This is a genomic window from Pseudomonas sp. 1928-m, assembly GCF_029269135.1.
Lineage (GTDB): Bacteria > Pseudomonadota > Gammaproteobacteria > Pseudomonadales > Pseudomonadaceae > Aquipseudomonas.
In genome coordinates, this window is the sequence record NZ_JARIXO010000007.1 from 169,718 (window position 1) to 269,801 (window position 100,084).

The 100,084-nt window shown below is 61.2% G+C and carries 89 protein-coding genes, 3 tRNA genes and 1 rRNA gene (1 of these 93 only partly in view); 35 read left to right on the top strand and 58 right to left on the bottom strand.

Annotated elements, in window-relative coordinates:
• Nucleotides 1-2,733: the 3' portion of a hypothetical protein gene (locus tag P3C18_RS19060; protein WP_275963374.1), read on the top strand. Its footprint begins 735 nt before the window's first position; only the last 2,733 of its 3,468 coding nucleotides appear in the window; its start codon lies off the left edge, out of view; it ends in the stop codon at nucleotides 2,731-2,733.
• Nucleotides 2,734-3,184: 451 nt separating this feature from the next.
• Nucleotides 3,185-3,511, top strand: a complete 327-nt coding sequence (locus tag P3C18_RS19065; protein ID WP_275963454.1) for a hypothetical protein — start codon at nucleotides 3,185-3,187, stop codon at nucleotides 3,509-3,511.
• Between the two features lie 106 nt (nucleotides 3,512-3,617).
• On the opposite strand, the gene P3C18_RS19070 is transcribed toward P3C18_RS19065, so the two are convergent.
• On the bottom strand, nucleotides 3,618-5,117 hold the full coding sequence (locus P3C18_RS19070) for a PLP-dependent aminotransferase family protein (RefSeq protein ID WP_275963375.1): 1,500 nt from the start codon (nucleotides 5,115-5,117) through the stop codon (nucleotides 3,618-3,620).
• A 123-nt stretch (nucleotides 5,118-5,240) separates the two neighbouring features.
• Between P3C18_RS19070 and P3C18_RS19075 the strand changes: the two genes are divergently transcribed.
• The gene (locus tag P3C18_RS19075; protein ID WP_275963376.1) at nucleotides 5,241-6,446 is read left to right on the top strand and encodes an FAD-dependent oxidoreductase; all 1,206 of its coding nucleotides are present in this window, start codon (nucleotides 5,241-5,243) and stop codon (nucleotides 6,444-6,446) included.
• 18 nt (nucleotides 6,447-6,464) lie between these two features.
• Here the strand turns inward: P3C18_RS19075 and P3C18_RS19080 are convergent, their stop codons facing one another.
• From P3C18_RS19080 to P3C18_RS19125, 10 genes are all read right to left on the bottom strand, one after another.
• On the bottom strand, nucleotides 6,465-7,589 hold the full coding sequence (locus P3C18_RS19080; protein ID WP_275963377.1) for an ABC transporter permease: 1,125 nt from the start codon (nucleotides 7,587-7,589) through the stop codon (nucleotides 6,465-6,467).
• Nucleotide 7,590: 1 nt separating this feature from the next.
• Complete coding sequence (rbbA, locus tag P3C18_RS19085) at nucleotides 7,591-10,320, bottom strand: ribosome-associated ATPase/putative transporter RbbA (protein ID WP_275963378.1); 2,730 nt, start codon at nucleotides 10,318-10,320, stop codon at nucleotides 7,591-7,593.
• Complete coding sequence (locus P3C18_RS19090; protein WP_275963379.1) at nucleotides 10,317-11,387, bottom strand: HlyD family efflux transporter periplasmic adaptor subunit; 1,071 nt, start codon at nucleotides 11,385-11,387, stop codon at nucleotides 10,317-10,319. Before P3C18_RS19090 ends, rbbA begins: the two co-directional genes overlap by 4 nt.
• A 64-nt stretch (nucleotides 11,388-11,451) precedes the next feature.
• Nucleotides 11,452-11,754 (bottom strand): chaperone modulator CbpM, encoded by a 303-nt coding sequence (locus P3C18_RS19095; protein WP_275963380.1) that lies wholly within the window; start codon nucleotides 11,752-11,754, stop codon nucleotides 11,452-11,454.
• Nucleotides 11,754-12,701, bottom strand: coding sequence for a DnaJ C-terminal domain-containing protein (locus P3C18_RS19100; protein ID WP_275963381.1), 948 nt, complete (start codon nucleotides 12,699-12,701; stop codon nucleotides 11,754-11,756). Before P3C18_RS19100 ends, P3C18_RS19095 begins: the two co-directional genes overlap by 1 nt.
• A 52-nt stretch (nucleotides 12,702-12,753) precedes the next feature.
• Entirely contained in the window at nucleotides 12,754-13,731 is a 978-nt protein-coding gene (arcC, locus tag P3C18_RS19105; RefSeq protein ID WP_275963382.1) for a carbamate kinase, read from the bottom strand.
• Between the two features lie 19 nt (nucleotides 13,732-13,750).
• Entirely contained in the window at nucleotides 13,751-14,749 is a 999-nt protein-coding gene (argF, locus tag P3C18_RS19110) for an ornithine carbamoyltransferase (RefSeq protein WP_275963383.1), read from the bottom strand.
• A 25-nt stretch (nucleotides 14,750-14,774) separates the two neighbouring features.
• Nucleotides 14,775-15,995, bottom strand: coding sequence for an arginine deiminase (locus tag P3C18_RS19115; RefSeq protein WP_275963384.1), 1,221 nt, complete (start codon nucleotides 15,993-15,995; stop codon nucleotides 14,775-14,777).
• A 48-nt stretch (nucleotides 15,996-16,043) separates the two neighbouring features.
• Nucleotides 16,044-17,543, bottom strand: coding sequence for an arginine-ornithine antiporter (gene arcD, locus P3C18_RS19120; protein WP_275963385.1), 1,500 nt, complete (start codon nucleotides 17,541-17,543; stop codon nucleotides 16,044-16,046).
• Nucleotides 17,540-17,680 carry a hypothetical protein gene (locus tag P3C18_RS19125; RefSeq protein ID WP_275963386.1) on the bottom strand — a complete coding sequence of 47 codons (141 nt, stop codon included), beginning with the start codon at nucleotides 17,678-17,680 and terminating at the stop codon, nucleotides 17,540-17,542. The genes arcD and P3C18_RS19125 overlap by 4 nt, the downstream gene beginning before the upstream one ends.
• A 353-nt stretch (nucleotides 17,681-18,033) precedes the next feature.
• Here P3C18_RS19125 and P3C18_RS19130 point away from each other — a divergent pair, with 353 nt between their 5' ends.
• Together P3C18_RS19130 and P3C18_RS19135 are read left to right on the top strand one after the other, a co-directional pair.
• Nucleotides 18,034-18,381, top strand: coding sequence for a metalloregulator ArsR/SmtB family transcription factor (locus P3C18_RS19130; RefSeq protein WP_275963387.1), 348 nt, complete (start codon nucleotides 18,034-18,036; stop codon nucleotides 18,379-18,381).
• A gap of 36 nt (nucleotides 18,382-18,417) precedes the next feature.
• Nucleotides 18,418-19,503: an NAD(P)-binding domain-containing protein gene (locus P3C18_RS19135; protein WP_275963388.1), complete on the top strand. Its 1,086-nt coding sequence runs from the start codon at nucleotides 18,418-18,420 to the stop codon at nucleotides 19,501-19,503.
• 13 nt (nucleotides 19,504-19,516) lie between these two features.
• Here the strand turns inward: P3C18_RS19135 and P3C18_RS19140 are convergent, their stop codons facing one another.
• The 3 genes from P3C18_RS19140 to P3C18_RS19150 form a co-directional block, all read right to left on the bottom strand.
• Nucleotides 19,517-19,912 carry a DUF1398 family protein gene (locus tag P3C18_RS19140; protein ID WP_275963389.1) on the bottom strand — a complete coding sequence of 132 codons (396 nt, stop codon included), beginning with the start codon at nucleotides 19,910-19,912 and terminating at the stop codon, nucleotides 19,517-19,519.
• Between the two features lie 24 nt (nucleotides 19,913-19,936).
• Nucleotides 19,937-20,404 carry a MarR family transcriptional regulator gene (locus P3C18_RS19145; RefSeq protein ID WP_275963390.1) on the bottom strand — a complete coding sequence of 156 codons (468 nt, stop codon included), beginning with the start codon at nucleotides 20,402-20,404 and terminating at the stop codon, nucleotides 19,937-19,939.
• 102 nt (nucleotides 20,405-20,506) lie between these two features.
• Nucleotides 20,507-21,313, bottom strand: coding sequence for a transporter substrate-binding domain-containing protein (locus P3C18_RS19150; RefSeq protein ID WP_275963391.1), 807 nt, complete (start codon nucleotides 21,311-21,313; stop codon nucleotides 20,507-20,509).
• Between the two features lie 224 nt (nucleotides 21,314-21,537).
• Between P3C18_RS19150 and P3C18_RS19155 the strand changes: the two genes are divergently transcribed.
• Entirely contained in the window at nucleotides 21,538-21,882 is a 345-nt protein-coding gene (locus tag P3C18_RS19155; protein ID WP_275963392.1) for a hypothetical protein, read from the top strand.
• Between the two features lie 56 nt (nucleotides 21,883-21,938).
• On the opposite strand, the gene hrpA is transcribed toward P3C18_RS19155, so the two are convergent.
• The 17 genes from hrpA to P3C18_RS19240 all read right to left on the bottom strand — a co-directional run bounded on the left by hrpA (nucleotide 21,939) and on the right by P3C18_RS19240 (nucleotide 43,026).
• Entirely contained in the window at nucleotides 21,939-26,000 is a 4,062-nt protein-coding gene (gene hrpA, locus P3C18_RS19160) for an ATP-dependent RNA helicase HrpA (RefSeq protein WP_275963455.1), read from the bottom strand.
• Between the two features lie 135 nt (nucleotides 26,001-26,135).
• Nucleotides 26,136-26,345 carry a cold-shock protein gene (locus P3C18_RS19165; RefSeq protein ID WP_275963393.1) on the bottom strand — a complete coding sequence of 70 codons (210 nt, stop codon included), beginning with the start codon at nucleotides 26,343-26,345 and terminating at the stop codon, nucleotides 26,136-26,138.
• A gap of 235 nt (nucleotides 26,346-26,580) precedes the next feature.
• Nucleotides 26,581-26,769, bottom strand: a complete 189-nt coding sequence (locus P3C18_RS19170; protein ID WP_090251538.1) for a 4-oxalocrotonate tautomerase — start codon at nucleotides 26,767-26,769, stop codon at nucleotides 26,581-26,583.
• Nucleotides 26,770-27,019: 250 nt separating this feature from the next.
• Complete coding sequence (locus P3C18_RS19175) at nucleotides 27,020-28,855, bottom strand: Gldg family protein (RefSeq protein WP_275963394.1); 1,836 nt, start codon at nucleotides 28,853-28,855, stop codon at nucleotides 27,020-27,022.
• Nucleotides 28,856-28,863: 8 nt separating this feature from the next.
• Nucleotides 28,864-29,598: an ABC transporter permease subunit gene (locus tag P3C18_RS19180; RefSeq protein ID WP_275963395.1), complete on the bottom strand. Its 735-nt coding sequence runs from the start codon at nucleotides 29,596-29,598 to the stop codon at nucleotides 28,864-28,866.
• Nucleotides 29,595-30,518: an ATP-binding cassette domain-containing protein gene (locus P3C18_RS19185; protein ID WP_275963396.1), complete on the bottom strand. Its 924-nt coding sequence runs from the start codon at nucleotides 30,516-30,518 to the stop codon at nucleotides 29,595-29,597. The genes P3C18_RS19180 and P3C18_RS19185 overlap by 4 nt, the downstream gene beginning before the upstream one ends.
• Nucleotides 30,519-30,979: 461 nt before the next feature.
• Nucleotides 30,980-32,149 (bottom strand): iron-containing alcohol dehydrogenase, encoded by a 1,170-nt coding sequence (locus P3C18_RS19190; protein WP_275963397.1) that lies wholly within the window; start codon nucleotides 32,147-32,149, stop codon nucleotides 30,980-30,982.
• Between the two features lie 8 nt (nucleotides 32,150-32,157).
• The gene (locus P3C18_RS19195) at nucleotides 32,158-33,546 is read right to left on the bottom strand and encodes an aldehyde dehydrogenase family protein (RefSeq protein WP_275963398.1); all 1,389 of its coding nucleotides are present in this window, start codon (nucleotides 33,544-33,546) and stop codon (nucleotides 32,158-32,160) included.
• A gap of 184 nt (nucleotides 33,547-33,730) precedes the next feature.
• Nucleotides 33,731-35,104: a glutamine synthetase gene (locus tag P3C18_RS19200; protein WP_275963399.1), complete on the bottom strand. Its 1,374-nt coding sequence runs from the start codon at nucleotides 35,102-35,104 to the stop codon at nucleotides 33,731-33,733.
• Nucleotides 35,105-35,417: 313 nt separating this feature from the next.
• Complete coding sequence (locus tag P3C18_RS19205) at nucleotides 35,418-35,951, bottom strand: cytochrome b/b6 domain-containing protein (protein ID WP_275963400.1); 534 nt, start codon at nucleotides 35,949-35,951, stop codon at nucleotides 35,418-35,420.
• 182 nt (nucleotides 35,952-36,133) lie between these two features.
• A complete protein-coding gene (locus P3C18_RS19210; RefSeq protein ID WP_275963401.1) occupies nucleotides 36,134-37,183 on the bottom strand; it encodes a TRAP transporter substrate-binding protein in 1,050 nt (349 codons plus the stop codon).
• Nucleotides 37,184-37,392: 209 nt separating this feature from the next.
• Nucleotides 37,393-38,718, bottom strand: coding sequence for a TRAP transporter large permease subunit (locus P3C18_RS19215; protein ID WP_275963402.1), 1,326 nt, complete (start codon nucleotides 38,716-38,718; stop codon nucleotides 37,393-37,395).
• Nucleotides 38,718-39,224: a TRAP transporter small permease subunit gene (locus P3C18_RS19220; RefSeq protein ID WP_275963403.1), complete on the bottom strand. Its 507-nt coding sequence runs from the start codon at nucleotides 39,222-39,224 to the stop codon at nucleotides 38,718-38,720. The genes P3C18_RS19215 and P3C18_RS19220 overlap by 1 nt, the downstream gene beginning before the upstream one ends.
• 310 nt (nucleotides 39,225-39,534) lie before the next feature.
• Nucleotides 39,535-40,482, bottom strand: coding sequence for an alpha/beta hydrolase (locus P3C18_RS19225; protein WP_275963404.1), 948 nt, complete (start codon nucleotides 40,480-40,482; stop codon nucleotides 39,535-39,537).
• A gap of 241 nt (nucleotides 40,483-40,723) precedes the next feature.
• Nucleotides 40,724-41,833, bottom strand: coding sequence for an NADH:flavin oxidoreductase (locus tag P3C18_RS19230; RefSeq protein WP_275963405.1), 1,110 nt, complete (start codon nucleotides 41,831-41,833; stop codon nucleotides 40,724-40,726).
• 52 nt (nucleotides 41,834-41,885) lie between these two features.
• Nucleotides 41,886-42,479, bottom strand: coding sequence for a TetR/AcrR family transcriptional regulator (locus P3C18_RS19235; RefSeq protein WP_275963456.1), 594 nt, complete (start codon nucleotides 42,477-42,479; stop codon nucleotides 41,886-41,888).
• Between the two features lie 259 nt (nucleotides 42,480-42,738).
• A complete protein-coding gene (locus P3C18_RS19240; protein WP_160088297.1) occupies nucleotides 42,739-43,026 on the bottom strand; it encodes a PA4642 family protein in 288 nt (95 codons plus the stop codon).
• 449 nt (nucleotides 43,027-43,475) lie between these two features.
• Here P3C18_RS19240 and dauA point away from each other — a divergent pair, with 449 nt between their 5' ends.
• Nucleotides 43,476-45,218, top strand: a complete 1,743-nt coding sequence (gene dauA, locus P3C18_RS19245; RefSeq protein ID WP_275963406.1) for a C4-dicarboxylic acid transporter DauA — start codon at nucleotides 43,476-43,478, stop codon at nucleotides 45,216-45,218.
• 59 nt (nucleotides 45,219-45,277) lie between these two features.
• On the opposite strand, the gene P3C18_RS19250 is transcribed toward dauA, so the two are convergent.
• Nucleotides 45,278-45,751 (bottom strand): WbuC family cupin fold metalloprotein, encoded by a 474-nt coding sequence (locus P3C18_RS19250; RefSeq protein ID WP_275963407.1) that lies wholly within the window; start codon nucleotides 45,749-45,751, stop codon nucleotides 45,278-45,280.
• Nucleotides 45,752-45,756: 5 nt separating this feature from the next.
• Nucleotides 45,757-46,314, bottom strand: coding sequence for a hypoxanthine-guanine phosphoribosyltransferase (locus tag P3C18_RS19255; RefSeq protein ID WP_275963408.1), 558 nt, complete (start codon nucleotides 46,312-46,314; stop codon nucleotides 45,757-45,759).
• Between the two features lie 245 nt (nucleotides 46,315-46,559).
• On the opposite strand from P3C18_RS19255, the gene upp reads away from it, so the two are divergent.
• Entirely contained in the window at nucleotides 46,560-47,198 is a 639-nt protein-coding gene (gene upp, locus P3C18_RS19260) for a uracil phosphoribosyltransferase (protein WP_275963409.1), read from the top strand.
• Nucleotides 47,199-47,200: 2 nt separating this feature from the next.
• The gene (locus P3C18_RS19265; RefSeq protein WP_275963410.1) at nucleotides 47,201-48,481 is read left to right on the top strand and encodes a uracil-xanthine permease family protein; all 1,281 of its coding nucleotides are present in this window, start codon (nucleotides 47,201-47,203) and stop codon (nucleotides 48,479-48,481) included.
• A gap of 211 nt (nucleotides 48,482-48,692) precedes the next feature.
• Here the strand turns inward: P3C18_RS19265 and P3C18_RS19270 are convergent, their stop codons facing one another.
• The 3 genes from P3C18_RS19270 to P3C18_RS19280 form a co-directional block, all read right to left on the bottom strand.
• Nucleotides 48,693-50,024 (bottom strand): MFS transporter, encoded by a 1,332-nt coding sequence (locus P3C18_RS19270; RefSeq protein WP_275963411.1) that lies wholly within the window; start codon nucleotides 50,022-50,024, stop codon nucleotides 48,693-48,695.
• Between the two features lie 156 nt (nucleotides 50,025-50,180).
• Entirely contained in the window at nucleotides 50,181-51,203 is a 1,023-nt protein-coding gene (gene hemH, locus P3C18_RS19275) for a ferrochelatase (protein WP_275963412.1), read from the bottom strand.
• A gap of 8 nt (nucleotides 51,204-51,211) precedes the next feature.
• Nucleotides 51,212-52,117, bottom strand: a complete 906-nt coding sequence (locus P3C18_RS19280) for a TIGR01777 family oxidoreductase (RefSeq protein WP_275963413.1) — start codon at nucleotides 52,115-52,117, stop codon at nucleotides 51,212-51,214.
• Between the two features lie 194 nt (nucleotides 52,118-52,311).
• On the opposite strand from P3C18_RS19280, the gene P3C18_RS19285 reads away from it, so the two are divergent.
• The 12 genes from P3C18_RS19285 (at nucleotide 52,312) to P3C18_RS19340 (ending at nucleotide 62,624) form a co-directional block, all read left to right on the top strand.
• Nucleotides 52,312-53,304: an NAD(P)/FAD-dependent oxidoreductase gene (locus P3C18_RS19285; RefSeq protein ID WP_275963414.1), complete on the top strand. Its 993-nt coding sequence runs from the start codon at nucleotides 52,312-52,314 to the stop codon at nucleotides 53,302-53,304.
• Nucleotides 53,301-53,549, top strand: coding sequence for a TIGR02450 family Trp-rich protein (locus P3C18_RS19290; RefSeq protein WP_275963415.1), 249 nt, complete (start codon nucleotides 53,301-53,303; stop codon nucleotides 53,547-53,549). The genes P3C18_RS19285 and P3C18_RS19290 overlap by 4 nt, the downstream gene beginning before the upstream one ends.
• 125 nt (nucleotides 53,550-53,674) lie before the next feature.
• A complete protein-coding gene (locus tag P3C18_RS19295; protein ID WP_275963416.1) occupies nucleotides 53,675-54,640 on the top strand; it encodes a DUF523 and DUF1722 domain-containing protein in 966 nt (321 codons plus the stop codon).
• Nucleotides 54,637-55,575 (top strand): MerR family transcriptional regulator, encoded by a 939-nt coding sequence (locus P3C18_RS19300; RefSeq protein WP_275963417.1) that lies wholly within the window; start codon nucleotides 54,637-54,639, stop codon nucleotides 55,573-55,575. Before P3C18_RS19295 ends, P3C18_RS19300 begins: the two co-directional genes overlap by 4 nt.
• A gap of 14 nt (nucleotides 55,576-55,589) precedes the next feature.
• Nucleotides 55,590-57,029, top strand: a complete 1,440-nt coding sequence (gene phrB / locus P3C18_RS19305; RefSeq protein WP_275963457.1) for a deoxyribodipyrimidine photo-lyase — start codon at nucleotides 55,590-55,592, stop codon at nucleotides 57,027-57,029.
• Nucleotides 57,026-57,448, top strand: coding sequence for a nuclear transport factor 2 family protein (locus P3C18_RS19310; RefSeq protein ID WP_275963418.1), 423 nt, complete (start codon nucleotides 57,026-57,028; stop codon nucleotides 57,446-57,448). Before phrB ends, P3C18_RS19310 begins: the two co-directional genes overlap by 4 nt.
• Nucleotides 57,445-58,224: an SDR family NAD(P)-dependent oxidoreductase gene (locus P3C18_RS19315; RefSeq protein ID WP_275963419.1), complete on the top strand. Its 780-nt coding sequence runs from the start codon at nucleotides 57,445-57,447 to the stop codon at nucleotides 58,222-58,224. Before P3C18_RS19310 ends, P3C18_RS19315 begins: the two co-directional genes overlap by 4 nt.
• Nucleotides 58,221-59,468, top strand: a complete 1,248-nt coding sequence (locus P3C18_RS19320; RefSeq protein WP_275963420.1) for an FAD-dependent oxidoreductase — start codon at nucleotides 58,221-58,223, stop codon at nucleotides 59,466-59,468. Before P3C18_RS19315 ends, P3C18_RS19320 begins: the two co-directional genes overlap by 4 nt.
• A 17-nt stretch (nucleotides 59,469-59,485) precedes the next feature.
• Nucleotides 59,486-60,286: a DUF1365 domain-containing protein gene (locus P3C18_RS19325; protein WP_275963458.1), complete on the top strand. Its 801-nt coding sequence runs from the start codon at nucleotides 59,486-59,488 to the stop codon at nucleotides 60,284-60,286.
• Nucleotides 60,273-61,547, top strand: coding sequence for a cyclopropane-fatty-acyl-phospholipid synthase family protein (locus tag P3C18_RS19330; RefSeq protein WP_275963421.1), 1,275 nt, complete (start codon nucleotides 60,273-60,275; stop codon nucleotides 61,545-61,547). The genes P3C18_RS19325 and P3C18_RS19330 overlap by 14 nt, the downstream gene beginning before the upstream one ends.
• Nucleotides 61,540-62,067, top strand: a complete 528-nt coding sequence (locus P3C18_RS19335) for a DUF2878 domain-containing protein (RefSeq protein WP_275963422.1) — start codon at nucleotides 61,540-61,542, stop codon at nucleotides 62,065-62,067. Before P3C18_RS19330 ends, P3C18_RS19335 begins: the two co-directional genes overlap by 8 nt.
• Nucleotides 62,068-62,312: 245 nt before the next feature.
• Complete coding sequence (locus tag P3C18_RS19340) at nucleotides 62,313-62,624, top strand: YkgJ family cysteine cluster protein (RefSeq protein WP_275963423.1); 312 nt, start codon at nucleotides 62,313-62,315, stop codon at nucleotides 62,622-62,624.
• 3 nt (nucleotides 62,625-62,627) lie between these two features.
• On the opposite strand, the gene P3C18_RS19345 is transcribed toward P3C18_RS19340, so the two are convergent.
• The 6 genes from P3C18_RS19345 to hemA form a co-directional block, all read right to left on the bottom strand.
• Nucleotides 62,628-63,143, bottom strand: coding sequence for an acyloxyacyl hydrolase (locus tag P3C18_RS19345; RefSeq protein ID WP_275963424.1), 516 nt, complete (start codon nucleotides 63,141-63,143; stop codon nucleotides 62,628-62,630).
• An 89-nt stretch (nucleotides 63,144-63,232) separates the two neighbouring features.
• Nucleotides 63,233-64,030, bottom strand: a complete 798-nt coding sequence (gene murI / locus P3C18_RS19350; protein ID WP_275963425.1) for a glutamate racemase — start codon at nucleotides 64,028-64,030, stop codon at nucleotides 63,233-63,235.
• Nucleotides 64,023-64,781, bottom strand: a complete 759-nt coding sequence (locus tag P3C18_RS19355; protein WP_275963459.1) for a molybdopterin-synthase adenylyltransferase MoeB — start codon at nucleotides 64,779-64,781, stop codon at nucleotides 64,023-64,025. Before P3C18_RS19355 ends, murI begins: the two co-directional genes overlap by 8 nt.
• A 19-nt stretch (nucleotides 64,782-64,800) precedes the next feature.
• Nucleotides 64,801-65,634 carry a peptide chain release factor N(5)-glutamine methyltransferase gene (gene prmC, locus P3C18_RS19360; RefSeq protein ID WP_275963426.1) on the bottom strand — a complete coding sequence of 278 codons (834 nt, stop codon included), beginning with the start codon at nucleotides 65,632-65,634 and terminating at the stop codon, nucleotides 64,801-64,803.
• An 85-nt stretch (nucleotides 65,635-65,719) separates the two neighbouring features.
• The gene (gene prfA / locus P3C18_RS19365) at nucleotides 65,720-66,802 is read right to left on the bottom strand and encodes a peptide chain release factor 1 (protein WP_275963427.1); all 1,083 of its coding nucleotides are present in this window, start codon (nucleotides 66,800-66,802) and stop codon (nucleotides 65,720-65,722) included.
• A gap of 9 nt (nucleotides 66,803-66,811) precedes the next feature.
• Nucleotides 66,812-68,107: a glutamyl-tRNA reductase gene (gene hemA, locus P3C18_RS19370; protein ID WP_275963428.1), complete on the bottom strand. Its 1,296-nt coding sequence runs from the start codon at nucleotides 68,105-68,107 to the stop codon at nucleotides 66,812-66,814.
• A 183-nt stretch (nucleotides 68,108-68,290) separates the two neighbouring features.
• Here hemA and P3C18_RS19375 point away from each other — a divergent pair, with 183 nt between their 5' ends.
• The 11 genes from P3C18_RS19375 to P3C18_RS19425 all read left to right on the top strand — a co-directional run bounded on the left by P3C18_RS19375 (nucleotide 68,291) and on the right by P3C18_RS19425 (nucleotide 76,176).
• Nucleotides 68,291-70,021, top strand: coding sequence for a tetratricopeptide repeat protein (locus P3C18_RS19375; RefSeq protein WP_275963429.1), 1,731 nt, complete (start codon nucleotides 68,291-68,293; stop codon nucleotides 70,019-70,021).
• The gene (gene lolB / locus P3C18_RS19380) at nucleotides 70,021-70,638 is read left to right on the top strand and encodes a lipoprotein insertase outer membrane protein LolB (RefSeq protein WP_275963430.1); all 618 of its coding nucleotides are present in this window, start codon (nucleotides 70,021-70,023) and stop codon (nucleotides 70,636-70,638) included. Before P3C18_RS19375 ends, lolB begins: the two co-directional genes overlap by 1 nt.
• Nucleotides 70,635-71,510: a 4-(cytidine 5'-diphospho)-2-C-methyl-D-erythritol kinase gene (ispE, locus tag P3C18_RS19385; protein WP_275963431.1), complete on the top strand. Its 876-nt coding sequence runs from the start codon at nucleotides 70,635-70,637 to the stop codon at nucleotides 71,508-71,510. The genes lolB and ispE overlap by 4 nt, the downstream gene beginning before the upstream one ends.
• Nucleotides 71,511-71,553: 43 nt before the next feature.
• A tRNA-Gln gene (locus P3C18_RS19390) sits at nucleotides 71,554-71,628 on the top strand.
• A 52-nt stretch (nucleotides 71,629-71,680) separates the two neighbouring features.
• Nucleotides 71,681-71,755: transfer RNA gene (locus P3C18_RS19395), tRNA-Gln, on the top strand.
• Between the two features lie 45 nt (nucleotides 71,756-71,800).
• Complete coding sequence (locus P3C18_RS19400) at nucleotides 71,801-72,742, top strand: ribose-phosphate pyrophosphokinase (RefSeq protein ID WP_090251437.1); 942 nt, start codon at nucleotides 71,801-71,803, stop codon at nucleotides 72,740-72,742.
• Nucleotides 72,743-72,856: 114 nt separating this feature from the next.
• Entirely contained in the window at nucleotides 72,857-73,465 is a 609-nt protein-coding gene (locus P3C18_RS19405) for a 50S ribosomal protein L25/general stress protein Ctc (protein WP_275963432.1), read from the top strand.
• Between the two features lie 69 nt (nucleotides 73,466-73,534).
• Nucleotides 73,535-74,125 carry an aminoacyl-tRNA hydrolase gene (pth, locus tag P3C18_RS19410; RefSeq protein WP_275963433.1) on the top strand — a complete coding sequence of 197 codons (591 nt, stop codon included), beginning with the start codon at nucleotides 73,535-73,537 and terminating at the stop codon, nucleotides 74,123-74,125.
• 32 nt (nucleotides 74,126-74,157) lie between these two features.
• Complete coding sequence (gene ychF, locus P3C18_RS19415; protein ID WP_275963434.1) at nucleotides 74,158-75,258, top strand: redox-regulated ATPase YchF; 1,101 nt, start codon at nucleotides 74,158-74,160, stop codon at nucleotides 75,256-75,258.
• A gap of 77 nt (nucleotides 75,259-75,335) precedes the next feature.
• Nucleotides 75,336-75,412 (top strand) — tRNA-Met (locus tag P3C18_RS19420).
• Nucleotides 75,413-75,507: 95 nt separating this feature from the next.
• A complete protein-coding gene (locus tag P3C18_RS19425) occupies nucleotides 75,508-76,176 on the top strand; it encodes a hypothetical protein (RefSeq protein ID WP_275963435.1) in 669 nt (222 codons plus the stop codon).
• Nucleotides 76,177-76,353: 177 nt separating this feature from the next.
• Here P3C18_RS19425 and P3C18_RS19430 read toward each other — a convergent pair whose 3' ends face one another.
• The 12 genes from P3C18_RS19430 to P3C18_RS19485 all read right to left on the bottom strand — a co-directional run bounded on the left by P3C18_RS19430 (nucleotide 76,354) and on the right by P3C18_RS19485 (nucleotide 91,035).
• Nucleotides 76,354-77,262, bottom strand: coding sequence for a DMT family transporter (locus P3C18_RS19430; RefSeq protein WP_275963436.1), 909 nt, complete (start codon nucleotides 77,260-77,262; stop codon nucleotides 76,354-76,356).
• Nucleotides 77,263-77,265: 3 nt separating this feature from the next.
• On the bottom strand, nucleotides 77,266-77,910 hold the full coding sequence (gene can / locus P3C18_RS19435) for a carbonate dehydratase (RefSeq protein ID WP_275963437.1): 645 nt from the start codon (nucleotides 77,908-77,910) through the stop codon (nucleotides 77,266-77,268).
• Between the two features lie 87 nt (nucleotides 77,911-77,997).
• Nucleotides 77,998-79,908: a 5'-nucleotidase C-terminal domain-containing protein gene (locus P3C18_RS19440; protein ID WP_275963438.1), complete on the bottom strand. Its 1,911-nt coding sequence runs from the start codon at nucleotides 79,906-79,908 to the stop codon at nucleotides 77,998-78,000.
• A gap of 141 nt (nucleotides 79,909-80,049) precedes the next feature.
• Complete coding sequence (rimI, locus tag P3C18_RS19445; RefSeq protein ID WP_275963439.1) at nucleotides 80,050-80,502, bottom strand: ribosomal protein S18-alanine N-acetyltransferase; 453 nt, start codon at nucleotides 80,500-80,502, stop codon at nucleotides 80,050-80,052.
• 57 nt (nucleotides 80,503-80,559) lie between these two features.
• Nucleotides 80,560-81,375, bottom strand: a complete 816-nt coding sequence (locus P3C18_RS19450) for an energy transducer TonB (RefSeq protein WP_275963440.1) — start codon at nucleotides 81,373-81,375, stop codon at nucleotides 80,560-80,562.
• Nucleotides 81,372-82,919: a 2-isopropylmalate synthase gene (locus P3C18_RS19455; protein ID WP_275963441.1), complete on the bottom strand. Its 1,548-nt coding sequence runs from the start codon at nucleotides 82,917-82,919 to the stop codon at nucleotides 81,372-81,374. The genes P3C18_RS19450 and P3C18_RS19455 overlap by 4 nt, the downstream gene beginning before the upstream one ends.
• Before the next feature lie 351 nt (nucleotides 82,920-83,270).
• On the bottom strand, nucleotides 83,271-84,515 hold the full coding sequence (locus P3C18_RS19460) for a saccharopine dehydrogenase family protein (RefSeq protein WP_275963442.1): 1,245 nt from the start codon (nucleotides 84,513-84,515) through the stop codon (nucleotides 83,271-83,273).
• A 136-nt stretch (nucleotides 84,516-84,651) separates the two neighbouring features.
• The gene (locus P3C18_RS19465) at nucleotides 84,652-85,749 is read right to left on the bottom strand and encodes a carboxynorspermidine decarboxylase (RefSeq protein ID WP_275963443.1); all 1,098 of its coding nucleotides are present in this window, start codon (nucleotides 85,747-85,749) and stop codon (nucleotides 84,652-84,654) included.
• Nucleotides 85,750-86,002: 253 nt separating this feature from the next.
• Nucleotides 86,003-88,324 (bottom strand): DUF6160 family protein, encoded by a 2,322-nt coding sequence (locus P3C18_RS19470; RefSeq protein ID WP_275963444.1) that lies wholly within the window; start codon nucleotides 88,322-88,324, stop codon nucleotides 86,003-86,005.
• 11 nt (nucleotides 88,325-88,335) lie between these two features.
• The gene (locus P3C18_RS19475; protein WP_346015641.1) at nucleotides 88,336-88,941 is read right to left on the bottom strand and encodes a DUF6160 family protein; all 606 of its coding nucleotides are present in this window, start codon (nucleotides 88,939-88,941) and stop codon (nucleotides 88,336-88,338) included.
• Complete coding sequence (locus P3C18_RS19480) at nucleotides 88,931-89,977, bottom strand: hypothetical protein (protein ID WP_275963445.1); 1,047 nt, start codon at nucleotides 89,975-89,977, stop codon at nucleotides 88,931-88,933. Before P3C18_RS19480 ends, P3C18_RS19475 begins: the two co-directional genes overlap by 11 nt.
• Before the next feature lie 2 nt (nucleotides 89,978-89,979).
• A complete protein-coding gene (locus P3C18_RS19485; protein ID WP_275963461.1) occupies nucleotides 89,980-91,035 on the bottom strand; it encodes a DUF6160 family protein in 1,056 nt (351 codons plus the stop codon).
• Between the two features lie 288 nt (nucleotides 91,036-91,323).
• On the opposite strand from P3C18_RS19485, the gene mksB reads away from it, so the two are divergent.
• Genes mksB through mksF form a run of 3 tightly spaced genes read left to right on the top strand, consistent with a single transcriptional unit; the run spans nucleotide 91,324 to nucleotide 96,097 of the window.
• The gene (gene mksB / locus P3C18_RS19490; protein ID WP_275963446.1) at nucleotides 91,324-92,574 is read left to right on the top strand and encodes an Mks condensin complex protein MksB; all 1,251 of its coding nucleotides are present in this window, start codon (nucleotides 91,324-91,326) and stop codon (nucleotides 92,572-92,574) included.
• Complete coding sequence (gene mksE / locus P3C18_RS19495; RefSeq protein ID WP_275963447.1) at nucleotides 92,571-93,266, top strand: Mks condensin complex protein MksE; 696 nt, start codon at nucleotides 92,571-92,573, stop codon at nucleotides 93,264-93,266. Before mksB ends, mksE begins: the two co-directional genes overlap by 4 nt.
• Nucleotides 93,263-96,097: an Mks condensin complex protein MksF gene (gene mksF / locus P3C18_RS19500; RefSeq protein ID WP_275963448.1), complete on the top strand. Its 2,835-nt coding sequence runs from the start codon at nucleotides 93,263-93,265 to the stop codon at nucleotides 96,095-96,097. Before mksE ends, mksF begins: the two co-directional genes overlap by 4 nt.
• A gap of 52 nt (nucleotides 96,098-96,149) precedes the next feature.
• Here mksF and P3C18_RS19505 read toward each other — a convergent pair whose 3' ends face one another.
• From P3C18_RS19505 to rrf, 4 genes are all read right to left on the bottom strand, one after another.
• Nucleotides 96,150-98,453 (bottom strand): MlaD family protein, encoded by a 2,304-nt coding sequence (locus P3C18_RS19505; protein WP_275963449.1) that lies wholly within the window; start codon nucleotides 98,451-98,453, stop codon nucleotides 96,150-96,152.
• Entirely contained in the window at nucleotides 98,446-99,069 is a 624-nt protein-coding gene (locus P3C18_RS19510) for a paraquat-inducible protein A (protein WP_275963450.1), read from the bottom strand. The genes P3C18_RS19505 and P3C18_RS19510 overlap by 8 nt, the downstream gene beginning before the upstream one ends.
• Complete coding sequence (locus tag P3C18_RS19515) at nucleotides 99,056-99,715, bottom strand: paraquat-inducible protein A (RefSeq protein WP_275963451.1); 660 nt, start codon at nucleotides 99,713-99,715, stop codon at nucleotides 99,056-99,058. The genes P3C18_RS19510 and P3C18_RS19515 overlap by 14 nt, the downstream gene beginning before the upstream one ends.
• 146 nt (nucleotides 99,716-99,861) lie before the next feature.
• Nucleotides 99,862-99,977: ribosomal RNA gene (rrf, locus tag P3C18_RS19520) — 5S ribosomal RNA — on the bottom strand.
• Nucleotides 99,978-100,084 lie beyond the last annotated feature (107 nt).

Below are 100,084 nucleotides of genomic sequence, written 5' to 3' on the forward strand. Positions count from 1 at the left end.
TTTGCGCTGGCAGCGACGGTGACGACGACTGGTGAACTGGCGCGGCTGCGGGACTCCGAGTTGTTTAAGCGCTTGTTTCATCAGAAGAGTGTCGAGAGTGAAGATCTCCTCAGATGTGCGGAAGCGGCCAGTATCCTGTACTCGTTCGATGGCGAGGACGATGGTCCTGAGGCAGAGCTCAGCAAAATTGCCGCTGCTGCTGACGTTCCATTGAGCACTCTGCAGCGGAAAGTGGTCGATCTACAGCGAAGAGGCCTCGTACAGAAACGTGGTAAATGGCGTGCTGTTCTGCCACACGCTATTGCCAATCGACTCGCAGCCCAGGCACTAGAAGCAATACCCAAATCGAAAATTGTGAATGTCTTTGTCGAAACTGCTACCGACCGTGTTGTCCGTTCGTTCTCGCGGCGACTTGGTTACTTACATGAAAGTGCAAAAGCCGCCGAGCTCATACGGGACTGGCTCTCGCCATCTGGGCGTTTTGGCGACCTATCGACTCTCAATGACATTGGCCATGAGATCTTTCACAACATTGCGCCTGTATCCCCAAAGATAGCCCTAGCGGCGATTGGACGGGCCGCCAATACCCCTAGCTTCCTTTCGGACGAAAACAGCAAGCGTGCTCAATATGCGCAGACGTTGAAAGCCATCGCGTTCGAATACGAAGACTTCGATATCGCCGCCGATATTCTCGTCCGGTTTGCCTTGCTGGATCCCAAGGGAAATGGGGGGCACGAATCTACTGTAGAAATTTTGAAGTCTCTGTTTTTCTGCGTGCTATCCGGTACGAATGCCCCCCCTAATCAAAGGGCAGAGTTCGTAATAAAACTGCTTGAGTCTGGCGATGCCGAGCGAGAGCAGTTGGGGCTGTTGCTGCTCGATGCGGCGCTTGAGGCAGGGCATTTTACCTCCGTGAGCAGATTCGATTTCGGAGCTCGAAAGCGGAGCGAGGGGTGGGCTCCGGAATCCCGATCAGACGTTGAGGCGTGGTTTATGCCATTCCTCCGCATGGCACTCGACATTGGTAAGCAGAAATCCGACCTTGCTGAAAGTTGCAGATCTATTTTGGGTCGCCGCTTAAGAGGACTTTGGCTTGGCACGAGTCTGAGGCCAGAAGTGTGTGCAGCCGTAATAGAACTGGCTTCAGTCGTGAGCTGGCCTCAAGGTTGGTTTGGAGTCAAAAGCATCCTTCGCTATGACTCGGGCAAATGCGATGAGTCAGTTCAGAACGAGCTGCGCGAGTTGGAGGGGCTTCTCAAACCGAAGGCTATACCCGACATGATTCGAGCTCGACTTCTAGACTCGAACCATTTCGACTTGGATCTTGATGGCGATGCTACAGATCAGCTCGCTAAAACGCCTGGTGAGCGAATCCGCAGATCAAACCAGGCCGTGGAGGAGCTTGGGGAGGCTGCTGCCACCATTGACGGCCTTCTCTTGGAGTTACTCCCGCAATTGATCTCAACCGAGTCAGGAGCCAATGCATTTCCTTTCGGGGTTGGCGTTGGAAAGCAGGTTGCGGACCCGAGATGGATTTTGGATGCGGCAAAGGAACATATCGCCACTGCCACGGCAGGAGCAGTCGGTCTCTTGTTCCTACGCGGCTTGCTCAACGGCTGGCACTATGCATCTCCCACTTCTGCCGAGGAGTTCCTCGACAGTGCGGTAAGTGATGCAGTTTGGGTCAAGTGGATCATGGACCTGCATTGCTGCATACCGATGAACCAAGCGGCTTACGCTCGTATCCACCAATCAATCAAGGCTGGGACTACTCCTGCCTGGCAATACTCCTATCTCGGAATGGGCAGACAAACCGACGCATTCTCTGTTGCAGAGATTGGTGAGTTGCTTGCTGCGATAGCACTGCTGCCTGATGGAGGTGTTGTGTTTCTCGACGTCCTTTCTATGGTCGTCCACTGCGCGTCAGATCACGATGATGCGTACAAGGAGTCTCTGGCGATAACCTGCCTGAATCTTTTGCGCTCAGCCCACTGGGCTCAGGTTCTTGGGGGGCGCGCCAATAGCGCTTACCACATTGAGAGCGTATTGGAGTTTTCACTGAAGCGACTAGCTTCTTCCGAAGCAGCGCTGGAGGTTTTGAGCGGTCTAGTTGCCTTTGCGCGCACGAGGGAATGTAGTTATTCCGATAGGGATGCCATCAAAGTCGCCATCTCGTCATTCCTCAGGCACATGCCGCGACGAGCGCTCGACGCGATCTATGTTCCCGGCGAAGAAGCTTACTACCGCCAGATGTCGCCGGTGATTGGACGTCCGTACAGTGACCGGAAGGAAACAGCACTGAGCGTAGTCCCAGTGGACGTATTGATCGATTGGTGTAATGCATCGCCGCCTGATCGTTACGTGTTCGCGGCACGGAGCTGCAAGCTGTTCGACACCCGAAGTCGAGCAAGTGAAGAGCATACCGATATCGACTCTGTGGACGATTCTGAGTTGGTTATTTCGGATGCCGCGCTCGCTTTGCTCGCTAATGCTCCTGATAAGAAGGCTGTAATCGAAGCCTATTTGAAGCGATTTGCTCCTTCAGGCTGGTCCGGGTCTTTGGCCGAAATCCTGAAGAAACGGATTCCGCTTCTCGATGCTCTGAGTCTCGGTAACGAGGAACAGCTGAAGCCAGTATTGGCGACAGCTAGAGCTAGCCTCGAACGAAGAATCGCAGCGGAAGAGCTTCGAGAGGACGAAGAGGAGCGCGAGCGTACTGGGAGCTTCGAATAGCCTAGCCCGACGCCTCCATTGGCCGGTAGCTGCCCGCCCTAACCGGCAGCTATTGGCCGATTCTGTTGAAAAAGTCGTCTTCTGAGAGAGCTACTTTTCGGCAGCTCAAAAATTGCTCGATTTCGGCGTTGCTACGTAAAAACCAAGGCAGCTCCACCTTCTGAGCGGATCGAATTTCAACGTCGCTAACGCACTTTCACTGGCAAAAATCGCAACGGGACTTTTTCAACAGAATCGGCCGACTGCGGCCTATCGTGCATTCAGCTACCAACCCGCCCTGCAATTGTCGCGGTAAAAGGACAAAAGGGTTGTCATGCACAACTGCACAGGCTCCGACATCGCGCGGCTATTCGGCCTTCCCCACAATTCTGCCGCGACGCAACGATAAGCAGTTGGCGTGCTAAGCGAAGCGTGTAGAATCCCGCGCCCCGAAAATGCAGGAGACAACACGTTGGCTATTCACTACACCGCGTCCGCGGAAAATGTCGCATGTGGACGCACCGGCTCGAACCTGAGCAGCACCCAGGATGTCACTCAGGTTTCATGCAAGCTGTGCCTGCGCAGCGTTGAAAAAGGCACTGTTGAGCCTGTCCGTAAAACCCCAAGCCTCGCTGAGCTTAGAGCCGCCGCAAAAGCGGCGAAGGCCGCTGCCGCAGCGGCTGAGCTGGTAAAGCCAACCGCCACCCTGAAACCCCGCGCCGAATGGCAGCAACGCCTGGAGCAACTGCCGGGTAGAAACCGCATCCCGCGTGGGATGGCTCGGCAGGTATTTGTTTAAGCGCGGCAAACCTCGGCCTATCGCCAGCGGCCGCGTTAACTCGCCACCAAGCAGTAGCGCCCGCCTGGTTGGTTAAAGCCCTGCTCTGCGTCAGAGTCGCGCGGCCTTATTGCTTCAAGGCAACAGCAACCGCCTTGGCGGCATCCTCAATCGCGCACTCATTGTAGGGCGCAAAACCCAGCACCAGCCCCGGTTCTCGGGGCTGCACGCTGTAGCGCGCCAGCGGCAGGGTGTCGATGCCGGCGGCCTGCAGGCGGGCGAAGGCGACCTGTTCATTGTCCATCTGCAGGTTGCAGGTGATATCCAGCCCTGCACGGATCTCCGGTACGTCGATCAACCCCTGCCAATGCCGCTGCGCCGACTCGGCAAAGGCCTCGGCGCGTGAAGCGTAAATTTTGCGCATGCGCCGTACATGGCGGTCGAAATGCCCTTCATGGATAAAGTCGGCCAGCACCGCTTGCGACAGGCTGTTGGCGTGGCGGGACATCAGCGCGGCGGCGCGGGTGAAACTCTCCAGCAGGTGCGCCGGCAATACCAGATAAGCCAGGCGGATGGAGGGAAACAGCAGCTTGCTGAAGGTGCCAGCGAGGATCACCGACTGCTCCGCCGCCGGCATCGAGCGCAGCGCCGGAATCGGCTTGGCGATAAAGCGGTATTCGCTGTCGTAGTCGTCCTCGAAGATATAGCTGCCGTGCTGCGCCGCCCACTGCAACAGCGCCAGACGCCGCGCGGGGGACAACTCACCGCCCAGCGGCGCCTGCCGTGAAGGGGTGACGTAGGCCAGCCGAGCATCGGGGGCCAGACGCACGCCCTCCTCCACTTGAATGCCGAAAGCGTCCACCGGCACATCCACGCGCTGCACACCCGATACATCGATCAGCTGACGCGCGCCGGGGTAGCCGGGGTCTTCCATCCATACCTTGGAGTTGCCCGGTGCCAACAGGCGCAGGCACAGGTCGAGCCCCTGCTGCACGCTGTTGAGCACCAGGATGCGCTCGGCGGGCACTTGCACACCACGGGCGATGGCCAGGTAGCCGGCGATGGCTTCACGCAGCGCCGGCAAGCCGCCGGGGTCCGAGTCGAGCAGGATGGACAGCCTCGAGGCGCGCAGCTGCTGGATATGTAGCTTGCGCCACAGGTCGACCGGGAAAGCCTGAACATCGCCCCGATGCGGGAAGAACGGCCGCAACCCCGGCGTCACCGAGCGCCGCGCAAAGATTGGGGTGATCGCCTCAAGGCGTTCGACCCACGGCGTGGCAGGGGGCGTGCGCGGCGCCTCTTGCGTGGCCACGACCTTGCGCCGCACATAGCCGGCGTTAAGCGTGGCGTCCGGCAGCACCTGGCAAACCCGCGTGCCGCTGCCGGTCTGCGCCTCCAGATAGCCCTCGGACAACAACTGCTGATAGGCCACCTGGGCCGTGCCCCGCGCCAGCTTGTAGTGCTCGGCCAGCGCGCGCGTACTGGGCAGCTTGCTGCCAGCCGGCAGACGGCCGCCGAGAATGGCGCCGCGCAGCGCCTCATATAACCAGCGCTGCAGGCTGACGCCCGGCTCGGGTGTACCCAATGGCAGGAAGACCACCTGCGGGGGCGATTTTTCGGCGGGCATGGCCGCTCCAAAGTGGATCAATGAGTTCAGGCAAGAATGGATCAATACCTTGATCCAAGCCAGAGGCAGAATCACTCCCGTCGTCAGCCAACAGCCTTTCTCTTCACCATGGGAACTCACAACATGAAACAGCAAATCCTGATCATTGGTGCCGGCTTTGCCGGCATGTGGAGTGCACTCAGCGCCGTGCGCCTGCTCGATCAACAGCAGCGCCTGGACATCAATGTCACCCTGCTTGCGCCCCAGGCGGAACTGCGCGTGCGTCCACGCTTTTATGAGCCCGACCTGGCCAGCACAGTCGCTCCGCTCGGCCCACTGTTCGAGGCCGTGGGTGTCCGCTTCGTCCAGGGCAGTGCCACGCAGATTGATACCGCCAGCAAGCGCGTCAGCTACCGCGACGCGTCGGGTGCCGAGGCTGCACTGAACTATGACCGTCTGATCCTCGCGTCCGGCAGCCAGGTGGCGCGCCCACCACTGGACGGTATCGAACGCTTTACCTTCGATGTCGACAGCCTGGAGTCGGCGCAGAAACTCGAAGCCCACCTGCAAAGCCTGGCGCAGCAGCCAGAGAGCGCAGCACGCAACACCGTGGTGGTGGTCGGCGGCGGCTTTACCGGTATCGAAACCGCCACCGAAATGCCGGCACGCCTGCGCGCCACCCTCGGTGGGCAGACCGACATCCGCGTCATCGTGGTGGATATGGCCAAGCAGGTTGGCGCGGCCATGGGCGAGGCAATCGCCGAGATAGTCGCCGCAGCCAGCGACAGCCTAGGCGTCACCTGGCGGCTCGGCAGTCCAGTGTCCAAGGTCGATGAGCACGGTGTGCAGCTGGGTAACGGCGAACGCATTGCGGCCAGTACGGTGATCTTTGCCGTGGGTGTGAAAGCCTCGCCACTGACCCAGCAAATCAACGGCGAACGCGATGCACATGGCCGCCTGCACGTGGACCGCAACCTCAAGGTGCTCGGCCAGAATGCCATCTACGCCACCGGCGACACCGCTTACGCGGCCGTGGATGAGCAGGGCAATCACGCCCTGATGACCTGCCAGCACGCCATTGCACTGGGTCGCTCGGCCGGCAACAACGCCGCCGCGGATCTGCTCGGTGTCGCGCCGATTGCCTATAGCCAGCACAAGTACGTCACCTGCCTGGATCTGGGTGCCTGGGGCGCGGTGTTTACCGAAGGCTGGGAGCGCAAGGTGCTGCTGACCGGCCAGGAAGGCAAGGCGCTGAAAACCCAGATCAACACCCAGTGGATCTACCCACCGGCAGCGGACAGGGCAATCGCCCTGGCCGCTGCCGACCCGTTGATCCCCGTGGTGGCGTAAGCACTCGCTGCGCCACCCTCAGGACATCTGTGCCAGCGTCTTGCGAAAGCGCAGCAGCGCGCCGGCAAAGAACAGCGCGCCGATGCCGATGATCGCCAGGAACTGCGGCCAGACGGTCGCGAACCCGGCACCGCGATAGAGAATCGCCTGGGCCAGATCGACGAAGTGAGTGGTCGGCGCCACCAGCATAATCTGCTGCACCAGCTCGGGCATGCTCTCGCGCGGTGTGGTGCCGCCGGAAAGGATCTGCAGCGGGATCAGCACCAGAATGATCAACAGGCCCAATTGCGGCATCGAGCGCGCGATAGTGCCGAAGAAAATGCCCATTGAGGTGGTCGCGAACAGGTGCAGCAGCGCGCCGCACAAGAACAGCGGCAGCGAGCCGGCAATCGGCACGTGCAGCCAGCCTTGCACCACCAGCAGCAGCGACAGCGCAGTGGCCAGCAGCACCACCAAGCCCATCGACCAGACCTTGGCCAGCATGATTTCGGGTGGCGTCACCGGCATCACCAGCAGGTGCTCGATGGTGCCGTGTTCGCGTTCGCGGATCAGTGCCGCGCCCGTGAGAATGATCGACAACATAGTGATCTGGTTGATCACCTCCATCACCGAGCCGAACCAGCTGCGCGTCAGGTTTGGGTTAAACGCGACGCGCACGGCCAATGCGGCCTGCTGCGGCAGGTCGGCACGATAGTGACGCAAGAACGCGCTGACTTCCTCGGCACCGATCATTTGGATATAGCCCGCACCGGTAAACGCCATGCTCACCTGTGTGGCATCGACGTTGAGCTGGATAGCGGGGCTATGCCCGGCAAGTACATCGCGCTGAAAATCCGGTGGGATATTCAGGGTGAAGGTGTACTGCCCGGAGTCCATGCCGTGATCCATTTCGCTCAGTTCGATACGTTGCGGCGGGCGAAAAAACGGTGGTTGGAAGGCATCAATCAAGCGGGCCGAGAGCGGTGAGCGGTCTTCGTCGACCACTGCAATCGAGGCGTTGTGCAGGCTCTCCGGCATGCTGGTGGCGGCCGTGATGATGCCCAGGGTAAAGGCCCAGATAATCAGCAAGAGCAGCGCAGGGTCACGCTGCAGGCTGCGCAGTTCCTTGAGCCCCAGGTGGAAGATATTCGCCAGCTGTTCCATCTCAGGCCTCCTGCTTTTTCAGTAGGCTGGTGCACAGTGCTAGCAGGACGGGGATGGTAATCAGCAACGCCATGAAATAGCTGTACAGCTCAGTGAAACCCAGCGCTTTAGAGAACACTCCACGGCTGATGATGAGAAAGTGCGAGGTGGGATAAATCTGGCCAACCAGCGCGCCAAAGCCTTCGAGTGATGCCACCGGGTAGATCAGCCCGGAGAACTGGATGGCCGGAATCAGGGTGACGATGGCCGTGCCGAATACCGCAGCAATCTGGCTGCGGGTAAAGGTCGACATCAGCAAGCCCATGGCCGTGGCGCAGCTGATGTACAGCAGGCCACCGGTCAGCAAGGCCAGTAGGCTGCCCTTGAGCGGCACATCGAACACCCACACCGCAGCGACCACCAGCAGCACAAAATTGAGCATGCCCAGGGCGATATAAGGCAGTTGCTTGCCAAGCAGAAACTCCAGGCGGGTGACCGGCGTGACATACAGGTTGATGATCGAGCCCAACTCCTTTTCGCGTACCACGCCAAGGGCGGTAAGCATTGCCGGAATCAGCATCAGCAGCAGCGGAATCACCGCCGGCACCATGGCATTCAGGCTTTCCACGTCCGGGTTGTAGCGGTAGCGCACCTCCAGGGTCGGCAGGCTACTTCGCGTAGACGCACTGTCCTGGCGGGCCAGCTCCTGCAAGTAGCCGGCATGCAGGCCCATCACATAGCCTTTGATGGTTTCGGCGCGCATCGGCATGGCGCCGTCGAGCCACATGCCGATTTGCGGTACGCCACCGCGCTTGAGGTCACGGCCGAAGTTGGGCGGGATTTCCACCGCCAGGCTGATCTCGCCACTGCGCATGCGCCGGTCCAGCTCGTCGTAATCGCGCAGCGGCGCTTGCTCGATAAAGTAGCGCGAGCCGGCCAGGTTGAGGGCGTACGCCTGGCTGGTGGTGGTCTGGTCGCGGTCGAGCACCGCGTAGGTCAGGTTCTCGACATCCAGGCTGATGCCGTAGCCAATGATAAACAGCAGCAACAGACTGCCGAGCAACGCCATGCTGCCGCGAATCGGGTCGCGGCGCAGTTCCAGGGCTTCCCGGCGGGTATAGCTGAACAGGCGCAGCAGGCTGAAGCGCTTGCGTTTCAGCTCATTGCTCTGCGCTGCTGGAGCCTCCGCTTCTGGTGCGGGCTGTTGTGCTTTTTCGCCGACGGCATCCTGCAGGTAGGCGATAAAAGTCGCCTCCAGGGTTGGCAGGCCGCGCTTGGCCATCAGGGCCTTGGGCGTGTCGCTGTCGAGCACTTTGCCGGCGTGCATCAAGGAGATGCGGTCGCAACGCAGGGCTTCGTTCATAAAGTGGGTGGAGATAAATATCGTCACGCCGTCATTGCGCGAAAGGTCGAGCATCATCTGCCAGAACGCATCACGGGCAATGGGGTCGACGCCTGACGTCGGCTCATCAAGAATCAGAATTTCTGGCTTATGGATGACCGCTACAGCCAGTGAAAGACGCTGACGAATACCCAGCGGCAAACGCTCGGGCAACTGCTCCATAACGCTGCCAAGGCTGAAACGCTCAGCCATGGCAGTCACCCGCGCCGCGATTTCCGTGGCCGGCACGTGAAACAGCTGGGCGTGCAGCACCAGGTTCTGCCGCACACTCAGCTCGGCATACAACGAGAATGACTGCGACATATAGCCGACCCGCTTGCGCGTGGCCATGTCGCGGGCATTGACCACCTGACCGAACAGCAGGGCTTGCCCTTCGCTGGCGGGCAGCAAGCCGGTAAGCATCTTCATGGTGGTGGTTTTGCCGCAGCCATTGGAGCCGAGAAAGCCGAAGATTTCCCCGCGTTCGATGCGAAAGTCGACGTGGTCGACCGCAACAAAATCGCCGAAACGCATGCTCAGGTCGCGCGCTTCAATGGCAATTTCCTGTTCGCCTGCCGGGCGTGGCGGGATCACCAGTTGCTTATGGCCCTGGCGTTTGGCTTCCGGCATCAGGGCGATAAACGCCTCTTCCAGACTTGAGCATTGAGTGCGTTGCAGCAGCTCGGCCGGGCTGCCGGTGGCCAATACGGCGCCGTCATCGATGGCCAGCAAATGGTCGAAGCGCTCGGCCTCCTCCATGTAAGCAGTGGCCACCAACACACTCATCTGCGGGCGCTGCCGGCGAATGCGCTCGATCAATTCCCAGAACTGGTTACGCGACAGCGGATCAACGCCGGTGGTGGGCTCGTCGAGGATCAGCAAGTCAGGGTCGTGGATCAGCGCGCAACACAGCCCGAGTTTTTGCTTCATACCGCCGGACAGTTTGCCCGCCGGCCGCTCACCAAATTCACTGAGGCCCGTGCTGCGCAGCAGTTCGGCAATACGGGTTTTGCGTTCGGCCTCGGCCTGGCCAAACAGGCGGGCAAAGAAGTCCAGGTTCTCGATCACCGAGAGCGTCGGATAGAGGTTCTTACCCAGCCCCTGAGGCATATAGGCGATGTGTGGGCACACTTGCCGGCGGTGAGCGCGGCTGGCCATATCGCCACCGAGCACCTCGATCTGCCCGCTCTGGATTTTGCGTGCGCCGGCAATCAGCGCCAGCAGGCTGGATTTGCCCACACCGTCGGGGCCGATCAAACCCACCATGCACTGCGCGGGAATTTCCAGGCTGACGGCATTGAGGGCGCAGGTTTTGCCGTACTGCAGGCTGACATCCTGCAGCTGCGCGACTGGCGCTGCAGGCGCGCTCACTGCGGAACCTTGATCGCCAGTTCTGCCGGCCACTCGGCCTGTGGGTCAAGCCGCAGATAAGCCACGCCGGGGACGCCGGTTTTTACTTGAGTGAGGTGGCGCTGCAAGAGTTCTGGATCAATCCGTGCCTTGACCCGGAACATCAGCTTTTCGCGCTCGCTGGCGGTTGCCACGGTTTTCGGAGTGAACTGGGCAACGCTGGCCACGTAGCTGACCTTGGCCGGAATTACATACTGCGGTACGGCATCGATCACCAGGCGAACTTCGGCACCGAGTGCTACCCGACCTGCCTGCTGCTCAGGCAGGAAAAAGGTCATGTAGACATCGCTCAGGTCGACCAGATTAAGTACCTTGCCGCCCGCGCCGATTACCTCACCCGGCTCGGCGATGCGGTACTGCACACGCCCTGCGCGCGGCGCCTTGAGCTGACTATCCTCGATATCGATCTGTAAGCGCTCGACGCTGGCTTGGGTGGCCTCCACAGCCGACTGCGCCTCAATCACCTGGGACTGTGCGGCGGCAATGCCCGCTTCAGCCGAAATAACCTGGGACTCTGCGGCCGCCAGAGCGGCTTGGGTGCTTTGCAGCCGGGCAAGGTCGTCATCCAGTTGCTGCTGCGCCATGGCATTGCGTTTGACCAGGATCGCGCTGCGGGCGTGGCGCTTTTGCGCGGCCGACACTTCCGCCTGGCGCTGGCGCACGATGGCCTGCGCGGTGACTTTCTCACTCTCGCGCAGGCGAACCTGGGCGCTGGCAGTCAGTTGGCTGTTCTGCGCCTGGCGCATTTGCGCCTGAGCCTGCAGCACTTGCGCCTGGAGTACCTGGGTGTCCATGCGCGCAATCACTTGCCCGGCCTCGACGAACTCGCCCTCCTCAACCTCAATGCTGGCGATGCGCCCCGGTAACTTGCTGGCCGCGTCAACGTCGGTGGCTTCAATCCGCCCGTTACCGCTGGCGAAGCCATCCCCCAGGCCCTCGGGGCGCAGGGTGTACCAGAGCAGGCCGGCGATAATGGCCACGACGGCAACACTGGCGGCAGGAAAGATCCATTTTCGGCTGACTGACATAATGACCTTGAGTCTCTAAACAAAGGAATTGGCTACAGCGGCACTCGGCGTCACACCGTGCGAGCTAGGGCTGTTCGAAGCGGCTCAAGCGGCGCCGCAGGTGGCTGTTTTCGGCACGCAGCTGCTCCAGCTCATCAAGCAACTGCAGCGCCAGGGCCACACCGGCCCACTCAAGTTGCAGCTCAACCTGTAAGCGCAACGCCCGCTTGGCGACGGACAGTGCATGGCTACTAAACCGCCATTGCTCCGGCGTTGCACCGCAGGGTTCGACGATGCCGTGTTCGATAATTTCCAGCAGAACCGCCTGCGGCAGCTCAGCGCACAGGCAGAACTCGTGAATGTCTAATTGCAGGGTCTGGCTACTCATCACTGGCTCCACTGCGCGCGCGGATTGAAGGCGGCCTGCTCGGCCAGTTGTGCCCATAACGCGCGCACAGGCTCGTCGGCTTGAGCCGGGATGACGATCTTGAACAACGCATACAGGTCACCCGGCTCGCCGGCTTTGTTGCGCAGCCCCTTGCCTTTGATCCGCAGCCGTTGCCCTGCTTGGGTATTGGCGGGTATGCGCAGGCTGATTTTGCCGCTCAGCGTCGGCAGCGTAACTTGGCTGCCCAGCGCGGCCTCCCAAGGCGCCAATGGCACGGTGAGGACCAGGTTGTGCCCCTCAACATCGAACAATGGGTGGGGCACGAAGTGAATGACCAAATCCAAGTCGCCATGTCCGCCGCCACCTACCCCCAGCGCGCCCTGCCCTTTCAGGCGGATGCGTTCGCCATTGCTGACCCCAGGCGGGATTTTTACATTCAAGGTCTTGCTGATCGCAGGCAGAGGCTGACCGTCAGCGCTGTATTGCGGGAGTTGGAAGGCAATGGTCTTGGTTTCAGCGGCCAGGGTTTCTTCCAGCAGCAGCGGCAGCGCCATTTCAACGTCCTGGCCCCTGCGCGCGCGGCTGCGGCCGGCGTCCTGGAAACGCCCCGCGCCACCAAACAGCGACTCGAAAAACTCGGAATACTCACTGCCCGCGCGGCCACCCTCGGAAAAACCCGCATGGCCTTGCGGTTGCCAGCCCGGTGGCGGCTCAAAGGGGCGACCCTGCTCGGCGTATTTGCGCAGTTCATCGTACTCGGCGCGCTTTTCCGCGCTTTTCAGCACCTCATAGGCTTCGGCGACTTCCTTGAATTTATTTTCCGCATCCGCTTCTTTGCTGACGTCTGGATGGTATTTGCGCGCCAGTTTGCGGTAAGCCGTCTTCACGGCTTTGTCATCTGCCCCCGGTTCAAGCCCGAGCACCTTGTAGTAATCCTTGAAGTCCATCGAGCCACCTTGGGTCGTCTACCGACACGTTGCTTGCAGCAGTAAACGCTGCTCAGGTGCGAGAGGTTTTGTCAGAGATCAAGAGAGTTGGCATTGCCGACTCTGGGGCCGTGTCCACCACTGCCGGACAGACCTGAGTGCCGGCGGTGCCGGCGAGCATCTCTTCGATCTGCTCCAGCGAACCGATTACCGCACGCTGACCGCTCGCCAGGACGAAAGCCTGCGCAGCTGCGACCTTGGGCCCCATGGAGCCTGCGGCGAACGCGTGCTCACTCAGTTCTTGTGGCGTGACCTTGCCGAGGGCGCGTTGCGTGGGCAGGCCCCAGTCGAGGTAAATCGCTGCAACATCGGTGGCAATCACCAGCACCTCGGCATGCAGCTCACGCGCCAGCAAGCTGCTGCACAGGTCTTTATCGATCACCGCTTCCACGCCATGCAGAGCGTTGCCCTCACCCTTGCGCGCCACCGGGATACCGCCGCCACCGGCCGCAATCACCAGCGCGCCATGCTCCAATAACCAGCGGATCGCCTGTATGCCGAGTACCCGCAGCGGCTGAGGCGAGGCCACCACGCGGCGGAACGCAGCACCGTCCGCCGCCATGCTCCAGCCCCTGGCAGCAGCCACGTGTACGGATTCGGCCTGGGTGTAGATCGGCCCGATGGGTTTGCTTGGGTGGCCAAAGGCCGGGTCCTGCAGATCCACTTCCACCCGGGTGATCAGCGTGGTGATCGCCCGCGTTGCGGGCAACAGGTTGGCCAGCTCCTGCTCAAGCAGATAGCCGATCATGCCGTCGGTCTGCGCGCCGAGTACGTCCAGTGGGTAGGCGTCCACGTCAATGTAGGCCGCCGCTTGCAGGGCCAGTAGCCCCACCTGCGGGCCGTTGCCATGGGTCAGCACCAGGTCGTGGTTGGCGGCTACGCGCGCCAATTGGGCAGCGGCGCGGCGAATGTTGGCCAACTGGTTTTCCGCTGTGGGCAGCTGGTCACGTCGCAGCAAGGCATTACCGCCCAGGGCGACGACGACTTTCATGAGTGGGCTCCTGGCGGTGTCATCCGAGGGTCGCTACCAGCACGGCCTTGATGGTGTGCATACGGTTCTCGGCCTGGGTGAAGACGATGGAGGCGTCAGACTCGAACACTTCGTCGGTGACTTCAATCTCGCTCAGGCCATATTTTTCGTGCACCTCGCGGCCCACCTCGGTCTCCAGATTGTGGAACGCGGGCAGGCAGTGCATGAACTTGCTGCGTGGCTTGCCAGTGGCCTGCATCAGCGTCGTGGTCACCTGATAGGGCAGCAGTTTGTCGATGCGCTGTTGCCACACAGCATCGTCCTGGCCCATTGAAACCCAGACATCGGTGTAGAGAAAATCTGCGCCGGCCACGGCCTTCAGCGGATCGCTTTCCAGGGTGATGCGTGCCCCGGTGCGGCTGGCCAGCTCGCGCATTTGCGCCACCAGTTCGGCAGGTGGCTGTAGATCGGTTGGCGAGCAGATGCGCACATCCATACCCATTTGCGTGCCGCCCACCAGCAGCGAACTGCCCATGTTGAAGCTGGCGTCGCCCAGGTAGCAGAAGCTCAATTCGTGCAGTGGCTTTTCGCCGAACTCCTGCATGGTCAGCAAGTCGGCGAGGATCTGTGTGGGGTGCATCTCATCGGTCAGGCCATTCCACACCGGCACCTTGGCGTAAAGCGCCAGCTCCTCAACCACGCTCTGATGAAAGCCGCGGTACTCGATGCCGTCGTAGTAGCGCCCCAAAACGCGGGCGGTGTCCTTCAGCGATTCCTTGTGGCCGAGCTGCGAGCTACCGGCATCGAGATAGGTCACGTGCCCGCCCTGGTCGTGCACCGCGACCTCGAAGGCGCAGCGGGTACGCGTCGAGGGTTTCTCGAAAATCAGCACGATATTTTTACCCGTAAGGCGCGGCTGCTCGTTGCCCACCGCTTTCGAGCGTTTGAGTTCGGCGGCCAGGTCGAGCAGGTAGCGCACCTCATCGGGGGCGAAATCCTTCAATGCCAGCAGGCTACGGTTGTGCAGGTTAAAGCTCATGGGCTGCTCTCATAGGGGATAGAGGTCAAAGCGCGTCACGCTCAATCGGGCAACTCATGCAATGGCTACCACCACGACCGCGGCCCAATTCCGAGCCGGGAATGGTGATCACCTCAACACCGGCTTTGCGCAACAGCGTGTTGGTGTGGGTATTGCGGGCATAGCCCATGACCACGCCCGGAGCCAGCGCCAGCAGGTTGTTGCCGTCGTCCCATTGTTCGCGCTCGGATTGCCAGGCATCGCCGCCGGTGGCCACCGAACGCAGCTTGGCCAGGCCCTGTGCTGCGGCCACGACCTCCAGGAAGGGCTGGCTCTCGCTGCGCACATCCAGGCTGCCTTCACGTTCGCCCGGACGCAGGCTGTGCACGCGGATCGCGTCAACCATTTCGGGGAAGCAGGTCACCAGGTCCACGTCGCAGAAGGTGAATACCGTGTCCAGGTGCATCGCACCGCGCGACTTGGGAATCTGCGCGGCCAACACGTGGGTGGCTGCGCCCTGGGCAAACAATGCGCGGGCCAGCTGACTGACAGCCTGCGGCGAGGTGCGCTCGCCCATGCCGATCAATACCACGCCATGCCCCAGCGGCATCAGATCGCCGCCTTCCAAGGTCGCACCGCCATGATCGACATCGGGGTCGCCCCACCAGATTTTCGTCTTGCCAGCGAACAGCGGATGGAAGCGATAGACCGCTGCGGTCAACAGGGTTTCCTGCCGCCGAGCCGGCCAGTACATGGGGCACAGCACCACGCCGTCACCGATCCAGCAGCTGCTGTCGCGGCTGAACAGCGTGTTGGGCAGCGGCGGCAGAAGGAAGTCATGTGCTGTGGCATAACGGGCCAGCAGCCCTTCTGGCTCAAACGGCAGCTCGGCACGCGCCAGCCCGCCGATCAGGTGTTCTGCCAGGCGCATAGGCGGCAGTGCTTCTAGCCAGGGCCTTAGTTGCTGCGCCAACTCGCTATCGACAGTGCCTTGGGCGAGTTTGCGGTCCAGCAGCCAGGTGCGGGCCTCTGGGTTGGCCATGCTGGTAGCCAGCAGGTCATGCAGCTCCAGCACCTCAACATCGCGGCTGAGCATGGCATTGGTGAAGGCGGCGTGATCGTTGCGCGCCTGCTCGACCCAGAGCACGTCGTCGAACAGTAAATCGCGGCAATTGGCCGGCGTCAGGCGCTGCTGTGCGAGACCTGGGCGGCACACCAGTACACTGCGCAAGCGGCCAATTTCAGAGTGCAAACCTTGGGTCGTCATGACATTGAATTCCTGTTCACAAATGCGCAGATGCAAAATGCAGAGCGCTTACAGCCCGAGCCGCCCCATCAGCAGCAGCGTGGCGGCTACGCCGGCCAGCACCACCAGAGCGGCCAGAATCGCCCACTCCCAAGGGGTAAACATGCGTTCCTGTCGCTGGCGCTTGGCCCAGGCATAGAGCAGCACGCCCGGCACATAAAGCAGGGCGCTGAGCAGCAGATACTTGAAGCCGGCGGCGTACAGCAGCCATAAGCAGTAGACCGTGGCCAACGCAGCGATGGGCACGTCAGCACGCTGGATGGCCGCTTTGACGCCCTCACCGCGCCAGGCCAGCAACAGGCCGTAGGCCGCGCTGAACAGGTAGGGCAGCAGAATCATCGCCGTGGACAGCGAGATCAGCGCCAGATAAGACGCCTCGGAGAACAGCGTCAGAATCAGAAACAGCTGCACCATGCCGTTGGTGAGCCACAGCGCATTGGCCGGCACATGCTTGTCGTTGGTCTGCCCCAGCCACTTCGGCATCACACCACCGCCTGCCGGGCTGAACAGGGATTCCGCCGCCAGTAGCATCCAGGCCAGGAAGCCGCCTCCCACCGATACAATCAGGCCGACGTAGATCAGCACCGCGCCCCAGGTGCCAACAGCGTTTTCCAGCACGCCGGCCATTGATGGGTTTTTCAGGCCGGCCAGGGTCGGCTGGCTAAATACCCCAAGCGACAGCAACGACACCGACATCAGTAGCAGCAGGCAGATCAGAAAGCCGATGACCGTGGCGCGGCCCACGTCTTCACGCTTGCGCGCCCTGGCCGAATACACGCTGGCCCCCTCAATGCCGATAAACACCCAGACCGTCACCAGCATGGTGCTCTTGACCTGATCAAGCACCGAGCCGAGGCTGGCATCGCCCCAGAAGTTCAGGCTGAAGGTTTCCACCTTGAAGGCCATGGCCACCAGCGCGATAAACAGCAGCAGCGGCACGATCTTGGCCAGCGTGACCACCGCATTCAGCACCGCAGCGCCTTGAATACCGCGCAGTACCAACAGGTGGATGACCCACAGCACGGTGGAAGCGCCCGCGATGGCGGCCGGCGAGTTGCCGCTGCCGAACACGGGAAAGAAGAAGCCCAACGCACCGAACGCAGCCACCAGATAACCGACATTGCCGATCCAGGCGCTGACCCAGTAACCCCAGGCGGAGTTGAAGCCAACGTACTCACCCGACAACGCGCGGGCATAGGCGTAAACGCCGTTGTCGAGTTCGGGTTTGCGCAGCGAGAGCATCTGGTAGACCCGCACCAGCAGCAACATGCCGATGCCGGTGATGGTCCAGCCAATCAGGATGGCCCCAGCACCGGCGCCGGCTGCCATGTTCTGCGGCAGACCGAAGATACCGCTGCCGATGATTGAACCGACCACCAGCGCCACCAGCAGGCCAAGACCGAGCTTCGCGGGTGCCTGTGTGGCGGTGATCTTGGTTGGTGTTGCGCTGCCGGATAGACCCGCAACATCTGCGGTTGCTGCTGAAGGTAATGCGTCTGCGGCCTTCATGCCGCCCAACCCGCAGAAGCCGGCACACCGCACAGCGCCTTGAACTTCATCGCAAACGACGCGGCGCTTGGCGCGTGCACAGTGGACGCGAGCCCCAAAACGATGTAGCGGTAAACGATGGAATGCAGCGGATTCATCGCAAATACCTGTGCAGGGTGATGCCAGCCAGAACGTGAAGTACGCGCAGATCTGGTTATCCCTATCAGTCTGTTCGCCCTGGCTTGAGCTGTCTGTTCGCAAGCACACGTAGAGCCTTCAGGCGCTCGGCAACAGGACGGCAAATCCATCGATCTTGGCTAGGCATATTGAATGGCTACTGACCGATTTTCGCCTGCCGCCAACGGCCGCGTTGGCTCGCCGCCAAGCATTAGCGGCCGCGTCAGCGTCGCGCGGCCTTTATCACCTGAGCAGCCCTGCCCAGGTTATGGCGACGGCATAAAGCCTTGAATGGCGCTTTACATGTGCACGCGCACGCACATATAGTCGCCACATGAATACACCTCTATCCCGAACCCAAGCCATCGAAGCCGCCATCGCGTCACTCGATGGCGCGTTCTTCAAAGCCCTGTGCGAGGCGCCACGCGTGGCCGTACTCAAGCGCGTCATGCTTCTGGGGCGCGCAGATGTCACCGAGATTGCCGCTGAACTGCCGCAGGAGCGCTCAGTGGTGTCGCGCCATTTGCAGGTACTGCTTGATGCCGGCATCGTGCGCGCCGCGAAGGTTGGCCGCCAGGTGTTCTACGAAGTGGATGGCCCAGCCATTATCCAGCGCCTGGAAAGCATCCTCACCCACACCAAAAACATCACTCCGCTGTGCTGCCCAGGCCGGGCGGAGTGATTTTATTTAGGCAAATATGTGTATAGGTGCGCACTTATGAACAACATGAATCAAAGCTACGATGTCATCGTTATCGGTGCCGGTCAGGCCGGGTTGGCCAGCGGCTGGCACTTGCAGCAGCAAGGCCTGCACTTTCTGATTCTCGATGAGCAGCAGCAACCGGGTGGCAATTGGCGTCACTACTACGACAGCCTCGAACTGTTCTCGCCGGCCGCCTACTCCGCACTGCCGGGCATGCCCTTCCCCGCAGCGCCAGGCCACTACCCCACTCGCGATGAAGTGGTGCACTACCTGGCGACGTATGCCGAGCATGTTCAACTGCCCATCCGCCAAGGGATTCAGGTCACGCATATTGATCAGCACGATGGGGGCTTTCAGGTAACGGCCGCTGACGGCCAACGCTTCTTGGCAGGAGCCGTAATCGTCGCATCGGGCGCCTTTAGTCGCCCCTACCTACCCGACATCCCGGGGCTCGAACACTTCAGCGGCACTCGGCTGCACAGTGCCGATTACCGCAATGCAGAGCCTTACCATGGGCAACGCATCATCGTGATTGGCGCGGCAAACTCGGCCGTACAGATCGCTTATGACCTGGCCCAGGTGGCCAGCGTTACGCTGGCTACGCGGGAGGCGGTCCGCTTCACACCACAGCGGATACTGGGGGCCGATTTCCATAGCTGGATGAAATGGACGGGGCTGGAGAAAACCCGCTGGCTAAGCGATCAGAGCACACCGGTGCTGGATGACGGCACCTACCGAAAGGCGCTTAAAAACAGATACTTCACGCAAAAAGCTATGTTCACCCAGGTCACGGCAAGCGGCATCGTCTGGGCCGATGGCCAGCATGAAGCCGTTGATAGCCTGATATTTGCCACCGGTTATCGCCCTAACCTGCCCTTTCTCGAAGGCCTGCCAGTGCTCGACGCACGAGGCCAGGTAGCGCAGCGCGACGGGCGAGCCCTGCACGTGCCCGGCTTGTACTTTGTCGGCCTGCCCAGACAGCGCAACTTTGCCTCTGCAACCCTGCGCGGTGTGGGGCCAGATGCGCAATACATCCTGCCGCACCTGCTGCGCCATCTGCGCACCCCGGATGCCGTGCACAGCGCGGTACTGCAGCGCTGAGCGGTGCCGTCATTCAGTCGGGAAAGCGCTCGATATGCGTCTCGCCGTTGCGGCCGTAGTAGCTCACATGGCGCCCCTGCAACCAGACCATGTAGCCGATGCAGCCGGCGGCTTGCGAACGGCGCTTGAACTCCGGGTACAGCACTTCGCCCTGCTGCGCCGCACGAATCGTGGCCTGGATATCCGGGGCGGAAAATGGTCGGGAAATCCCCGCTTGTGGTGCGTCCATGTCCAGGCTGTAGGTTTGCCCATTGGGCAGGWAGTAGGTGGCGCGGCAGGCGCGGTAATCCACCCAGTAGGATTCCACGCCAGCGCTGAGCAAAGCCTCCACGACCTGACCAAAATGGATGCTGCCCTCGTTCGAGCGGCTGAAGGTTATCTGGATGATGGATTCAATCGAGTGATTCATAACGGCTCCGGGCAGGTTCAATGCTTAGTTGATCGGGACTTGTTTGAGGTTCTGCCGCAGCACGATGTCCTTCATCAGAGACATCAACTCCTCGCGCTGGGCATCGTTCAAGTGGCCAAAGAACAGCTGGTCATTCTCATCCGCCAACGCCGCGAGTTTGGGTACCAGACTATTGCCCGCGGCGGTTAGCAACAGGCGCTGCTCCCTGGCGCGGTCTTCGGCCAGCGGTCGCTCGGCCAGGCCTTTGCCTTGCAGCTTGGTCACCACCTTCGAAGCGGCCCCTTTGGTCATGCCCAGGGCGGTAATCAACTCGGCATGGGTGGTTTCTGCGCGCTCATACAAGGTGCGTAGGGCAACCCACTCGGACAGGGTGATGTCATGCTGCTCCAGCTGCTTTTCAAAGCGAGCGGATACTTGGTTGGAAACAAAACGCAGCCAGAAGCCAAGGTGGGCATCCAGCGGGCTGACAGGCAGTGGTGGTGTCTTTTTCATATTGGTTTCCCTGGAAACAACTTAATGTTAGTTTCCAGGGAAACCTGATGTCAATTGAAAAATCGTGGCCATGGGCCGCGCATACCGGGGAAGCTGCGGCGCTTACGGTTGTATATAGCGCTGCACAATCCGCGCATACCGGCCATCCACCACCAGCTCGCGCAGCGCATCGGCATAGGCCTGAACAAAGTCGGACTCAATCGACTTCTTGCTGAAGGCCACCTCTGCGGCGTCACTGGACACCACTACTGCGGTGGGCTTGATCCGCTCGTTGAGGCCCAGTTGCTGGATTTCGTAGGCACCGGTGTTTTCGTCGGCGATCACCCCATCGATCCGGCCCTTGCCGACCATGCGCCAGAGGTTGCTGCGATTGGCCACCTGCACCACCCGCGCAGCAAACGCCGGATCACCCATCAGCTGCTCATAGTCCGCGCCGTAGGCCACGTTGATCTGCGCGCCCAGGCGGAATTCACTGTGCTGCAGCTCCAGCAGTTGTGTGATGGGCCAGCGCTTCAGCGCAGGGGCATGCATAAACAGAATATTGCGCGAGGGCGGCAGCACCGGGCCGGAGAAGTGCGCATAGACCTCGCGCTCTGGCCGGCGGAAGGCGCCAGGCAGAATATCCAGACGGCCCAGCTCCAATTCCTTGAGCGCCCGCGCCCAAGGCAGTTTGCGCAGTTTGATCTGGCAGCCCAGGCGCGCCAGCGCTGCGCGGTTGATTTCAACATCGATACCGACCACCGCGCCATCTGCCGTCTGCATGCTGAACGGCGGATCATCATCCCAACGCAGCGTCTTCTCACAGGCAGCTGCCGCCAGCCCCGGCCAACAGGCCAGCAGCAACAGGGCAAGCAACAAGCGGGGGCGCAGTAAGGGCGAGCGGCGTACATCGACTGCAATCAAGATCATCACTCACGCGGGCTCGATGGGCTGTGGCCTGAGTCTAGCAGCAGAGTCCCGCGTGCCAGCAAGCCATATACCCCTATAAATACGGCGTTTGTCGTGGAACAGGCCGGGTTTGCATAGCCTGTTGCGAGATCGTGCAACGCTAATGGCGCGTCCCACGATTTGACCCCGCGGCAGTCAGCAACCATGGTTGTTAGGCCATGACCTGAATCGCGGAGAATCATCCAATGCCAACCCTACCTACCGCGCTTGCTGTTTTAACCCTGTTGCTCAGCCTGCCCGCCCATGCGGCGGACATTGATGTGGAGAACCAGTCGTCCTGGGAGATCCACGAGCTCTATTTCTCACCCAGTGACGAGGAGAACTGGGGGGAAGATCACCTCGGCGAACACGTGCTGGAGTCCGGCATGACCCTGTCGCTAACGGGCGTCACCCCAGGTGAGTGGGACATCCGCCTGGTGGATGAGGACGAAGATGTGTGCGTACTGCAGGGCGTTACGGTGAGCGCGTCGGAAACCTGGCTGATCGAAGACGATGACCTGGTGGACTGCCAGGCAGCGACCGAAGAATAGCCACGGCGAGCAGGCCGTTGAAAACGTAGGCGCGGCAGGTAGTTTTCAACAACCTGCTAGCCTTCGACCACGCTCCACTGCTTACTCAGACGCTTGTCCGATACCGGCAGTTTGGTGCCCAGCTGCTGGGCGAACAGCGACACGCGGTATTCCTCCAGCAGCCAGCGGTACAGCACCAGCTGCGGGTCACGCTTGCCTTCCTGGCTGTGTTTGCCCAGGCGCGCCTGGTACTGCTCCCAATAGCTCGCCAGCTCGCCGCTCCACACGCGGTCGCGCTGCACCTGGCCGGCGATCTTGTCCAGGCGTTGCTCAATGGCCTTGAGGTAACGCGGCACTTCCTTAAGCCACTGCGCCGGGGTTTCGCGGACGAAGCCGGGATACACCAGGTTGCTCAGCTGCAGCTTGATGTCGTTGAGCGCCATGGCCTGGGCCAGGTCGATCTTGCCCTTAAAGCGCTTCTGCAAGCCGTGCCAGAGCTTGAGAATTTCCAGGGTCAGCTTGGCCAGGCGTTCGGCCTCGCCCGTCCAGTCGCCACGCTTGCGCTCAGCCAGGGCCGCCAGACCGGCACCGTCGCGCGGCAGCGGCTCACTGCCTTCGAGGATGCAGCTGTCGAGGCTGGCCAGCAGAATATCTTCGACCAGCGCATCGACCCGGCCCATATCGCGGTACAGCAATGCCAGCTCGGTCAGCCCCGGCAGCTTGCCGCGCAGAAACTTGGCCTGCTCAGCCAACTGCTGCAAGAGCAACCGCTGCAGCGCACGGCGATGCTGAAACTCGGCTTCGGCCAAAGTCGGGAAGCGCCCTTCCTTGACCACGCCCGCCTCCTCCACCAGCGCCGGGTAAACCGTCATGGACAGGCCGGCGACCTGTTGCTGGGTTTTCGCCGCCACCTCACTAAACGCCTTGGCCTCCACCGGCTGTTGGCTCTTGGCGGTTTTCGGCAGGGCCAACCCGGCCTGGGTGGCCTCGCTAAAGCGCGCGGTCAGCTCGGCCAGATCGCGGCCCTCACCCAAGGGTTTACCCTGGTTGTCGACCACTTCGATATTCATCCGCAGATGGCCCTCCAGCTGCGCGGCAGACTCAATCCAGGCTTCCTCGCTGACCCGCGTGCCGGTCATGCGCGTCAGCTCGCGACCCAGGGCCTCGGGCAGGCTGCCGTCGGCGAAACTGATCTTGCCCAGGGCGGCGCCGACAAAATCCGGCACCGGTACAAAGTTCTTGCGCAACGCCTTGGGCAGGCCGCGCACCAGGGCCATGCACTTGGCCTCCAGCAGGCCCGGCACCAGCCATTCCAGGCGTTCCGGCGGCAGTTGCGGCAACAGCGGCGCGGGTACGCGCAGGGTCACCCCGTCACGCGGGTGATTGGGCTCGAAGTGATAAGAGAGCGGCAGGGTCAATTCGCCCAGACGCAGGCTGTCCGGGTACTGCGTAGCGGTAACTTCCTTAGCATCGCGAGCGAGCACATCCTCTTCGCGCATCAGCAATAGCTGCGGATTCTTCGCGCTTTCCGTTTTGTACCAACTGTCGAAGGTCGCGCTCTGATAGATGTTCGCCGGCAGGCGCGCCTCGTAGTAGGCGAACAGGGTTTCATCGTCGGCCAGAATGTCGCGGCGGCGTGCCTTGGCTTCCAGCTCGTCGAGCTTTTCCAGCAACTGGCGATTGGCAGTCAGGCACTTGGCGCGCGAGTTGATTTCACCACCGACCAGACCCTCGCGGATAAATAGCTCGCGGCAGACCACCGGTTCAATAGGGCCGAAATGCACCGGACGGCGGCCGACCACGATCAGGCCGTAGAGGCTGATCTGCTCGAAGGCCACCACCTGGCCGCGCTTCTTCTCCCAATGCGGCTCCAAGTGGTTTTTCTTGATCAGATGGCCGGCCAGCGGTTCGATCCAGTCCGGCTCGATCTTGGCCACCATGCGCGCAAACAGCTTGGTGGTTTCCACCAGCTCGGCGGCCATCAGCCAGCTGGGTTTCTTGCGACCGATCACCGAGGATGGGTGCACCCAGAAGCGCCGTTGACGGGCGCCGAGGTAGTCGCCGTCTTCGGTCTTCTGGCCGATCTGGCTAAGCAGGCCGGCGAGGATGGCCTTGTGCACAGCGGCGTAGCCTTTGGCGCGCTGGGCGGCTTGGTCTTTTTCGGCCAGTTCCTTTTCTTTCAGCGCGGCGGAGAGCTGTGGTTCGGCATTCCGACGGTCCCCGGCAATCGCGGGCTGGCCTGCAGATTGCTGATCGCGGCCAAGGCCGCTCCTACCCTGACCGCGACCACCTTCAGACAGCTGTAAGTCGCGGGTAATCAGCACCAGTTGGCGATGGGCGTCGCGCCACTCACGCAGACGCAGATAGTTAAGGAAGTTCTTGCGGCACCAGCTGCGCAGCGCGCTGGAACCGAGAGCCTGGCGCTGTTCCTCGAAACCGCGCCAGAGGTTGATCAACGCGGCGAAGTCGGAATCGACATCCTTCCACTGCGCATGGGCCTGGTCGGCGGCCTGCTGGCGGTCAGATGGGCGCTCGCGCACATCCTGCACCGACAGCGCACTGGCGATAATCAGGATTTCCTCAAGACTGCCCTGCTTCGCCCCTTCCAGCACCATACGACCCAGGCGCGGGTCCACCGGCAGGCGCGCCAACTGACGACCTAACGGCGTCAGCTGGCCCTCGCGGTTAACCGCCGAGAGTTCCTGCAGCAGATTGAAACCATCGCTGATGGCCTTGCCATCCGGCGGCTCGATAAAAGGGAAAGCCTCGATCTCGCCCAAGCGCAGATGGAGCATCTGCAGAATCACCGCCGCCAGGTTGGTACGGAGGATTTCCGGGTCGGTAAAGGCCGGGCGGCCGTTGAAGTCTTCCTCGCTGTAGAGACGAATGCAGATACCCGGCTCGACCCGCCCGCAACGGCCCTTGCGCTGGTTGGCGCTGGCCTGGGACACGGCCTCGATGGGCAAACGCTGCACCTTGGCGCGATAGCTGTAGCGGCTGATACGCGCCGTGCCGCTGTCGATTACATAACGAATGCCCGGCACGGTCAGCGAGGTCTCGGCAACGTTGGTGGCAAGCACGATTTTGCGCGCGCCCATGGGCGCGAAAATCTTCTGCTGCTCGGCCGGGGTCAATCGCGCATACAGCGGCAGCACTTCGGTCAGACGCAGGTTGGCCTTGCGCAGCACCTCAGCAGCGTCGCGAATCTCGCGCTCGCCAGGCAGGAACACCAGCACATCGCCGGGGCGTTTGCCTTCGGCTTTCTCGAAAGCGCTGATTTCATCCAACGTGGCAAGAATCGCCTGGTCGACGGAGAGGTCTTCCTCAACCCGGTTGCCATCTTCGTCCTGCTCGGCGGTCAGCGGCCGGTACCAGGTGTCCACCGGGAAGGTGCGGCCGGACACTTCAACAATCGGCGCGCCATCGAAATGCGCAGAGAAGCGCTGCAGGTCGATGGTTGCCGAAGTGATGATCAACTTGAGGTCGGGCCGGCGCACCAGCAGGGTTTTCAGAAAGCCCAGCAGGAAGTCGATATTCAGGCTGCGTTCGTGGGCTTCGTCGACGATGATCGTGTCGTACTTTTCCAGGTAGCGGTCGTGCTGGGTTTCGGCCAGCAGGATGCCATCGGTCATCAGCTTGATCAGACTGCGCTCGTTGCTCTGATCCTCGAAACGTACCTGATAACCGACCAGTTCGCCCAACGGTGTGCCAATTTCCTCGGCCACCCTTGTAGCCACGCTGCGCGCTGCCAAACGGCGCGGCTGGGTATGGCCGATCAAACCATGCACGCCACGACCCAGCTCCAGGCAGATTTTCGGCAACTGGGTGGTCTTACCCGAACCGGTTTCACCGGCGATCACCACCACCTGATGCTTGCTGATGGCGGCTTTGATCTCGTCGCGCTTGGCGGCAATCGGCAGCGCATCGTCGTAACGCATGGGCGGCACGCTCAACCGGCGCGCCTCAACCTTGGCCCGGGACGCCTCGAAGCGCTCCAACCATTGCGCCAGCTTGGCCTCGTCCACCGGGCTCTGTTTGCGCAACTCATGCAACTGGCGGCGTAGGCGATGACGGTCGCCCAGCAGAGTCTGGTCGAGGTTTTTCAGCAGTTGGTCAACGGCGGGCGTGGCGTCGGTCATCGGGTAATCGCGGGATGGGGTCAAGGGGAAGAGCAGGAAGGCGGCGATTGTCGCATTTTTGCCTAGGGGAAAACGACCAAAGGGCTGAAAGCAAAAAGCCCATCAGCGATGGGCTTTTTTAGAGGGGCATGGAGCCTAGAGCGCTGACACGTCGTCAGCCTGCAGGCCCTTCTGCCCCTGGGTTACCGTGTACTCGACCTTCTGCCCTTCGAGCAGGGTGCGATGGCCTTCGCCACGGATGGCGCGGAAATGCACGAATACATCCGCGCCGCTCTCGCGCTGAATAAAGCCATAGCCCTTGGAATCATTGAACCACTTGACGGTGCCTGTCTCGCGCTCAGCCATTACCTGTGTCTCCAGCGTGCAGTTTTTATTGTTTGGCGCGGCCTGCAGGCGAGTGCCCGGCCATCACCGCAGGCCGAGTATAAAACAGCGTTTATGACTGAAAAGCACTTTTTACAGAACGGTTACAGGCCATACAGGACAAGCTATGCAGCGATATTCGCGGAGAGAAAAGGCCAGCGTAGGATGGGTTAGCCGCGCAGCGGCGTAACCCATCACAAGATTGCGAACAGCCTGTTTAGTCGCGTTCAGACCACATCACACCACCGGTGGCCCAGTCGCCTTTTTTCACTTCCTCGAAGATCACATCCACCGCGCTGGCATCGCAGCCGAGCACTTTGGTCGAGGCGTCGGTCAGGGCTTTGGCGTACTCGCGTTTGATCTCATCACTGCGGCCTTCGAATATTTTGACCAGGAGGGTAGGCATCTAATTAATCCTCATAACAGGTGCAACAGGACTGGTTAGATCGGTCACGGCGATCCGCTTGGCGCAATTGCGCGCGGGCATTATGGCGCGAGTTCTGGTTTTTGGCTTGCGCCGCACGACCTGTAGGAGCGGCCTTGGCCGCGATGCTTTATGGTTTTGATCGCGGGCAAGCCCGCTCCTACAAGAGCATCACTCACCTGTGTAAAAACAAAGGGCCGCATAAAGCGGCCCTTTGCAGATACAGACGGGATCAGCCGTGACGGCGTCTGCGCCATAACCACAGCGCCAGCACGCCGAGGGTCAGCACCAATGGCACCAGGGCGATATTGAGGAACTTGAGCGTGCTGCCCAGGGCCTCGATATCGGCATTCAGCTGGTAGCGTACATCGCGCAGTTCCTTGCGGATCGCCAGCTTCTGCTGCACAAACTGCTGCACCGCGGCCTGCTGCTCAGGCGTCAGTTCCAGGGCTTTGCTCGGGTCCTCGCTCTGCTGCAGGGCGGCAAGCTTCTGCTCGGTATCAGCCAGTTGCGTTTGCAGGGCCTGTTCCTTCTCGCGGAACTTGACCTCGGCTTCACGCTGAATGGCGTCCACCACCTCGAACGGCCGAGTAAAGCGACCGCGCGAGCGCACGCTGATCAGCGCTTCGGAGCCGGCCAGGTTGTCCAGGGCGTTGATCGCAAAACCGGCGTTATCCGCCCAGGGCTGCGGGATACGCTGGCCGAAGAAGTCCTGCACCTGCACCCACATGCGGTCGGTGAGCATGTCGGTGTCGGCGACGACGATCACATTGATATTGTCAGCCTGCTTGAGGCCATCCTTCTGTCCTTCGATGCCTTCTGGGAAGGCCGACTGCGCCGGGCCGCTGATACGCGCCGCCAAGGTGTAGCGCTCGCCGGTGGGTTGCAGCTCGCGGATCAGCTCTTCCGGGTTGGCCAGCATGCCAAAGCGTTTGGCATCAAACGGCATGGCGTACTGCGAGCTGCGAATCAGCGGAGTGAACTGGGTTTTCGCGCCTTCCAAAGGCTCCAGTATGCCGGCGGTGGCCACCGTCATGGTTTCCAGCGAGGCGGTGCTGATGTCCTCGGCATCCAGGGCACGCTTGGGCAGCGTCAGCCAGGCGGCGTGGCGCACCGGGCGCTGGCCTTGGCCCATGCTCACCGACATGGCGTAGGAGCCGTCGCCCAGCACCTGATCCGGCAGCATGCGCAGGCCCCAGGCCTTGAACAGTTCCGGCAGGTCGGAGGCCTTGTCGACCACCATTTCGCCGGGCATTTCGGCCTGGGTATCGGCCTCGCTGAACGGGTCGACAAAGGTCAGCAACTTGCCGCCGCGCAGCACGAACTGGTCAATCGCGTACAGAGTCTGCTCCGGCAGCTGCTTGGGGTGGATCAGCAGCAGCACCGAGACATTCTCAGGGATCAGGTCGACATCGCGCTTGAGGCTTTCGATCTGGAACAGCTGGCGAATTTCCTCGATCAGCATCCAGGCCGGCGTCGGCTGGCGCGCGGCCATGTCGAAGCCACCGTTGACCTGCAGACCGGCGAGCACGCCGACCACCGGCCGCTCGGGCTTGGCCAGGCTCTGCACCAGACGGCTGAGCTCGTATTCGAGGAACTCTTCCTGATCCAGGGCGAAAAACGGGATCACCTGGGTCAGGCCTTCGGCATTCTTGCCGGCCAGACCGAAGTAGATCGAGTCGCCGCCCTGCTGCAGCGGAATGCCCTGCAGGCCGAATTCGGCGGCCTTGTCTTCGTCCTCGGAGAACGGCGCCGGGTCGATGATCTTCAGTTTGAGTTTGTCGCCGGCCTCGCGCTGGTAGGCCTTGAGCATTTCCTCGACGCGCTTGGCGTAGGTGCGCAGCGCCGGCAGGTCCTTGGTGGCGGTGTCGGAGTAGAAGAAGTTCAGCTCCACCGGCTCGTCCAGCTCGGCAAGAATCTGCTCGGTGCCGCTGGAGAGGGTGTAGAGCTTCTGCTCGGTCAGATCCAGGCGCACACCGCTAAAGCTGACGCTGGAGAACAGGTTGAAGGCGAGAAACGCCAGGGCAATGAGTGCAAGCCCGACGCTGGAAACCATCAGCTTTTTCATGGGCGGCCTCAGTCAGCTTTCTTCAGGTCGATAACCACCGCCGTCGCAGCCAACCAGGCGGCGATCAGGGTGAGGAAATACAGCAGGTCACGCAGGTCGATCACGCCCTTGCTGATGGCATCGAAACGGGTCAGGAAGCTCAGCGACGCCACGGCATCCACCAGCCACTGCGGCGCCCAGCCACTGAAGCCGTCGAGCACCATGGGGAAGCCACTGACGATAAACAGGAAGCACACGCTGACGGCCAGGATAAAGGCGATCACCTGGTTCTTCGCCAACGCCGACATGCACGAACCAATCGCCAGATAAGCGCCGGCCAGCAGCCAGCTGCCGATATAGCCGGTGATGATCGCGCCGTTGTCCGGCTCACCGAGGTAGTTGACGGTGATGATCATCGGGAAGGTCAGCAGCAGCGCCAAGCCAGCGAAGGCCCAGGCGGCGAGAAACTTGCCGGTAACCGCGTCGAAACGGGTGATCGGCAGGGTCATCAGCAGCTCGATGGTGCCGCTCTTGCGCTCCTCGGCCCACAGGCGCATGGCTATCGCCGGCACCAGAAACAGATACAGCCAGGGATGGAAGTTGAAGAACGGCGCCAGGTTGGCCTGACCGCTCTCGAAGAAGCCGCCGAGGTAGAAGGTGAACACCCCGGACAGCACCAGAAAGATCAGGATAAATACATAAGCCAGCGGCGTGGCGAAGTAGCTCGCCAGCTCGCGTTTGAATATCACCGACAACTGACTCATACCACCTCCCCACGGGTCAGGCTGCGGAACACTTCGTCCAGCCGACCGCGTTCGACATTCAACTCCTTGACCTTCCAACCGCGCTCGGCGATCAGCGCATTGACCTGCGGGAAGATCACCTCACCCGGCTTGGCCAGGATGCTCAGGCTGTGCTCCGGGGCGTTTTCTTCCACCCCGGCAACGCCCGGTAAGGCAGCCAGTGCGGCCTGATCCAGCGGCTCTGCAGCCACCAACGTGACCGCCTGGTGATAACGCGAACGGCTTTCCAGCTCCAGCGGCGTGCCATCGGCCAGCAGCTTGCCGTGGGCGATCACCACCGCGCGGGTGCAGACAGCCGAGACCTCTTCGAGGATGTGGGTGGAGATGATCACGATCTTGTCGTAGGCCAGGCTCTGGATCAGCTTGCGCACCTGATGCTTCTGATTCGGGTCGAGGCCATCGGTAGGCTCATCGAGGATCAGCACCTTGGGGTCATGCAGAATCGCCTGGGCCAGGCCGACGCGGCGCTTAAAACCTTTCGACAGGGTCTCAATCGACTGCTCAAGCACGGCTTCCAGCTCGACCTGAGCGACCGCCTTGGCCACCCGCTCACGCTTCGCGGCACCCTTGAAACCGCGCACCTCGGCGATAAATTCAAGGAAGCTGCGCACCGTCATATCGCCGTAGCACGGCGCGCCTTCGGGCAGATAACCGATCTGCCGCTGGGCTTTGAGGGTGTCTTTCTGGATATCGAAGCCGAGGATGCTGGCACTGCCTGAGGTTGGCGCCAGAAAGCCGGTGAGCATCTTCATGGTGGTGGATTTGCCGGCGCCATTGGGCCCGAGAAAGCCCAGCACTTCACCGGGCTGAACACTGAAGGACAGGTCGTCGACAGCAGTGTGCTGCGCAAAACGCTTGGTTAGGTTTTTTATTTCGATCATGGCCTCTCACCATTGCGGTAACAGGCCCTGCTTGCAGCCGGTACTGACGCAAGCCGGGCGCTTAAGTGCCGGCGGACTATAAGGAGTCACGCGCGGCCAGCGCAAGCGAAGAACCGGGGAGTCATGTATCTGTTCGCTACAACGCAGCGAGGCGTTGCGTGAGCAACAGCCTCCGGCTGATCTAACAGGCGAACACCGTAGGGTGGGTTAGCGGTGCCAAGCGAAAAGCCATCAGGCACCGCCATCGTGGCGCGCCGCGTAACCCACCAGGCGATATACCCGGTTGCGCCAGTGGTGGATTACGGCGCGACGGATCTTGCTGAATCATCGCTATCGACAAGCACGCGCCTAACCCACCCTACGAGAGGTCGCTTAAGCCTGTAGCCCGGATGAAATCCGGGAAAATCCATCCGCCACAAATATTCCCTGGATTGCATCCAGGCTACAGGCTGGCCAGAAGGTTAAAGTGTTCCGCACAGGGCCTTTTCGAACAGCTGACTGTATTGCGCAGCGGTAAAGGCAATCGGGTTGGTGCCGGCTGAGGGGTCGACCTCGGCCATCTGCCCGACCTGCTCGATACGTGTGTCATCAATACCGATTTCGCCCAGGCTGTGCGGAATGCCGACCTGTTCACGCAGCGCCAGCACCCACTCCAGCACGCCGCTGAAACCGGGTTTGGCCAAGTTCAGGTAGCGCGCCATTTTCTCCATCTGCGGTTCGATACGTTCGCGGTTGGCCACCAGCACATAGGGCATCAGCACCGCGTTGAGCAGGCCGTGGTGGGCGTCGTACAGCGCGCCGAGCGGATGGGCCAGGGCATGCATGGCGCCCAGGCCGCGCTGGAATGCCGTGGCGCCCATGCTGGAGGCCACCAGCATCTGCAAGCGCGCTTCAACATCGCTGCCCTGCGCCACTGCGCGCGGCAGATACTGCTGCACCAGGCGCATGCCTTCCAGGGCGATGCCTTCGGCCATGGGGTGAAATAGCGGCGAGCAGAACGCCTCCAGATTATGCGACAGCGCATCCATGCCGGTTGCAGCAGTGATCTTGGCCGGTAGGCCAAGGGTCAGTTCGGGATCAAGGATTACCAGCGCTGGCAGCATGCGCGCGTGGAAGATGATGCGTTTGATATGCGCGGCATCGTCAGTGATCACCGAGGCGCGCCCAACTTCCGAGCCGGTGCCAGCGGTAGTTGGTACCGCTACTACCGAGGCCATGCCGGCGACATTGACGCGGTTGCAGTTGTCGCCAATATCCTCGAAATCCCACAGCGGTCGGTCCTGGCCGACCATCAGGGCGATGGCCTTGCCGGCATCCAGCGCCGAGCCGCCGCCAAAGGCGATCACTCCGTCATGCTTGCCAGCCTTGAATGCAGCCACCCCATCCATCACGTTCTGCCCGGTGGGGTTGCCCTTGATGCCATGAAACAACCCGGCCTTGAGGCCATCATCACGGCAGTGCAGCAGCGTCCGGTCGATCATCGGCAAGGCGGCCAGGCCAGGGTCGGTGACCAGCAGCGGCGCGCTCATGCCCAGTTGCCGGCAAGCCGCAGGCAATTCGCTGATACGGCCCACGCCGACGCGCACCGAGCTCGGGTAATTCCAGTTCATACGGTAGTGATTCAGGTCCATGGCGCGCCTCACAGCTGAGTTTTGAAGTGGAAAGATTTCGGCCTGGTGACATGCTCGAAGCCGACGCTGGACAGGGTGCAGCCACGCCCGGAGTTCTTCACCCCGGTCCAGGCCAGCGCCGGGTCGAGGTAGTCACAGCGGTTGAGAAACACCGTACCCGCCTCCACCCGATCGGCCAGGGACATGGCGGCGTCGACATCACGGCTGAAAATCGCGGCGGTCAGGCCGAACTCGCTGTCGTTCATCAGCGCCAAGGCTTCCTCATCATCCTTGACCTTCTGGATGCCCACCACTGGGCCGAAGGATTCCTCGGTCATCACGCGCATGCTGTGGTGCACATTGGTCAGCACCTGCGGCGCTAGATACTGCGAGCCGGGGTGGTCCATGGCAAAGTCAGCGGGCACCAGATGGGCGGTGGCGCCCTGCTCGATGGCATCGTGAATCTGCCCACGGACGAAGTCCGCCGCCTCGGCACGCACCAGTGGGCCTAACGTGGTATCCGGGTCGTCGGAGCGGCCGAGCTTGTACTGTTTGACCAGCGCCACCGCCTGTTCGACGAAGGCCTCATACAGCGATTCATGCACATAGATGCGCTCGATGCCGCAGCAGGATTGCCCGGAGTTGAAGAACGCCCCATCGATTGTGGTTTCCACAGCATGGGCCAGGTCGGCATCAGCCCGTACATAGGCCGGGTCCTTACCGCCCAGCTCCAGGCCGATGCTAAGAAAGCGCCCCACCGCCACCCGCTCAACCATGGTGCCGCCGGGCACTGAACCGGTGAAGGCGACATGGGCGATGGTCGGCGCCTGGATCAGCGCTTCGGTTTCGCCGTGGCTCAGGTGCAGGTACTGGAATACCCCGTCGGGCAAGCCGGCTTCGTTGAAGGCTTCGACCATGCGCTCGGCGCACAGCGGGGTTTGCGCCGAGTGTTTTAGCAGCACCGCATTGCCGGCCAGCAGCGCCGGCATCACCGCGTTTACCGCCGTCAGGTAGGGGTAATTCCACGGTGCGATCACCAGCGCCACGCCCAGCGGCTCACGGCGGATAAAGCGAATAAACCCGGGTTTCTCCGGCACCTGGATATCCGCCAGGGCCTGCTCGGCGATATCCGCCATATAGCTGGCGCGCTCGACAAAGCCGCGCACTTCACCTGCGGCATAGCGGATCGGCCGGCCCATCATCCAGCACAGCTCTTCAGCCAGCTGGGTTTCCTTGGCGGCGAAGGCGGCAATCGCCTTGCGGCCAATGGCGATGCGTTCGGCCAGCGGGGTGTTCTTCCAGGCCTGCTGCGCCAGCTCGGCCTTGACCAGCGCCACCTGAATTTCCGGATTGGAGGCCAGATGGCGCTCGACATACACCGAGCCATCGATGGGGGAAATGCATTGCAGTTTGCTCATTGCTTGCACCTTAGAATCCTGTTGCGAACAACAGATAGGTATCTGTGACTCTACAAGCCTGGATCTCGTAGGGTGGATGGCGCTTTACCCATCCACCAATACGCTGGTGGATGAAACAGCGTCATCCACCCTACCCAGCGCCTCTAGCCCCTGTGTCTATTGGTGCCTGCCGCGAGGCAGGGCATCAGATAATTTCAAAGTAGCGATCCAGCTCCCAGTCGCTAACATGCCGGCGGTATTCGCGCTCTTCCCACTCGCGGCTGGCGGCGAAATGCTCGACAAACTCATCGCCAAACAGCTCCCGCGCCGCCGTCGACCCCTTCAGCCGTTGCGCGGCATCCCACAAGGTACGCGGCAGGGCCAGCTCTTCCGGGTGCTTCATGGCGTAGGCGTTACCCACCACCGGTTCGGTCGGCTCCCATTGCTGCATCACGCCATACAGACCGGAGCCAAGCGCCACCGAGAGGGCCAGAAACGGATTTCCGTCGGCCGCACCGAGGCGATATTCCTGACGTTGGGATTTGTCGCTGCCGGGAATGACGCGCAGCGCGGCGGTGCGGTTTTCCACGCCCCAGGTGGCATCGGTGGGCGCCCAAAAACCGGGAATCAAACGGCGGTAGCTGTTCAGCGTTGGCGCCACCATGCACAGAAACTCCGGCATCAGGCGCTGTTGGCCGGCGAGGAAGTGGCGCTGAATCTTGCTCATATTGTGCGCCTGGCTCGGGTCATAGAACGCCGACTTGCCGCTGGCCAGATCGCGCAGGGACACATGGATATGCCCGCTCTGCCCCGGGTACTTGCCCGACCACTTGGCCATAAAGGTGGCCATCAGGCCGTTGCGCTGGGCCAGCACCTTCATAAAGGTCTTGAACAGCGCGCCCTTGTCGGCGGCGGCTTCGGCACGGTCATAGGCAATCGCCGCCTCTAGCACGCCGGGGCCGGTTTCGGTGTGCAGGCCTTCGATGGGGAAGTCCATGCGTTCGGCCATTTCCAGAATCTCGTGGTACAGCTCAGCGTGCACCGAATTGCGGATCATCGAGTAGCCGAACCAGTCCGGGGTAAACGGCTTGAGGTTGCGAAAGCCCTTCTCGCGGGCCGACTCCGGGGTTTCATCGAACATAAAGAATTCGTATTCCAGCGCGGCAAAGGCATCAAAACCCATGGCCTTGCAGCGCTCAATCACCCTACGCAGGGTGCCGCGCGGGCAGACCTTCTCCGCCGCCTCGGCAAATTCGCAGATGAACAGCAGCATGCCGTTCTCGAAGGGTAAGTCGCGGCAGGTATGCGGCAGCACCCGCACCGGCGCATCCGGGTAGCCGGTGTGCCAGCCGGTGTATTGAGCGTTGTCGTAGAGCTGGTCCTTCACGTCCCAGCCGAGCACCACATCGCAGAAGGCAAAGCCGCTGTCGAGGGCAGAGAAGAACTTGCTGCGGCTGAGATATTTGCCGCGCATCACCCCATCGTTATCGAACACCCCGACCTTGATATGGCTAAGGCCCCGCTCCTCGACAATGCGCTTGGCATCCAGAACGGTTTTCACGTCTCGCGGATTGAGCATAAATGCACCTGTCTCTTGTTGTTATAACGACCTCCGGTGTCGTATTGCAGGCGACCACTGACTCACACCCTGCCTGGCAGAACGTCCGGTAAAAACCTATTGAGTGTGGTACAGGATTGGCAACGTGGCGGCGGCTTGGGGAAAAAACCTGCAGCCGGCGCCATATCTGTAGCCCGAGCGCTGAACGTAGCCGCTCTGGCGCAATGCCTAAGGGGTTGCGAGTGCTTGAGTAAGCGTTTGCAGAGAGGGTGCCGCGAGATGATCAAACTGCCGCAACGACATCACGGCAGCAATCCAGGCATCTGAAGTAGGGCTATCGGCCCAGCATGCGCGGCAGGATGTCCTGGCCCTGGCGGCGGTGAACTATCACCATCAGCGCATGGCCGATGATCAGCAACAGCAGCAACCAGCCGCCCCAGCCATGAAACAGACTGGCCGGCAGCATCAGCCATTCGATCTTCTCGCCGCTAAAGCCCGGCATCAGTTGCATGCCGAACACCGTCAGTTCACGCCCCGAACCGTATTGGCGCAGCAGGGCAAACAGCGGCACACAGAGCATCAAGCCATACAGCGCGGCATGTCCCAGCCTGGACGCCAGGCCCAGTGATGGCGGGCGCTGCTTGCGGTTGTACAGCGCCCAGCCCAAGCGCAGCACGATCAACAGCATCAGCAGCACACCTGTGGCCTTGTGCGTGCCCCACATAAATTCATCCAGGGCCGACTCCTCCATCAATACCCGCACCAGGGTGGTTAGAAACTGCCAGCCCAGTAATAGCGCCATGGCCCAATGCAGAATGCGGGTAACCCAGCCGTAGCGTTGGGCGTTATCGGAGTAGTGGCTTGTCATGGTGCGTGTCTCGTAACAGATAGGTAAGCAAAAAGGTCGGGGGCAAGTGTAAAGCCTGGGGGTGATCAATCGCGGCAAAGAGTATTGCAGCGATTGAGCGCAGCCCGCAGGCAACGCCAGGGTGTAAACAAAACGCCCGCTCCTTGCGGCGCGGGCGTGGTTTTGCAGGCGCATCGACGCGATCAACGATAGGGCGCACCGGCCTTGGCCATCAGGGCGTTGTACTTCTTGAAGATCTCCACCACCCTGGCGCAGCGTGGGCTAGTTTTGGCGATTTCATCCCAAAACTTCAGCGCCTCGGCTTCCACCGTGGCCCACTCTTCGGCCGCGATGGAGGTCAGTTGCAGCTTGCCGCCCTCGACCCGCAGTTGCGCTTCACCGCCCCAGTACCAGTGCTGGCGGTAGTAGTTGGAGCTGTCCATGCACAGTTTGAACAGGGTTTTCAGGTGCTCGGGCACCTCGGCCCATTTGTCCGAGTTGGCGAAGTAGGAGCCACACCAGGCGCCAGAAATATTGTTGGTGAGGAAGTATTTGGTCACGTTGGCCCAGCCGACGGTGTAGTCCTCGGTGATGCCGGACCAGGCAATGCCGTCCAACTCGCCAGTCTGCATGGCCACCTCGACATCTTCCCAGGGCAGGGTTACCGGGATCACGCCAAAACGGGTGAGGAACTTACCGGCCGTGGGAAAAGTGAAGATGCGCTTGCCCTTGAGGTGTTCAAGCTTGGTGATCGGCTCCACCGTGGCGAAGTGGCACGGGTCCCAGGCGCCAGCGCCGAGCCAGGTCACGCCTTTGACTTCGCCATAGGCCTCGGCCCAGATTTCATTGAGCCCGTACTGCTCGAACAGCACGGGAATATCCAGGCTGTAGCGGGTGGCGAACGGAAAGTAGCCGCCGAACACCGAGATATCCACGGGCGCGGCGATGGAGTCGTCATCGCTCTGCACCGCATCGATGGTGCCCTTCTGCATGGCGCGAAACAGCTCGCCGGTAGGCACCAGTTGGTCGGCGTAATACAGCTGGATTTCCATCTCGCCATTGGCGGCCTTGTTGAAGGCGTCGATGGAGGGTTTGATCACATGCTCGCCCAGCGCCGCACCGGCATAGGTTTGCAGGCGCCAAACGATTTTCTTTGGCTCGGCGGCGTAGATATGTGCCGAACCCAATGCCGTTGCCCCTGCTGCCCCGGTGGCCACCGCGGCGGTTTTCAGAAAACTGCGTCTCGTACTCATGCTGTTATCTCCAGACTTGTCGATTCAGATGGCATACAACCGCACTGCCTGGCCCACGGGGCACTGGCAGGGTTTTCAGAGGGGCAACCTGCACCTGATTGCGACAAAGCCCTTGAGGATTGCGTACGGCATAAGCGGCACATGCCGCAGCAATCCTCACTGGCTTCTATAGGTGCGACTGCGCTGGCCTACTGCTGAAACTCATGTGCTCACCTGCCGTAATGCCACTGTGGCAACCACAGGGCGATCTGCGGGAAGACCATGACCAGCACCAACGCCAGCACCATGATCAGCACGAATGGGGTAACCGACACATAGATGTCGCGCAGCGAGACTTCCGGCGGAGCCATGGCGCGCATCAGGAACAGGTTGTAGCCAAAGGGCGGGGTCATATAAGCGATCTGGCAGGTGATGGTGTAGAGCACGCCATACCAGACCAGGTCGAAGCCCAGAGCACCGACCAACGGAATATAGAGGGGGGCGACGATCACCAGCATGGCGGTGTCATCGAGGAACATGCCCATGATGATGAACGACAGCTGCATCAGAATCAGCACCTGCCAAGGCCCCAGCCCGAGACTTTCGAGGAAGAATGCCTCAATCGCCTTGACCGCACCGAGGCCGTCGAACACCGCGCCAAAGCACAGCGCGGCGAGGATGATCCACATAAACATGCAGCTGATGCCGAGGGTCTTGCGCAGGGTTTCTTCCATCACGCTGCGGGTCAAACGCCCCTTGACCAGCGCCATCAGGGTGGCTGCTGCCGCGCCCACCGCCGAGCTTTCCACCAGGCTGGTAATGCCCATCAGAAACAGCCCGGTCATGCAGAAGAAGATAAACAGCGGCGCAAAGCCGGCTTTGAGCAGCAGCAGTTTCTCGCGCCGGCTGATCTGCCCGCGCTCTTCCGCGGATAAAGCAGGTCCCAGCTCGGGCTGCAAGCGGCAACGCACGGCGATATAGAGGATAAACAGCCCAGCCATCAGCAGGCCGGGAAACACCCCGGCCAACCACAGCTGGCCGACCGGCTGACGGGCGATCATGCCGTACAGCACCAGCACCACGCTCGGCGGAATCAGAATGCCCAGGGAGCTACCGGCCTGGATCACCCCGGTGACCATGATCTTGTCGTAACCACGGCGCAGCAGCTCCGGCAGCGCAATACTGGCGCCGATGGCCATACCCGCCACGCTCAGGCCATTCATCGCCGAGATCGCCACCATCAGGCCGATGGTGCCGATGGCCAGGCCGCCATTAAGCGGGCCCATCCAGACGTGGAACATCTTGTAGAGGTCTTCGGCCAGCCCTGATTCGGAGAGCATGTAGCCCATAAATACGAACAGCGGCAGGGTCAGCAGCGGGTACCACTTCATCAGTTTCATGGCCGCACTGAAGGCCATTTCCGAACCACCATCGCCCCACAACAGCAGGGCCGCCGCCACTGCGACAAAACCAATCGCGCCAAATACCCGTTTTCCGGTAAGCAGCAGCAACATCATCGAGGAGAACATCAGCAGGGCTATCAGCTCGTAATCCATTACAGCGGTTCCCCCCGCGCGGCGGCGATGTCCTTGAACAGGGTGGCGATGGCCTGCAGCAGCATCAGGGCAATACCGATGCACATGATGATCTTGATCGGCGCCATTTTCGGCGACCAGGCCGAGTAGCTGGTTTCGTTGTACTCAAGGGCGTACTGAGTCGAGGAAATACCGCCGTAGAGCAGAAACACCAGGTAGAAAATCAGAAAGCCGATGGTGATTGCATCGATGATCGCGCGGGCCCGTGGCGACCAGCGGCTGTAGAACAGGTCCATGCGCACATGGGCATCGAGCTGCATGGAATAGGCGCCACCAAGCAGGAAGTAGGCGACCATCAGAAACTGCGCCGATTCCAGCGTCCAGGCGGCCGGCATAAAGAACGTCTTGCTGATTGAGGAATAGAGCAGCACGCCGAGAATGGCGAAGATCAGGTACATGGCGAAACGCCCGACCACGCGGTTGAGCGCCTCCACTGCGTGCACAAACAGCCTGATGGCCTTGGGCATACTGCACCTGCCGAATAATTGTTATTCCGAGAGCCTAGCAGCTCGTTGAAAAATGTAGGCGAGGCAGCCGAGACAAGGCAAAAACAGGCGAGGAAGCGGAGTTTACGAGCTGTAAATGAGCATTCCGAGCCTGTTTTTAACGCCGTATCGGCAACGCAGGTAATTTTTCAACAAGCTGCAAGACCAAGATTGGCCAATGCCAATCAGCGCAAGCTGAGGTAGCACAAAGCACGCCAGCTCTTTTACGCGGCCAATCTCTCTTGAAATATCAGCAGCTTAGTGCGCAGGGAAAAGCGCCGAAAAAACCCGACTAGCCCTCTAGAAAGCCCATCAGCACCGCCACGGTGCGTGCGGGGTCCTCTTCTTGGGGCACATGGCCCAGCTCGTCGAACAGCACCAGGCGGCTGCCCTTGATATCGCGCTTGAAGCGCTCGGCGTTGACCGGTGGAATCAACTCATCGCGGCCGCCCCAGATAATCAACGTCGGCACCTTGAGCTCGGCGATGCGGGTGTAGCTCTGCCCCGCTTCGACCTGAATAAAGCGCTGACGCAAGGCTTCGCGGTTGCCGGCACGCAAGGTCAGTTCGTAGTAACGGTCGATCAGTTCATCGCTGACCTTGTCCGGGTCGCCATAGACGTTGCGGATGCTTGCCTCGATCATCTGCCGGGGCAGCAGGTTGGCCATCAGCGGCCCCAGCGCGGGCATCTGCGCCAGGCGAAAACCGATGGGCATGGAGGTGGCGTTGCGCGGATAACCGGCGGCATCCACCAGCACCAGCCGTTCAACGCGCTGCGGATAATCCAGGGCAAATTGCCAGGCCAGCTGTCCGCCAAAACTGTTGCCCGCCAGCACCGCGCGCGGCACCTGCAACTGATCCAGCACATGGGAGAGGAAGACGCTGTAGTGGGCTATACGGTAATCGCCATCGGGGAATGGCCCAGTCAGGCCAAAGCCCGGTAGATCAAGACTGATCACCCGACGCTTAGTCTGCAGCGCCGCCACCCAGCCTTCCCAGGTGTGCAGGCTGGCCGAGGTGCCATGCAGCAGCACAATCGGTGCGGGGTCATCCCGTGGGCCCTGGTCACGCAGGTGCACCAGCATGCCGTCGATGGCCAGAAACTCGGATGGCGGCAAGGCCCAGCGCGGCTTGAGGTCGGCAAGGGAACGATCCGGCGCCCAGTTCCAGGCCACTGCGGCGGCCAGGCTGATCAGCAACAGCAGAACAAGGGATACGGATATCTGCACAACACGTTTCATACTCGGGACCTGATGGCGGGGCACTGGCAATACTAGTCAACGAGGCGCAGCTTGCCTGTGACCGTCGTGCACCAGCCAGTTGTAGAAGCGGCCCATTGCAGCGATAAGGGCTTCGCGGGCATGGAACTAGGCGTCCCCCCGCGCCTACACGCAGGCCGATACGCAGACGAAAAAAAGCCCCGATGTGCCGGGGCTTGAGGAGTGTTGCGCCGTTTTGCGACGCACACGATAAAACGGGTATTTAGACCAGGCTGGTCAGCGCATCACGACTAAACGGCAGAATGTCCTGCTCGCGGCCATCGCGTACTTTTACCGCCCAATCCGGGTCGACCAGCAGTGCACGGCCTACGGCCACCAGGTCGAACTCCTGCTTGTTCAGGCGCTCCAGCAGGTTTTCCAGGCTGGCCGGCTCGGCCACCTTGTCGGTGTTGACCATAAACTGGAGGAACTCACCATCCAGGCCGACGCTGCCGACGGTGATGGTGGGCTTACCAGTCAGCTTGCGGGTCCAGCCAGCCAGGTTCAGCTCGGAGCCGTCGAACTCCGGCTCCCAGAAACGGCGGGTCGAGCAGTGAAAGATGTCTACGCCAGCATCAGACAGCGGCTTGAGGAAGGCTTCCAGAGCTTGCGGGGTTTCCACCAGGCGAGCGCTGTAGTCCTGCTGCTTCCACTGCGAGAAACGGAAGATGATCGGGAATTCCGGGCCTACTGCGGCGCGCACGGCCTGGATCAGCTCGATGGCAAAGCGCGAGCGCTGGGCCAGGTCACCGCCGTATTCGTCGCTGCGCTGGTTGCTGCCAGCCCAGAAGAACTGGTCGACCAGATAGCCGTGGGCACCGTGGATTTCCACGCCGTCCATGCCAATGGCTTGGGCATCCTTGGCGGCTTGGGCGAAGGCGGCGATCACCTCCTTGATGTCGTCCTGGGTCATGCCGTGCACAACCACGTTGCCTTCTTTGATTTTCTCGCTCGGGCCGTAGCCTGGGACGCTGGCGTCCGGCTCGGTGCCCAGCTTGCGCACATTGCCTACGTGCCACAGTTGCGGAACGATCTTGCCGCCTTCGGCGTGCACTGCATCGACCACTTTCTTCCAGCCGGCCAGAGCGTCTTCACCGTAGAAACGCGGCACGTTCGGGTAACCGTTGGATGCCTTGTGGCCAACGGTGGTGCCTTCGGTGACGATCAGGCCAACGCCAGCAGCAGCGCGGCGACGGTAGTACTCGATGACCTTGCTATTCGGTACGCCGCCCGGGGAGAAGGAACGGGTCATCGGCGCCATGACCACACGGGTCGGCAGCTCCAGGTTGCCCAGGGTAAAGGGTTGGAACAGCGCTTTAACGGGATCGGTCATCATCATTCCTCGGGGCGGCCAGAGCGCCGCAACTGGTTAAAGGGGCTTGTGATCAAGCCTGCAACAGCAGCTGCAGGCGTTGGATAAAGTCAGTCAGGGCGCGGGTGTTGTTCGCCACCTTGAGTCGGGTCAGCGCGCCTTGCCAGGCATTGGCAATAAAGCTCGCCAGGTTGCGGCAATCTTCATCGGCGGGTAGTTCACCTGCCGCCTGAGCCTGTTCCAGACAGACCTGCAGGGTGTCCGCCGAGGCCTGCAGAATCGCATCAACCTGCGCGCCCAGGGTCGGCGACAGCTCGGCCATCTCGAAACTCAGGCTGCCAATAAAGCAGTGGTATTCCAGACGCTCCTGGCGAGCGAAGTGCTCCACCAGTTCGGCGTAATAACCAAGGATGCGTTCACGCGGGCTCAATGCAGGATTGGCCAAGGCTTCGGCATAACGCGCCAAACGCGGCTGATAAACCTGCCGCAGGGCCTGCAGGGCAAAGTCTTCTTTGCTGGCGAAGTAGTGGTAGAAGGAGCCCTTAGGCACCCCCGCCGCTTGCACGATCTCCTGCACGCCGGCACCGTGATAACCACGACGGGTCATCACCTCGGCGCCTTTGGCGAGGATCAGGTCACGCTTGTCGAGTCGGATGCTGGAGTTCATGCCGGCAAGAATATGACCGGTCGTCTTGCTTCGCCCAGCACTATTGATCTGCGTGATTATCAGTAAGAAGTAGAGCGGGTAATTGCCTGAGCAGGGCTGGCGACCATACGATTTCGCGGGCATGGCCCGCTCCTACAGGTGTCAGTGACTGTAGGAGCGGGCCATGCCCGCGATAGAAGCGCTGATTTAATGAAGCGCAGCGCGCTGCACAGAGCAACGCGCACTACCAAGCCAAAGAGCGGCCTGGCGGAGGGTTGGATCAGCCGCGAGCGGCTTTGATTACGTCAATGTAAGGCTCGGCAAAACGTTGATCCTGGATCAGCGCGATAAAGTCATTGCCTTGGGCATCCTTGGCATTCAGGTCGTAGCCGGCGGCGACAAAGAAGCCGACAAAGCGCTCGAAATCGTCGATACGCAGGCCACGGTAGGCCTTGACCAGCTTGTGCAGCGACGGCGGCGTGGCATCGGCCGGTTCTACGCTGAGGAACAGCTTGATCGGCTCGTCACCAATCTCTTCGCCAATCACCTGTTTCTTGTCTTTACGCATCGTTCACTCCAGCTAACCAGGCCACACGGGGCCGGCAGTGTACCTCCGGGGTGGGCAACGGCTCAACGGATGCAACTCAGCCGACTCTTCTAACACGCGCCACGCATGGGTAACAGCCGACTTAGGTCAACACAGCCCACCACTCCCCGCCCTTATACTGCGGCCAGCCTTAGGGTCTGTTCTCGCTTCGTCGCGAGCCGCGTTGCTGCGCAAAATCTCGCCAGGCTAGGCGGAGGACGCAGGTAATGGTCGCCCCCTTGCCAAGTCCTCCAACACCGCATGGCGAGATTTTGCGCGCAACCCGCAGGGACGGGCCTGTTTTAGCGCGATACTGCGTTTCTCGACACTCATTTGGAACAACCAAACTTCGTGTCTCGTGCCTTGCCTCGCGCTAAAACAGGCTCCGGCGCGGCCGCGAACGAAACGGGAACAGACCCTAGGGAGTCATTATGTCGCTGCCCTTACCGCCGCTGTTCTCCGCCTGGCGCCAGACCTTGCGCGCCGGCTACGGCTGGAAAAACCTGCGCAGCGACCTGAGCGCCGGGGTCACGGTGGGCATCATCGCCATTCCGCTGGCCATGGCCCTGGCGATTGCCGTCGGTGTAGCACCGCAGCACGGCCTGTATACGGTGCTGGTGGCCGGTACGCTGATCGCCCTGTTTGGTGGCTCGCGCTTCAATGTTTCCGGGCCGACCGCCGCCTTTGTGGTGATTCTGTTGCCGATCACCCAGCAATTCGGCCTCGGCGGCCTGCTGCTGTGCACCCTGATGGCCGGGGTGATCCTGATTGCCCTCGGGCTGATGCGCGCCGGCCGCTTGATCGAATTTATCCCCTACCCGGTGACGCTGGGTTTTACCGCCGGCATCGGCATCGTCATCGCCACCCTGCAGATCAAGGATCTGCTGGGCCTGCACCTGATCACTGAGCCGAACAACTACATCGAACAACTCAACGGCCTGCTGCACGCCCTGCCCAGCCTGCAATTGGGCGACTGCCTGGTGGCGCTGGTGTGCCTGGCGACTCTGCTGATCTGGCCGCGCTGGGTGCCGAAAGTACCGGGGCATCTGGTGGCGCTGATGGTCGGCGCCTTGCTCGGGCTGCTACTGGAAAGCCTGCAGATTCCCGTGGCGACTATTGGCGAGCGTTTCAGCTACAGCCTGGATGGCGTTGAGCACCCCGGTATTCCGCCATTTCTGCCAAGCTTTATCTGGCCCTGGCAGCTACCTGGCGCAGATGGCCAACCGCTGGTGGTGAGTTTCGAGCTGTTTCGCCAACTGCTCGCCCCGGCCTTTGCCATCGCCATGCTCGGGGCGATTGAATCGCTGCTCTGCGCGGTGGTCGCCGATGGCATGACCGGCAGCAAGCATGACCCCAATGGCGAGCTGATCGGCCAGGGCATCGGCAACCTGGTCGCGCCGCTGTTCGGCGGCATCACCGCCACCGCCGCGATTGCCCGCAGCGCCGCCAACGTGCGCGCCGGGGCTTACTCGCCGATGGCCGCTATCGCCCACGCCGGCGTGGTGCTGATCGCTATCCTGTTTCTCGCGCCCCTGTTCAGCTACCTGCCGATGGCGGCGCTGGCAGCCTTGCTGCTGATAGTGGCGTGGAACATGAGCGAGCCGCGACATGTGCGCCACACCCTGCGCATCGCCCCGCGCAGTGATGTGCTGGTGCTGCTGACCTGCCTGATTCTTACCGTGCTGTTCGATATGGTGCTGGCCGTGGGCGTCGGCCTGCTGCTGGCCGCCGGATTGTTTATCAAACGCATGAGCGACCTGACCGATACCGAAGCGCTGCCCAAGCACTTTCACCAGGCGCTGAATGACCTGCCCGAGCATGTGCTGGCCTACGCGATTCGCGGGCCGCTGTTCTTCGGCGCAGCGGAAAAGGCCCTAAGCGTGCTCAGACGCTTTACCCCTGGGGTGAAGGTGGTGATCGTCGATATCAGCGCGGTGCCGCTGCTGGATATGACCGCCATCGCCGCACTGGACAACGTACTGCGCGACTACCGCGAGCAGCAGGTCGGACTGATATTGAGCGGGCCGACGGCCCAGGTGCGCCTGCAATTGCGCCGCGCAGGGATAGTACGAGTGGAAGGACAGCTGGCCTATGTGCGCGACCTGGCCCAAGCCAGGGAGAAAGCGTTGCGTTGGCTAGCGCCAAAGGCCGATGGAGAAGCAGAGCTCGTGTAGCCCGGATGCAATCCGGGGAAATCTAACGCAGCATAAACCGCTCCCGGATTGCATCCGGGCTACCTAAATTGCGCGCGCATCCAGGCTTGGTAGTCGGCAACCCCAGGCTCGCCTTCACGCGGCGCCCAGCTGGCCTGCTCGCCCTCGCCCACCGGTTTGTAGGGCCCGGCTTTGCACTCGAACAGAATGCTGTCGGCTTCCAATACCACCAGGGCGTGAAACACTCCTGGCGGCAGGTCGACGCCGACACAGGCGCCACCCGCCTCCAGCACGCGCTTATCCAGCACCTCACCGCTGTCATTAAAGATCAGCAAGCCCAGGCGACCTTTCAGCACCAGCAGCGCTTCGGCCTTATCCGCCGAAAGATGGCGATGCGGCGGGATATAGGTGTCCGGCTGCAGCCCCACCGCCATGCGATGGCAGGGCTCTTCCATCTGGTGGAAGTTATGGTGCTGGCGTTGCCGTGAGCTGGCCGCCGCTTGCTCGGCCAGTGCGCCAAACAGGGTCTGATCGAGAAAGCGTGGCTCAGTCATGCGTCTTACAACCCTTTAACTGCATAGATACCCGGCGCATTGCGCCAGTAGCCCTTGTAGTCCATACCATAGCCAAACACGTAACGATCAACGCAGGCCATGCCAACGTAATCAGCCTTGAGGTCGGGGCGTGCCTTGCGGTCGTGGGTCTTGTCTACCAGCACAGCGATGCGCACGTTCTTGGCGCCGGCGTGCCGGCAAAAATCGATGATTGCACCGAGGGTGTGCCCTTCATCGAGGATGTCGTCGATGATCAGCACGTCGCGGTCGATAAAGGAGATTTCCGGTTTGGCCTTCCAGAACAGCTCGCCGCCGCTGGTTTCATTGCGGTAGCGAGTGGCGTGCAGATAGGACAATTCCAGCGGGAAGTTGAGCTTGGGCAGCAGCTTGCCGGAGAAGATCAGCCCGCCGTTCATCACGCAGAACACTACAGGATTGCTGTCGGCCATCTCGTTGTTGATGGCGGCCGCCATGCTGTCGATGGCCACCTCAACCTCGGCATTGCTGTGCAGGCAATCGGCTTCAGCCATAACTTGGCGGATATGCGCGAGATCGACGGACATGCTGTTTCCTCTTGGGAGCGGGACGCCAGACCAGAAAGCTGATCAATGCGTCAAAATAAAAGCCGGCAAAGGTACGCATCTGCGCCATGCAGAGCAAGCCCCGGCAGACCAACTGCGGCAATTGCCCGCAAGCGGCGACACGTTAGCCGCTATTTAGCGACATTAGGCCATCTTGGCCCAGCACTTGGCATAGCCAATGCTTTAATCTAACGCAATTTTTCGCCCGTCCTGCCGGAGACCCCGCCATGCCCATCCTCGAGATCCGCCACCCGCTGATCCGCCACAAACTCGGCCTAATGCGCCGCGCCGATATCAGCACGAAGAACTTTCGTGAGCTGGCCCAGGAAGTCGGCGCGCTGCTGACCTACGAGGCAACCAAGGATCTGCCGCTGGAAAACTGCGAGATCGAAGGCTGGTGCGGCACCGTGCAGGTGGAAAAAATCTCCGGCAAGAAAATCACCGTAGTGCCGATCCTGCGCGCCGGCATCGGCATGCTTGAAGGCGTGCTTAGCCTGATCCCGGGAGCAAAGGTCAGCGCCGTGGGCGTGGCGCGCAATGAGGAGACGCTGCAGGCACATACCTACCTGGAAAAGCTGGTGCCGGAAATCGACGAGCGTCTGGCGATGATCATCGACCCGATGCTGGCCACCGGCGGCTCGATGGTCGCCACCATCGACCTGCTGAAAAAAGCCGGCTGCAAGGATATTCGCGMCATGGTGCTGGTCGCCGCTCCTGAAGGCATCAAGGTGGTCAACGACGCACACCCGGATGTGCTGATCTTCACCGCCTCCATCGACGAGCGCCTGAACGAACACGGCTACATCATTCCCGGCCTCGGTGATGCCGGCGACAAGATCTTCGGCACCAAGCAGAAGGACGCCTAAGCATGCAGGCTCATAAGCAGGACGAATACAACGATCCACTCTGGCGCCAGGGCATTTCCGGCGCGCAGATGCTGTTTGTGGCCTTCGGCGCCCTGGTGCTGATGCCGCTGATCACCGGCATGGACCCCAACGTCGCGCTGTTCACCGCCGGTATCGGCACCCTGCTGTTCCAACTGGTGACCGGCCGCCAGGTGCCGGTATTCCTGGCCTCCAGCTTTGCCTTTATCGCACCGATTCTCGCCGCAAAGGGTGAGTTCGGCCTGCCGGCCGTACTCGGCGGCATCGTTGCCTCGGGCCTGGTGTATATCCTGCTCAGCGCCGTGGTGCGGGTTAAAGGCGCCGGTTTTATCGACCGCCTGCTGCCGCCGGTGGTGATTGCCCCGGTGATCATTTCCATCGGCCTGGCGCTGTCGCCTGTGGCGGTGAATATGGCCATGGGCAAGGCCGGCGATGGCAGCGCGCAGCTGGTGCCGTATGAAACCGCCATGCTGATTTCCATGTCAGCGCTGGTCACCACCGTGCTGGTTGCCGCCATGGGCCGTGGCCTGCTGCGCCTGGTGCCGATCCTCGCGGGGATTATCGTTGGCTGCATCGTCGCTGCGTTCTGCGGGGTGATCGACACCAGCAATGTCGCGGCCGCACCCTGGCTGGCGATTCCTGCGTTCGTGACGCCGGAGCTGCACTGGGGTGCGATTCTCTACATCGTCCCGGTCGCCCTGGCTCCGGCCATCGAGCACATCGGCGGCGTAGTGGCGATCGGCAGCGTAACCGGCAAGAACTTTATCAAGAAGCCCGGCCTGCACCGCACCCTGCTCGGCGACGGCCTGGCCACCTCGGCCGCCGGCCTGTTCGGCGGCCCACCCAACACCACTTACGCGGAAGTCACCGGCGCGGTGATGCTGACCAAGAACTACAACCCGAAGATCATGACCTGGGCGGCCTGCTTCGCCATCGGTCTGGCCTTTGTCGGCAAGTTCGGCACCGCGTTGCAGAGCATTCCGGTACCGGTGATGGGCGGGATTCTCTGCCTGCTGTTCGGCTCCATCGCGGTGGTCGGTTTGAACACCCTAATCCGTCACGAAGTCGATCTGTCCGAAGCGCGCAACCTGATCATCGTGTCGGTGACCCTGGTGTTCGGCATCGGCGGCATGGTGATCGGCAACAGCGACTTCGCCCTATCCGGCATCTCGCTGTGCGCTATCTGCGCCCTGGGACTTAACCTGGTGTTGCCGGGTGGCCAAGGCTGGCGCAGCAAGACCGTGCTGGAAGAGCCGGATTTGTAGCTCGCAACCGTTTAAGCGGTTAACTGTATAGAGAGCCTTGGTTGTTGAGCCAAGGCGTAGGATGGGTGGAGCCGCCTAGGTGATAACCCATCAATTGACTGATGGGTTATCACCCATCCTACGGTTCTAAGCGCAAAAGAATGCCGCTTGCCTGTAACAGGGAAGCGGCATTTTTCTTAAATGAACAGTATTACGCGATTGCTAGCCCGACTCAGGCCGGATTAGCCGACCACTGCTGCAACCGCACCACACTCTCGCGATAGGGTTTAAGGCTCATGCTCAGCAGCACGATGGAGCTGAACACGGCGATGCTGGTGACGATCAGCAGCGAGTAACGCAGCGCCATGTCATCGGCAAATACATAGTCGGTCACCAGAGCCACCGCCGTCGGGCCAATGCCCAGGCCGATCAGGGTGATGACAAACAGGTAGATCGCCGAGGCCTGACCGCGCATCGAGTTGGGCATGATTTCCTGAATTGCCGCCGGTGCCACGCCGAACGGCATGCTCAGGAAAAACACCGCTGGTGCAGTCAGAATCGCTGCCCACAGCGCCGTTTCCATCAGAGGGAAGGCCAGCACACAAGGCACCGCACCGATGGCCGCATACAGGCCGACGCGCATATTGGCGTCGCTGCTGCCGCGCTTGGCCATCCAGTCGGCCAAACGGCCGCCAAAGACGATACCCAGGCAACCAAATACCGCAACAATGCTGCCGTAAACGATGCCGACCTGGCCGGCATCCCAGCCGTAGGTGCGGATAAAGAAGGTCGGAATCCAGGCCGCGCTGCCGTAACCGGCAAACGCCAGGCCGGCAAAACCGAAGTTATGGCACAGCACGGTACGCCGGTTGGCGCGGATATAACGTCCAACATCCGCCAGCGGCACCGCGATACCGGCACCAACGCCGCGCCGCACGGGCTCCTTGACCGCCAGCAGGAGCAGAGTAAAAAGAATCCCCGCTGCACCAAGAATCAGAAAAATCAGCTGCCAGGGGCGCACTTCACCAAACACCGGTAGCGTCACGTCCCCCTGCGCCGAGGCGAACTGGATCACCAGGCCGCCAAGCAGAAAGGCCAGGCCGGAGCCGAGGTAAACCCCCATGGAATACACGCTGATGGCGGTGGCGCGGCGCTCGGCCGGAAAGCTGTCGGCAATCAGTGAATAGGCCGCAGGCGACAGCGCCGCCTCGCCGACGCCCACGCCAATGCGGCAGAGCAGAAATTGCCAGTACAGCTTGGCCATGCCGCAGGCAGCGGTGGCCGCACTCCAGAACAGCACGCCGATGGCGATCAGCCCACGGCGGCTCTTGGTATCGGCCAGTCGGCCCAGGGGAATGCCGCAGACGGTGTAGAACAGCGCGAATGACAGCCCCATCAGCAGGCTCATCTGCGTGTCACTGATCATCAGGTCGCGGCGGATCGGGCCAACCAGCAGATTGAGAATCTGCCGGTCGATAAACGACAGCACGTACGCCACCATCAGGATGGCGACAGTTACCCAGGCGCGGGTAGCAGAGGGATAGCCGTTATTGTTGTTGGGCACTGGCAGTCTCCTCGGCACCGTTGGTGCGGTGCACGACGGTTGAAAGAGCTGCCAGCTTAGGCCGATATACAGGGCGATGAGTATCGCCCTTAGGTGTTATCAGTGAGGCGAATGCGCGGCATCCCTTCGAGCGAATGACAGCCGCGCCGCATTCGGTTAGAGCATCAGCGGTGCGCGCTCACTCAAAGTTTTCAGGGCGGCGACCCAACTAGGATGATCATTCAGGCACGGCACCAGCTGCAGGCTCTCGCCGCCGGCTTCGACAAACTGCTCGCGACCACGGTCGCCAATTTCTTCCAGGGTTTCGATGCAATCGGCGACAAAGGCCGGGCACATCACCAAGAGCTTCTTCACGCCCTGTTTGGCCAGTTCATCGAGGCGCGCCTCGGTGTAGGGTTCGATCCACTTGGCGCGGCCCAGGCGTGACTGGAACGACACCGACCACTGCTCGGGCTTAAGCCCCATGCGCTGAGCGAACAGCTCGGCGCTGCGCAGGCACTGAGCGCGATAACAGGTCGCCAGCACTTCGGGCGCGGCAGTGCGGCAGCAATCATCACCTTTCAGGCAGTGATTGCTGGGGTCGAGCTTGTGCAGATGCCGTTCCGGCAGACCGTGAAAGCTCAGCAGTAGATGGTCGAAATCCTGCTCAAGATACGGCTTGGCGCTGTCGACCAGGGCATCCAGGTATTCCGGCTGATCGTAGAACGGCGGCAGGATGGAAAAGCGCATTGGCAGTTGCTGCTCACGCACCACCCGCCGCGCCTCTTCGATCACCGTGGTGGTGGTGCTGTCGGCAAACTGCGGGTACAGCGGCGCCAGGGTGACCTGCTTGATGCCCTGGGCGGCCAGGCGGGTCAGCACGGTTTGCAACGACGGCTCGCCATAGCGCATGGCCAATTCCACCGGACCGTGGGTCCAAGACGCCTTCATCGCCTGATGCAGACGCTTACTCAGCACCACCAGCGGCGAGCCATCTTCCCACCAGATCGAGGCGTAGGCATGCGCCGAGGCGGCCGGACGCTTGATCAGAATCAGCGAAACCAGCAGACGCCGCAGCGACCAGGGCAGATCGACGACATAGGGGTCCATCAGAAACTGGTTGAGGTAACGGCGCACATCAGCCACGTCAGTGGAGGCAGGCGAGCCCAGGTTTACCAACAGCAAGGCGTGATCGGTCATGCAAAGTCCTAGTCAGGTTGGCCGAGCAAATCTGCCAGGGCCACATCCAAATGAGTAAAACGAAAACTGAAGCCAGCCTCCTGCAAACGCGTCGGCATCGCGCGCTGGCCACCGAGCAGCAATACCGACAGCTCCCCCAGCAGCGCACGCAGGGCAAAGGCCGGGGCCGGCATAAAGGCCGGGCGGTGCAGCTCGCGGCCCAAGGCCTGGCTGAAGGCGCGGTTACGCTCAGGCGTCGGCGCGCAGGCATTATAAGGACCGCGAGCCGAGTCCTGCTGCAGGAGAAAATCAATCAGGGCGATTTGGTCGCTGAGATGAATCCACGGCATCCACTGCCGGCCATTGCCGAGCGGGCCACCCAGGCCAAGCTTGAACGGCAACAGCAGGCGCTTGAGCAGCCCGCCGTCAGCAGCCAGCACCAGCCCCGTGCGCAGCAACACCACACGGATGCCTAAGTCCTCAGCGCGCAGGGCGGTTTCTTCCCAGGCACCGCACAGTTGGGCGGCGAAATCCTTGCTGACGGGCGGCGAATCTTCATGCAATTCACGCTCGCCACCGTCGCCATACCAGCCAACTGCCGAACCGGACAACAACACCTGCGGCTTGTGCGCGCGGCTTTCCAGCCAGGCCAGCAATTGTTCGGTCAGGCCAATCCGACTGCCCCATAGCAGAGCCTTGCGTTTACGCGTCCAGGGCCGGTCGGCAATCGGTGCGCCGGCCAGGTTGATCACGGCATCCAAGGGTTCTTCAGCCAGTTCATCGAGCCGGCCAATACCGCGCACCGCGTCGCCACAGAGCGCCGCGACCTGCTCGGGCCTGCGGCTCCACACCGTTAATTGGTGGCCTTGCTGCAACCAGTGGCGGCACAGCGCGCGCCCGATCAAACCGGTTCCGCCTGTCAGAAGAATGTGCATAACAATGCCCTCGCATGACCTTTGCATAGTTGCTAACAATCGACGGATTAATGCCGTTTGTGGCTTCAATCCGGCTGCAGGTTGTCTTAACTATAGGAAGGCAGGATCGACTCCGGCATAGCTTATACACAAAAACCATATTGTATAGCTTTTGTCTAAAGCGTAGCCTAACGCTTGAAAACACGAGGTAGACCATGACCGCTCTACACCCCATCGCCATCATCGGCACCGGCATCGCCGGGCTGTCTGCCGCACAGGCGCTGCATGCCGCCGGACACCCGGTGCAACTGTTCGACAAGAGCCGCGGCAGTGGCGGCCGCATGGCCAGCAAGCGCAGTGATGCCGGCGCGCTGGACCTTGGCGCGCAGTACTTCACCGCCCGCGACCGCCGCTTTGTCGAGGTGGTGCAACAATGGCAAGCCCGTGGCTGGGTCGCCGAATGGACCCCCAGCCTCTACAACTTCAATAACGGCCAGCTCAGCGCCTCGCCGGATGAACAGGTGCGCTGGGTTGGCAGTCCACGCATGAGTGCAATCACCCGCGCCATGCTCGGCGCATTGCCAGTGAGCTTCTCCTGCCGCATCACCGAAGTGTTTCGCGGCGAGCAGCATTGGCACCTGCAGGATGCCGAAGGCAACAACCACGGCCCGTTCAGCCATGTGATCGTCGCCACCCCGGCGCCACAGGCTACGGCGCTGCTGTCCAGCGTGCCGAAACTCGCCGGCGCCGCCGCCAGCGTGACCATGGAAGCAACCTGGGCGGTGGCCCTGGCCTTTGCCAACCCGCTGGAAACCCGCGTGGAAGGCTGCTTTGTACAGGACAGCCCGCTCGACTGGCTGGCGCGCAACCGCAGCAAACCGGGCCGCGACACCCAACTCGACACCTGGGTGCTGCATGCCAGCAGCCAGTGGACCAAGCAGCACCTGGATATGCCCAAGGAAGCGGTGATCGAACACCTGCTCGGCGCCTTCGCCGAGCTGATCGGCTGCGCCGTACCCGCCCCCGCCTTCAGCCTGGCGCACCGTTGGCTCTACGCCCGTCCGGCCAGCGCACACCAGTGGGGCGTACTGGCCGATGCCGACCTGGGCATCTATGCCTGCGGCGACTGGTGCCTGTCCGGCCGGGTTGAAGGCGCCTGGCTGAGCGGCCAGGAAGCGGCGCGACGCTTGCTCGAACACCTGCAATGACAGTTCAGGCACGCCCAACAACGCCGGCCAAACATCGGCTTAACCCACGCAAGCTGCTGCTGTCGAAATGGACAGCAGCGCAGCCGCAGAACCGTGAAAAGCATTTTCTCGTTACCGAACTGTTCTGCGACGAAGACGGCACGGTATTGCAGATCGAGTTGCAGGCCGTGCTTAACCAGCGTTGCCAACGCCTGGACTGGCGCGCACTGGAAAACCCCGAGCAGTGGCGCATGGGTTGGAAGTAACAGGCCCACACACAAAACCCTACAGTAGTTGTACAAAAATATTGACTTGTACAATTACAAACCTATGATGAACTCAAGTTGTACATCCATCAGGATCTGTACAAGTCGTACATCAGAGGTTGCCCATGAGCCCATCCGAAACCGCCACCGGCAAACCCAAACTGGGCATCAGCGCCTGCCTGCTGGGTTCCGAGGTGCGCTACAACGGCGGCCACAAGGAATCGCGCCTGTGCAGCCGCACCCTCAGCGAATATTTCGACTTCGCCCCGCTGTGCCCGGAAGTGGCCATCGGCATGGGTATTCCGCGTGAACCGATCCGCCTGGTCGGCGACCCACTAGCGCCACGCGCCGTGGGCACGGTCAGGCGCGAGGTGGATGTCACCGCACCGCTGGCCGAATACGGCGAGCGCATGGCCGGCGAGCTGACGGATATCTGCGGCTACATCTTTATGCAGCAGTCGCCGTCCTGCGGCCTGCACCGGGTCAAGGTCTATCAGGACAACGGCCGCCCGAGCGAGCCAGGCCGTGGCATCTTCGCCCAGGCCTTCTGCGCGCGGCACCCCAACCTGCCGGTGGAAGAAGACGGTCGCCTCAACGATCCAATCCTGCGCGAGAACTTTATTACCCGCGTATTTGCCTATTCGGAATGGCAACAGCTGCTGCGCGATGGCCTGACCCGCAAGCGCCTGATCGACTTTCATTCGCGCTACAAATACCTGCTGATGGCCACCAACCCCATGCAGTACAAGCTGCTCGGGCGCATGCTCGGCAACCTTGGCCAACACGACATCAACGAGCTGGCGCCGCGCTATTTCAGCGAGCTGATGAGCGCACTGAAAAGCTGCGCCACCCGCCGCACCCACAGCAATGTGCTGCAGCATCTGAGCGGCCACCTCAAGCAGTCGCTAAGCAGCGAAGAAAAGCAGGAAATGCAGCAGCTGATCGGCCAGTACCGCCATGGTGTGGTGCCGCTGGTAGTGCCCATGACCCTGCTCAAGCATCACTTCCGTCGTCATCCGGATCACTACATCGCGCAGCAGGTTTACCTGCAACCGCACCCAGAAAACCTCAGCCTGCGTAACGCCCTATGAGCCTGCAGCCAATCAGCGCAGGTGCGGCCGACGACTACCAGGCAGCCATCGCCCAGGGTTTTATGCCGATCCGCGATGTGGCGCGCATCACCGGAGTCAACGCCGTCACCCTGCGCGCCTGGGAGCGCCGTTACGGCTTGATCGTGCCGCACCGCACACCCAAGGGTCATCGCCTGTATTCGGATGAACATGTCGCGCGTATCCAGGCGATTCTCACCTGGCTCAATCGCGGCGTTTCGGTCAGCCAGGTCAAGGGGCTGCTGCGTTCCAACCAACCGGCATTTGCCGAAGCCAGTTCGCAGTGGGAAACCAAGCGCCAGCAGTTGCAGGAAGCCATCTGCAACCTCAATGAGCGCCGCCTGGATGACTGCTTCAATAGCGAACTGGCGCTCTACCCGCCGCACACCCTGTGCCAGCAACTGATCTTGCCGCTGCTTGAGGATCTGGAACTGCGTTGGCGCAACCAGTTCGGCGCCCAGGCCGAGCGGGTTTTCTTCTACTCCTGGCTGCGCAGCAAGCTCGGCGCGCGCCTGTACCACAACAACCGTCAGCACAACGGCGCGCCGCTGCTGCTGATCAACGTTTCCGACCTGCCGATGGCCCCCGGTCTGTGGCTGACCGCCTGGCTGGCGAGCAGCGCCGGCTGCCCGGTGGAAGTCTTCGACTGGCCGCTGCCGCCGACCGAACTGGCCCTGGCGGTCGAGCATATCCAGCCGCGCGCGGTGCTGCTGTATTCCAGCCAGGCGCTGAACAGCACCCACCTGCAACGTCTGCTCGGTGGTTATGACTGCCCCTGCCTGCTGGTCGGCCAGGTTGTGCAAATCCATGCCGAAGAACTGCAGAGCATCACCGCGCAGAACGCCGACCTGAGCCTGGCCTCCGACCCGCTGGCCGCGCTGCACAGCCTGACCGACCTCAACCTGCTGCACAGCTGATGGGAAATACCATGCTGCAACTGATGTGGTTTCGTACCGACCTGCGCGTGCAGGACAACAGCGCCCTCGCTGCCGCCATGAGCAGCGGCCCGACCGTGGCGCTGTATCTGCTCAGCCCCGGCCAGTGGCTGAACCACGATGATGCGCCGAGCAAGGTCGACTTCTGGCTGCGCAACCTCAAAGAACTGGCCACTGAGCTGGACAAACTCAACGTACCGCTGCTGGTACGTGAAGCCGATCACTGGAGCGCCGCGCCGCAGGTGATCGGCGAACTGTGCCAACAGCTGCAGATCGGCACGGTGCAGGTCAACGAAGAGTACGGCGTGCATGAAACCCGCCGCGACCAAGCCGTGGCCGAGGCACTGGAAGGCCTGGGGGTGAATTTTCGCAGCCATCTGGATCAGCTGTTCTTCAAGCCCGGCAGCGTACTGACCAAGTCCGGCGGCTACTTCCAGGTCTATAGCCAGTTCCGCAAGGTCTGCTACCAACGCCTGCACAGCGCCATGCCCGCTCTGATCGCGACACCCAAAGCACAGGCGCCGCTGGCGATCCAAAGCGATGCCATTCCTGAACAAGTGGTAGGTTTTGCCCAACCAACTGTGGCCCTCCGTGAACTCTGGCCAGCCGGTGAAGCCGAGGCTGCGCGGCGTCTGGATGATTTTGCCGCGCAGCAGATCGACTTCTACCAGAGCGCCCGCGACTTCCCTGCGCAACCCGGTACCAGCCAGCTGTCTACCTATCTGGCCGCTGGCGTGATCTCACCGCGCCAGTGCCTGCATGCGGCCTTGCAGGCCAACCAGGGCGAGTTCGACAGCGGCAATGTCGGGGTGATCACCTGGATCAACGAGCTGCTCTGGCGTGAGTTCTACAAACACATCCTGGTCGGCTACCCGCGCGTGTCCATGCACCGCGCCTTCCGTGCGGAAACCGAGGCGGTGGCCTGGCGCGATGCGCCGCTGGAACTGAAGGCCTGGCAGGAAGGCCGCACCGGCTTTCCGATCATCGATGCGGCCATGCGCCAGTTGCTGGCCACCGGCTGGATGCACAACCGCCTGCGCATGATCGTGGCAATGTTCCTGACCAAGAACCTGCTGATCGACTGGCGCGAAGGCGAGCGCTTTTTTATGCATCACCTAATCGATGGTGATCTGGCGGCGAACAACGGCGGCTGGCAGTGGAGTTCTTCTACCGGTACCGACTCGGCGCCGTACTTTCGCATCTTCAACCCACTCAGCCAGTCGCAGAAATTCGACCCGGATGGCCGCTTTATCCGCCAATGGCTGCCTGAGCTGGTCGGCCTGAACAAAACCAATATCCATAACCCGGCGGCCATGGGTGGGCTGTTCGGCATCGCCGACTACCCCTCGCCTATTGTCGAACTGAGCAAAAGCCGCACGCGCGCCCTGGCTGCGTTCAAGAGCCTACCGCACCTTGCCGGCGAGGAGGTGCTATGAGCGATTTCCTACGCCAATTCGCCCAAGACTTTGCCGGATTGAACAAAGACAACCTCGACCGCCTGGGCCGCCTCTACAGCGACGACGCACTATTTTGCGACCCGCTGCATGAAGTGCGTGGGCTGGCCAATATGCAGCGCTACTTCGGCGAAATGTACGCCAACGTCAGCGAGCTGCGCTTTGACTTCTATGGCTTTGATCAGGTGCGCGACGGTGAAGGCTACCTGCGCTGGACCATGAGCTACCGCCACCCACGCCTGGCCAAGGGTCAATTGATCCGCGTGGAGGGCTGCTCGCACCTGCTGTGGCAGGACAAGGTCTATCGTCACCGTGACTACTTCGACGCTGGCAGCCTGCTCTATGAGCACCTGCCCGTGCTCGGTTCGGCAATTCGCTGGCTAAAACGGAGATTGGCATGAACGCGAACGCACGACGGATCTGGCTCACTGGAGCCAGTAGCGGTATCGGCGCTGCCCTGGCCGAACAACTGCTGCAACAAGGTCATCGCCTGGCACTCAGTGCGCGCACCCTTGAGCCCTTGCAGGACCTGGCCAAGCGCTATCCGCAGCAGGTATTGGTGGTCGCCGGTGATCTCAGCGATGCGACGCAAGTGCAGGCCATCGGCGAGCACATCGCGCAGGTCTGGGGCGCGCTGGATTGCGCCATCCTCAATGCCGGCACCTGCGAATATGTCGAGGTTAAAGCCTTTGAAGCAGCGATGGTCGAGCGAGTGATGCGCGCCAACCTGCTCTCCGCCAGTTACTGCATCGAAGCTGCTCTGCCTTTGCTGCGCCAGGGCAACCGGCCGCACCTGGTCGGTGTCGGCAGCTCGGTGACCTTTATGCCGCTGCCGCGCGCCGAAGCCTACGGCGCCTCCAAGGCTGCCATGCGCTACCTGCTGGAAGCTCTGCGCATTGACCTGCACGCCGAAAACATTGCCGTCACCCTGGTCAGCCCTGGCTTTGTCGACACGCCGCTGACGCAGAAAAACGACTTCCCCATGCCCATGCGCTGGCCGGTGGCAAAAGCCGCCAGCTATATCGCTGAACGCCTGCATCAGCAGCCCTTTGAAATAAGCTTCCCCGGCCCGTTTATCGCCATGCTCAAGCTGCTCGGCCATTTGCCCAAGCGCTTGCAGGTGGCCATCGGCGCCCGCATGGCCCGCACTGAAGCCAAGACCAAGGAAAACCCATGAAGATCGCCATTATCGGCAGCGGTATCGCCGGTTTGACCAGCGCCTACCTGCTTAACCGCAACCACGAGATCAGCGTATTCGAGGCCGGCGCCTGGATTGGCGGACACACCCACACCGTGCAAGTCGAGGTGGCGGGTAAGAGCTATGCCATAGATACCGGTTTTATCGTATTTAACGACTGGACCTACCCGAACTTTATCCGCTTGCTGAGCCAGCTCGGCGTCGGTTTCAAGGCCACCGAGATGAGCTTCTCGGTCAGCGACCCGGTCAGCGGTGTGGAATACAACGGCCACAACCTCAACAGCCTGTTCGCCCAGCGCCGCAACCTGCTCTCGCCAAAGTTCTGGGGCATGGTGCGCGACATCCTGCGCTTTAACCGCGAGGCACTGAATGACCTCAATCTGCAGCGCATCGCCAGCGATATGACCCTGGGCGACTACCTCAAGGCCAATGGTTACAGCGAGCGCTTTATCCAGCATTACATCGTGCCGATGGGCGCGGCGATCTGGTCGATGTCGCTAAACGATATGCTCGGTTTTCCGCTGCAATTCTTTGTGCGCTTCTTCAAGAACCACGGCCTGTTGTCGGTCAGTGATCGGCCGCAGTGGTGTGTGGTCGAAGGCGGCTCCAGCAGCTATGTGGCGCCGCTGACCGAATCCTTCAAGCAACATATCCGCCTCAACTGCGCGGTGACCCGTGTCGAGCGTGATGCTGACGGCGTGACCGTGCATAGCGCCGCCGGAACCGAGCGCTTCGACAAGGTGATCTTCGCCTGTCACAGCGACCAAGCCCTGGCTTTGCTGGCCGAGCCCACGCACATCGAGAAGGAAATCCTCGGCGCGCTGCCCTATGCCGACAACGATGTGGTGCTGCACACCGACACCCGCCTGCTGCCAAAACGGCCACTGGCCTGGGCCAGTTGGAACTATCGCCTCGGCGGGCCGGTGGATCAGCCAGCCGCCGTGACCTATGACATGAATATCCTGCAGGGTATTAAGAGCGATACGACTTTCTGCGTCAGCCTGAACCAGACCGCGGCCATCGACCCGAGCAAGATCCTCGCCCGCTACACCTACGCCCACCCGCAATACAGCCTGGCCGGCATGGCCGCGCAGGCGCGCTGGGAAGAGTTGCTGGGGCTCAACCACAGCTACTTCTGCGGCGCGTACTGGGCCAACGGCTTCCATGAAGACGGCGTGGTCAGCGCGCTGCGCGTGGCCCGTGAATTCGGTGAGGCACTGTAGTGAACAGCGCAATGGTGATGAACAGCGCCCTGTACAGCGGCTGGGTGCAACACCGGCGGTTTGCGCCGCGCCTGCATAACTTCCGCTATCGCATGGGCCTGCTCTACCTCGACCTGAGCGAGCAGGATGCGGTGCTCGCGCTGTCGCCGCTGGCCGGCAGTGGCCGCTTCGCGCCCTTTGCCTTTCGCGAAAGCGATTACCTGCCGCAGTTCACCGGTGCCGGTATCAGCCTGATCGACGCCGTGCGCCAGCGTGTCACGGAAGCGCTGGGGCGCACGCCGCTGGGGCATATCTGTTTGCTGACCCAGCCACGCAGCTGGGGTCTGGCCTTCAACCCGGCGAGCTTCTTCTACTGTCATGAGGCCGATGGCCGTCTGGCGGCGATTCTCTGCGAGGTCAGCAACACGCCCTTCCGTGAGCGCTACCACTATGTGCTGCCGGCCGAAGGCGAGGGGCACCAGCACGTCGCCGTGGCCAAGGCGTTTCACGTCTCGCCGTTTCTGCCGCGCGAGCTGGAATACCGCATGAGCTTCAGCCCGGCGGGCGAGCGCCTAGGTATTCATATGGCCGACTGGCAGGGCGAGGAAAAGCTCTTCGACGCCAGCCTCAGCCTGCAACGCACTCAACTCAACCGCGCCAGCCTGCATCGCTACCTGCTGCAGTTTCCCTGGATGACCGGCAAAACCCTTGCCGCCATCTACTGGCAGGCCCTGCGCCTGCTGCTCAAACGTATTCCCCTGTTCACCCATCGGGCCGCTGAAGGTGATTTCCGCGTCGCCCGCCCCGCATCAAAGGAAGTCCCCCATGAAAAGCTCTAGCCTGACCTCCGCCAAACATGTGGTGCGCGCCGGCAGTGGCATCGGTGCCAGCCTGTTGCGCCGTGCGGTACTGCGCCAGCTGAAACAGCTGCGCCATGGCCAACTGGTGATAGTCGAAGGTGACGAACGCATGGAGTTCGGCGATGCCCACTCCAGCCTTAGCGCCGAGATCCAGGTGCAGGATGGCGCGGTCTGGGGGCTGGTGGCGGGCAATGGTTCGATTGGATCGGGCGAGGCCTATATCCACGGTTACTGGACCACCCCGGATCTGACCGCAGTGATCCGCGTATTCGTCAGCAACCTGGAGGTGCTCGACGCCATGGAAAGCGGCCTGGCGCAACTGGGCCGCCCGCTGATCCAGGGGCTGCACTGGCTCAACCGCAACACCCGCAAAGGCTCGCGCAAGAACATCTCGGCGCATTACGACCTGGGCAACGACCTGTTCGAGCAGTTCCTCGACCCGACCATGATGTACTCGGCGGCGATGTTCCAGAGCGCCGATGACAGCCTGGAGCAGGCACAGCTGAACAAGCTCGAACGCATCTGCCAGAAGCTTGCCCTCAAGCCCAGCGACCACCTGCTGGAAATCGGCACCGGCTGGGGCAGCATGGCGATTTACGCCGCCACCCATTACGGCTGCAAGGTCACCACCACCACCCTGTCGCGCGAGCAGTTCGCCTACACCCAGCAGCGCATTGTCGAGCAGGGTTTGCAGGGGCAGATCACCCTGCTGCTGGAGGACTACCGCGACCTGGCCGGGCAGTACGACAAACTGGTATCAATCGAGATGATCGAGGCCGTCGGCCATCGCTTCCTGCCCACCTATTTCGAACAATGCGCCAACCTGCTCAAGCCCGACGGCCTGATGCTGCTGCAGGCCATCACCATCCGCGACCAGCGCTATGAGCAGGCGAAAAACGCTGTGGACTTTATCCAGCGCTATATCTTCCCCGGCGGCGCACTGCCCTCGGTAAACAAGATGCTGGAAATCATCACCGCCAAGACCGATATGAACCTGCACCACATGGAAGACTTCGGCCTGCACTACGCTCGCACCCTGCGCATCTGGCACGACAACCTGCGCCACGCGCGGCACAAGTTGGAGCAGCAGGGTTACGACGATTACTTCTTCCGCCTGTGGGAGTTCTACCTGTGCTATTGCGAGGGCGGCTTTATCGAGCGCACCATCGGCACCGCGCAATTGCTGCTGGCTAAGCCGGCAGCACGTCCTGCTCCGCTACTGGGAAATCTCAATGCTTAAATTGATCGTCAACACCCTGCTGTTTCAGCTCGGCTGGTTCGCCTGTGTCTTCGGCGGCGACAGCCTGTGGCTGCTGATTGTTGCAGCGGTGCTGGCGGTACATCTGCTGTGGACCAGCAACTGGGCGGCGGAAGGCAAGCTGCTGATCACGGTGTTTCTTGCCGGCAGCGCGCTGGACAGCTTTCTGCTCAATCTCGGCGTGTTCGACTTCGGCGAGCCACGCACGCTGATCCCGCTGTGGCTGGCCTGCCTGTGGCTGCTGATGGCCACCACGCTCAATCATTGCCTGGCCTGGACCGCACAACCCTGGTGGCGCGGCAGTCTGCTCGGCGCGATTGGCGCGCCGCTGTCCTATTACGCCGGCGCGCAGATTGCTGGCGTCGGCCTGCCCTACGGCACCTGGCAAAGCCTGCTACTGATCGGCGCCATCTGGGCGCTGGTGATGCCCGTGCTGCATGGCTTCGCCAAGCTCTATCGCAGCCAGTACGAACAGAGCCTGCGCGCACGCAAAACAGCGTAGGGCGTACATGCCGAGGGCTTGTACGCCATTCGGGCAGCCAGCGCTGGACAAGGCTCCGCCATCTCCGCCCTACAGCGCTGTTGTAGCCCGGATGAAATCCGGGAACGCGATGTGATGGCCACAACCGATGCCCCGGATTGCATCCGGGCTACGGTGTTCGGGGTCTGCGCTGGATGGACAAAACGCCATGCTCCCTACGTCGGTGGCAGGCGCCGCAATAACAGCGATGACGTACACTGCGCGGCATGAGTCAGAACATCCCCCATACCCAACTCGCGGACGAACCCGCAGTCAGCTGCAGCAACTGCGCCGCCTGCTGCTGCCAGCTGGAAGTCATGCTGATCACCGATACCGGCGTGCCGCCGCGCTATATCGACACCGATGACTGGGGCGGCGAAGTGATGCTGCGTCTAGACGACGGCTGGTGCGCCGCGCTGGACCGCGACAGCATGCGCTGCACCATTTACGAAGTGCGCCCACTGATCTGCCGAGAATTCGAAACCGCCTCCCCCGAATGCCTGGACGAGCGCAAGGGCATGAGCAGCATCTACCGCTAAGCGTTAGAAACTCATGCGGTAATGCAGGCTATAGCTCTCAACCCCGTCGTTAGGTTGTTTAAGCCCGGCATTGGAGTAATGCAGAGCACGCAGGCCGACTTCCTGCCCGGCGAAACGCACCCCAAAGCCGATGCGGTCTTCAAACTGGAAAGACGAGCCCAGATCGTTGTCTTCCAACTCGGTGCTGCTGAACGCGGCAATGCCGATCCCGGCTTCGATATAGGGTTTGAAGCGCTCGCCGGCAAACTCGTAGACGAATACCGGGCTGAGCGAAAGGCTGTGGTTGCTGGAGGCTTTGTCGCCGTCCCAGTAGGTGTATGCCGCATCCCAGTAACCGGTCAGGCGACCGACATCACTGACAAACCAGCTCTGCTTGAAATCGAACTGGGTGCCCAGCCGATAGGTCATGGTCGAGTCGCCTGTCTGGCCGACCGCCACGCTCAAATCCGCCGCCTGCAATGCACCCACCTGCCCCAACGCTAAGGCCGCAAACGCAGCCAAGGTAACGACTTTTCTCATGGTAATAATCCTTATCCACCCAAGTAGAAACGTACTGACGCTGCTTGAGAGTATAGAAATCTTTGCCTACTGAGAAAGCCGACCTATGGCTAAACCGTGCTGGGTAAGCCGCTGACCAGTGCCGCCTCGCCCCATAGCAACGGCAACACCCGCTGCATGGCTGCCGGATCGCCGCTCGACCAGAACTGCGCAGGCTGAGCCGGGCCGCTGGCCAGTAGATTATGGCCTGCCAACAGCCGCTGGACTTGCCGCGCCACTGCTGCGCCCGTGTCGATCAGACTGATCGAGTCCGGCACCAAACTGCGCAGCAACGGTTTGATAAAGGGGTAATGGGTGCAACCGAGAATCAGCGTGTCGCAGCCCTCGGCCAGGAGCGGCGCGACAAAGTCCTGTAGCAACTCGCGGGTAGCCTGGCTATCCAGCTCACCGGCTTCAATACGCTCGACCAACCCTGGACAAGGCTGAGTAATCACCCGCACATCGCTGGCAAAACGGTCGAGCAAGGCGGCGAACTTGGCGCTTTTTAGCGTGCCGGTGGTGGCCAGCACGCCGACCACACCACTCTGCGTGGCGGCAGCAGCAGGCTTGACCGCCGGTTCCATGCCCACCAATGGCAGCTGCGGATAGAGCTCACGCAACTCGGCTACCCCTGCCACCGTGGCAGTATTGCAGGCCAGTACCAGCGCCTTGGCGCCCTGGGCGAGAAGAAACTCGGCCAACACCCGGCAGCGCTCGCGGATAAATTCCGGGCTCTTTTCGCCATAGGGCACATGACCGCTGTCGGCCACATACAGCAGCGACTCATTCGGCAGCAACGCGCGGATTTCGCCCAGCACCGACAGGCCGCCGACGCCGGAATCGAATACGCCAATCGGCGCGTTACTCACCGCTGGCCACTCCACACACGCTGCAGCCCGGATCACGCTTGACCCGCAGCTCACGGAAACGGCTGCCCAGAGCATCGATCAGCAACAAGCGGCCAACCAGCGGCTCGCCAAATTGTGCCAACAGCTTCAAGGCTTCCAACGCCTGCAAACTACCGACCAAACCTACCAGCGGGCCGACCACACCGGCTTCGCTGCAGGTCAGCTCGGCCTCGCTGCCGTGGCCGTAGATGCAGTGATAGCAGGGGCTGTCATCACGGCGCGGGTCGAATACCGACAGCTGGCCTTCCAGGCGAATCGCCGCGCCGCTAACCAGCGGCACCTTGGCTGCTACACAGGCGGCGTTAACCGCTTCGCGGGTGCTGAAGTTGTCCGAACAATCCAGCACCAGATCCACCGCCGCCACCGCTGCGGCCAGAGAATCGCTGTCCAGGCCCTGACGATGCGCTTGCAGGCGCAGCTGCGGGTTGATCGCCAGCAGGCGCTTGGATGCCGAGTCGACCTTGCTCAGGCCGATGCTGGCGGTGTCGTGGGCGATCTGCCGCTGCAGGTTAGTCAGATCGACCGTATCAAAGTCCGCCAGATGCAACTCACCGACCCCGGCGGCGGCCAGGTACAGCGCCACCGGCGAACCCAGGCCGCCGAGGCCGATAATCAGCGCACGGCTGTTTTTCAGGCGCAGCTGGCCGGCGATATCGATCTGTTGCAAGAGGATCTGCCGGCTGTAGCGCAGCAGCTCCTCGTCATTCAGCATGTCCTGCGCACTCATGGCGTCACTCATTATCGAAGCGTCCCAGACTGATGCGCTCATGGCCGCCAAGGTCACGCCGGCTTTCCACCGCGCTAAAGCCACGCGCGCTGAGCAACTCGCGCACTGCCGCCGCCTGATCGAAACCATGCTCCAGCAGCAACCAGCCGCCCGCTTCAAGATAGTCCGGAGCCTGCTGGATGATCAGGCGAATATCGTCCAGGCCATCCGCGCCCGCCACCAGCGCGCTGCTCGGCTCGAAGCGCACATCGCCTTCTGCCAGATGCCGATCATCGGCAGCGATATAGGGCGGGTTGCTGACGATCAGCTGATAACGCCGGCCGGCCAGGGCGCTAAACCAGTGACTTGCAATAAAGCTGGCATTGGCCAGTTTAAGCCGTACTCGATTACGTTCAGCCAGGGCCACCGCCTCCGCCACACGGTCCACCCCGGTAAGCCGCCAGGCTGGGCGCTCGCTGGCCAGGGCCAGGGCAATCGCACCTGTGCCGGTGCCGAGATCAAGCAGCGCAGCAGGCGTGGCCGGCAGCAGCGCGAGAACGGTCTCCACCAGCAACTCGGTATCCGGACGCGGAATCAGGGTATGCGACGCCACCTCCAGTTCCAGGCTCCAGAAGCCCTGCTGACCAAGGATATAGGCCACCGGTTCACCAGCCTGACGCCGCACCAGCATCGACTGATAACGCTCAAGCGGCTCGGCCTCAAGCTCGCGCTCCGGCCAGGTGTGCAGATAGCTGCGCGACTTGCCCAGGGCGTGGGCGAGCAATAGCTCGGCGTCCAGCCGTGGGGTGGGCGAGTCGGGTAGTTCGGCGGTGTTAAGCAGGGTTTCGATGGTGACCATGGCATTTATTCCGTAGCCCGGATGCAATCCGGGACATGCGTCAACGGTCGCTCCCGGATTGCATCCGGGCTACGAAAAGCGCGAATCAATCGCCCAGCGCAGCCAACTGATCAGCCTGATACTCGACCAGCAGCGGCTCGATAATCGCTTCGACGCCGCCGGCAATCACTTCGTTGAGCGAATACAGGGTCAGGTTGATGCGGTGATCGGTCACTCGCCCTTGCGGGAAGTTGTAGGTGCGGATGCGCTCGGAGCGGTCACCGGAGCCCACCAGCAATTTGCGCGAGTCGGAAATCTCCTTGTGCGCGGCGGCTTCCTGCTGGTCTTTGAGTTTCGCCGCGAGCCAGGCCATGGCCTTGGCGCGGTTCTTGTGCTGCGAGCGCTCTTCCTGACATTCCACCACGGTGCCGGTGGGAATGTGGGTGATGCGGATCGCCGAGTCGGTGGTGTTGACGTGCTGGCCACCGGCGCCAGAACTGCGGTAGGTGTCCACGCGCAGGTCGGCCGGGTTGATATCGATGGCCATCTGCTCATCCGGCTCGGGCAGCACGGCGACGGTGCAGGCCGAGGTGTGGATACGGCCTTGCGACTCGGTCTCGGGCACGCGCTGTACGCGGTGCGCGCCCGACTCGAACTTGAGCTTGCCGTAGACGTTGTCGCCCTCAACCCGGGCAATCACTTCCTTATAACCTCCGTGCTCGCCTTCGCTGGCCGACAGCACCTCGACGCGCCAGCCCTGTTTCTCGGCATAGCGTGAATACATGCGGAACAGGTCGCCGGAGAAGATCGCCGCCTCGTCGCCACCAGTGCCGGCGCGTACTTCAAGGAACACGTTACGGCCGTCGTTGGGGTCCTTTGGCAGCAGCATGCGTTGCAGCGTGGCTTCCAGCTCGATCAGCTGCTCCTTGGCCTCGGCGACTTCTTCCTCGGCCATCTCGCGCATGTCCGGATCGCTGTCTTTGAGCAGCGCCTGGGCGCCTTCGAGGTCGGCCTGGACTTTGCGGAATGCACTGAACGCCTGGTACACCGGCTCAAGCTCAGCGTACTCCTTGGAATAGGCGCGAAACTGCGGCTGATTGCTGATCACTTCGGCATCGCCGAGCAGCGCGGTCAACTCTTCGAAACGATCCTGCAACAGGTCGAGTTTATTGATCAGTGACGCTTTCATTGCAGACCTTTATTTATTAGCCGAGCTGCTATGGGTAGAAGCAGGCGGCGCGCCCTCGTCGAGGGCAAACAGTTCTTGAGCCACGCCCAGCGCATCGACGCGGCCGTCAGCAGAGAATTTTTTCAGCTGCACGCTGGGCGCATGCAGCAGCTTGTTGGTCAGGCCGCGGGCCAGCAGTGCCAGCACATCCTCGGCCGAGCTGCCGTTGTTGAGCAGACGCAGAGCCTTGTTCAGCTCCTCGTCACGCAGGCGCTCGGCTTGCTGACGGTAGGCCTTGAGCACATCCACCGCCGCCAGTTCGCGCAGGCGCTGCATAAAGTCCTGGGCGCCGACGCTGACCAGCTCTTCGGCGGCCTGAGCGGCGCCCTGACGGCTTTTGAGGTTTTCCGCGATCACCTCATGCAGGTCATCGACGGTGTACAGGTAAACGTCGTCCAGCTCGCCGACTTCCGGCTCAATATCGCGCGGTACGGCGATGTCGACCATAAAGATCGGCTTGTGCTTGCGCTGCTTTAGCGCGCGCTCAACCGCGCCCTTGCCGAGAATCGGCAGCTGGCTGGCGGTGGAGCTGATCACGATATCGCTGTTGATCAGCTCGTCGGGAATCTCTGACAACAAAACAGCATGTGCGCCGAATTGTTCGGCCAGGCTGCTGGCGCGCTCCAGGGTGCGATTGGCCACCACGATGCGTTTGATGCCTTGGTCGTGCAGATGGCGCGCGACCAGGCTGATGGTTTCACCGGCGCCGATCAACAGCGCCTGGCTGCGATGCAGGTCGGCGAAAATCTGCTTGGCCAGGCTGACCGCGGCGAAGGCCACAGATACCGGGTTTTCACCAATCGCGGTATCAGTACGCACGGTCTTGGCGGTGCTGAAGGTGGCCTGAAACAAGCGCCCGAGCAGCGGGCCGAGGGTGCCAGCCTCGCGCGCCACGGCAAACGCCGATTTCATCTGGCCAAGAATCTGCGGCTCGCCCAGCACCATGGAGTCCAGCCCCGAGGCCACGCGCATCATATGGCGCACGGCTTCGTCGTCGGCATGGATATAGGCACAGGCGCGCAGCTCTTCGAGGCTTAGCCGGTGATAACTGGCCAGCCAGGCCAATACTTCATCGGCGCTCAGGCTGTCCTGCTCGAGGTACAACTCGCTGCGATTGCAGGTCGAAAGAATCGCCGCCTCGCGGCTGCTAGTGCGCTGACACAGCTGCTGCAACGCCTCAACCAACTGCTCGGGAGTGAAGGCCACGCGTTCGCGGACGTCCACCGAGGCGGTCTTGTGGTTGATACCGAGGGCAATAAAGGCCATGCACGTCGCTGACAGGGAGTGGAAGCCGGCAATTGTCCTACTTCGGCAAAGCGAGAACAACCACTGCGGCCTATTGTCCCAATAGCCAGGTTTATCTCTTAATCCGCATCATGGCCGCCCATGGGCTTGCCCCAGCGCTTGTGTCATGATGCCCAAACCGCAGGTTGGCCACATACTCTTCCTATGAATAGATCCTTCGCCTTGCTGACTGCCGCTGCCTTATTAAGCGGCTGCCAGACGTTTGCCCCCTCTGCCCCGGATGGCACGCCACCGGTGGAAGATCCCACTGCCGTCACCGCAGAAACCCAGCCGCAGGTCTACCGCGCCTTCAGCCAGGAAACCCTGCTGTCGCTGCTGATCGCGGAACTGGCCGGCCAACGCAACCGCTTCGACATTGCCCTGGAAAACTATGTAGAGCAGGCCAATGCCACCCAGGATGCTGGCGTCGCCGAGCGCGGCTTTCGCATAGCCGAGTACCTGGGGGCCGAGCAGCCCGCACTGGAAACCAGCCTGCTGTGGGCCAAGACCGCACCCGAGAATATCGATGCGCAGCGCGCCGCCGCCGTGCAACTGGCGCGTGCCGGCCGCTACGACGAATCCATGACCTTTATGGAGCAGGTGCTGCAGCGTCAGGGCGATACGCATTTCGACTTCCTCGCCCTGTCCGCCGCTGAAACAGACCCGGATACCCGCACCGGTCTGCTGCAAAGTTTCAACCGCCTGCAGGCGAAATATCCGGACAATAGCCAGCTGCAATTTGGCAAAGCCCTGTTGCTGCAACAGGATGGCCGACCGCAGGAAGCCCTGGAACTGCTGGAGCAACAACCCAGCAAAGATCGCCCCATCGCGTCGATCTTGCTGCACGCGCGCCTGCTGCAAAGCCTTGAGCGCAACGACGATGCACTGCCGCTGCTGGAAAAAGGCATCGAGCAGCACCCTGATGACAAACGCCTGCGCCTGACCTACGCCCGCCTGCTGGTAGCCGAAGATCGCCTGGATGAAGCCAAGGGCGAGTTTGCCTCGCTGCTGCAGCAACACCCCAACGACGATGACCTGCGTTTCTCCTTGGCGCTGGTCTGTCTGGAAGCCAAAGCCTGGGAAGAGGCGATTGCCTACCTAGAAGAGCTGGTCGAGCGCGGCAGCCATGTCGAAGCGGCGCACTACAACCTGGCTCGCGCCTATGAAGAACTCGGCGACACTCCGAGCGCGCTGATCGAATACGCTATGGTCGGCCCTGGCAACGACTACCTGCCCGCCCAGGCTCGGCAAAGCGATTTGCTGTTCAAGGAGCAACGCGCCGAAGAAGCCTCCGAACGCCTGCGCCAGGCCCGCGAAAGCCAACCTGACTACGCCATTCAGCTGTACCTGATCGAGGCAGAGGCCTGGTCCAAGCAGCAGGACACCGAGCGCGCCTGGAAGCTGATCCAGCAAGCCCTGGAGCAGTTCCCGGAAGACCTCAACCTGCTCTACACCCGCGCCATGCTCGCGGAAAAACGCGACAACCTGGCCCTGCTGGAGCAGGACCTGCGCTTTATTCTCGAGCGCGAACCAGACAACGCCATGGCCCTTAATGCGCTCGGCTATACCCTGGCCGACCGCACCACCCGCTATGCCGAAGCCAAGCAGCTGATCGAACAGGCCCACCAGCTCAACCCGGAAGACCCGGCGATTCTCGACAGCCTCGGCTGGGTAAATTACCGCCTGGGCAACCTGGATGAGGCTGAACGCCTGCTGCGCCAAGCGCTGCAGGAATTCCCCGACCACGAAGTCGCCGCGCACCTTGGCGAAGTGCTGTGGGCACAAGGCAAGCAGAAAGAAGCGCGCAAACTCTGGCGCGAAGCCCTGAAACAGCAACCCGACAGCACAATTCTGCGCAGCACCCTGCTGCGCCTGACCGGAGCAGAGACACTCTGATGTTTGCGCGCCACCTGATAGTTTTCAGCCTGATCACATTATTGGCAGGCTGCGCCGGCCTGACCTCCCGTGAAGCCCTCGAAGGCCAGGGCAATGCGCAAAGCTGGCAAGCGCACAAGCAGCAGATCAGCAGCCTGGACGCCTGGCAGATCAACGGCAAAGTCGGCATCCGCGCGCCGAAAGACTCCGGCAGCGGCACCCTGTTCTGGCTGCAACGCCAGGACTACTACGACATCCGCCTGTCCGGCCCACTGGGTCGCGGCGCTGCACGCCTGACCGGCCGCCCTGGCGCAATCCAGCTGGAAGTCGCCAACCAGGGCCGCTACCAGGCCGAGTCGCCGGAACAGCTACTGCAAGACCAGCTCGGGCTGAACCTGCCGGTCTCCCACCTGCTCTGGTGGATTCGTGGCCTGCCCTCCCCCGATAGCAAAAGCCGCCTGAACCTCGACAGCCAAAGCCACCTGGCGCAACTGAGTCAGGACGGCTGGCACGTTGAGTACCTGAGCTATGCCGAGCAGAATGGCTTCTGGCTGCCGGAGCGCATCAAGCTCAGCGGTTTCGATCTGCAAGTCACTCTGGTGATCAAGGACTGGCAACCGCGCCAGCTCGGTCAATGAGCGCCCCGGCAATACCCGCCGCTGCCGAACTGATTCTGCCGGCGCCGGCCAAGCTCAACCTGATGCTGCATATCCTCGGCCGCCGCGCCGATGGCTATCACGAGCTGCAAACCCTGTTTCAGTTTCTCGACTTCGGTGACGAGTTGGGCTTTGCCCTGCGCACCGACGGTGAAATTCACCTGCATACGCCCATCGATAGCGTGCCCCACGACAGCAACCTGATCGTGCGCGCCGCGCGCCTACTGCAACAGCACGCAAACTGCACACTGGGTGCCGACATCTGGCTCGACAAACGCCTGCCCATGGGCGGCGGCATCGGCGGCGGCAGCTCGGATGCCGCCACCACCCTGCTCGGCCTCAACCACCTGTGGCAGCTGAGTTGCAATGAAGATCAACTGGCAGCCCTCGGACTTAGCCTGGGCGCCGACGTGCCGGTATTCGTACGCGGCCATGCGGCCTTTGCCGAAGGTGTGGGTGAAAAGCTGCAGCCGGTGACCTTGAGCGAACCCTGGTTTCTTGTCGCGATTCCGCAAGTACTTGTCAGCACAGCGGAAATTTTCTCCGACCCCGAGTTGACACGGGATACGCCGCCCATTAAAGTTCGCAGCCTTCTTGAGGGGGGTGGTCGTAATGACTGCCAGCCGGTGGTCACGAAGCGTTATCCAGAAGTTCGTAACGCTTTGATCTTGTTGAACAAATTTGTTCCAACCAGATTAACCGGCACTGGAGCTTGTGTGTTTGGGAGCTTCCCAAACCAGGACGATGCTGATAAAGTCGCCCGCCAACTTCCAGCCACTTTGCCAAGTTTTATTGCCCAAGGCCGTAACATTTCGATGTTGCACCGCAAGCTCGAAACATTGGTCAGGAAGTGAATGTTCGCTCTTAGTAATTAAGAGCACAGAGTTGTACGGTAATAGGGGCGTCGCCAAGCGGTAAGGCACCAGGTTTTGATCCTGGCATGCGTTGGTTCGAATCCAGCCGCCCCTGCCATTTCCGCCCTGGAGCGGATACACAACTCAAAGCATTCGGTTACACAGGATACAGGGGCGTCGCCAAGCGGTAAGGCACCAGGTTTTGATCCTGGCATGCGTTGGTTCGAATCCAGCCGCCCCTGCCATTTCTGTACTCATCCAGGTATACCCCCAGCCGGCAGGTACTGCGCGTGTCCAAGATGATGGTTTTTACGGGGAACGCTAACCCCGATCTGGCGCGACGTATCGTACGTCAGCTGCACATTCCCCTCGGTGATGCTTCTGTCGGTAAGTTTTCCGACGGCGAGATCATGATTGAAATCAACGAAAACGTCCGCGGTAAAGACGTCTTCCTGATTCAACCGACGTGCGCGCCAACCAACGATAACCTGATGGAACTGGTAGTGATGGCCGACGCCTTCCGCCGCTCCTCAGCGACCCGAATTACTGCAGTTATCCCCTACTTCGGCTATGCCCGCCAGGATCGCCGCCCGCGCTCCGCCCGCGTGGCCATCAGTGCCAAAGTTGTGGCTGACATGCTCACCGTTGTAGGTATCGACCGGGTTTTGACCGTCGACCTGCACGCGGATCAGATCCAGGGCTTCTTCGATATCCCGGTAGATAACATCTACGGCTCCCCAGTACTGGTGGACGATATCGAAGACCAGCGCTTTGAAAACCTCATGATCGTCTCCCCGGACATCGGCGGCGTAGTGCGTGCACGCGCTGTGGCCAAGTCCCTGGGTGTTGACCTGGCGATCATCGACAAGCGCCGCGAGAAAGCCAACCACTCCGAAGTGATGCACATCATCGGTGATGTTGAAGGCCGTACCTGCATCTTGGTCGACGACATGGTGGATACCGCCGGCACTCTATGCCACGCCGCCAAAGCACTGAAAGAACACGGCGCGTCGAAAGTCTTTGCCTACGCCACACACGCTGTACTGTCTGGCCGTGCAATCGAAAACATTGAAAAATCCGTACTCGACGAGTTGGTGGTGACTAACACCATCCCGCTGTCCGCCGCTGCGCAATCCTGTTCGCGTATTCGCCAACTGGACATCGCCCCGGTAGTCGCTGAAGCGGTCCGCCGCATCAGCAATGAAGAATCGATCAGCGCGATGTTCCGTTAATTCGGTACACGCCCTGAGCGCAAACGCCCTGCCCTAATGGCATGGCCTTTCAACCAACCGTCCCGTCGCTGGTCGCAAGCGTAACGGACGGTTTGGTTATTTTGGAGAAGTGAAATGACTGAATTTGCCCTGAATGCCGAAGTGCGTTCCGACCTGGGGAAAGGTGCGAGCCGCCGCCTGCGTCGTAACGTTGCCATGGTTCCTGCCGTAATTTACGGTGGCGAAAAAGCTCCACAATCGATCAGCCTGCTGGCCAAAGAACTGGCCAAACTGCTGGAAAACGAAGCAGCCTACAGCCACGTGCTGAGCCTGAACGTAGCCGGCAGCAACGAAAGCGTGATCATCAAAGCCCTGCAGCGCCATCCAGCCAAAGGCTATGTGCTGCACGCTGACTTCGTTCGCGTAGTCGCTGGCCAGAAACTGACCGCTATCGTACCTCTGCACTTCCTCAACCAGGAAACCTCGGTTGGCGTGAAGCAGCAAGGTGGCGAAGTTTCCCACGTACTGTCTGAAGTAGAAGTTTCCTGCCTGCCGAAAGATCTGCCGGAATTCATCGAAGTCGACATGGCCGCCGTTGAAATCGGTCAGATCGTTCACCTGGCCGATCTGAAACTGCCAAAAGGCGTTGAGCTGGTTGCACTGGCTCACGGTAACGACCTGGCCGTGGCTAACATCCACGCCTCGCGCGTTGTTAAAGATGCAGAAGAAGGCGCTGCCGAGTAAACCTCGCAGCGTCGGAAACCAGCCCGGCATGCGATTCTGCCGGGCTATTTCCACCAAAGGGCTCCTGACATGACTGCCGTACAACTGATCGTTGGCCTGGGTAACCCCGGCCCTGAATACGACCAGACCCGGCATAATGCAGGGGCCCTTTTCGTTGAGCGCCTGGCTGACAGCCAGCGCATCAACCTGAGCCTCGACAAAAAGTATTTTGGCCTGGTTGGCAAATTCAGCCATCAGGGCCGCGATGTTCGGCTATTGATCCCCACCACCTTTATGAATCGCAGCGGCCAGGCTGTAGCGACATTGGCGAATTTCTTCCGCATCCCGCCGGAAGCTATTCTGGTGGCCCACGACGAACTCGACATGCCGCCAGGCGTCGCCAAACTCAAACAGGGTGGCGGGCACGGCGGGCATAACGGACTGCGCGACATCATCGCCCAGCTCGGCAATCAGAATAATTTTTACCGCCTGCGGCTTGGCATTGGCCATCCCGGGCACAGCAGCATGGTCTCCAACTTTGTCCTCGGCCGCGCCCCACGCAGCGAACAGGAACTGCTGGATACCAGCATCGACTTTGCCCTAGGTACCCTGCCGGAAATACTCGCAGGCGACTGGAGCAAGGCCATGCACAAGCTGCACAGCCAGAAAGCCACCTCCTAACTCTTTACCGCCATTCGCGCGAGGGACACACCATGGGATTCAACTGCGGCATCGTCGGCCTGCCCAACGTCGGCAAGTCCACCCTGTTCAACGCCCTCACCAAATCCGGTATTGCGGCCGAGAACTTTCCGTTCTGCACCATCGAGCCGAACAGCGGCATCGTGCCGATGCCCGACCCACGCCTCGCAGCGCTGGCGGCAATCGTCAACCCCAAGCGCATCCTGCCGACCACCATGGAGTTCGTCGATATCGCCGGCCTGGTTGCCGGCGCGTCGAAAGGTGAAGGCCTGGGCAACAAATTCCTCGCCAACATCCGCGAAACCGATGCCATCGCCCACGTAGTGCGCTGCTTCGAAGACGAGAACGTCATTCACGTCGCCAACAGCGTCGACCCCAAGCGCGACATCGAAATCATCGACCTGGAACTGATCTTCGCTGACCTCGACAGCTGCGAAAAGCAACTGCAGAAGACCACTCGCAATGCCAAGGGCGGCGACAAAGAAGCGGTCGCCCAGAAAGCCCTGCTAGAAAAGCTCATCCCCCACTTCAGCGAAGGCAAGCCAGCGCGCACCCTGATGAAGACCCTGGGTGACGACGAGAAGCAACTGGTACGCGGCTTCCACCTGCTCACCAGCAAGCCGGTGATGTACATCGCCAACGTTGCCGAAGACGGCTTTGAGAACAACCCACTGCTCGACATCGTCCAGGCCATTGCTGACGCCGAAGGCGCTCCTGTGGTGCCGGTATGTAACAAGATCGAAGCAGAAATCGCCGAGCTGGATGACGGCGAAGAAAAAGACATGTTCCTCGAAGCCCTGGGTCTCGAAGAACCTGGCCTGAACCGAGTAATCCGCGCGGGCTACGAACTGCTCAACCTGCAGACCTACTTCACCGCCGGCGTCGAAGAAGTCCGCGCCTGGACCGTCCGCGTCGGCGCCACCGCTCCACAGGCCGCTGGAGTGATCCACACCGACTTCGAAAAGGGCTTTATCCGCGCCGAAGTCATCGCCTACAACGACTTCATTCAGTACAAGGGCGAAGCCGGCACCAAAGAAGCCGGCAAATGGCGCCTGGAAGGCAAGGACTACATCGTTAAAGACGGCGACGTCATGCATTTCCGCTTTAACGTCTAAGCACTTGATCGCGCGCAGAAATTTTCGCTCAACAGGGTTGACACCCAACCCCAAGACGCGAATAATGCGCGCCACTCGGCTACGTAGCTCAGCTGGTTAGAGCATAGCATTCATAATGCTGGGGTCCGGGGTTCAAGTCCCTGCGTAGCCACCAAACAAAACAAGGGTTTAGCGAAAGCTAAGCCCTTTTTTGTGCGCGCGAGTAACTACAAAGTGACTACAGCGCGCCACTACTGGAATGGAAGCCAAATGAGATATCTAAAAGCGGCCTTGCTCGCTGTCGTGTTATTCGCGGCAGGTCTCACGACCTACGACAGACTCCCTCTGCAGTACAAGCACATCATTTCTGACTGGCATAACCGGATTGGGGCACCTCACTACGTCGAAGCGCCCGATCTCTATTCGGAGCGTGACCAAGCATCGGTTATCAGCGACATGCAGGCACGCGGCCACAAGCTGAAGTGTTATGGCAACTTGGGTGATCGCGAGCGCATTGATAAGAATGACGACTACCTATGCTCCGCTCATATCAGTACCGCTTACAACAACATCCAAGCTCGGCTGGTAACCTTCTTCTTTGCGAAAGGAAAGCTAAACCACGTACGCATCGAGTTCGCTAGCAGAAGCTTTGACAACCTGCAGAACTACCTATCGATGAGCCTTGTCGCCTATCCACGTATGGATAAAAGCCCATGGGCAAGATTCGAAAAGGGACTGATGGTATGGAGAGTAAAAGAGGGTGTACTGATGGCGTCAGCAGAGAAAGCCTACGGAAGAAACCCCATTATTTTATGGAGTAGCCGCACCAGCTTCCAAGACAACCACCCTGGAAGGGGATGCCCTACTCCGCCGCCAAATTCGCCACTGTTCAAGTCAATAGTTGAAAGTGACGACTATAAAACCTGGTGCTCGCTCTGAGCCAAAGGCTGATCTTGAAAAACCACTCGGGCGTTTTGTTGCCACGCGAAAAAAGTAGTTGTTTCTGATGCGGCGCGGCTTTCGAAACATCTGCACATAGCAGGTAAACGCCCATCGCCTCTTCGATTTGTATTGGCGAAGTCAGACCCAATACAGCCTGGTGGTCAGACAGGCCGCTCAACGCTTTGTCGCACGCCCCTGCGTCCCCAGCAGCAACCCCGCAAAGATCAGCGCAGCGCCAAGCCAGTGGTAGTTCTGTAAGCCCTCCCCCAGCAGTAGCCAACCCAGTACAGCGGTAAACACCGGCATCAGGTAGTTGGAGAGTGCTGCCTTGGCGGCGCCGAGTGTACGGATGGCGTGGTTCCAGGCGAGGTAGGCGAGCAGTGAGGCGAAGATCGCGGTGTAGCTGATGGCGGCCAGGTTCTCTGCCGTCAGGTTGAAGTGTGCGCCCTGGGCCAGCTCGTAGAGATAGAACGGCAGAATCAGCGGTACGCCCAGCAGCATCAGCACGCCGAGCAGGGCCAGTGGTGGAATCGACAGCAGATGCGCAGACCAGCGCCGCAGCAACAGCGAGTAGAGCGCCCAGTCGGCCACCGCCAGCAGCATGATCAGATCGCCCTTGTTGAAGGCCAGGCCGCTGAGGCTGGCCCAGCTGCCTTTGCTGATCAGCACCAGCAAGCCACCTGCGGCCACCGCCATGCCCCACCAGGCGCGTCGATGCGGCCACTCGCCGAGCAGTAGGCCGGCACCGATAAAGGTCATCAGCGGCAGGCAGGTGTTGACCAGGGTGATATTGATCGCCGCAGTGGTTTGCGCAGCGGCGTAGAGCAGGCTGTTGTAGCCCGCTATACCGACGCCGGCGAGCACCAGCAAGCGCCAGCCGGCGCTACGCAATGCCGCGCGGTGTTGCCACAGCGGCTTGGCCACGAAGGGCAGCAGCAGCACCAGAGCCAGGCTCCAGCGCCAGAATGACAGGGCAAATGGAGGGATCTCCCCGGCAAACGCCCGGGCCACCAAAGCATTACCGGACCAGCAGAGGGTTGCCAGCAGCAGACCGGCCAGCGCCACACGCACGGAGGATTGCATGTTTCAGTTCTGACCGAGGGGGCGCAGACGGTATTGCGGCGGTAGCTGCTCCATACCGCTGACGGTGACGTTGAGATTTTTCCAGCGACCGTCCTTGATGCCATAGATGCAACCGTGCACTGCCAGCGGCTGGCCGCGATGCCAAGCGTTCTGCACGATGGTGGTGTGACTGACGTTGGCCACCTGCTGAATCACGTTGAGTTCGCAGAGGCGGTCGACCTGCTCTTCCTCGCTGGGCAATTGCGCCAGGTGCTCGCGGTGTTCGTAGTAGAGATCGCGGATGCTGCGCAGCCAGCCGTCGATCAGGCCCAACTGGCCGTCCTGCATCGAGGCGCGCACACCGCCGCAGCCATAGTGGCCAGTGACCAGGATATGTTTGACCTTGAGCACATCGACCGCGTACTGGATCACCGACAGGCAGTTGAGGTCAGTGTGCAGCACCACGTTGGCGACATTGCGGTGCACAAACAGATCGCCCGGCAGCAGGCCGACAATCTCATTGGCCGGCACCCGCGCATCGGAGCAGCCGATCCACAGGTATTCCGGCACCTGCTGCTTGGCCAGCTTGGCGAAGAACTCGGGATCTTCCTCTTTGATCGCCTCGGCCCAGCGTGCGTTGTTATCGAAGAGATGTTGTAGATCGCTCATGCTTCACTCCCAGGTTCGTCGATGCGCACCATAGGAGCGCCACGGGCTTTTGACAAGCACGCGCGGCTTTCAATCACAGCAGCCGGCTCAGGCGCGGCGGCGACGCAACAACCAGATGATCAGCAGCAGGCCCGCCAACAGCACCAGGCTCACGCCCCACTGCAGCGGCCCGGCGTAGCGGTACAGCTCGGCCGGCTGCAGGCTGGGCGCACGCAGCATGCGCTGCTCGGCCGCCGCGCCCTGAGTCGGGATATCGGCCAGGCCATCGCCGTCCAGGTCCGGCAGGCTGCGAATATGGTCGAGCAGGCCCTGCCACTCTTTATATTCCTGCACACCAGGCTGCTGCGGGTCGGCATCGATGATTGCGTCCTTGATCGCTGCCAGCGGCTGGCCTTGGGCATCCTTGGGCTGCACGCTGAGCAAGCCCTTGGTCAGGTCGCTGACCAGCCAGGTAAAGCTGCCAACATAACTGGTGGCGCCGATGCTGTAGAGGCGCTGATCGGCCAGGTCCAGCGGTGTATAGCCCTTGATCGGGTCGCCCAGCTCAATCCGACTGACCCGGTCAAACGGCACGCGCCAGGGGTTGTAGCTGAAGCGCAGGCCCGACACGCGTGGGTAGTAGCTTTTGCTTTCACGCACCTGATAGGCCAATAGCAGCACCTCAAGCAGGTTCTTCAGCTCCTGACCGCTGACGTACACCTTGATCAGCGGATAGCCCGGCGCATCATCCAGCTCGCCAACGCCCAGCGGGGCGATGCGGAACAGGTCGGACACCGCCTGCACGCCATGCCGACCCATAATCAGGTTGTCGCGAATGGTGCCATTACCGGTGAATGACACATCGCTGCCCGTGGCCCGGCGCAGGGCATCGGTAACCAGATTGCCGAGAATCGGGTCGTCATGGGCGCGGGTCAGAGTCTTGTCGACCTTGGCCAGCGGCTGGTCGAAGGTGTAACCCTTGGGCGCCAGCATCTGCGCGCTGACCACCTGTTTGAAGTCCTCGACCTTGGCAGTGATCGCGGCGCTGCCAGCAATCTGGTCATTGATCGGGTGCAGTTGGTAGTCAACAACCTGCGGCTTGCCGTCTGCCGGCAACCGCATACGCAGCTCGCCCAGGTGCTGGATCTCCGAGCCGGCCTGCATCACTGGCGTACGCCCATTGACCAGCAAAGGCTGCGCCAGGGCCGTGTGCGAGTGGCCACCAACGACGATATCGATGCCCGGCACCTGCTCAACCAGCTCGACCTCCTCACCGCGCCAACTGCCATCGGCCTGCTGCACCACGCCCATGTGCGAAAGCAGAATCACCACCTCGGCGCCCTCCTCGCGCAATTTGGCGACCATGGCCTGGGCGGTCGTGACCGGGTCGGCAAACACCGCCGGCTTGATCATCGGACTGACTGCCACGGCGTTGTTACCGAGCAGGCCGAACAGACCAAAGCGGATACCGCCCTTGTCGATCAGTTTGTATGGCGCAATGCGCCCGGCCTCGTAGTGCGCCTGCAGGCTGTCGTCTTCTTTGCGCGCAGGGTCAAAGCCGAGGTTGCTCGACAGCAGCGGCATCAGCGCATCGCCCTTGATCTTGTGCGCCGAGCTGATCATCGCGGCCAAGCCGGCCGGACGAAAATCGAACTCGTGGTTGCCCAGGGTCGCGGCGTCATAACCCAGCTCGGTCATCAAGCGCAGCTCGCCGCCGGTTTCGCGGGTTACGGTGTGAAACAGCGTGCCCATGCTGAAGTCGCCGCCATCGAGCAGCAACACCGGCTGCTCACCAGCCGCGGCGCGGCGCTTTTCAAGCAAGGTAGCCAGACGTGCGACACCGCCGACCGTGTCGTCATCGCCGGTGGTGGCGGGGGAATATTCGTTGTTCGGGCCAAAGCCGAGCAGGCGTGATTGCCAGTCGTTGGTGTGCAGGATGGTAAAGCTGCGTTCGGCACTGAGGGCCTGAGCGGCGGTGAATAGGCAGAACACCGCGAGCAACGAAGCAGACAGGCGCATGACAAATCCTTAGGGCAATGGGCCGAATACCGCTGCAGCAGAGGCAGCGCGCGCCAGTATGCGACAAGCCCGGCGTCAGGTCAGCGGCGAATAGCGCCGTAGGCGGTAGCCAATAGTGTCAGCACACGATGAGGCAACGGCCTAATCGAACAGCGGGCAGACCATCACCAGGGCATCTTCACGGCCGCCGACGGCCGGGTAGTAATCGCGACGCCGGCCAACCTCGTTAAAGCCGTAGCGCTCATACAGGCGGTACGCCACCTGATTGCTCGCGCGCACTTCCAGAAAACAGTCATTGGCGCCCTGCTGCTGGGCTTGCTGCATCAGGTGCTCGAGCAGCTTCAGGCCCAGGCCGCGGCCCTGGCTTTCCGCCTTGACGGTGATATTGAGCAGGTGCGCCTCGTCCATGATGATCTGGATCACACCGTGGCCGACCTGCTGCTCGCCCTCGAACATCACCCAGCAGTTGTAGGAGGTCAGGCTGTCGGTAAAGATGCCGCGCGTCCAGGGATGACTGAAGGCGGCGTATTCGATTTTCAGCACCGCATCGATATCCGCCGCAGTCATCGGGCGGAAGCTGATTGCATCACTCATTCAGGTTGACTCGGTAAGCAGGAGAAACCTCGGCCGAGCGGCCGGGAAACGATGTATTCAATTGCCGGCCAACCAGCGCTGACGCACGCGGCGCATGGCCTGCCACAGCTCACGCTTGCGCTCGGGCTCATCCATCAGCAACTCCAGGCCCGGTAGCGCCCAGGCAGCGCCCAGGCCCTCGACCTGCAGCTCACGGTTATAGGCGTCGGCAGTGGCCTCACCGGCAAAACGAATGGCGGGCAAGCCCACCAGCCACAAGCAGCTGCAGGGCTCTTGTTCTTCCAGTCGCGCGCCAACAAAGCTCTGCACATATTCCAGCGCTGCTTGCGGGCCCTGATCGATCTGCCCGCGCACCAGCAGCGGCCAGCGCACCGGTTCGCCTATCAGTTGTGGGCTGTCCGGCAGGCCGGCGGCGCGCAGCAGATCCTTGAGCAGCAGATAAGCCGGGTCACGCCCTTGCAGCGGCTCGCCGGTGGGCAGCTCGACCAGCACCGCACAGGCGCCGGCACGCAGCAATTGCAAGGCAAAGCGCGGTGGTGCAACGAGCGTTGGCTGGGGCGTTACCTGCGCCTCGGCGTCAGCTGCAACGGCTTCAACCTTGGCCATGCGCCCCTGAGGCGCCGGCCGTGGCACTTCGATCTTGGGCCGGGAAGCTGGCGCAACAACGGGTGTTTCGGCAAGCGGCGGCTCATAGGCCGGTGCTGCTTCAGCCACCGCCTGTGGCACTGCTGTGGCTGCCTCGGGTTCAGGCTCAACGGGCGGTTGCAGCAGCTCCGGGCGTGAGGGCGCAGCGAACGGCAGCTCTACACGCGGCAGCCAGCTGGCCACCTGCATGGCGCTCAGGTAAGCACGACGGCGCAGTTCTGCAATCAAACGTCAGCCGCCTGTGGGTGAGCCTTCTGCCCGGCCTGCATCAGGTTCAGCGCATTGATATAGGCCTTGGCCGAGGCCACCAGAATGTCGGTGTCGGCGCCATTGCCGTTGACGATGCGCCCGCCCTTCTCCAGGCGCACGGTGACCTCGCCTTGCGAGTCGGTGCCCTGGGTGATGGCGTTGACCGAATACAGCTGCAAATTGGCCTCGGAGCTGGCAATCGACTCGATGGCCTTGAAGGTCGCGTCCACCGGCCCCGAGCCTTGGGCGTTACCGCTACACTCGGCGCCGTCGACGCTGACCACCACCTGCGCCTGCGGCACTTCGCCGGTTTTGCTCGCCACATCCAGGGTCACCAGCTTGAAGTGCTCGGGGGCTTCCTCGGCCAAGGTGTCGGAGACCAGAGCCTGCAGGTCTTCGTCGAAGATTTCGTGTTTCTTGTCCGCCAGCGCCTTGAAGCGGGCAAAAGCCGCGTTCAGCTCGGCTTCGCCGGCCAGGGCGATGCCCAGCTCATCCAGACGCGAGCGGAAGGCGGCGCGCCCGGAGTGCTTGCCCATCACCATCTTGTTGGTGTTCCAGCCCACCGACTGCGCGGACATGATCTCGTAGGTTTCGCGGTGCTTGAGTACGCCGTCCTGATGGATACCGGACTCATGGGCAAAGGCGTTGGCACCGACGATGGCCTTGTTCGGCTGCACCGGGAAACCGGTGATGCCGGAGACCATACGCGAGGTGCTGAGGATATGCGGAGTGTCGATTCGCGTGTGCACGCCGAGCAGGTCTTCGCGGGTTTTGATCGCCATAACGATCTCTTCCAGCGCGGCGTTGCCGGCGCGTTCACCCAGGCCATTGATGGTGCACTCGACCTGACGGGCACCGGCCACCACAGCTGCCAGGGAATTGGCCACGGCCAGGCCCAGGTCGTTGTGGCAATGCACGGAGAACACCGCCTTGTCGGCGTTGGGCACGCGGCTAAGCAGCTGGCGAATGGTCTCGGCGTACTGGTGCGGAATCGCATAACCGACAGTGTCAGGAATATTGATGGTGCGCGCGCCAGCATCGATGGCCGCTTCGATAATGCGGCAGAGGAAATCGATTTCGGAACGGCCGGCGTCCTCGCAGGAGAACTCGACATCGCTGCACAGGTTGCGCGCGCGTTTGACTGCGTGCACGGCCTGCTCGACCACCTGATCCGGCTGCATGCGCAGCTTGTACTGCATATGGATCGGGCTGGTGGCGATAAAGGTATGGATGCGCCCGGAATTGGCGCCCTTGAGCGCTTCGGCGGCGCGGTCGATATCGGCATCCAGCGCCCGCGACAGGCTGCACACGGTGCTGTCCTTGATGCTGTCGGCAATCGCCTTGACCGCAGCGAAGTCGCCCGGGCTGGCGATGGCAAAACCAGCCTCGATCACGTCGACGCGCAAACGCTCCAGGGCCTTGGCGATGCGCAGCTTTTCTTCACCGGTCATGGACGCGCCGGGGCTCTGCTCGCCGTCACGCAGGGTGGTATCGAAAATAATGACGCGGTCGTTGCTGCTCATGCTGGTTTCCTCACGGAGTCGCCGTAGCACGCACCCGACGTTGGGGCGCGTGTCGATAAGGGTTGATTGTCGCGTGAAATGCCACGGGCGGGAAGCGCGGCGCGCATCGATGCCACGTCGCGGCTAAAGCGGGATGCCGCCTAGCCTCTCACCGGATTGATCACACACGCCTGCACGTAAGGTGGATGTCGCTGTTTACATCCACCAGCAATAGGCGACGCGGGGTTTGCACCAGAAAGCAAAACGCCCGCCGAGATGGCGGGCGTTTTGTTGGGATAGCGCCTTTACCGCTGATGGGTATCGCTTCGCTCAACCCATCCTACGGTTTAGAGTCCGGCTAGCAACAGCCGATCAAAGCGCCTGATCCCAGGGGCGGTCACCGTGCTGATCTTTAATCCGCGTCGGCAGGCCCATTACATCGAGCAGCTTGAGGAACGGCTCAGCCGGCAACTGTTCAACGTTGGCCATGCGCGCCACATCCCAGTCGCCACGAGCGACCAGCAGGGCAGCTGCGACCGGCGGTACGCCTGCGGTATAGGAGATGCCCTGGCTGTCAGTTTCGACATAGGCGTCCTTGTGGTCGGCGACGTTGTAGATAAACAGCTCAGCCGGTTTGCCGTCCTTGGTGCCTTTGACCAGGTCACCAATGCAGGTCTTACCGCTGTAGCCCGGTGCCAGCGAAGCTGGGTCCGGCAGTACGGCCTTGACCACTTTCAGCGGCACCACTTGCAGACCTTCTGCCGTGGTTACCGGTTGCTCGGAGAGCAGGCCGAGGTTTTTCAGCACGGTAAACACATTGATGTAGTGCTCGCCGAAGCTCATCCAGAAACGCACATTGGGTACGTTCAGGTGCTTGGACAGGGAATGCACTTCGTCATGCCCGGTCAGGTACAGATTCTGCTCGCCGACCACTGGCAGGTCGTCGGTGCGTTTGACTTCAAACATTGTGTTGCTGGTCCACTGGCTGTTCTGCCAGCTCCAGACTTGCCCGGTGAATTCACGGAAATTGATTTCCGGGTCGAAATTGGTAGCGAAGTACTTGCCGTGCGAACCGGCGTTGACGTCGAGGATGTCGATCGACTCGATGCTGTCGAAGTACTGCTGTTGCGCCAGTGCGGCGTAGGCATTGACCACGCCCGGGTCGAAACCGACGCCGAGGATAGCGGTCACGCCCTTGTCCTGGCATTCGGTCAGGTGCTTCCACTCGTAGTTACCGTACCAAGGCGGCGTTTCGCAGACCTTGCCCGGTTCTTCGTGGATGGCGGTGTCGAGGTAGGCGGCGCCGGTATCGATGCAGGCGCGCAGCACCGACATATTGAGGAAGGCCGAACCCACGTTGATAACGATCTGCGATTCGGTTTCACGAATCAGCGTCTTGGTTGCTTCAATATCCAGCGCATTCAGGGCATAAGCCTGGATTTCGGCCGGCTGCTTCAAGCTGCCTTTGGCCTTTACGCTGTCGATGATGGCCTGGCATTTGGAGATGTTGCGCGACGCGATAGCAATCCGACCGAGTTCGTCGTTGTGCTGCGCGCACTTGTGGGCCACCACCTTGGCGACACCTCCTGCACCAATGATCAGAACATTCTTCTTCAATTGTTTCACCTCCTGGGTACTGCGTTTAAGAGACAGACGTTGCGGTACTACAAACAGCTAGGGTGGGCGGCGCTTTTTCCGTCCACCACTTGGCGATCGCGCTGGCGGATGAGAAAAGCGCCATCCACCCTACGGATCAGCTCAGACTGGACAGGTAATCGTCAAAGCCAAATTCGCGCACCACCTCGACGCTGCCGTCGAGTTGCTTGACCACGATGGACGGCATTTTCAGGCCGTTGAACCAGTTCTTCTTGACCATGGTGTAACCGGCGGCATCGATAAACGACAGGCGATCACCAATAGCCAGTGGCTTATCGAATTGGTATTCACCAAAGATGTCCCCCGCCAGGCACGACTTGCCGCACACCATGTAGCTGTACTCGCCGTTGCAGGGGTCCATCTTGGCATTCAGGCGATAAATCAGCAGATCGAGCATGTGCGCTTCGATGGAGCTGTCGACCACGGCCAGATGTTTGCCGTTGTACAGGGTGTCGAGCACCGTGACTTCCAGCGAGGAACTCAGGGTAATGGCTGCTTCGCCGGGTTCCAGGTACACCTGCACGCCGAAACGCTCGGAGAAGGCCTTGAGCCGTGCGCAGAACTGATCCAGCGGATAGTCGTCGCCGGTGAAGTGAATGCCGCCGCCGAGGCTGACCCACTCGACCTGCGCCAGCAGGTGGCCGAAGCGCTCTTCAATGGTGGTCAACATCTGGTCGAACAGCTCGAAGCTGCCGTTCTCACAGTTGTTGTGGAACATAAAGCCGCTGACCTTATCCATCACTGCAGCGATCTTCTCCGGGTCCCATTCGCCGAGGCGGCTGAACGGGCGCGCCGGGTCGGCCAGCAGGTAGTCCGAGCTGCTCACCTGCGGATTGACGCGCAGGCCGCGCACCTTGTCGGCGGAGGCCTCGGCGAAGCGTTCGAGTTGGCCAATGGAGTTGAAGATGATCTTGTCGCAGTTGGCGAGCATCTCAGGGATTTCGTCATCCGCCCAAGCCACGCTGTAGGCGTGGGTTTCGCCAGCGAACTTCTGTCGACCGAGCTTCAACTCATACAGCGAGGACGAGGTGGTGCCGTCCATATACTGCTGCATCAGGTCGAACACCGACCAGGTGGCAAAGCACTTGAGCGCCAGCAGCGCCTTGGCGCCGGAGTGCTCGCGTACATAGGCGATCTTCTCCAGGTTAACCAAGAGCTTCTGTTTATCGATCAGGTAGTAAGGCGTTTTGATCATTTCGGTGCCCCGTGCAAGGTCGGCCAACGGAGAGCAGAGGCTGCTCCCCCCAAAAAGTGGAGGCGAATTGTGCCGACAACCGGCACATATCGAAAGAGCAACGGGGATATTTCGTCGATTCAGCGACCATTGGCAACGACTGGGCGGCCAACGTGAAGCAACCGGCGCGCCTTACAGCGCGCCAGCAGAATGACCAATAAGGATGACAGGGGCATGACGGCAGGAAGCGCCTGCGCGGCGCTTATTCTGCAGTTCAGTTGATCGGCGTGGCCGTCAGGTTGGCGCGGATGTCGGCGTTCTGCAGCTTGACCCCGTACATCGAGGTCACTGCACCGCCGGTGGGGTGGACGTTCTGAATCCGGTCGATATTCACTTCCTTGAAGTGCACCCGGCCGTTGACCGCAAAGCCCAACGGATCAGGGCTTACCGGCGTACAGCCAGAGCCCGTCTTATTGCACACCTTGGTCGGCGCCACATCGAGGTTGAGGTCGACATTGAAGCCATAGGCATTGGCGTTCGGGTTGCTCGGGTTGCCGTCGGAGGTGTGGAAATTGTCTACCACCAGCTGACTGCCCGTGCCGTTCACCCCATTGACCCGCCCGGTTTCGATGATGATCTGATTGCGCTTCTCGTTGTTCGATACGCTATTGGCCGGGTTACCAGAACCGTCGCGCACAAACACATTTTTCAGCTTGACCGAGATGCCCTCGTCGCCACGATCCTCCCAGCGCCCGCCACTGGCCACGCACGCTGCCGACGAGCCGCCGCTACCACCGACACACAGCGCGCCGGCACCGCCCGAGCTGATGGCCAGGGTCGAGCCCTGCTCATAACGCTTGAGCACCAGGCGACCAATACTGCTGCCGGTTAGGCGGTCACCCCAACGCACGTTGCCGACATCCAACTTCRACCAGTAGGTGCCTTTGCGCAACTCCACGCCGTTGTTGCTGATATCCAGCGAGCCTTCGCGGTAATGCATGTCATAGCTGCTGCCCGACAGCCATAGGCCGCGGCCGTTTTCATCCACGGTGATCGCCGCATTGGCCTCGGTAATATAGAAGTCGGCGTTGTAGCGCAGCCCATCACCCACAGCACCACCAGCGCGCAAAGTGACCTGGCCGTTGAGGGTGAAATCGTAGGCCGGGAAGATTTCCATCAGCACCAGCAACTCGGTGCCGCCCTGGAGTGGCGCATCAGCCGTACCCACTCGCAGACCATCAAAGCTGTAGCTGCCGACCACATTCTTGAAGCCCAGGCGCATGCCATCGAAATGACCGTTGTAGCCGCCGCTGTTTATGTCGCTGTTGCTGCCGGCATAGCAGCTCGTGCTAACACCGGCGGCGCAGCTCTTGGTCAGATCAAACGTAAACTGACCGGTACCGTGGGTACGCAGGCCGCTGAACCACATGGTGTTGCCGTTATCGGTGAGTGCCAACGAGCTGTTGACCATATTCCAGCTGATGTCGGCGCTGATACCTTTCTGCCCGGAGTTGGGGTCGCCGCCCGGACGCAGTTTCAACCAGTTCTGCCGCGCGCCCTGATCGAGAAAATTCAGATCCACCGCCAGGCCACCGAGCTTCTGATTGCTCGGATTGCCCATGATCAGGCCGCCGAGAGTGGCGTTGAACTTGAGGTCCTGAAAGGCGATTTTCGCATAGCTGCCAGCGCCGTCCTGTTCCAGATCCAGGGTCAGCCCGGCGTTGCTGATCAAGCTGCCGGCGAAGTTCTCGGCACGCAGCACACCTTCGTCCTGATACTGGAACAGGCTGTTGGCGATGGTGATATTCGGTTTGATCCGCAATCCCTCGCCGCTGGCCCCGCCACCGGCAATGCTGATGCTACCGCCCAGGCGCAGGTCCATGTTCAGCTTGCCGAAGCTACGCTGCGCATCCACGTCACGCAGATCGGGAGTGCCCGGCGTCACCGCCACACCGGCAGTCGGATCGCCATGGGCCAGATCGAGGCCAATGCCGGCAATCGAGCCGACAAAGCGCGAGGTACCCAGGTCCAGCTTGATTTCCTGGCCGCTGCCGCCGCTGACGATATCCAGATAGGCGTTGTTCAGGTAGGTGTCGAACGACAGGCCTTTAACGATCAGGTCAAAACCATTGTCGCGGTAATAGAAGGTCGCGGCGCTCAACGACAGCTGGCTGTCATCCACACTGAAACCGCTGACGCCACTGGCCCCACCGCCACTCAGCTTGAGGCTGGCTCCCAGGGTGAAAAATGCGCGAAAGGCGCCGAAGCTTTTGCTGCTACCGGCCAGCTCGATGTTGTCGATGCTCAGCACCTGAGCACTGCCGCTGTGCTGCACCTGCAATTGCTCACCTACCACATCCAGCGTGGTGGTCGAACTGCTGCCTGCCGTTTGCGGCGTACCGCTGACGCCCTTGAGGCTGAGGGTCTGACCATCCTGTTTGTAGTCAATACTACCTGCCGACCAGCCTGCACCTGTGGTTTGCAGGCTGATACCGTCGCGCCCGCTGACGGATGACAGCGCCTGATCATCCAGCGCCTGCATGGCCTGCGTGAACGGACTGAGAAGTGCGAGCAACAACAGCGAATGACGGTGCATGGCCCTGCTCCTCAATTCTGCGGAAAGATCAGCACGTTGCCCTGCATGCGGATGGTGCCGTCGATCTTCGCCGAGAAGATATTGGTCTGCTGGTAGGACGGATTCCCGCCATTGGCCACGCTCAGGGACTTGTTCTGCCAGCCGCCCTGATTGGCCACACCAAAGGCAAAGCTGCCGTCCTTGAACTTCACCTCGTTGGGCAAACCGAACTCCAGCACATCCTGATTAAAGGCTGCGCCATCACCGTTAAAGCCACTGTTGATGGTGCGCGTACGCAGAGTCAGGCCTTCAAAGCTGAACACGCCCTTGAGATTGTCCAGCACATACCAGCCGCCGTCGGCCTCGGAGCGAATCGCCACGCGCATGCCGCAGTTTTCCGCCGTGCTGGCGCCCGCCGTAGCGCAGCTGCGCTGGCCGGCCGTCCAGGTACTGGGGTTGTTGCTGGCCGGCTTGCTCCAGAGCACGCCACCGTCCTTGTTGATACTGAACTCACCGGAAAGGTACACCCCGCCCTGGCCGTTCATGCTGCTCAAAGTGTCATCGTCCAATGCCTGCATCTCGGCAAAGGCCGGCATGGCGAGCAGCGCGCTGATGGCTAACCAGACTTTAGAGATCACGACTGGTCACCTTCAGGTAGTTGATGCTGAGTCCCTGGATGGCGTTGTAGCCAAAGTTGTAGCCACCGGTAGAAAAGCTGCCTGTTCCGGCTTTGAGATTGTCGATCACGATATTGGTGCGTGGGGCGTTAGCATAAAAGTCATTGGCAATCGCATTACGCTCAGCTACCGGACGCGCACTGCCATTGGCGGCACGAGTCACCGGATTGGGCAGTTCCAGAACAAATTGACCGTTACTGCTGACATCAAACAGCAGCGGCTGGCTCTTGCCGTAACCCAGCGAAATATTGGCGTAGGCATTGCTCAACGTCAGGGTGCGAGCGGTCTGCTCCTGGGCGGTGGTGCAATTGGCCGTACCGGCAGCGCAGGACATCAGTTGCAGGCTCTTGGCGAACAGATTCACCCGCGCCTCACCCACCAACTGCCCACGTGGATCATCGCCCCATAGCCGCAGGTAACTGCCGTCCATAACCAGCTCGCTGAAATCAAGATTGATGATGTCGGTGCGCCCGGCGGCGACCTGGAAGTCGAAGCGAATCCCCAAATCGACTCGCTCGGAAGCGCGGCTGGAGCAGTTGCTTCCGGCCGCTGCATAACCGCTGATGCAGGCCTGACCGCCAGCACCAGTCAAGCGCTCGGGGAACTTGAACTCCAGCACACTGACATTGCTCGGCGTGGTCTGCACCCATTGCCCATCATCACGCAGGGTGCGCAGGGTTTCCCCTTTGGCCAAAGTAATCTCGAAAGGATGATCCAAACGACCAATATTTACCGGATTCAGGTTTGCACCTTTATTACTGCCGGTCGCCCCAAGGTAGAACTCCTTCACCGAAATCGGCACGTTCTGTCCCGAGGCATTGTTGATGTCATTGATGGTGATCACCGCACCCGAGGCATCCAGCAACACACCGTCCAGCACGAAGCCAAATCCGGCGCCCTGAACAGCCGAGAGTTCCTGGTCATCCAGGGCTTGCAACTCAGCCTGGGCCGCCCCAGTCAGCAGCATCAACGAAGCAACAACAGTCAGCGCACGCATGATCAGCACCCCGCAGTGGCTGCGCCCAAGCAGGTGTCCTGCCGGGGAATGCCATTGAACGCCTGCTCAAAATCGATATTGATTGGGGCCACCATATTGCCGTTGGCATCACGGTATTTGGGCAGGTTCATAAAGGCCCCTTTCAAGGTATTGATCAGCGCATTGCTGTCCATGTCACGCCAGGCCACATCCTGGGTTTGCATGGAAATAAAGAAACCTTTGGCGGCGCCTTCAATCGCAGCGGTGGCGGCCGAGTCGTTGACGGCCATATTGCCCACGGGCAGCGACTGGAATTGCGATAACGAGAAACAGGTCTGGATACCCAGCAAAGCACAGCCATTGGACTTAAGCAGGGCCAGCGCGCCATCAGAAATAAGCGGCAAACAACCGCTGGTGCAGCTCAGACCGTCGCCGTTTTTTATCCCTGCCAGGCCGGCGCGGGTAGGATCCGCTGTTCCGTTGGATGCCACTAACTGAGCATCAGCCTCTAGCACGCTGGAACGGTAAATCCCTCCCAGAAACAATGCCGTCTGCTGCAGGCCATTAGCGCTGTTATACACAGCGTCAGCCGTACCCTTGATATGAACAGGAATATTGCCCGTCAGGCTCTGAATATCCCCGGACAGAATGCCTTTGGCTTCGCCAAAACCAATACGCACGCCCACCACCTTGTTACCTGAATAGGCCAGCTCCAGAAAAGGGTTGGCGATCTTGAACGGGTTAATGGTGTCGTCGGCGTTTACCGTACCCAATGCAAAGTTGTTGATCAGAATGTCAGAAGAGCCCAAAGCCTCGCCTGGGCGAGTCACCGAATCGTTGTACTGGCCAAGCTGTAACTTCTTCATATTCAACTGGGTTTCGACATTCATGCCGAAATTGATACGGGTGTAGTTGATCCCGGCATTGCTGTCCGTCGTCAGGTTGATAAAGGCCTGACCGGTCACTTCTGACAGCTCGTTATCCGCCAGCTCAACCATCTTGGCCTGAGCAGCAGTGCTGATTAACCCGGCACAGATCAAGGCGAGTGCAGTTTTGGCAAAGCCGAGAGTCGGACGCATGGCTGATTCCCTGTCTTTATTATTCGATTGGCAGAGCCCTGCGGACTCCACGCCTTGATTAGCACTATAAAAAGCCGCCCGCCGAAATGTGCCGACCCATAGTCGAGAAATCCCCGGAAATCTGCCCCGACCGCACAGCAAAGCGCCGCCATGCTGTTACCCATCACCACAACCGGGGTTACACGCGCGCAGGCAAGCCAAACAGACGATGACTGACACTCAAGCCTTGGCCACGGCTTGCAGTACAATCGGCGTTTTTTGCGAAAAGCTCGCGGAGCGGATGCCCCGATGATTGATCCCAAGCGCGTACTGCGCGCCCTTGCTGAACACTGGACGTTGCTGGAGCCGCTGTGCGAGCGCTTCGATGCGGGCACCCTGAGCCTGGTGGAGCTGCGCAATCAGCTCGCCGCGCAGTTGCCCGAAGGCACACCCACCGATGTCACCGCCCTGCTCGACCAGTGGATTCGCCTGGATATCCTGGTGCCGGTGGCCAAGAGCCCCAATCGCTTCGAGCTCAACGCGCAGATCCACGATTTTCTCGCTTATCTACGCCGCGAACACCGCCTGGGGCTGTGCCTGGAGATCGAAGCCTACTTGCGCCATCTGGAGCGCCTGGCCGGCTATATCAAGGACGCCTTCGAGGTGCGCGATGCCGCCGACCTGGCGCGGCAGCTGCGCTTGCTCGATATGCGCGTGCGCGATGTGCTGAAGAAACTAGCCAACGACGAACAGGCCCTGGTCGCCGTGGCTGATCGGGCCAAGACCAGTGACCGGCAGATTCCGCTGCGTCAACGCTACGCCGAAGTACTGGCCACCTGGGATGAATACGTCGAGCCGATGATCCAGTTGGTCGCGGCCGACGGTGCCTTCGAGCAAGGCGTCTACCGCGTCGAACACGTGCTGCTGCGCCTACTGGGCGAGCAACAACGCCTCGGCCAACTGGTGGACGACGACCTGCTGCTGCGCACCCACGCGCGCATCCTGGAAATGCAGACCACCGCCCAGCTGACCCTGCGCCGCGCCCGCGAGCTGCTGTTGCCGTTACGTGAAGAAGCGCGCCGGCACAACGCCGTAACCCGTGGCGCGGCCCTGGCGCTGGCGGCGATTCGCAAGAAGGGCCTGGACGCCGTACCGCAGGCCTCGCTGCCGCTGTTCAGTCGTCCGCAAAGCACCTTTCTCGGTACCGCCTCGCAAGTTGAGGCCTATGTGTATGCCCTGGCCCGCTTCGAGCCCAAGCCAGCGCAGTTCCCCAAGGCCCACAGCAGCCGCAAGGGCGAAGCACCGCGAGCGCCACGCACCGCGCGGGAGATGATCGAACGCTGCGAACAGGCCCTGCCGCTGCCGGATCTGATGGTCTGGCTGCTGGAGCAGGAACCCGAAGGCGCCACCGACGAATTGCTCTACTGGTTCTCGCGCCTGTCCCGCGATGGCCGTTTCCAGCGCGAGCGCCTGGAGCGCCGCGACTACCTCACCCGCGAGCATCAGGTCAGCCTGAGCTCCTTTGCCCTGATCAAGCCGGCCGGGACCACCGCCCTATGAATATCGACCTGAAAGAACTGACCCAGCTCGCGCCAATCTTCCGCGAGCTGTTCAAGGGCTACCACATCAGCCGCAGCAACCCGGAGCTCTACACCCAGCTGGCCGGCCAGCAGGACCAGTACCGTGGCCTGTTCAAGGCCCTGGGTTATGAACTGACCTGCGACAGCCGCGGCTTCTACTATTTCGTCCCCGAGCAGATGGGTGCCCAGGTCAACAAGACTGCTCAGCGTCTGGCGCTGTTCACCTTTATCCTGGTCGAGCACCTCGCCGATCAGGGCCGTGACCCGCTGGCCGTGCTTGACGGTGGCAGCCTGGGCCGCGACGAGCTACCGGCACTGCTGGAAAAATACCGCGACCTGTTCCTCCAGGCCGAAGTCACCACCGTTGAGGAACTGGAAGAAAAAGTCATGCGCCGCCTGACCCAGCTCGGTTTTGCCAGCGAAGACAACGGCATCTACCGCTTCCTCGCGCCGATGCACCGCTTCCTCGATGTCTGTTTGTCCGTGCAGCAAGACCGTGATCTGGCCGCCACCCTGCACAGCAGCCTGCCGCTGCCGACGCCAGTACTGCTTAACGATGAAGCCGAAGACGAAATCATCAGCCTCGCCGAACCAGATACTGACGAATCCGAAGAAGACGCCCTGGCCCGCGCCATGGCCGAAGAACGTGACGCCCAGGAGACCCTCGCATGAGCCAGGAACGCTACGGCATCCGCCGCTTCGCCCTACTGAATACTGCCGGCTACAGCCTCGGCCTGTTCCCCCTGGAAAACCCGCTGTCGGTGTACGGCGCCAACAACCTGGGTAAATCCGCCTCGATCAACGCCCTGCAGTTCCCGATTCTGGCGCGCATGTCCGACATGAGCTTTGGCAAGTACAGCCTGGAGCAGTCGCGTAAATTCTACTTCGCCTCTGATACCAGCTATATCCTCGTCGAAGTCGCCCTGCCCCACGGCCCGCATGTGATCGGCGTGGCCGGGCGCGGCCCAGGCGGCGGCTTCGGCCATCAGTTCTTCGCCTACCAGGGCACCCTGGACCTGGAGCACTACCAGAAGAACGGCACCTGTCTGCGTCAACGCGAACTGTTCAACGCCCTGGAACGCGAGGGCATCAAAGCCTACGAGCTGAAACCCGAGGAGCTGCGCCGCCTGCTGGTCGGCGGGCACACCTCGATTCCGCTGGACCTGACCCTAATCCCGCTGCGCTCCACCAGCGAGCAGAGTCTGAAGACCTTCCGCGCGCTGTTTATCAACCTGCTGCATATGCGCGAAATTACCGCCGCCAAGCTTAAGCAGCTGTTCCTCGATGCCTTCGAGCACAGCCTGCGCTCAGGCAGCGTCGACTATATCGCCGCCACCGAAGAAGCCTTCCGCGATGTGCGGCGCATGGAGCAGGACTACCAGGCCCTGGTTACCGCCGGCCCCTTGATTGAGGCGCTGGCCGCCGGCGTGGCCCAACGCGAGCTGCTACGCGGCAAGTTGCATCGCCTCTCGCCGCTGCTCGATTCGCTGCTCGGCACCTGGCAGGACTACGCCGGCGCACGCCGCGAGGAGCTGGTGATCCAGGCCGAACACTATCGTGGCGAGCAGGACGGCCTGCAGCAGGAGCAACGTGGCGGCACCCAGGAGCTGATGCGTATGGAGCGCGAAATCAGCGAGATCCAGCGCTGGCTCGGCGAGCTGTCGGTACTGAAAAACCGCTTTGCCCTGGTCAACGACGCCAAGGTACTGGAAGAACAACTGCTGGCTGCCAAGGACGCCCATGACGAACTGGCAGGCGCCCTGGCGCAGTCACGGCAGTTCTCCGCCGAGGACCTGGATGAGCGCCTGCGCGATCTGGAAAAACGCCTGAAGTCGGTGAAGCAGCAACTCGAACATGCCGACAACAACAGCTACTCACGCTTGCGCGAAGAATTCAGCCAGCAGGACGTCGACCGCCTGATGCGCCTGTTCAATGGCCAGCTGTTCAGCCTGCCGCTGGGTGAGAAGGGCATTCAGGTCGCCGAGGGCGATGCCTGGGTCAAATCCCTGGAAAGCATTCTCGATCGCTTCAAGGGTGAGCACTTCGAAGTTCCCGGTCTGACTATCGACCTCAGCCATATCGAACCACCGGCACTGCAAGCCTTGGCCGACCGGGCCGCTTTGCGCGACCAGAAAGACCGCCTGGACCGCGAATACAAACAGCTGAAAACCCAGCAGGCGGTAGCGTCTGACCGCGCCGCGAGCAAGGCCCAGGCCGAGCAGTTCTACCAGGCCGTGCTGGATGCACAGAAAGCCCTGGAAGACTTCCGCAAAAGCCAGACCCTGGCGGTTGAAGAACCGCAGAAACTGGAGCAGCTGGCACAGCTGGAAGCCGCCCAGGATGAACTCAAGCGCGCCTCCGATGCCTTTACCGAGCGCGTGCAGCAGCTCTCCGCCAAGCTGCAACTGGTGGGCCGTCAGCTGGCCGACCTGGAAGCAAAGGAACGCACCCTGGAAGACGCCCTGCGCCGTCGCCAGCTGCTGCCGGCCAACCTGCCATTCGGCACGCCCTTTACCGACCCGGTGGACGACAGCCTGGACAACCTGCTGCCGCTGCTCAACGACTACCAGGACGCCTGGCAAGGCCTGCAACGTATCGACGGGCAAATCGAGGCGCTGTACGCCCAAGTGCGCCTGAAAGGCGTGGCCAAGTTCGACAGCGAAGATGATGTCGAGCGGCGCCTGCACCTGCTGGTCAACGCCTACGCCCACCGCCAGGACGAAGCCATCACCCTGGCCAAGGCGCGCCGCGCGGCGGTCACCGATATCGCCCGGACCCTGCGCAACATCCGCAGCGACTACGACAACCTGGAACACCAGCTGGCGCTGTTCAACCGCGAGATCAACAAGCGCCAGGTGTCCAACCTGGAGAGCTTCCGCATCGTCCTCGCGCCGAACAAGGATGCGCTTAAGCATATCGACCAGATCATCCACAGCGCCGGCCAGTACGAAGAAGGCGAAACCCTCTCGGTGTTCGATCTGCAGCAGAGCAGCGAACAGGACAGCAAGAACGAGGAAGCCAAGGACTATCTGTCGCGTCTGGTGGCGGCCAACCACAACCAGCTGGGTTTGAAGGATCTGTTCGAACTGGCCTTCGAGATCACCAAGGTGCACGGCCAACCGGTGATCCACACCGATATCGATGGTGCGGCGTCGAACGGCACCACCATGACCATCAAGGCGCTGACCAACATGTACCTGTTGCTGCACCTGATGGACCGCGATCAGGCCGGCAAGGTACGCTTGCCCTACTACCTGGACGAGGCAGCGGATATCGATGAGAAGAACCAGCAAGCGCTGATCGAAACCAGCTTGCAGCTCGGCTTTGTGCCGATCCTGGCGTCGGTGAAGCCGCAGGTCTCGGCCCATGTGGCCATCGACCTGGAAGGCGGTAGCGGGCCGAATGGCATCTATATCGATGAAGCGGATTGGAAATATATCCAGCGCCGTAACAGCGCCAAGAGCCAGGCAGAAACCCCAACCGCAGCAACCGAGCCCGCCTGACGCAGGCTCACCCGCCATAAAGCACAAGGGCCGCAATTGCGGCCCTTGTCAGTTATTGCTCCAGCGCGATCTTCGGCGCCCAGCTCAGCCACTCATCCTTGACCTCATCATGCAAGGCAAAGGTCTGTCCTGGCTGCGCTGGCCCGCCCATCTCCGGGTTATTCGGCGAGGCGAAGGCGATGCCGCCCTCAAGCAACGCCTCCAGCGATTCGGTGCGCACCTTCACCCCACTGAACAGCCCAGCATCCACGCCGATGCCGCTGGCATTCCAGAACCGGCTGCCGCTGCGTACCAGCGGCGCATAACGCGGTTCGATCAGGATATGGATTAGCACCCTATCCGAGGTCGGCCCCAGCTCGAAATCGGTAACCTTGCCTACCGGCACTTCGCGGTAGCTGACCACCACACCGGGTTTGATCGAACCACGCCGCGCCGCACTCAGCACCAGACGCAGCCCCTGTTCACGGGCGTTCTGCGTCGGGGCCGATTCAGCCGCAGTGAAACTCACTTGCGTCGCGCCAGGCTTGCTCGCTGGCCGAACCTCCAGGTACTGCCCACTGACCAAGGTTTCCAGGTTGGCCGCTCGGGTCAGGCTGACCTCCGGCTTGACCACCCAGAACTGCGTGCCTGCCCGGGCAATCTGCTGCGTCGCCTGGGTAATCCGTGCATACAGAATCACCGCCTGCAGATCATCCGTCAGCTCGATGCGCTCCACCTTGCCCACGTCCAGGCCCTTGTAGCGAATCGCCGTGCCCGGGCTGAGACCGTCACCACTGGGTACGCGAATAGTCAGCTCTACGCCTTTCTGCAGCGCCACTTCCTGGCTACTGTGCAGGTTAAAACGTTCGACCCGCTTATTGCCTTTGGGCGCATTAGGGTTCGGTGTCTCAAAAGCGATGCCGCCCGCCAGCAAGGTCTGCAATGACTCGCTCTTGACTTCAACGCCCGACAGCCCCCCCTTCAGCGTAATGCCGCTGGCATTCCAGAAACGCGTACTGCTATTCACCAGATGCGCGTGCTCAGGCTCGATGTGCACGCCAAAGGCCACCTGCTTGTCATCACGCGACAACTGGAAACTCTGCACCGTGCCGACCTTGACCTGCTTGAACAGGATCGGGCTGCCCACTTCCAGCGAGCCGCGTGTGTCGCTAAACAACACCAGGTGCAAGCCCGGCGCTGACAGATCCAGCGGTGGGGCCTTGGCTCTGGCGACAAATTCACGCTGCGCAGGATTGCCGGCCTCACCAGGCCGGATGGCGATGTAGTTGCCTTTAACCAGCGCCTCCAGTCCGGTTATCCCGGCCAGGGAAATCGATGGTTTGACCACCCAGAAATCGGTGCCTTCAACCAGATAGTCTTCGGTGCGGGGGTCGAGCATCAACTCCACCTGTGCACCGCTGAGGTCCTGATCGACCTTGAAAGTCTTCATATGGCCAACCTGGATGCCCTTGTACATCACCGGTGTGCGGCCCGGTTCCAGACCATCGAACTCATGCAGTTTTAGCGATACGCGAATACCGGCCTGGGCGCTGTCGAAGTCTTCGTACAGGCGAAATGGCAGGCTCGGGTCAGTCGGCGGGCTGTCCTTGCGGTGCTCGGGCGTGGCAAAGGCAATCCCACCGGCGACAATACTCGCCAGAGATTCAGTGCGCACTTTCACCCCAGATAAACCGGCATCAATGGAGACGCCGCTGGCGTTCCAGAAACGCGTGTGTTTACGCACCAGAGAGGCAAACTCCGGCTCAATAAACACCTTCACCTCGATCAGGTTCTGCTCCTCAACCAGGGCATAACTCTTCACCCGGCCCACCTGAATCTGCTTATAGAACACCGGGCTGTCACGATTGAGCGAGCCCAGTCGTTCGGCCTTGAGGGTCAGGTGCAAACCGGGCGCAGTATCGGCCAAGGGTGGTGGCTCGTTCAGCGCGGTAAATTTACGCGTCGGTTCGCCATCACCTGGACTGGCGCTGATGTAGTTACCCGACACCAGGGTTTCCAGCCCCGTGATGCCCGCCAGCGAAACGCTCGGTTTAACCAGCCAGAAGCGCGTATTGCTGCGCAGATGGTCTTCAACCCGTTTATCCATTTCTAGGGTTGCGCGCACGCCACGCCGCTCGCCGCTGTCGTCCAGTTCCAGAGCCGTGACCTTGCCAATCGGCATACCCTTAAAAATCACCTCAGTCTTGCCCGGTTGAATGCCATCACCGCTGGCAAACATCACCTGAATCTCGATACCGGCTTCGTTATAGGCACGCCAGCCCAGCCATCCGCCAATAATCAGCGCAATCAGCGGCAATACCCAGATAGCCGACCAGTTCGAAGCAGGACGCGCTTTAGCCAACGGCAAATCATTCATGGTGGTCATCCGAGTCCGTGTTATCCCAAATCAAGCGGGGATCAAAAGTTAAAGCCGCCAGCATGGTCAACACCACCACACTGGCAAACGCGGTAGCGCCATAGCCGGGAACAATGCTCGCCAGACTGCCGAAATTGACCACCGCCACCAGTATCGCGATGACGAAGATGTCCAGCATCGACCAGCGCCCGATCCATTCAATAAAGCGGTACATCAACACGCGCTGGCGTGCCGACATCGGTTGATGGCGCTGTACCGAGTACAGCAGCAAGGCAATGCCCACCAGCTTGAAGGTCGGCACCACAATACTGGCGATAAATACCACCGCAGCAATCGGCAACATGCCGTAGTTCACCAACTCGATAACCCCCGACATGATGGTGTCGGACTGGCCCTTGCCCAGCGAGTTGACCGTCATGATCGGCAGCAGATTGGCCGGGATATACAGCACCGCAGCCGTCAGCAGCAACGCCCAGGTGCGCACCAGGCTATTGGGCCGTCGTGCATGCAGATGCCCACCGCAGCGCGTGCAGAATTGCTTGTCATTGCCCGGCTGCTGCGGGTTGAGCTGGTGGCATTCATGGCAAATCAACAACCCGGCATCAATCGCCCGCATGCGCATCTTCTCCCGACAAGGCTCCCCAGATCTGGTGCGGCGACATCGTCACCTCCAACCAGACCTGTACCAGTAACAGCGCAACAAAGCACAGCAGCCCCAGACCAATGCTCAGATCGGCCAGATCGACCAGTTTCACAATGGCCACCAGGATGCCCATCAGGTAGACCTCAAGCATGCCCCACTCACGCATATGGTGATAAATGCGATAGAGCAGTAGGCCATAACTGCGGCCAATATCCAGGCGGATACTCAGCAGCACAGCAAACTGGCACAACAGCTTGAGCAGCGGCACCGCCATGCTGCAGAGAAACACCACCACGGCCACACTCTGCATGCCGCTGTTGTACAGCCCGAGTACACCCGTCCAGACGGTGTCCTCAGTCGCCTGCCCGAGCAGGTTGAGCTGCATGATCGGTAAAAAGTTAGCCGGCACATACAACAACAACGCCGCAATCACCAACGCCATACTGCGGCGCACAACCTGCGCACGATGGGTGTACAGCTCATAGCCGCAGCGTGGGCATTCAACCCGCTCACCTGCCGCCGCGTCAGGCTTGCGCAACAGCAGATCGCATTCATGGCAGGCAATCAGCTGCTTAAGCTCAAGTTCGGAAAGTGGTTCAGAGAGTGCCGGACCGGCCATAGAAGAACCCTGATAAAAGTGCGCCTAGGCATCATAGCCACGCGCTGTTTAGTTGCCTATCAAAGGCTCACCTGAGCGTGGTTTGTTTTTCGCAGCACAAAGTAAAACCCCCGACCAGTTTCCTGATCGGGGGTTTTGGTGTAGGTGCTTGACGATGACCTACTCTCACATGGGGAAACCCCACACTACCATCGGCGATGCATCGTTTCACTACTGAGTTCGGGATGGGATCAGGTGGTTCCAATGCTCTATGGTCGTCAAGCGATTCAGCGGAGATGTCGTGCTGCTTGCGCGGCTCGCTACCTCGAATTGGGTATGTGATGTCTTGGTTTGTAGTTGTGCAAATTTTCGGCTGTTGCAGTCTTCATA

Excerpts from the sequence above, each read along its gene's own strand:
- hrpA (WP_275963455.1), bottom strand. The coding sequence starts at position 26,000 with ATGACCGACGCCACGCCCGCCGTTGACCAACTGCTGAAAAACCTCGAC.
- P3C18_RS19095 (WP_275963380.1), bottom strand. The coding sequence starts at position 11,754 with ATGAGTAGCCAGACCCTGCAATTAGACATTCACGAGTTCTGCCTGTGC.
- P3C18_RS19480 (WP_275963445.1), bottom strand. The coding sequence starts at position 89,977 with ATGCGTGCGCTGACTGTTGTTGCTTCGTTGATGCTGCTGACTGGGGCG.
- P3C18_RS19330 (WP_275963421.1), top strand. The coding sequence starts at position 60,273 with ATGAAAAGCTCTAGCCTGACCTCCGCCAAACATGTGGTGCGCGCCGGC.
- P3C18_RS19315 (WP_275963419.1), top strand. The coding sequence starts at position 57,445 with ATGAACGCGAACGCACGACGGATCTGGCTCACTGGAGCCAGTAGCGGT.
- P3C18_RS19510 (WP_275963450.1), bottom strand. The coding sequence starts at position 99,069 with ATGCGGGCGATTGATGCCGGGTTGTTGATTTGCCATGAATGCCACCAG.
- ispE (WP_275963431.1), top strand. The coding sequence starts at position 70,635 with ATGAGCGCCCCGGCAATACCCGCCGCTGCCGAACTGATTCTGCCGGCG.
- P3C18_RS19205 (WP_275963400.1), bottom strand. The coding sequence starts at position 35,951 with ATGACAAGCCACTACTCCGATAACGCCCAACGCTACGGCTGGGTTACC.
- pth (WP_275963433.1), top strand. The coding sequence starts at position 73,535 with ATGACTGCCGTACAACTGATCGTTGGCCTGGGTAACCCCGGCCCTGAA.
- hemH (WP_275963412.1), bottom strand. The coding sequence starts at position 51,203 with ATGACCGATCACGCCTTGCTGTTGGTAAACCTGGGCTCGCCTGCCTCC.
- P3C18_RS19165 (WP_275963393.1), bottom strand. The coding sequence starts at position 26,345 with ATGGCTGAGCGCGAGACAGGCACCGTCAAGTGGTTCAATGATTCCAAG.
- P3C18_RS19080 (WP_275963377.1), bottom strand. The coding sequence starts at position 7,589 with ATGGAACAGCTGGCGAATATCTTCCACCTGGGGCTCAAGGAACTGCGC.
- P3C18_RS19170 (WP_090251538.1), bottom strand. The coding sequence starts at position 26,769 with ATGCCTACCCTCCTGGTCAAAATATTCGAAGGCCGCAGTGATGAGATC.
- ychF (WP_275963434.1), top strand. The coding sequence starts at position 74,158 with ATGGGATTCAACTGCGGCATCGTCGGCCTGCCCAACGTCGGCAAGTCC.
- P3C18_RS19145 (WP_275963390.1), bottom strand. The coding sequence starts at position 20,404 with ATGAAAAAGACACCACCACTGCCTGTCAGCCCGCTGGATGCCCACCTT.
- P3C18_RS19515 (WP_275963451.1), bottom strand. The coding sequence starts at position 99,715 with ATGGCCGGTCCGGCACTCTCTGAACCACTTTCCGAACTTGAGCTTAAG.
- dauA (WP_275963406.1), top strand. The coding sequence starts at position 43,476 with ATGTCGCTGCCCTTACCGCCGCTGTTCTCCGCCTGGCGCCAGACCTTG.
- rimI (WP_275963439.1), bottom strand. The coding sequence starts at position 80,502 with ATGAGTGATGCAATCAGCTTCCGCCCGATGACTGCGGCGGATATCGAT.
- P3C18_RS19235 (WP_275963456.1), bottom strand. The coding sequence starts at position 42,479 with ATGAACTCCAGCATCCGACTCGACAAGCGTGACCTGATCCTCGCCAAA.
- P3C18_RS19225 (WP_275963404.1), bottom strand. The coding sequence starts at position 40,482 with ATGAAACGTGTTGTGCAGATATCCGTATCCCTTGTTCTGCTGTTGCTG.
- P3C18_RS19310 (WP_275963418.1), top strand. The coding sequence starts at position 57,026 with ATGAGCGATTTCCTACGCCAATTCGCCCAAGACTTTGCCGGATTGAAC.
- P3C18_RS19405 (WP_275963432.1), top strand. The coding sequence starts at position 72,857 with ATGACTGAATTTGCCCTGAATGCCGAAGTGCGTTCCGACCTGGGGAAA.
- P3C18_RS19300 (WP_275963417.1), top strand. The coding sequence starts at position 54,637 with ATGAGCCTGCAGCCAATCAGCGCAGGTGCGGCCGACGACTACCAGGCA.
- can (WP_275963437.1), bottom strand. The coding sequence starts at position 77,910 with ATGAGCGATCTACAACATCTCTTCGATAACAACGCACGCTGGGCCGAG.
- hemA (WP_275963428.1), bottom strand. The coding sequence starts at position 68,107 with ATGGCCTTTATTGCCCTCGGTATCAACCACAAGACCGCCTCGGTGGAC.
- P3C18_RS19355 (WP_275963459.1), bottom strand. The coding sequence starts at position 64,781 with ATGCTGAATGACGAGGAGCTGCTGCGCTACAGCCGGCAGATCCTCTTG.
- arcD (WP_275963385.1), bottom strand. The coding sequence starts at position 17,543 with ATGAAGGCCGCAGACGCATTACCTTCAGCAGCAACCGCAGATGTTGCG.
- P3C18_RS19075 (WP_275963376.1), top strand. The coding sequence starts at position 5,241 with ATGAAACAGCAAATCCTGATCATTGGTGCCGGCTTTGCCGGCATGTGG.
- P3C18_RS19070 (WP_275963375.1), bottom strand. The coding sequence starts at position 5,117 with ATGCCCGCCGAAAAATCGCCCCCGCAGGTGGTCTTCCTGCCATTGGGT.
- P3C18_RS19100 (WP_275963381.1), bottom strand. The coding sequence starts at position 12,701 with ATGGACTTCAAGGATTACTACAAGGTGCTCGGGCTTGAACCGGGGGCA.
- P3C18_RS19200 (WP_275963399.1), bottom strand. The coding sequence starts at position 35,104 with ATGCTCAATCCGCGAGACGTGAAAACCGTTCTGGATGCCAAGCGCATT.
- mksB (WP_275963446.1), top strand. The coding sequence starts at position 91,324 with ATGATTGATCCCAAGCGCGTACTGCGCGCCCTTGCTGAACACTGGACG.
- P3C18_RS19250 (WP_275963407.1), bottom strand. The coding sequence starts at position 45,751 with ATGACTGAGCCACGCTTTCTCGATCAGACCCTGTTTGGCGCACTGGCC.
- P3C18_RS19115 (WP_275963384.1), bottom strand. The coding sequence starts at position 15,995 with ATGACGACCCAAGGTTTGCACTCTGAAATTGGCCGCTTGCGCAGTGTA.
- arcC (WP_275963382.1), bottom strand. The coding sequence starts at position 13,731 with ATGAAAGTCGTCGTCGCCCTGGGCGGTAATGCCTTGCTGCGACGTGAC.
- mksE (WP_275963447.1), top strand. The coding sequence starts at position 92,571 with ATGAATATCGACCTGAAAGAACTGACCCAGCTCGCGCCAATCTTCCGC.
- prfA (WP_275963427.1), bottom strand. The coding sequence starts at position 66,802 with ATGAAAGCGTCACTGATCAATAAACTCGACCTGTTGCAGGATCGTTTC.
- P3C18_RS19485 (WP_275963461.1), bottom strand. The coding sequence starts at position 91,035 with ATGCGTCCGACTCTCGGCTTTGCCAAAACTGCACTCGCCTTGATCTGT.
- P3C18_RS19325 (WP_275963458.1), top strand. The coding sequence starts at position 59,486 with ATGAACAGCGCCCTGTACAGCGGCTGGGTGCAACACCGGCGGTTTGCG.
- P3C18_RS19240 (WP_160088297.1), bottom strand. The coding sequence starts at position 43,026 with ATGCGTAAAGACAAGAAACAGGTGATTGGCGAAGAGATTGGTGACGAG.
- P3C18_RS19465 (WP_275963443.1), bottom strand. The coding sequence starts at position 85,749 with ATGATCAAAACGCCTTACTACCTGATCGATAAACAGAAGCTCTTGGTT.
- P3C18_RS19130 (WP_275963387.1), top strand. The coding sequence starts at position 18,034 with ATGAATACACCTCTATCCCGAACCCAAGCCATCGAAGCCGCCATCGCG.
- P3C18_RS19255 (WP_275963408.1), bottom strand. The coding sequence starts at position 46,314 with ATGTCCGTCGATCTCGCGCATATCCGCCAAGTTATGGCTGAAGCCGAT.
- P3C18_RS19295 (WP_275963416.1), top strand. The coding sequence starts at position 53,675 with ATGAGCCCATCCGAAACCGCCACCGGCAAACCCAAACTGGGCATCAGC.
- P3C18_RS19180 (WP_275963395.1), bottom strand. The coding sequence starts at position 29,598 with ATGAGTCAGTTGTCGGTGATATTCAAACGCGAGCTGGCGAGCTACTTC.
- P3C18_RS19290 (WP_275963415.1), top strand. The coding sequence starts at position 53,301 with ATGACAGTTCAGGCACGCCCAACAACGCCGGCCAAACATCGGCTTAAC.
- P3C18_RS19135 (WP_275963388.1), top strand. The coding sequence starts at position 18,418 with ATGAACAACATGAATCAAAGCTACGATGTCATCGTTATCGGTGCCGGT.
- P3C18_RS19210 (WP_275963401.1), bottom strand. The coding sequence starts at position 37,183 with ATGAGTACGAGACGCAGTTTTCTGAAAACCGCCGCGGTGGCCACCGGG.
- P3C18_RS19175 (WP_275963394.1), bottom strand. The coding sequence starts at position 28,855 with ATGAAAAAGCTGATGGTTTCCAGCGTCGGGCTTGCACTCATTGCCCTG.
- P3C18_RS19090 (WP_275963379.1), bottom strand. The coding sequence starts at position 11,387 with ATGTCAGTCAGCCGAAAATGGATCTTTCCTGCCGCCAGTGTTGCCGTC.
- P3C18_RS19440 (WP_275963438.1), bottom strand. The coding sequence starts at position 79,908 with ATGCGCCTGTCTGCTTCGTTGCTCGCGGTGTTCTGCCTATTCACCGCC.
- P3C18_RS19425 (WP_275963435.1), top strand. The coding sequence starts at position 75,508 with ATGAGATATCTAAAAGCGGCCTTGCTCGCTGTCGTGTTATTCGCGGCA.
- P3C18_RS19430 (WP_275963436.1), bottom strand. The coding sequence starts at position 77,262 with ATGCAATCCTCCGTGCGTGTGGCGCTGGCCGGTCTGCTGCTGGCAACC.
- mksF (WP_275963448.1), top strand. The coding sequence starts at position 93,263 with ATGAGCCAGGAACGCTACGGCATCCGCCGCTTCGCCCTACTGAATACT.
- lolB (WP_275963430.1), top strand. The coding sequence starts at position 70,021 with ATGTTTGCGCGCCACCTGATAGTTTTCAGCCTGATCACATTATTGGCA.
- argF (WP_275963383.1), bottom strand. The coding sequence starts at position 14,749 with ATGAGCTTTAACCTGCACAACCGTAGCCTGCTGGCATTGAAGGATTTC.
- P3C18_RS19185 (WP_275963396.1), bottom strand. The coding sequence starts at position 30,518 with ATGATCGAAATAAAAAACCTAACCAAGCGTTTTGCGCAGCACACTGCT.
- P3C18_RS19455 (WP_275963441.1), bottom strand. The coding sequence starts at position 82,919 with ATGAGCAGCAACGACCGCGTCATTATTTTCGATACCACCCTGCGTGAC.
- P3C18_RS19125 (WP_275963386.1), bottom strand. The coding sequence starts at position 17,680 with ATGAATCCGCTGCATTCCATCGTTTACCGCTACATCGTTTTGGGGCTC.
- P3C18_RS19285 (WP_275963414.1), top strand. The coding sequence starts at position 52,312 with ATGACCGCTCTACACCCCATCGCCATCATCGGCACCGGCATCGCCGGG.
- P3C18_RS19505 (WP_275963449.1), bottom strand. The coding sequence starts at position 98,453 with ATGAATGATTTGCCGTTGGCTAAAGCGCGTCCTGCTTCGAACTGGTCG.
- P3C18_RS19215 (WP_275963402.1), bottom strand. The coding sequence starts at position 38,718 with ATGGATTACGAGCTGATAGCCCTGCTGATGTTCTCCTCGATGATGTTG.
- P3C18_RS19220 (WP_275963403.1), bottom strand. The coding sequence starts at position 39,224 with ATGCCCAAGGCCATCAGGCTGTTTGTGCACGCAGTGGAGGCGCTCAAC.
- P3C18_RS19345 (WP_275963424.1), bottom strand. The coding sequence starts at position 63,143 with ATGAGAAAAGTCGTTACCTTGGCTGCGTTTGCGGCCTTAGCGTTGGGG.
- prmC (WP_275963426.1), bottom strand. The coding sequence starts at position 65,634 with ATGGTCACCATCGAAACCCTGCTTAACACCGCCGAACTACCCGACTCG.
- P3C18_RS19375 (WP_275963429.1), top strand. The coding sequence starts at position 68,291 with ATGAATAGATCCTTCGCCTTGCTGACTGCCGCTGCCTTATTAAGCGGC.
- P3C18_RS19230 (WP_275963405.1), bottom strand. The coding sequence starts at position 41,833 with ATGACCGATCCCGTTAAAGCGCTGTTCCAACCCTTTACCCTGGGCAAC.
- P3C18_RS19195 (WP_275963398.1), bottom strand. The coding sequence starts at position 33,546 with ATGAGCAAACTGCAATGCATTTCCCCCATCGATGGCTCGGTGTATGTC.
- P3C18_RS19150 (WP_275963391.1), bottom strand. The coding sequence starts at position 21,313 with ATGATCTTGATTGCAGTCGATGTACGCCGCTCGCCCTTACTGCGCCCC.
- P3C18_RS19190 (WP_275963397.1), bottom strand. The coding sequence starts at position 32,149 with ATGGACCTGAATCACTACCGTATGAACTGGAATTACCCGAGCTCGGTG.
- P3C18_RS19320 (WP_275963420.1), top strand. The coding sequence starts at position 58,221 with ATGAAGATCGCCATTATCGGCAGCGGTATCGCCGGTTTGACCAGCGCC.
- P3C18_RS19155 (WP_275963392.1), top strand. The coding sequence starts at position 21,538 with ATGCCAACCCTACCTACCGCGCTTGCTGTTTTAACCCTGTTGCTCAGC.
- P3C18_RS19280 (WP_275963413.1), bottom strand. The coding sequence starts at position 52,117 with ATGCACATTCTTCTGACAGGCGGAACCGGTTTGATCGGGCGCGCGCTG.
- P3C18_RS19265 (WP_275963410.1), top strand. The coding sequence starts at position 47,201 with ATGCAGGCTCATAAGCAGGACGAATACAACGATCCACTCTGGCGCCAG.
- P3C18_RS19340 (WP_275963423.1), top strand. The coding sequence starts at position 62,313 with ATGAGTCAGAACATCCCCCATACCCAACTCGCGGACGAACCCGCAGTC.
- P3C18_RS19335 (WP_275963422.1), top strand. The coding sequence starts at position 61,540 with ATGCTTAAATTGATCGTCAACACCCTGCTGTTTCAGCTCGGCTGGTTC.